Annotated in this window: 93 protein-coding genes, 5 pseudogenes and 1 riboswitch (2 of these 99 cut by a window edge); of the genes and pseudogenes, 33 read left to right on the top strand and 65 right to left on the bottom strand. The window is 55.2% G+C overall.

Annotated features, from left to right (window positions below; translation table 11 throughout):
- From NLK58_RS17150 to NLK58_RS17125, 6 genes are all read right to left on the bottom strand, one after another.
- On the bottom strand, positions 1-836 hold the 5' portion of the coding sequence (locus NLK58_RS17150; RefSeq protein ID WP_053114444.1) for a branched-chain amino acid ABC transporter permease. It extends 160 nt beyond the left edge of the window; 836 of the gene's 996 nt are visible here — the first part of the coding sequence; it begins with the start codon at positions 834-836; the stop codon falls past the left edge of the window.
- Between the two features lie 2 nt (positions 837-838).
- Positions 839-1,726 (bottom strand): branched-chain amino acid ABC transporter permease, encoded by an 888-nt coding sequence (locus tag NLK58_RS17145; RefSeq protein ID WP_053114443.1) that lies wholly within the window; start codon positions 1,724-1,726, stop codon positions 839-841.
- A gap of 104 nt (positions 1,727-1,830) precedes the next feature.
- On the bottom strand, positions 1,831-3,048 hold the full coding sequence (locus NLK58_RS17140) for an ABC transporter substrate-binding protein (RefSeq protein ID WP_053114441.1): 1,218 nt from the start codon (positions 3,046-3,048) through the stop codon (positions 1,831-1,833).
- Between the two features lie 100 nt (positions 3,049-3,148).
- The gene (locus NLK58_RS17135) at positions 3,149-3,871 is read right to left on the bottom strand and encodes an ABC transporter ATP-binding protein (protein WP_053114438.1); all 723 of its coding nucleotides are present in this window, start codon (positions 3,869-3,871) and stop codon (positions 3,149-3,151) included.
- Entirely contained in the window at positions 3,868-4,674 is an 807-nt protein-coding gene (locus tag NLK58_RS17130) for an ABC transporter ATP-binding protein (RefSeq protein WP_053114437.1), read from the bottom strand. The genes NLK58_RS17135 and NLK58_RS17130 overlap by 4 nt, the downstream gene beginning before the upstream one ends.
- Before the next feature lie 149 nt (positions 4,675-4,823).
- Positions 4,824-5,051, bottom strand: a complete 228-nt coding sequence (locus tag NLK58_RS17125) for an ATP-binding protein (RefSeq protein ID WP_053114435.1) — start codon at positions 5,049-5,051, stop codon at positions 4,824-4,826.
- A gap of 151 nt (positions 5,052-5,202) precedes the next feature.
- Here NLK58_RS17125 and NLK58_RS20680 point away from each other — a divergent pair.
- A pseudogene (locus NLK58_RS20680) lies at positions 5,203-5,543 on the top strand (transposase); the annotation flags it as partial.
- A gap of 2 nt (positions 5,544-5,545) precedes the next feature.
- Positions 5,546-5,830: pseudogene (locus NLK58_RS20675) on the top strand (transposase); the annotation flags it as partial.
- 13 nt (positions 5,831-5,843) lie between these two features.
- Here the strand turns inward: NLK58_RS20675 and NLK58_RS17115 are convergent.
- From NLK58_RS17115 to tnpB (NLK58_RS17105), 3 genes are all read right to left on the bottom strand, one after another.
- The gene (locus NLK58_RS17115; RefSeq protein ID WP_053114433.1) at positions 5,844-7,409 is read right to left on the bottom strand and encodes an IS66 family transposase; all 1,566 of its coding nucleotides are present in this window, start codon (positions 7,407-7,409) and stop codon (positions 5,844-5,846) included.
- Between the two features lie 170 nt (positions 7,410-7,579).
- Positions 7,580-8,881 carry an IS1380 family transposase gene (locus tag NLK58_RS17110; protein WP_053114403.1) on the bottom strand — a complete coding sequence of 434 codons (1,302 nt, stop codon included), beginning with the start codon at positions 8,879-8,881 and terminating at the stop codon, positions 7,580-7,582.
- 177 nt (positions 8,882-9,058) lie between these two features.
- A complete protein-coding gene (tnpB, locus tag NLK58_RS17105) occupies positions 9,059-9,211 on the bottom strand; it encodes an IS66 family insertion sequence element accessory protein TnpB (protein WP_082220567.1) in 153 nt (50 codons plus the stop codon).
- 147 nt (positions 9,212-9,358) lie between these two features.
- On the opposite strand from tnpB (NLK58_RS17105), the gene NLK58_RS17100 reads away from it, so the two are divergent.
- Genes NLK58_RS17100 through NLK58_RS17085 form a run of 4 tightly spaced genes read left to right on the top strand, consistent with a single transcriptional unit; the run spans position 9,359 to position 11,927 of the window.
- Complete coding sequence (locus NLK58_RS17100; RefSeq protein WP_286894708.1) at positions 9,359-9,649, top strand: IS66 family insertion sequence element accessory protein TnpB; 291 nt, start codon at positions 9,359-9,361, stop codon at positions 9,647-9,649.
- The gene (gene tnpB / locus NLK58_RS17095; protein WP_016915087.1) at positions 9,646-9,990 is read left to right on the top strand and encodes an IS66 family insertion sequence element accessory protein TnpB; all 345 of its coding nucleotides are present in this window, start codon (positions 9,646-9,648) and stop codon (positions 9,988-9,990) included. The genes NLK58_RS17100 and tnpB (NLK58_RS17095) overlap by 4 nt, the downstream gene beginning before the upstream one ends.
- Complete coding sequence (locus tag NLK58_RS17090) at positions 9,938-11,668, top strand: IS66 family transposase (RefSeq protein ID WP_376788055.1); 1,731 nt, start codon at positions 9,938-9,940, stop codon at positions 11,666-11,668. The genes tnpB (NLK58_RS17095) and NLK58_RS17090 overlap by 53 nt, the downstream gene beginning before the upstream one ends.
- Positions 11,658-11,927: a hypothetical protein gene (locus tag NLK58_RS17085; protein ID WP_248185950.1), complete on the top strand. Its 270-nt coding sequence runs from the start codon at positions 11,658-11,660 to the stop codon at positions 11,925-11,927. The genes NLK58_RS17090 and NLK58_RS17085 overlap by 11 nt, the downstream gene beginning before the upstream one ends.
- 5 nt (positions 11,928-11,932) lie before the next feature.
- Here the strand turns inward: NLK58_RS17085 and NLK58_RS17080 are convergent, their stop codons facing one another.
- Positions 11,933-12,085, bottom strand: a complete 153-nt coding sequence (locus NLK58_RS17080) for a hypothetical protein (protein ID WP_341581377.1) — start codon at positions 12,083-12,085, stop codon at positions 11,933-11,935.
- On the bottom strand, positions 12,082-12,456 hold the full coding sequence (locus NLK58_RS17075) for a transposase (RefSeq protein ID WP_053114431.1): 375 nt from the start codon (positions 12,454-12,456) through the stop codon (positions 12,082-12,084). The genes NLK58_RS17080 and NLK58_RS17075 overlap by 4 nt, the downstream gene beginning before the upstream one ends.
- Before the next feature lie 83 nt (positions 12,457-12,539).
- Between NLK58_RS17075 and NLK58_RS17070 the strand changes: the two are divergent.
- Positions 12,540-12,719, top strand: a pseudogene (locus tag NLK58_RS17070) (IS3 family transposase); the annotation flags it as partial.
- Between the two features lie 35 nt (positions 12,720-12,754).
- Here NLK58_RS17070 and NLK58_RS17065 read toward each other — a convergent pair.
- The 9 genes from NLK58_RS17065 to NLK58_RS17025 all read right to left on the bottom strand — a co-directional run bounded on the left by NLK58_RS17065 (position 12,755) and on the right by NLK58_RS17025 (position 25,055).
- Positions 12,755-13,888: a CaiB/BaiF CoA-transferase family protein gene (locus NLK58_RS17065; protein WP_053114429.1), complete on the bottom strand. Its 1,134-nt coding sequence runs from the start codon at positions 13,886-13,888 to the stop codon at positions 12,755-12,757.
- A 139-nt stretch (positions 13,889-14,027) separates the two neighbouring features.
- Positions 14,028-16,799 (bottom strand): LuxR C-terminal-related transcriptional regulator, encoded by a 2,772-nt coding sequence (locus NLK58_RS17060; RefSeq protein ID WP_176443026.1) that lies wholly within the window; start codon positions 16,797-16,799, stop codon positions 14,028-14,030.
- A gap of 23 nt (positions 16,800-16,822) precedes the next feature.
- Entirely contained in the window at positions 16,823-17,779 is a 957-nt protein-coding gene (locus tag NLK58_RS17055; protein WP_227507721.1) for an IS630 family transposase, read from the bottom strand.
- A gap of 371 nt (positions 17,780-18,150) precedes the next feature.
- Positions 18,151-19,389, bottom strand: coding sequence for a thiolase family protein (locus NLK58_RS17050; RefSeq protein ID WP_053114423.1), 1,239 nt, complete (start codon positions 19,387-19,389; stop codon positions 18,151-18,153).
- A gap of 82 nt (positions 19,390-19,471) precedes the next feature.
- Complete coding sequence (locus NLK58_RS17045) at positions 19,472-21,034, bottom strand: class I adenylate-forming enzyme family protein (protein WP_053114421.1); 1,563 nt, start codon at positions 21,032-21,034, stop codon at positions 19,472-19,474.
- 78 nt (positions 21,035-21,112) lie between these two features.
- Positions 21,113-22,174 carry an MBL fold metallo-hydrolase gene (locus NLK58_RS17040; protein ID WP_053114419.1) on the bottom strand — a complete coding sequence of 354 codons (1,062 nt, stop codon included), beginning with the start codon at positions 22,172-22,174 and terminating at the stop codon, positions 21,113-21,115.
- A gap of 92 nt (positions 22,175-22,266) precedes the next feature.
- Positions 22,267-23,043, bottom strand: a complete 777-nt coding sequence (locus NLK58_RS17035; protein WP_053114417.1) for an SDR family NAD(P)-dependent oxidoreductase — start codon at positions 23,041-23,043, stop codon at positions 22,267-22,269.
- A 39-nt stretch (positions 23,044-23,082) separates the two neighbouring features.
- Positions 23,083-23,871, bottom strand: coding sequence for an enoyl-CoA hydratase/isomerase family protein (locus tag NLK58_RS17030; RefSeq protein WP_053114415.1), 789 nt, complete (start codon positions 23,869-23,871; stop codon positions 23,083-23,085).
- Between the two features lie 38 nt (positions 23,872-23,909).
- Complete coding sequence (locus tag NLK58_RS17025; RefSeq protein WP_053114414.1) at positions 23,910-25,055, bottom strand: acyl-CoA dehydrogenase family protein; 1,146 nt, start codon at positions 25,053-25,055, stop codon at positions 23,910-23,912.
- Between the two features lie 766 nt (positions 25,056-25,821).
- Between NLK58_RS17025 and NLK58_RS17020 the strand changes: the two genes are divergently transcribed.
- From NLK58_RS17020 to NLK58_RS17005, 5 genes and pseudogenes are all read left to right on the top strand, one after another.
- Entirely contained in the window at positions 25,822-27,123 is a 1,302-nt protein-coding gene (locus NLK58_RS17020) for an IS1380 family transposase (protein ID WP_041336316.1), read from the top strand.
- Positions 27,124-27,585: 462 nt separating this feature from the next.
- Positions 27,586-28,227: pseudogene (locus NLK58_RS17015) on the top strand (IS3 family transposase); the annotation flags it as partial.
- Positions 28,228-28,406: 179 nt separating this feature from the next.
- On the top strand, positions 28,407-28,553 hold the full coding sequence (locus tag NLK58_RS17010; RefSeq protein WP_227507720.1) for a tyrosine-type recombinase/integrase: 147 nt from the start codon (positions 28,407-28,409) through the stop codon (positions 28,551-28,553).
- A 149-nt stretch (positions 28,554-28,702) separates the two neighbouring features.
- Entirely contained in the window at positions 28,703-29,002 is a 300-nt protein-coding gene (locus NLK58_RS20670; protein ID WP_053114413.1) for an MbcA/ParS/Xre antitoxin family protein, read from the top strand.
- Between the two features lie 747 nt (positions 29,003-29,749).
- Positions 29,750-30,241, top strand: coding sequence for a reverse transcriptase domain-containing protein (locus tag NLK58_RS17005; protein WP_094182553.1), 492 nt, complete (start codon positions 29,750-29,752; stop codon positions 30,239-30,241).
- On the opposite strand, the gene NLK58_RS17000 is transcribed toward NLK58_RS17005, so the two are convergent.
- From NLK58_RS17000 to istA, 7 genes are all read right to left on the bottom strand, one after another.
- Positions 30,156-31,016 (bottom strand): LysR family transcriptional regulator, encoded by an 861-nt coding sequence (locus NLK58_RS17000; RefSeq protein WP_011783503.1) that lies wholly within the window; start codon positions 31,014-31,016, stop codon positions 30,156-30,158. The two genes, NLK58_RS17005 and NLK58_RS17000, sit on opposite strands and share 86 nt — an antisense overlap.
- Entirely contained in the window at positions 31,010-32,020 is a 1,011-nt protein-coding gene (locus NLK58_RS16995) for a phosphonate dehydrogenase (protein ID WP_053114412.1), read from the bottom strand. The genes NLK58_RS17000 and NLK58_RS16995 overlap by 7 nt, the downstream gene beginning before the upstream one ends.
- A 9-nt stretch (positions 32,021-32,029) precedes the next feature.
- Positions 32,030-32,860 carry a phosphonate ABC transporter, permease protein PhnE gene (phnE, locus tag NLK58_RS16990; RefSeq protein ID WP_053114411.1) on the bottom strand — a complete coding sequence of 277 codons (831 nt, stop codon included), beginning with the start codon at positions 32,858-32,860 and terminating at the stop codon, positions 32,030-32,032.
- A 10-nt stretch (positions 32,861-32,870) separates the two neighbouring features.
- A complete protein-coding gene (gene phnD / locus NLK58_RS16985) occupies positions 32,871-33,734 on the bottom strand; it encodes a phosphate/phosphite/phosphonate ABC transporter substrate-binding protein (protein ID WP_026949876.1) in 864 nt (287 codons plus the stop codon).
- Positions 33,731-34,576, bottom strand: coding sequence for a phosphonate ABC transporter ATP-binding protein (gene phnC / locus NLK58_RS16980; protein WP_376788054.1), 846 nt, complete (start codon positions 34,574-34,576; stop codon positions 33,731-33,733). The genes phnD and phnC overlap by 4 nt, the downstream gene beginning before the upstream one ends.
- Positions 34,577-34,948: 372 nt before the next feature.
- Complete coding sequence (gene istB / locus NLK58_RS16975; protein WP_011784510.1) at positions 34,949-35,704, bottom strand: IS21-like element helper ATPase IstB; 756 nt, start codon at positions 35,702-35,704, stop codon at positions 34,949-34,951.
- A 14-nt stretch (positions 35,705-35,718) separates the two neighbouring features.
- Positions 35,719-37,263, bottom strand: coding sequence for an IS21 family transposase (gene istA / locus NLK58_RS16970; protein WP_318256802.1), 1,545 nt, complete (start codon positions 37,261-37,263; stop codon positions 35,719-35,721).
- Positions 37,264-37,631: 368 nt separating this feature from the next.
- Between istA and NLK58_RS20665 the strand changes: the two genes are divergently transcribed.
- Entirely contained in the window at positions 37,632-38,171 is a 540-nt protein-coding gene (locus tag NLK58_RS20665; protein WP_082220563.1) for an ImmA/IrrE family metallo-endopeptidase, read from the top strand.
- Between the two features lie 37 nt (positions 38,172-38,208).
- Here the strand turns inward: NLK58_RS20665 and NLK58_RS16965 are convergent, their stop codons facing one another.
- From NLK58_RS16965 to NLK58_RS16930, 8 genes are all read right to left on the bottom strand, one after another.
- Positions 38,209-41,394: a type I restriction endonuclease subunit R gene (locus tag NLK58_RS16965; RefSeq protein WP_053114407.1), complete on the bottom strand. Its 3,186-nt coding sequence runs from the start codon at positions 41,392-41,394 to the stop codon at positions 38,209-38,211.
- Between the two features lie 18 nt (positions 41,395-41,412).
- On the bottom strand, positions 41,413-42,810 hold the full coding sequence (locus tag NLK58_RS16960; protein ID WP_273096318.1) for a restriction endonuclease subunit S: 1,398 nt from the start codon (positions 42,808-42,810) through the stop codon (positions 41,413-41,415).
- The gene (locus NLK58_RS16955) at positions 42,807-44,792 is read right to left on the bottom strand and encodes a class I SAM-dependent DNA methyltransferase (RefSeq protein WP_053114399.1); all 1,986 of its coding nucleotides are present in this window, start codon (positions 44,790-44,792) and stop codon (positions 42,807-42,809) included. Before NLK58_RS16955 ends, NLK58_RS16960 begins: the two co-directional genes overlap by 4 nt.
- Before the next feature lie 42 nt (positions 44,793-44,834).
- Positions 44,835-45,398 (bottom strand): recombinase family protein, encoded by a 564-nt coding sequence (locus tag NLK58_RS16950; protein ID WP_273096316.1) that lies wholly within the window; start codon positions 45,396-45,398, stop codon positions 44,835-44,837.
- Between the two features lie 304 nt (positions 45,399-45,702).
- A complete protein-coding gene (locus NLK58_RS16945) occupies positions 45,703-46,101 on the bottom strand; it encodes a hypothetical protein (protein WP_053114395.1) in 399 nt (132 codons plus the stop codon).
- 2 nt (positions 46,102-46,103) lie between these two features.
- Positions 46,104-48,305, bottom strand: coding sequence for a hypothetical protein (locus NLK58_RS16940; protein WP_053114393.1), 2,202 nt, complete (start codon positions 48,303-48,305; stop codon positions 46,104-46,106).
- Positions 48,302-49,891: a tyrosine-type recombinase/integrase gene (locus NLK58_RS16935; RefSeq protein ID WP_053114391.1), complete on the bottom strand. Its 1,590-nt coding sequence runs from the start codon at positions 49,889-49,891 to the stop codon at positions 48,302-48,304. The genes NLK58_RS16940 and NLK58_RS16935 overlap by 4 nt, the downstream gene beginning before the upstream one ends.
- Positions 49,888-51,159, bottom strand: coding sequence for a site-specific integrase (locus tag NLK58_RS16930; protein ID WP_053114389.1), 1,272 nt, complete (start codon positions 51,157-51,159; stop codon positions 49,888-49,890). Before NLK58_RS16930 ends, NLK58_RS16935 begins: the two co-directional genes overlap by 4 nt.
- Before the next feature lie 147 nt (positions 51,160-51,306).
- Here NLK58_RS16930 and ettA point away from each other — a divergent pair, with 147 nt between their 5' ends.
- Together ettA and radA are read left to right on the top strand one after the other, a co-directional pair.
- The gene (gene ettA / locus NLK58_RS16925) at positions 51,307-52,995 is read left to right on the top strand and encodes an energy-dependent translational throttle protein EttA (protein ID WP_341581376.1); all 1,689 of its coding nucleotides are present in this window, start codon (positions 51,307-51,309) and stop codon (positions 52,993-52,995) included.
- Between the two features lie 143 nt (positions 52,996-53,138).
- Entirely contained in the window at positions 53,139-54,515 is a 1,377-nt protein-coding gene (gene radA, locus NLK58_RS16920; protein WP_341581375.1) for a DNA repair protein RadA, read from the top strand.
- Between the two features lie 231 nt (positions 54,516-54,746).
- Here radA and NLK58_RS16915 read toward each other — a convergent pair whose 3' ends face one another.
- The 12 genes from NLK58_RS16915 to NLK58_RS16860 all read right to left on the bottom strand — a co-directional run bounded on the left by NLK58_RS16915 (position 54,747) and on the right by NLK58_RS16860 (position 70,957).
- On the bottom strand, positions 54,747-55,115 hold the full coding sequence (locus NLK58_RS16915) for a PilZ domain-containing protein (RefSeq protein WP_341581374.1): 369 nt from the start codon (positions 55,113-55,115) through the stop codon (positions 54,747-54,749).
- Positions 55,116-55,385: 270 nt separating this feature from the next.
- Positions 55,386-56,450: a uroporphyrinogen decarboxylase gene (gene hemE, locus NLK58_RS16910; protein WP_117619556.1), complete on the bottom strand. Its 1,065-nt coding sequence runs from the start codon at positions 56,448-56,450 to the stop codon at positions 55,386-55,388.
- 157 nt (positions 56,451-56,607) lie between these two features.
- Positions 56,608-58,026 (bottom strand): FAD-dependent oxidoreductase, encoded by a 1,419-nt coding sequence (locus tag NLK58_RS16905; RefSeq protein WP_117619555.1) that lies wholly within the window; start codon positions 58,024-58,026, stop codon positions 56,608-56,610.
- A gap of 79 nt (positions 58,027-58,105) precedes the next feature.
- Positions 58,106-62,554, bottom strand: coding sequence for a glutamate synthase large subunit (gene gltB, locus NLK58_RS16900; protein WP_341581373.1), 4,449 nt, complete (start codon positions 62,552-62,554; stop codon positions 58,106-58,108).
- 208 nt (positions 62,555-62,762) lie between these two features.
- Positions 62,763-64,160, bottom strand: a complete 1,398-nt coding sequence (locus tag NLK58_RS16895; RefSeq protein WP_341581372.1) for an SPOR domain-containing protein — start codon at positions 64,158-64,160, stop codon at positions 62,763-62,765.
- A gap of 67 nt (positions 64,161-64,227) precedes the next feature.
- Positions 64,228-65,322, bottom strand: a complete 1,095-nt coding sequence (gene aroB / locus NLK58_RS16890) for a 3-dehydroquinate synthase (protein ID WP_117619552.1) — start codon at positions 65,320-65,322, stop codon at positions 64,228-64,230.
- On the bottom strand, positions 65,315-65,881 hold the full coding sequence (aroK, locus tag NLK58_RS16885; RefSeq protein WP_341581371.1) for a shikimate kinase AroK: 567 nt from the start codon (positions 65,879-65,881) through the stop codon (positions 65,315-65,317). Before aroK ends, aroB begins: the two co-directional genes overlap by 8 nt.
- A 139-nt stretch (positions 65,882-66,020) precedes the next feature.
- Entirely contained in the window at positions 66,021-68,102 is a 2,082-nt protein-coding gene (gene pilQ, locus NLK58_RS16880) for a type IV pilus secretin PilQ (protein ID WP_341581370.1), read from the bottom strand.
- Positions 68,103-68,167: 65 nt separating this feature from the next.
- Positions 68,168-68,716 carry a pilus assembly protein PilP gene (locus tag NLK58_RS16875; protein WP_117619549.1) on the bottom strand — a complete coding sequence of 183 codons (549 nt, stop codon included), beginning with the start codon at positions 68,714-68,716 and terminating at the stop codon, positions 68,168-68,170.
- Positions 68,717-68,718: 2 nt separating this feature from the next.
- Positions 68,719-69,330, bottom strand: a complete 612-nt coding sequence (locus NLK58_RS16870; RefSeq protein WP_273069700.1) for a type 4a pilus biogenesis protein PilO — start codon at positions 69,328-69,330, stop codon at positions 68,719-68,721.
- On the bottom strand, positions 69,330-69,893 hold the full coding sequence (locus tag NLK58_RS16865) for a PilN domain-containing protein (RefSeq protein ID WP_136629685.1): 564 nt from the start codon (positions 69,891-69,893) through the stop codon (positions 69,330-69,332). The genes NLK58_RS16870 and NLK58_RS16865 overlap by 1 nt, the downstream gene beginning before the upstream one ends.
- Entirely contained in the window at positions 69,893-70,957 is a 1,065-nt protein-coding gene (locus NLK58_RS16860) for a pilus assembly protein PilM (RefSeq protein WP_117619546.1), read from the bottom strand. Before NLK58_RS16860 ends, NLK58_RS16865 begins: the two co-directional genes overlap by 1 nt.
- 195 nt (positions 70,958-71,152) lie before the next feature.
- Here NLK58_RS16860 and NLK58_RS16855 point away from each other — a divergent pair, with 195 nt between their 5' ends.
- The gene (locus tag NLK58_RS16855) at positions 71,153-73,687 is read left to right on the top strand and encodes a penicillin-binding protein 1A (protein ID WP_341581369.1); all 2,535 of its coding nucleotides are present in this window, start codon (positions 71,153-71,155) and stop codon (positions 73,685-73,687) included.
- A 71-nt stretch (positions 73,688-73,758) separates the two neighbouring features.
- Here NLK58_RS16855 and NLK58_RS16850 read toward each other — a convergent pair whose 3' ends face one another.
- On the bottom strand, positions 73,759-75,024 hold the full coding sequence (locus NLK58_RS16850) for a malic enzyme-like NAD(P)-binding protein (protein ID WP_117619544.1): 1,266 nt from the start codon (positions 75,022-75,024) through the stop codon (positions 73,759-73,761).
- A 215-nt stretch (positions 75,025-75,239) separates the two neighbouring features.
- On the bottom strand, positions 75,240-75,461 hold the full coding sequence (gene rpmE, locus NLK58_RS16845; RefSeq protein ID WP_117619543.1) for a 50S ribosomal protein L31: 222 nt from the start codon (positions 75,459-75,461) through the stop codon (positions 75,240-75,242).
- Between the two features lie 264 nt (positions 75,462-75,725).
- On the opposite strand from rpmE, the gene NLK58_RS16840 reads away from it, so the two are divergent.
- From NLK58_RS16840 to hslU, 6 genes are all read left to right on the top strand, one after another.
- Positions 75,726-77,900 (top strand): primosomal protein N', encoded by a 2,175-nt coding sequence (locus NLK58_RS16840; protein WP_341581368.1) that lies wholly within the window; start codon positions 75,726-75,728, stop codon positions 77,898-77,900.
- A 197-nt stretch (positions 77,901-78,097) separates the two neighbouring features.
- On the top strand, positions 78,098-79,990 hold the full coding sequence (locus NLK58_RS16835; protein WP_341581367.1) for an Ig-like domain-containing protein: 1,893 nt from the start codon (positions 78,098-78,100) through the stop codon (positions 79,988-79,990).
- A 145-nt stretch (positions 79,991-80,135) separates the two neighbouring features.
- Positions 80,136-81,821, top strand: a complete 1,686-nt coding sequence (gene argS, locus NLK58_RS16830) for an arginine--tRNA ligase (protein WP_341581366.1) — start codon at positions 80,136-80,138, stop codon at positions 81,819-81,821.
- Positions 81,822-81,827: 6 nt separating this feature from the next.
- Positions 81,828-82,472: an SPOR domain-containing protein gene (locus tag NLK58_RS16825; RefSeq protein ID WP_341581365.1), complete on the top strand. Its 645-nt coding sequence runs from the start codon at positions 81,828-81,830 to the stop codon at positions 82,470-82,472.
- A 271-nt stretch (positions 82,473-82,743) separates the two neighbouring features.
- A complete protein-coding gene (gene hslV, locus NLK58_RS16820) occupies positions 82,744-83,274 on the top strand; it encodes an ATP-dependent protease subunit HslV (RefSeq protein ID WP_341581364.1) in 531 nt (176 codons plus the stop codon).
- Positions 83,275-83,286: 12 nt separating this feature from the next.
- Positions 83,287-84,615: an ATP-dependent protease ATPase subunit HslU gene (gene hslU / locus NLK58_RS16815; RefSeq protein ID WP_341581363.1), complete on the top strand. Its 1,329-nt coding sequence runs from the start codon at positions 83,287-83,289 to the stop codon at positions 84,613-84,615.
- Between the two features lie 74 nt (positions 84,616-84,689).
- Here hslU and NLK58_RS16810 read toward each other — a convergent pair whose 3' ends face one another.
- From NLK58_RS16810 to NLK58_RS16800, 3 genes are all read right to left on the bottom strand, one after another.
- Positions 84,690-85,931 carry a patatin-like phospholipase family protein gene (locus NLK58_RS16810; RefSeq protein ID WP_341581362.1) on the bottom strand — a complete coding sequence of 414 codons (1,242 nt, stop codon included), beginning with the start codon at positions 85,929-85,931 and terminating at the stop codon, positions 84,690-84,692.
- Positions 85,932-86,040: 109 nt separating this feature from the next.
- Positions 86,041-88,347 (bottom strand): phosphoenolpyruvate--protein phosphotransferase, encoded by a 2,307-nt coding sequence (gene ptsP, locus NLK58_RS16805; protein WP_341581361.1) that lies wholly within the window; start codon positions 88,345-88,347, stop codon positions 86,041-86,043.
- A 15-nt stretch (positions 88,348-88,362) separates the two neighbouring features.
- Complete coding sequence (locus NLK58_RS16800) at positions 88,363-88,893, bottom strand: RNA pyrophosphohydrolase (protein WP_117619536.1); 531 nt, start codon at positions 88,891-88,893, stop codon at positions 88,363-88,365.
- A gap of 173 nt (positions 88,894-89,066) precedes the next feature.
- On the opposite strand from NLK58_RS16800, the gene NLK58_RS16795 reads away from it, so the two are divergent.
- A complete protein-coding gene (locus tag NLK58_RS16795; RefSeq protein ID WP_117619535.1) occupies positions 89,067-89,723 on the top strand; it encodes an HAD family phosphatase in 657 nt (218 codons plus the stop codon).
- A 108-nt stretch (positions 89,724-89,831) separates the two neighbouring features.
- Here NLK58_RS16795 and NLK58_RS16790 read toward each other — a convergent pair whose 3' ends face one another.
- From NLK58_RS16790 to NLK58_RS16780, 3 genes are all read right to left on the bottom strand, one after another.
- Positions 89,832-91,028 carry a class I SAM-dependent rRNA methyltransferase gene (locus NLK58_RS16790; protein ID WP_341581360.1) on the bottom strand — a complete coding sequence of 399 codons (1,197 nt, stop codon included), beginning with the start codon at positions 91,026-91,028 and terminating at the stop codon, positions 89,832-89,834.
- A gap of 193 nt (positions 91,029-91,221) precedes the next feature.
- Entirely contained in the window at positions 91,222-91,614 is a 393-nt protein-coding gene (gene gcvH, locus NLK58_RS16785) for a glycine cleavage system protein GcvH (RefSeq protein WP_064230283.1), read from the bottom strand.
- 45 nt (positions 91,615-91,659) lie between these two features.
- A complete protein-coding gene (locus NLK58_RS16780) occupies positions 91,660-92,550 on the bottom strand; it encodes a LysR family transcriptional regulator (protein ID WP_117620437.1) in 891 nt (296 codons plus the stop codon).
- Positions 92,551-92,670: 120 nt separating this feature from the next.
- On the opposite strand from NLK58_RS16780, the gene metE reads away from it, so the two are divergent.
- Positions 92,671-94,950: a 5-methyltetrahydropteroyltriglutamate--homocysteine S-methyltransferase gene (metE, locus tag NLK58_RS16775; RefSeq protein ID WP_117619532.1), complete on the top strand. Its 2,280-nt coding sequence runs from the start codon at positions 92,671-92,673 to the stop codon at positions 94,948-94,950.
- On the opposite strand, the gene cpdA is transcribed toward metE, so the two are convergent.
- From cpdA to thiC, 4 genes are all read right to left on the bottom strand, one after another.
- Complete coding sequence (gene cpdA, locus NLK58_RS16770) at positions 94,944-95,750, bottom strand: 3',5'-cyclic-AMP phosphodiesterase (RefSeq protein ID WP_117619531.1); 807 nt, start codon at positions 95,748-95,750, stop codon at positions 94,944-94,946. The two genes, metE and cpdA, sit on opposite strands and share 7 nt — an antisense overlap.
- Before the next feature lie 205 nt (positions 95,751-95,955).
- Positions 95,956-96,441, bottom strand: coding sequence for a DUF1249 domain-containing protein (locus NLK58_RS16765; protein WP_117619530.1), 486 nt, complete (start codon positions 96,439-96,441; stop codon positions 95,956-95,958).
- The gene (locus tag NLK58_RS16760; protein WP_341581359.1) at positions 96,441-97,058 is read right to left on the bottom strand and encodes an NUDIX domain-containing protein; all 618 of its coding nucleotides are present in this window, start codon (positions 97,056-97,058) and stop codon (positions 96,441-96,443) included. The genes NLK58_RS16765 and NLK58_RS16760 overlap by 1 nt, the downstream gene beginning before the upstream one ends.
- Positions 97,059-97,403: 345 nt before the next feature.
- Positions 97,404-99,281, bottom strand: a complete 1,878-nt coding sequence (gene thiC / locus NLK58_RS16755) for a phosphomethylpyrimidine synthase ThiC (RefSeq protein ID WP_341581358.1) — start codon at positions 99,279-99,281, stop codon at positions 97,404-97,406.
- A gap of 77 nt (positions 99,282-99,358) precedes the next feature.
- Positions 99,359-99,472, bottom strand: a riboswitch (TPP riboswitch).
- A gap of 175 nt (positions 99,473-99,647) precedes the next feature.
- Here thiC and NLK58_RS16750 point away from each other — a divergent pair.
- Positions 99,648-101,051 carry a TolC family outer membrane protein gene (locus NLK58_RS16750; RefSeq protein ID WP_341581357.1) on the top strand — a complete coding sequence of 468 codons (1,404 nt, stop codon included), beginning with the start codon at positions 99,648-99,650 and terminating at the stop codon, positions 101,049-101,051.
- Positions 101,052-101,100: 49 nt separating this feature from the next.
- Here the strand turns inward: NLK58_RS16750 and waaA are convergent, their stop codons facing one another.
- Positions 101,101-102,354 carry a lipid IV(A) 3-deoxy-D-manno-octulosonic acid transferase gene (gene waaA, locus NLK58_RS16745; RefSeq protein WP_341581356.1) on the bottom strand — a complete coding sequence of 418 codons (1,254 nt, stop codon included), beginning with the start codon at positions 102,352-102,354 and terminating at the stop codon, positions 101,101-101,103.
- A gap of 121 nt (positions 102,355-102,475) precedes the next feature.
- Here waaA and lpxL point away from each other — a divergent pair, with 121 nt between their 5' ends.
- The 4 genes from lpxL to NLK58_RS16725 are packed head-to-tail and all read left to right on the top strand — an operon-like array spanning position 102,476 to position 106,628.
- The gene (gene lpxL, locus NLK58_RS16740) at positions 102,476-103,423 is read left to right on the top strand and encodes an LpxL/LpxP family Kdo(2)-lipid IV(A) lauroyl/palmitoleoyl acyltransferase (protein ID WP_341581355.1); all 948 of its coding nucleotides are present in this window, start codon (positions 102,476-102,478) and stop codon (positions 103,421-103,423) included.
- Between the two features lie 51 nt (positions 103,424-103,474).
- Positions 103,475-104,464 (top strand): mitochondrial fission ELM1 family protein, encoded by a 990-nt coding sequence (locus NLK58_RS16735; RefSeq protein ID WP_117619524.1) that lies wholly within the window; start codon positions 103,475-103,477, stop codon positions 104,462-104,464.
- Positions 104,461-105,576, top strand: coding sequence for a glycosyltransferase family 4 protein (locus NLK58_RS16730; protein ID WP_117619523.1), 1,116 nt, complete (start codon positions 104,461-104,463; stop codon positions 105,574-105,576). Before NLK58_RS16735 ends, NLK58_RS16730 begins: the two co-directional genes overlap by 4 nt.
- Positions 105,573-106,628, top strand: coding sequence for a glycosyltransferase (locus NLK58_RS16725; protein WP_341581354.1), 1,056 nt, complete (start codon positions 105,573-105,575; stop codon positions 106,626-106,628). The genes NLK58_RS16730 and NLK58_RS16725 overlap by 4 nt, the downstream gene beginning before the upstream one ends.
- 7 nt (positions 106,629-106,635) lie before the next feature.
- Here NLK58_RS16725 and NLK58_RS16720 read toward each other — a convergent pair whose 3' ends face one another.
- Positions 106,636-107,439, bottom strand: coding sequence for a glycosyltransferase family 2 protein (locus NLK58_RS16720; RefSeq protein ID WP_341581353.1), 804 nt, complete (start codon positions 107,437-107,439; stop codon positions 106,636-106,638).
- Positions 107,440-107,572: 133 nt separating this feature from the next.
- Between NLK58_RS16720 and NLK58_RS16715 the strand changes: the two genes are divergently transcribed.
- The 4 genes and pseudogenes from NLK58_RS16715 to NLK58_RS16700 all read left to right on the top strand — a co-directional run bounded on the left by NLK58_RS16715 (position 107,573) and on the right by NLK58_RS16700 (position 112,044).
- Positions 107,573-108,994 carry a mannose-1-phosphate guanylyltransferase/mannose-6-phosphate isomerase gene (locus NLK58_RS16715; protein WP_341581352.1) on the top strand — a complete coding sequence of 474 codons (1,422 nt, stop codon included), beginning with the start codon at positions 107,573-107,575 and terminating at the stop codon, positions 108,992-108,994.
- Positions 108,991-109,897: pseudogene (locus NLK58_RS16710) on the top strand (lysophospholipid acyltransferase family protein). The gene NLK58_RS16715 and the pseudogene NLK58_RS16710 overlap by 4 nt, the downstream one beginning before the upstream one ends.
- Positions 109,898-110,009: 112 nt before the next feature.
- A complete protein-coding gene (locus NLK58_RS16705) occupies positions 110,010-110,246 on the top strand; it encodes a hypothetical protein (RefSeq protein ID WP_341581351.1) in 237 nt (78 codons plus the stop codon).
- Positions 110,215-112,044 (top strand): glycosyltransferase, encoded by a 1,830-nt coding sequence (locus tag NLK58_RS16700; RefSeq protein WP_341581350.1) that lies wholly within the window; start codon positions 110,215-110,217, stop codon positions 112,042-112,044. Before NLK58_RS16705 ends, NLK58_RS16700 begins: the two co-directional genes overlap by 32 nt.
- Here NLK58_RS16700 and rffA read toward each other — a convergent pair.
- The 4 genes in view from rffA to rfbA are tightly spaced (at most 3 nt apart) and all read right to left on the bottom strand, a layout consistent with a single transcriptional unit that may run on beyond the window.
- Positions 112,017-113,147, bottom strand: coding sequence for a dTDP-4-amino-4,6-dideoxygalactose transaminase (rffA, locus tag NLK58_RS16695; protein ID WP_341581349.1), 1,131 nt, complete (start codon positions 113,145-113,147; stop codon positions 112,017-112,019). The two genes, NLK58_RS16700 and rffA, sit on opposite strands and share 28 nt — an antisense overlap.
- Positions 113,144-113,707 carry an acyltransferase gene (locus NLK58_RS16690; protein ID WP_341581348.1) on the bottom strand — a complete coding sequence of 188 codons (564 nt, stop codon included), beginning with the start codon at positions 113,705-113,707 and terminating at the stop codon, positions 113,144-113,146. The genes rffA and NLK58_RS16690 overlap by 4 nt, the downstream gene beginning before the upstream one ends.
- Before the next feature lie 3 nt (positions 113,708-113,710).
- On the bottom strand, positions 113,711-114,769 hold the full coding sequence (locus NLK58_RS16685; RefSeq protein ID WP_341581347.1) for a TDP-N-acetylfucosamine:lipid II N-acetylfucosaminyltransferase: 1,059 nt from the start codon (positions 114,767-114,769) through the stop codon (positions 113,711-113,713).
- Positions 114,750-115,343 carry the 3' portion of a glucose-1-phosphate thymidylyltransferase RfbA gene (gene rfbA, locus NLK58_RS16680; protein WP_341582823.1) on the bottom strand. Its footprint extends 318 nt past the window's final position, so 594 of the gene's 912 nt are visible here — the last part of the coding sequence; its start codon lies off the right edge, out of view; its stop codon occupies positions 114,750-114,752. The genes NLK58_RS16685 and rfbA overlap by 20 nt, the downstream gene beginning before the upstream one ends.

The following is a 115,343-nucleotide window of genomic DNA, read 5'->3' as shown; positions in this document are numbered from 1 at the left end:
CCCACCACCGGTCCAAGCAGCGTACCCATGCCGCCCACCAGGGTCATCAGGATGACCTCGCCCGACATATGCCAGTGGGCATCATTGAGAGACGCCAACTGGAACACCACAGATTTCATGGAGCCGGCCAGGCCCGCCAGCGCCGCGGAGATCACAAAGGCCAGGACCTTGTAGCGGTCCACGTTGTAACCCAGCGAGACCGCCCGCGGTTCGTTCTGCTTGATGGCTTTCAGGATCTGCCCGTACGGGCTGCTGACAATGCGCTGCACCAGCAGGTAACAGGCGATAAACACCACCAGCACGAAGTAATACATATTGAGGTTGTCTTCGAGGTTAATCAGACCAAACAGCTCGCCCCGGGGGATGCCGTGCATGCCGTCTTCGCCGCCGGTGAATTCCGACTGCACAAAGAAGAAGAACACCAGCTGTGACAGCGCCAGGGTCACCATGGCAAAGTAGATGCCTTGCCGGCGGATCGACAGTAACGCAAAGGCCAGCCCCAACAGGGTGGCCGTGGCGGTACCGGCAATGATGCCCACCTCGGTGGTCAGGCCGGAGAAATGACTGAGCAGGTAGCCGGTGGTGTAACCCCCGGTGGCCAGGAAGGCGGCATGGCCGAAGGACAGCAAACCGGTAAAGCCGAACAGCAGGTTGAAGGCCACCGCAAACAGGGCAAAACACAGGATCTTCATCAGGAAGACCGGGTACATCACGAAGGGCGCGGCCAGCAGCAACAGCAGCAGCACGCCGTTCACCATCAGTTTCTTGCGGTCCTGGATCTTTTGCTGCTCGACAATGGCTTTGTGGATATCGGCAGGATTAACAGGCTGGTTCATGATTATGCCTCCTTACCGAACAGGCCGGTGGGTCGGATCATCAGCACCAGGACCATCACCAGGAAGATAACGGCCGAAGACGCCGGCGGGTAAAACGTTTTGGTGAGGCCTTCGATCACGCCCATCAGGATGCCCGTGATTATGGCCCCGCCAATGGAGCCCATGCCTCCAATCACCACCACCGCAAAGACCACGATGAGAATGTTGGACCCCATCACCGGAGTTACCGAATATATGGGTGCCGCCAGCACACCGGCGAAAGCCGCCAGCATGACGCCGAATCCGTAGGTCAGGCTCACCAGCAAGGGTACGTTAATGCCGAAGCCCTGCATCAGCTGCGAGTCTTCTGTGCCCGCCCTCAAGTAGGAACCCAGCTTGGTTTTCTCGATGATGAACCAGGTGCCGAAACACACCAGCAGGGCCACCACGATCACCCAGGCCCGGTAGTACGGCAGGAACATGAAACCCAAGTTGATGCCCCCTTTGAACATATCCGGCATGGAATAGCGCAACCCGGACACTCCGTAGATGTTGGTGAGGACGCCCTGGATGATCAGGGCCGCCCCGAAGGTGAGCAGCAGGCTGTAGATGTGATCCTGACCAGCAATGCGCCGGAGCAGGAAGTATTCAATCAACAAGCCGAAAGCGCCAACTAGGACTGGGGCCACAAACAGAGCTACCCAGTAATTGACGCCCAACAGGTCAAACAGAACCACGGTGACCAGGGCACCGAGCATATACATGGCGCCATGGGCGAAGTTGATGATTTTCAACAGACCGAAGATAACCGCAAGGCCGAGGCTTAACAGGGCGTAAAAGGCACCGTTAATAATCCCGATCAGGAGCTGGCCGGACAGCACAGCAAGAGGAACGCCGAACACCATTGACATGCAACGGACTCCAAATTAGCTAATAAAAATGTATAGTCAAAAGTTATTCGAACCGACCGGCAAGGGCTCTTCAATCTCAATATTCAAGAGCCCATGTCGAAAAATTACCTGTTGTCGGTGACTAGAGGACAAACACTATTTGAAAGGGGACGGAACGCTTCTTCGGCAGGAATTGTGCGGACAATCTTATATAGATCCCATTCCCCTTGGGATTCCTCCGGGGTCTTAACCTGAGCCAAATACATATCATGGACCATACGACCGTCCTGACGAATCCTTCCGTTAGTTGCGAACATGTCGTTGATTGGGGTATTAATCATCTGAGTGCGAACGATCTGAGAGTCGTCGGAGCCCGTAGCTTCGACAGCATTAAGATAATGTATTGTGCTGGAGTAGATACCGGCATGAACCATTGTCGGACGCACACCTGTTTTTTCAAAGAATCGGTCTGCCCAAGCGCGAGCTTCCGGATTCATATCCCAATACCAACCTGTTGTGAGTTGGATCCCCTGAGCAGTCTCAACTCCAAGCGAGTGCACTTCTGTAAGAAAGAGCAGCAATGCTGCGAGTTTCTGGCCGGATTGAGTCAAGCCAAATTCGCCAGCGGTATTGATAGCGTTAATCGCGTCAGCTCCGGCGTTGGCTAGAGCGACCACATCTGCTCCTGAGGCCTGGGCTTGAAGGATGAATGAAGAAAAGTCTGGTGTAGGAAACGGATGGCGAAGGGTCTTTATAACTTCACCTCCACTCGCCTCGACAACACTTGAAACCGCCGCTTCAAGTTCATGGCCTCCACTATAGTCGACAGCCAAAATGAACCATGACTCTCCTCCTTCCTCTACGACAGCACGGGCAGTTCCAACAGCTAACGGATATGTATCGTATACATAATGAATATGGTTCAGAGAGCAATGCTCATTCGTGATACTTGATGCGATTGAGCCCGACACGATGCCTAACTTATTATTCTCTTTTATAACTTCAATGGCCGCTAGAGATACAGAAGAGGCTACAAATCCCGCTACCATATCCACGTCTTCATTCTCTAACCACCGGCGCACTGTGCTTGAAGCCACGTCGGGGCTATTACGATCATCAGCGCTAACGATTTGGATATCGGCCATGCCAACCTTGCCGCCGAAATCATCCACCGCCATCTCCAGTGCAGCAAGGCCATTTGGCCCAACCAAATCTCGGTAGGTACCGGACATATCAGCTAGATAGCCAATTTTCACAATATCGTCAGAAATTTCTGCTTTCGCATCGCTAACGATCACTGCGGACAAAATCATCGCCAAGAAAGACTTTTTCATATTTATCATTTTTATATCTCCAACTAGGTCGCTAATTGTATTGTGGTTTAAAACTAGTGAGTTACTGCACGCCAATATTCCAAACTTCTTTTCCTATTGTTGGCTTTCGCTATACACAGAGATAATGATCCAGCAATGCCCTTTTAGAACTCAGCTCATGTGAGCTAATCTCTTCCACAATCTGGCCGTACTCCAAAACGTAATGGCGATCTGCGAGGGACGCTGCAAAGTGAAAGTTCTGCTCAGCTAGAACGATTGTCAGGCCCTTTTTCTTCAAGGCCACCAACACCTCACCCAACGTTTCCACGATGACAGGCGCCAGCCCCTCGGTAATTTCGTCGAGCAACAGCATATTGGCACCGGTGCGCAGGATGCGCGCCATGGCCAGCATCTGCTGCTCACCGCCAGAGAGCTTCGTCCCCTGACTGAATCGGCGTTCGTAGAGGTTGGGGAACATGGTGTAGATTTCTTCCAGGCTCATGCCGCCGCTGCGCACCACCGGTGGCAGGGTCAGGTTTTCCTGGACGTTGAGTGACGAAAAAATGCCCCGATGTTCGGGGCAATACCCGACACCCAACCTGGCAATATGATGGGGAGCGCAGGACATGGTCTCCTCCCCGTTGATCATGATGGAGCCGGTGCGGCGGCCCACCATGTTCATGATCGCTTTGAGGGTCGTGGTGCGGCCGGCGCCATTGCGCCCCAGCAGGGTTACCAGTTCACCCCGGTGCACCACCATGTCGATGCCATGCAGGATATGGGACTCGCCGTAGAAGGCGTGCAGTCCGGAAACCCGCAGCTGTTCGTATTCCTTGTCCGGTCCGTGACTCATTGGGCGGCCTCCGCACTGGCGGGATTGGTCTCGGTCGCGCCTCGCTCGCCACTACCGTCGGATCCCATGTAAACCTCGCGCACACGGGGATCGGCAGACACGGTTTCGTAGTCGCCTTCAGTCAGAACGGCCCCCTGGGCCAGCACGGTGATGCGGTCACACAGTTTGCTGACCACGCTCAGGTTATGCTCCACCATCAGCACGGTACGGCCCTTGGCCGCGCTGCGCACCAGTTCCACCACGCGATCCACATCCTCGCTGCCCATACCCTGGGTGGGTTCGTCGAGCAGCAGGATTTCCGGCTCCATCGCCAGCGTGGTCGCCAGCTCCAATGCCCGTTTGCGGCCGTAGGCCAGCTCCACGGTGGTGGTATTGGCAAAACTGGTCAGTCCCACCGCATCCAGCAATTCCATAGCGCGCTCATTGAGCTTGTTCAGACGGGCTCCGGATTGCCAGAAGCTGAAAGAGTTGCCCTCGAACGTCTGCAATGCGACGCGGATATTCTCGAGGGCAGTCATGTGCGGGAACACAGCGGAAATCTGGAAGGACCGAACCACACCCCTACGGGCGATGGCGGCGGATTTCAGAGAGGTGATGTCCTCTCCCTTATAAAGGATCTGCCCCCTGGTCGGGATCAGGAACTTGGTCAGGAGATTGAAAACCGTGGTCTTGCCGGCACCGTTAGGGCCAATTAAGGCATGAATATCGCCCTGCCGAATTTGTAGATCGACATGATCAACGGCCTGAAATCCCCTAAACTTCTTTACGAGGCCTCGGGTTTGCAATACATATGGATTACTCATTTCTTGCCTACTATTTTTGTTTTTGAACTTTGTCCAAAGTATCTTCATAAATCATATGACTCCCCCCCCAAAAGAAGGGGCCGCGTAAAGATTTTCCAATGGCCATCTACTTTGCCCGCTCTTCATCGTGAATCTTGTAGCTTTCTGCCTCAGTCGAGAGTTTCGCCTCCCAACACAAGAAGTGTGAGTGGCTGTATCGTCCTGTCGATGATCGGCACCTCCACGTTGTCGTCGCGGAAGAACTCGCCCCAACTGATGAGGTTCTTGGTGGTGGTCAGGATGATCGACCGGTATTCGTAAAGGCTATCGATCAACTGGAGCAAGTTGTAGCGGGCCTGCTGGGTTGACCTGCCCACACCTGACGGGCTGATAAACACCAGGTTTTCCGTTCGTCGTGGAACTGCTAATCCAGCAAGGAAAGTAGCTGGCTCTGTGGCCTGGGGGCTACAGCCACTCCGAGGCGGATGGGTTCTACCCCGTTACTGCGGACATTCCTAAAAAGAGGCACACTGTGCCAAAGGAGTGTTCATATTCAGACGCAGAAGATATAGCCCAGAGTTCAAACGCGAAGCCATCGCTTTAACCCGTCAGCCCGGTGTGAGCTGTCGCCAGATTGCCCTGGAGGTTGGTATTAATCCCAACCTGCTGTCTCGGTGGCGCAGAGAAGCGGATGAGGAGACAGACAAGGCCTTCAAGGGCTCTGGTTCTCCCAGAGACGAGGAGGTTGCCCGTCTCAAACGAGAATTGGTTCGCGTGAAGAAGGAGCGTGATTTTTTGCGCGAAGCGGCGGTGTTCTTCGCAAAGGAGTCGCCCTGAGGTATCAGGCGATTCAACGTTGTCGCAGCCATTTCCCAATACGTATTATGTGCCCACGCAGGAAGGAAAGCTCTTTCTGTGCGTGGTTCTCGACCTATACAGCAAGCTGATCGTTGGTTGGCCCATGCATTACCGGCAGGATCGGCATATGGTGATCAGAGCCGTTGAGATGGCCGTTTGGCAGCGCCAGGGGAAAGTCCCGGTGGTATTGCATTCAGATCGAGGCAGTCAATTTACCAGTGGTGACTACCAGCGATATCTTGGTAGCAACCGTTTGGTAAGCAGCATGAGTGCGGTCGGTCATTGTGGCGATAATGCTGCCTGCGAGGGATTCTTCGGTAAGCGGCCGGTGATCACACCTTGTCAGGTGTAGCCGGCTTCCAGTGGTGGGGCAACAGCTCGTCGATGGCGTTGTTCTTCTGCGTTGGCAGCCGGGTCAGCACATCCTTCAGGTAGGCATAAGGATCATGCCCGTTCAGCTTGGCGGACTGGATCAGGGTCATCACCGCAGCCGCCCGTTGACCACTGCGTAGTGATCCCGCGAACAGCCAGTTGCTGCGGCCTAATGCCCAGGGCCGGATCTGGTTTTCCACCCAGTTGTTGTCGATGGGCACCGCACCATCGTCCAGGTAGCGCGTCAGCGCTGCCCAACGTTTGAGACTGTAATCCAGTGCTTTGGCCGTGCCGGAGCCATCCGGCACTTTCTGACGATGCGCCTGCATCCATTGCTGTAGTGCATCAGCAAGCGGTTTGGCTTTGGTTTGTCGGATTTCCAGCCGCTTATCCGGCGGCAGGTCTTTGGTTTCCCGTTCGATCTCGTAGAGGCCGCCGATGTATTCCAAGGCCTTGGCCGCCAGTTCGCTCTTGTTGGCCTCGTGCAGGTCGTAGAACTTGCGTCGGGCGTGTGCCATACAGCCAATTTCGGTGATGCCGTTGCCGAACCCGGCCTTGTAGCCGGCGTAATCGTCACAGACCAGCTTGCCCTGCCAGTCACCCAGGAAGGTGCGGGCGTGTTCACCCGCCCGGCTTGGGGCGAAGTCGTAAACGGTGGCTTTCAGGTCCGAGAACGGTGTGGTGCAGTAAGCCCAGACGTAGGCCTTATGGGTTTTCTTCTTACCCGGAGCCAACATGCTGACCGGCGTTTCATCGGCGTGCAGAACGTTGTGTTCCAGCAAGGCGTTTCTCAACGCATCTGCCAGGGGCTGCAACTGCACACCGCAGGCACCGACCCATTCGGCGAGTGTGGAACGGGGTATTTCCAGGCCGGCACGGCCGAAGATGCGTTCCTGACGGTACAGTGGCAGGTGGTCCGCGTACTTGGCCACCAACACCTGAGCCAGCAGGCCGGCGGTGGGGATGCCCTTGTCGATCACCTGCGGTGGTACCGGTGCCTGGATCAAGGTCTCGCACTGCTCGCAGGCCCACTTGCCCCGGATGTGCCGCTCCACGGTGAACTCGCCCGGGACGTAATCCAGCTTTTCGCTCACGTCCTCGCCAATACGCTTGAGCTGGCAGCCGCAATGGCACTGGGTATTGACCGGTTCATGGTGGATCAGGGTACGGGGCAGCTCCGGTGGCAGCGGGGTGCGCTTAGGCTTCTGCTTGGGTCGAGCGGCCTTCTGCTCCTCAGTCATCGCCTGGTCCAGCTCGGCTTCGATGGCGGCCAGGTCACTGTCGATCAGCTCGTCCAGGAGCTTGCCCTGAACGGCATCGAGTTGCTCACTGCGGCGGGCGAACTTGTGACGTTTGAGGATGGCGACTTCGTGGGTCAGCTTCTCGATGATGGCATTGCGGCGCACCAACTCCCGCTCCTTCCGGCCCAAGGCTTGATCCTTGGCGTCCAGGGAGTCCATCAGTTCCGTCGCCAGAGCACGGAGCTGATCGGCTGAGAGTTGGTTGATATCGGGGCGCTGAGTCATGCCGCCTAGCCCGGATTTCTCATAGCTACTCAGCCAGTCTCGCAGACTGAGCGGTTTACCGCCATGACCGCTCAGATGAAGCCATCACAGCCTGATAATTGATCAATTTCTGTTGTCCGGACATACTGCCCCCTTTCCCCCATTGCGTCGGGCCGGGGGAGCCCGAGCATCTATCCCGGAACCAGGCGACTTACCAGATCCGTGAGTTCGTGCTTGTAAGGATAGGCGTCACTCATCAGCACCCGGACTCGACGGGTATTGCGGATGATGACTGCGCCAACCTTGATCAGCTTCAGTCGCAGATTGCCAGCACTCATTCGTTCGAAGGGTGTCTTTTTCAGGTGCGCTCGTAATCGCTCGAACAGGGTGTAAGCGAAGCCGGACAAGATCAGCCGCCATTGATTGGTCCACCACCGGACGCTCGATGTTCGATCCGCGAACAGGTACAACTGCTGATCCTTGATCCGGTTTTCCATATCGCCTCGGGCGCAGTACTGCTCGTAGTAGAGCTTGAAGCCGTCATCGTAGCGGGAGCTGATGACGAAGCGAGGGTTGGAACCCAGCTCGCCTTCTTCCAGGCGGGCCACCACCCAGCGAGGGAACTTCCAGGAACGCGCCTGATAGCGGAATCGGTAAACGGCAGAGACTTTTTCACCGACTTTCTGGTGCGTGTCCCGGACCAGTCGTGAAGGCGCTTCCACATCCTTGAGCAACCGGCTGTTCTTGCTGATGCCGACCAGGTAATCCACATTATTCCGGTCGCACCAGCTCAATAGGCGAGGCCGATAGAAGCCACTGTCACCTCGGAACACGATGCGTGTATCGGGCCAATATTGCCGGATGAACTTTACCAGCAGGGCCAGAATGGCCCAGCTGTGGCGGCTGTCACTGCGGCTGCTGGTGCGCAGGTAGCTCACCAGCAGGTGACGGCCGCAGAACACGTACAGCGGAAAGTAGCAGTGGTGGTCGTAATAAGCGTTAAAGAACTTGCCGGGCTGGTCGCCATGAACGGGGATATCGGTACCGTCAAAATCCAGCACGATTTCCTTCGGCGGTGTCTCGTGCTGTTCGATGAAATGCTGCCACAGCAATTCGTGGGCCTTGACCACCGACTGACGGGTTACTTGCTGCTCCATTCGGCAGAGCGTGGACTTGCCGGCCAAGTCGCGCTCTTTGCCGACCGCGGTTTGCAGAGCCTGATCAAAACGCAGCGCTTCATGATCGTTCAGATCTTCGTATCCTGCAGCCACGCCGAAGACCCGTTGCCGAGTCATGGTTTCCAGCTTGTGGCGAACCAGCACTGGATTCCGTGAATCGTTAAGCACCGAGGCCAGGCGCTGAGTCAGACGGTGCTGTTTGTCGACTTCCCGAAGCAGGAGCAACCCTGCATCGGAGGTGATATGACCACCGGAGAAATCGGCTTCAATTTGGCGGCGAGAGAGTGGCGAGAAGGTCAGTTTTTCAGGTAACATTTTGGATAGCGGCTGTTGGTTCAGTGGTGATGGTGTAAGGTCCTGAAACCATAGCACTTTCAGCCGCTCCCTTCCTCCTTACGCTACCCTCTCATGAGAAATCCGGGCTAGTATGCCAAGTCCCTGCTCGGCAGGCGATTCGCGGTTCTGGCTATAGCGGCATCACAGCACTTGTGATTACAGGATGCAGATGACGCCCTCCGCGCCAATGCGCTGCCAGGGCAGGCCCTGAACCAAGGCAGACAACTGTTCCTCGGTCAGGCGCAGTTGGTCACCGCGCCAGGTTTCGCCCCAGTGGAATTTACCCCGGTTCAGCCGGCGGGCGCACAACTAGATGCCCAGGCCATCATGGATCAGCACCTTCATCCGATTGCCTCGCTTGTTGGCGAACAGTAAGCGTTCATTCCAGGACGTCCTGCCACCCGGCTGAAAATCGCCCTACAGTAACCTCACATTTTTCAACACGAGGTTACCCCCATGAGAAAGCACCGTACCCCAGAACAGTGGCAGGCCCTGGTTGATCAGCAGCGCGTCAGCGGCTTGTCAGCGCCGCAGTTCTGTAAGCAGGAAAATATTGGTTACGCCAGCTTCTGCAACTGGCGCAAGCGGCTGTCCGATCCGTCGACCGATGATTCGGCAGGTTCCGGTGAAGCCAGTTTTCTGGATCTCTCGTCATTAATGGGCACGTCGCCATCCTCCGGTCCGGGCTGGAACATTGTGCTCAGCCTGGGTAACGGCGTCGAGCTGCGGCTGAGTCAGCACGGATGATTGGGCTCGATAGCCAGGCGCGCATCTGGCTGTGCACCGAGCCCACCGACATGCGCAAATCGTTCCGGGGCCTGAGCGCCCTGGTCCGGAATCAGTTGAAGCACGACCCGCTCAGCGGCCAGTATTTCGTCTTCGTCAATCGCCGCAAGACCCAGATGAAGATGCTGTACTTTACCGCCACCGGTTATTGCCTGTGGGCCAAGCGCCTGGAGCAGGGGCAGTTCCGGGTGCCGTTATCCGCCTCCGGTCAGCGAGCCCTGACCCTGACGGATCTGCAACTGCTGATCGATGGCATCGAAGTGCAGAAATACCGCCAGTTCAAGCGTTTTCGAGGGGTATAGAAGACGGACTTCCGGTATAATATCGGCCATGAATTCAACGGCTTCCGCCCCTTCTTCCAACGCACCTTCCTACTCGGCTCTGGCCGAGGAGAATGCCGTGTTGCGGGAGCAGTTGGGAGCCCAGGCAGAAGCGATTCGTCAGCTGACGCATCAACTGGACTGGTTCAAGAAACAGCTGTTCGGCCCCAAATCCGAGAAGCAGGTTTATGATGTTCCGCAACAGGACAACCTGTTCCAGCCAGATGAAGCACCGCTGCCGGAGCAGCCTGCGGATGAAGATAAACGCACCATTAAGGCCTATCAGCGCGGCACCGGCAAGAAACAGCGGGACGACGACTGCCTGAACGATACTGGCCTTCGCTTTAGTGCCGATGTGCCGGTGGAAGTCATTGAACACCTGCCACCGGAACTGACCGGCGCGGAGGCCGACCAGTACGAAGTGATCGGCAGCAAGACCACCTACCGGCTGGCCCAGCGGGCCTCCAGCTATGTGGTACTCAAGTGTGAACGCCCGGTGTTCCGGCGCAAGGGAACCGAGAAGCCGGTGACGACTCCGGCTCCGTTTAACGTACTGGACAACAGCCTGGCCGACGTCAGCCTGCTGGCCGGGCTGCTGGTGGACAAGTTCCAGTTCCATCTGCCGTTGTATCGCCAGCACCAGCGCATCCAGCAGGCCGGTATCACCGTCAGCCGCAGCACCCTGACCAATCTGGTCAAGCGCGCCATCGACCTGCTTCGGCCCATTGTGGATGCCCAGACAGACAACGTGCTGCGCAGCCGGGTGCTGGCCATGGATGAAACGCCCATCAAGGCCGGTCACCAGGGCCGGGCGGGCCCGCAAAAAGGCAAGATGAAATCCGGATGGTTCTGGCCGCTGTATGGCGATGCCGACGAAGTGGTGTTCACCTACTCGAACAGCCGGGGCCGGGCCCATATCGAGGAGGTGCTGAACGAACAGTTCAGCGGCACTCTGATCAGTGACGGCTATGCGGCCTATGCCCGCTACGCTGCCGCCCAAGAGAACGTCACCCATGCCCAATGCTGGGTGCACAGTCGCCGTTACTTTATCGAGGCACAGAAGGATCATCCTGAGACAGTCACCGAGGCCCTGCAACGGATCGCAACGCTGTACCGGAATGAAGAGACCCTCAAAGCTCAAGGGCTGACCGGCGAGAAGAAACGCCAGTACCGGTTGGATCACTCGAAGCCGGTGGTCAGCGGCTTCTTCCAGTGGTGCCGGGATCAGTTGGAGCAAGGCGGTCTGCTGCCCAGCGACTCACTGACCAAGGCCCTGAACTACGTGCTCAGCCGCGAAGCGAGCCTGACCGTGTTCCTGGAAGATCCCGACGTACAGCCAGACACCAACCACCTGGAACGGGCCCTACGACCCATCCCCATGGGCAAGAAAAACTGGATGTTCTGCTGGACCGAACTGGGCGCGGAACACCTGGGCATCATCCAGAGCCTGGTCAGCACCTGCAAGCTGCACAATATTAACCCCTACACCTACCTGGTGGACGTGTTGCAACGCATCAGCCAGCACCCGGCCAGTGAAGTCAGCGACCTGACGCCGCGACTCTGGAAAACCCGGTTCGCCGACAACCCGTTACGGGCGCTGATCGACCCACGCCATCCTGACCGACAGAACAAACAGCCGGAGGCCGTTCATGCGCATTGAAGACATGAGCATCGACCAGTTGCTGGAACTGAATCAAACCATCTGCCGGCGCATCGACGAACTGCGGGATCAGGAAAATCTCCAGGCGCTGAGCCAGTTGCGGGTGGGCCTGAAAGTGACCTTCGAGGGCCGGGAAGGCCCCGTATTGGGGATCGTCACCAAGATCAACCGCAAGAGCGTGATCGTGCTGGGTGACGATGGCAGGAAGCAGTACAAGGTCTCGCCGGAGTTACTGAGACCTCTCCGGGACGTGAAGTAGGTCAACTACGTCTTGGAATGAACGCTTACGGCGAACAGGTAGGCGCAATGGGGTTTAGCCGAACCGAATACCTGAATAACCCGCGCCAGGGCCTTGTCGGGTCCGGCCCGCATATCCAGCGGTTCGGTGGCCAGCCAGATCTCATCAATGCGGATCATCCCAACAGATCCCGAAGCAAAGCCGCACACTGATGGGCCTGCTCCGCAGGCCACTCCACCACAACCGCACCACCGGCGCGGGGAATCTCGATGCGGATGGTGCTACGCTTGTCTGAAACGGATTGGTTGCTCGGTGCAGAGGCCACTGCTGGCAGACGGACCGGAACGAATCCAGGTGTTTCCGGTGTTTTAGCCGCCCTTCGCGCTTCGCTCATCCAGCGCCGGACCATGTTGGCGTTGAGACCGTTATCCAGCGAAATCCGGGAAACAGACGCCCCGGGCTTCAAACATTCGGCGACGATACGAGCCTTCAGCTCTTTAGAGTAACGACGACGTTTTTGGTAGGGCTTGGTTACGCTTATGTTGGTCATGTTAAGTGTCCACTTAAAAATAAGTGGACACTATCCTGACGGCCGCAGCACCTGGCTCAAGATGGGTTTACCGGACGGTTACATTCTTCGGGATGCTCAAGCGGGAGCGAATTCACCACCGGCATTACCGCACTCAGAACGAAGCGCGAGCTGATGTATTCGACTACATTGAGCGGTTCCATAATCCCAGGATGCGACGTAGAGTTGCCGTTCAGGATCGGAAGTTGTCAGCCGTTTTAAAACCGTCCGTGGAAATGGGGTAGAACCCCTCTGACCTTTCGCGTCTAAGATTCTGATATCAATCAGAGAGATTGGATTTGTTATACAAACCTAGCGGTCCCAAAATATTGTCATTGTGCTCACCCAAATCAGGTATACTACCAACCACCTGCTTAGTGAGACTAAACTTAGGTGCGGGTGCAGGCTGCAGCACTCCGTCAATACGAATGAAGCTTTCACGCGCCTGATTATGAGGATGATTTGCAGCCTCAGAAAAATTCAAAATCGGAGCGAAACAAGCGTCTGTTCCCTCCAAAAGCGAACAACATTCAGCCTGCGTACGGGAGCCAAAAAACGCTGACATCTTCGTCTTCGCTATCTGCCAGCAACTCTTATCGTATTGGTCTACAAAGTCTGGATCATCGCTAAAACCACAAATAGAAACTAGCTTTTGGTAAAAATTAGGCTCTAATGCTTGAACGGTAACAAAGCGATCATCGGCACACCGATAAGTGCTGCACCACGGAGCCGCACCACTGAAAAAGTCATTACGGTCGCCATCACTAATGACTCCTTGTTCCCTCAAACTGGCCAGAAGCATCATGTTATAAATTACACCATCAGAAATAGCCGCATCAATCACTTGACCTTGGCCAGTTTTATTGACATGAAACAGTGCAGATAGGATACCGAGCGCCAAAGACATGCTCCCTCCCCCCACATCACCCTGCAAAGTTGGCGTCGGGAACGGAATATCCCCTGGCAAACCGCCGTAAAAAAGAGCTCCTGTGATGGCAGAAAAGTTCAGGTCATGACCGGCCGAAGGCGCTAGCGGTCCCGTCTGTCCCCATCCAGTCATCCGACCGTAGATTAGTTTTGGATTTTTTTCGAGGCATACCTCTGGTCCAATCCCCAATCTCTCCATAACGCCAGGGCGGAAACCCTCCACGAGCACATCAGCCTTTGCAACTAAACTCAAAGCAGCCTCAACATCACTACATTTGCTGAGGTTTAGTGTGATTGACTTCTTACCTCGTTTAAAAAATGCAGCCTTTCCCATCAAAGTGGGATCAACTGTTGCAGCGTTTGAATTCATCACTTTGCGTTCAATTAGCACAACTTGGGCTCCCAAGTCAGCTAACAGCATACCCACTATCGGCGCTGGACCAATCCCTGCAAACTCTACAACTTTGACTCCCTCAAGAGGCCCCATAAAAACTCCTAATATTCCGAGATGCTTTCGATCGAAATGGCATTTAATTCAGCAGTATTACTTTACTCTCGCGGCCCAAAATACTAACCAAAAATAAACAACCTTCCCCCCCTCGAAAGGGCGGGACAGGGAGGGAAGGTTAATTTATCAGTTTTAGACTATGCGCCCTTTTTAAGGCTTGAGTTCGGCTGGAAACGCCCAATTTACTGTATAGGTTTTTTAGGTGCCATTTGACAGTACCCTCGGATATTCCTAATAGGTTCGCAACTTCCTTATTAAATAGACCATCCCCGATTAGTTCCAGAATCTCACGCTCCCTTTCAGTAACCTCTGATGCACTCAAGAGTTCGAGATCAGAAATGTCAGATGGTAACGAGTCAGATTCAAGGTCTTTTTCAAAATTGCCTAACAATTTTGGTGCAGGTTCCATATTGTTTACTAAGCCTTCAATATAAGGCATCAACCGCATTTCGTGTGCGTCTAAACTTGAAGCAATATTTTTTAGAAGACACTGCCCACCTTGAAGTTCATCTGCAAAGGTTCTAAACATGCCTTGCGCTTGACCTAGTGCGAGTGCTGGAATTAAGCTTTTCTTAGCCGCCTTGGTTTGGCCAATTTTCCACTCTCCAAGCGCAGCCAGCATTCTGAATTTAGCACTACGATAAAACGCACCCTGACGGTCTAGAACAGTAATACGCTCATGCAACTCCTTTATAAAACCCTTGGATGGTTGATTAAGGAGTTCAATTCGTGCCTTCGATATTAGCCAATCATCATGTAGGAGTTCTTTAGCAATAACATCCGGATTCACGGTCTCAAGATACTGTTCAAAACGCCCTAGCTCTCTCGTTGCTGATACCCCATCACCCTCCCAAATATCAGACTGAATACGCTCTGCATAGCAGTGGCCCTCCAGTCGGACCCACCCTCTTTTCATGGCAACCTTTTCGAGCTTATCCAGTAATATCCAAGATTCTGCTTTTTCTCCGCGCAGCTTACTTATTCGAGCAAGAAGCGAATAAATGGTTTGTGCTGTTATCAATAGGCAGGCGTCCAAAGAGCCCGTCATTGCAGATGCCAATAATTCCTCCGCCTCCTCTATTTTGTTACGCTCATAGCAAAGCTCGGCCAAGCTCGCGATGGCTGTCACAGAAGCCATCGAACGCCGACCGGCGATTTTTTCAGAAATCGCTAAAGACTCTCCCAGCAATGCTTTAGCTCTATCTAAGCGTCCACGCCAGAACCAGGCCAAGCCTTCAAAACTTTTTCGGTATCCCTCACCGAAGTGAAGCTTATTGGTCATTCGAGCTGCTTGCCGCTGTACCTCAACTATCTCATCAAAACGCATTTGATGGAGATAAATATAGCCTAGGACATTGAAGACCACTTCGTACTCAAATCTATTGAGCTCACTAGGCGCTTCCATCCATGGCTCCGCAGAGCGCCTAGCGTCTTCCAATCGGTCCTCAAGTAGTGCAAGTAGCAATGACGTTGTCTGTATTTGTTTTTGCAAATCCTCTCTTCTTTCCATCAAATCAACATCATCACTTTTCTGCAAGTCAGACTCTATCTCATGAAGCAAGCCATGAATGGGAGGAAGCTCCATCATTAGCATCTGAGCCCGGACGATTGCCAAGCGTATGTCAATATTCTTGCTCAACTCATGCTCTGGTATTTGCTTCCCCCAATTGACCAGTGTGGCCGTTCGGCTTTTTTCTAGCATTTCCGATGCACAGCGTTCGATGAACGTTTTAGCAAGATCTGAATAACCAATGGCTAAAGCGTGACTCACTGCTTCAGACCACAACTCATGAGCGACGAACCAGTTGCAAGCAAGACGATGAAGGGCTAACACCTCCTTTTTACCTAACTGACCCAAACGTTCTCGAAGAAAATCAGAAAATAACCGATGAAACCGGAACCACTCATTATTGTCATCAAGCGAAAATATAAACAAATTCAACCGAGACAATTTCTCTAAAAAGGCATTCCCATCGCTTACCCCACCAACCACCTCGCATAGCGATACGTTGAAGCGCTCTAAAATTGAGCAGCGTACAAGGGCTTCCTCACAATCTGAAGGTAATAGTTCCACTAATACCTCATGGAGGTAGTTTTTAAGATCCTTCGATCCGCTTGCAAATTCATTAAGGAATTGTTTTGGTTCTTTGCGAAGCCTTGGTGACAAAGCCGCCATTTGCACGCCGGCAACCCATCCCTCGCTAACCTCGTAAAGCAATCTCGCGACGTTCTTAGGTAGATCCAACTCAACAACTTCGTTTAGAAACATCTCAAGCTCACTAAAATCCATTCGAAGATCAGAGACACCCAAGATTAACAATTGGTTTTCCAACTTCAGCTTAGATAGCCGTATGGGAATTTCGGATCTGGTTGCAATGATAATATGGAGATTTTCGGGTCGATTCTTTATCAGACGCAACATTAGCGAGTGAATTTCAGGATTAGTAATGCAGTGGTAGTCGTCTAATGTAAGTAGGATTTCCTCTCGAGAGGCCTCTAACTCGGCGAGCAAAATCGATTCAACAACTTCAATCGATGAAGATAGTTCAGAGTTAATCGCTAAAATAGATTCATTGCAGAAATTCGACTTCGTTATTGACAGTGAGGCGATGAGATATGATAAGAATCGTTTTTCTGAGTTGTCTTCTTCTGAGAGACTTAACCAAGCTATAAGCTTATCTTCACCTCGATACATGTCCGCCCATTGGCCAACGATTGTAGTCTTTCCATACCCTGCAGGCGCCTGGACTAGTGTCAAAGCATGCTTCATGATTGCCGGGGCAAGACTCTCCAGCCGTTTTCGGGAAAAGAGAGGCTGAGACCTCCTTGGCGGTGAAAGTTTGGTCGGAATCAACGGCAGGCGCCAATTCGAACTCAGATGATGTCGCATGCCTCTTAGATCTTGTTTTTGCCTCATTCCAGCCCACCAAATATAGCGCCTATTAAATTTACACGCTTATTATCGATTAAGCGCAAAATTGCCATGCCAATGATACAATCGTGTCCAGTAGTTTTATTCCACCGGAAGGGCTTGGCCAGTTTTTCGTTGTGAACCTTAATACACTTCTTAATCCCTGACTTCGATTCACCAACGCTAATTGAATTTCCTCGATAAAGTGCGCGCCGTTCCAGTTGACCAAACCACTTCTCAACCTCATTCAACCACGACGCGCTGGTTGGGGTGAAATGCACCTTGAACCTAGGATTCTTGGCGAGCCAGGCTTTGACCTCCAAGGTGTTGTGAGAAGAGTTGCTATCTAAGATGATACACAGCTGCAGATCCTGCGGAGCTTCCCAATCAATCTGTCTTAAAACATCTATAAATTCCAAGGCGTGATGACTCTGGGCGACACGGCCAATAACTTCGCCCGTCAAAATGTTGAAGTCCGCGTAAAGGCTTGTCGTGCTATGTTGCTTGTAATCGTACGGATGACGCTCAACTTGGCCTGGCTTGAGCTGTAGATTTGGGTGTGTTCGATCGAACGTCTGAATTTGGGTCTTTTCATCAACAATGAGGACCAGCGCATTGTCCGTCGGATTCAGATAAAGGCCGACAATGTCGCAAACTTTCTCGAGAAAATACGGATTATTCGTGATTTTAACGTAGTGAGCCGTTGCGGCTTCAAATTTAACGCATTCTTCAGCTAATGCACTTGCCAACACGCGCCCCCGGCATGTTCGTATGAGGCTGATACTCCAGTGCAAGGCTTGTATCGGACCCTGATGAACCGTGTGCTCATAAATTTTGACGTCTCCACGGTTCAGTTTTCGGTGCTGGCTCAGGCGCGGTGAATCATAAAACCCTTTAAAATCTCGCACACGGTAGCGCTTGCGCCACTTGAATACCATTTGAGTGTTAACCTGAAGCAAGCTGGATATCCCTGGGACCGTCTCGCATGCATTCCCTATGAAATGAAGACTGACACGATGAACTAGGCGTTTGATCAAAGTGCTGGCTCGGCACCTGCCATGGAGTTTCAATTGATCGTTTAGGGTCAGATTAAATGGAGCTATCGGCATGGGCACAATTGAATACTTCTCTTACTGACAGAAAAACTTCAATCATAGATGATATTGATCAGACGGCGCACTAAATCACCCTTTAGGGTTGAGGAACGACAATACAAAATTTTCAGTCTCAAATAATCCAATTGATCCATTGAGTCAACAGGTCGAAAAGCTTGAGTTGCCATGGCGGGACACTCTATATGCGCCCCGACATGGCCCATGCTAACCTTGTACTATTTAGAAAAAATATTTACTACAGCTGTAGCTTCCTCAACTCCGTAAATGCCGCCGCCATTTTCTTGAATGGCGATTTGAGCATTTTCGACTTGCCTTTTTCCAGCTTCGCCTCTCAATTGAGTCACTAGCTCATAAACTTGCCCTATTCCGGTTGCGCCAATCGGGTGCCCTTTGGATTCCAGACCGCCCGATGGATTGATGGGAATTCGGCCTCCTACAGTGAACTCGCCAGCTTCAGCAGCCCACCCAGCCCCACCATATGGCGCTAGCTGGAGATTCTCTGCCTGTATTATTTCCCCCATCGCAGTCGCATCGTGAACCTCGGCTACGTCAATATCGGTTGGAGCAACGCCAGACTTTTCATAAGCATCTTTAGCAGCTAAAGCAGTTAGGTGATTTTCAAAATCATCGAAACTTCGATCTGAGCTCGATCGCACAACACTGGCAAGCAGCCTAATGGCTCTTGAGCTGTCTCCCTTAAGCCTCTTTAGCCCCGCAGCGCTACACAAAACCGCAGCCGCCGCGCCATCCGAAATAGGAGCGCACATCGGCAATGTAAGTGGGTAAGTAATAGGCGGTGCGGCCAAAACCTCCTCGATAGTATACGCAACCTGATACTGCGAGAGAGGATTATGAACAGAGTGTCGATGGTTTTTTGCGGATACGGCAGCGATTTGTCTTTGGGTCGTTCCGAATGTTTTCATATGGAACCGGGAGAACGCTGCATACACATCCATAAACATGGAATATGGTCTAGGGGACTGAGAGCCCTCCGGGCATTCGACTCCCTCCCCCATCTTTAAGAGGATGTCCCGGTTATCACTCACGGTTTCAACATCCCAAGCAGAGTCAAACGCCGAAAACATTTTTGCCTTATCAGGGCTGTTCATTTTCTCTACGCCCACAGCAATTGCGATGTCACAAGACCCGCTCCTAATAGCGTTCTCTGCCAAATGAAGGGCTGTGCTAGCAGATGCGCAAGCCCCCTCAAGGTTAAAGATAGGAATGCCCTCAAATCCCATCGACCGCAAAGCAACGTGACCAGGAATCATATGTTGATCATGCATTAAACCGATAACGCAAGAGGCGAAAAATGCTTGCTTTACATCAGCCTTGCTAGCTCCAGCATCAGTAAGCGCCTGCTCGATAGCCTCTCTCGCCAGTTCCTTATAACTATGATCAAAATGACGACCAAATTTTGTCATACCAACGCCGGCGACAAAAATATCTTCCATTATATTTCTCCGAGATTAGAACTTTTAAATCACAAATTTGACATTTGTTGTCACTATGATTTATGACTTTTTTACCTTGCTATTACGAAATTTTCCGTTCACCTTTCCAGTATTTTTCACGCACTTTCCTGCGTAAAACCTTACCAACCACACTAGTAGGAAGCTGATCGACAATCATTAGAGATTTTGGCGCTTTGTATCCACCGATCAGACCTTTAACATGCGCAACTAATTCATCTTCGCCTACATCACAACCTTCGCGTAAAGTAACCTCAGCATGAACCGCCTCGCCCCACTCTTCATGCGGGATACCAACAACTGCCGACATTAAAATTGAAGGGTGGCTATTAAGTGCCGCTTCGACTTCATTAGCATAAACGTTAAAGCCACCTGAAATAATCATATCTTTTTTCCGGTCAACCAAGTAAATAAATCCTTCATCATCCATATAACCAAGGTCGCCCGACTTCCAAAATCCGTCCTTAAACTCAGCCCCAGTTTGCTCAGGAGCATTTAAATATCCGAGACATATACTTCGGGAACGTACCCAAATCTCACCGGTTTCTCCCTTCTGGACCTTCTCACCTTTTTCGTTCACGATTATGCATTCAACGCCAGGGGTCGGCTGCCCAGCTGAACTAAGCCTAACCTCATCTTCTTCTCTATTAATCAAATGCTGACTCGTCCCCATGTTCGACGCAAAACCAAAATGTTCGGTAGAGCCATAACACTGAACAAAAATATTCCCAAGTTTTTCTTGCAACTTTTTAAGCTTTCCGGGACTCATAGGCGCAGCGCCATAGATCACGAACCTCAGAGAACTCAAATCTGAATCGATCTCAAGCATACGATAAAGTATCGTGGGAACAAGAAACGTGAGCGTCGCTTTTTCTTTTTCAATGTTTTTGCAGTATAGATTCAAGTCAGGTTCATTTTGTGTAATGGTGCAACCACCAGAATACAACGTTGGCAAAAATAACATACCACTTCCGTGACTTATTGGTGCAATATGAATGCATCTGGGATTTCTGATCCATGCATCCTTATCTTGCAAGGCAAATGCCGTGTCACGGCAGCTAAGCCAGTTATCAATGCTGTACATTGCTGGTTTGCCCTTACCTGTTGTACCTCCTGTAAACCGAATTATTGCGCAATGTTCTCTGTCATCAACGACTATATCTGGATTATGATCCGACGCCTTGTTGACCAAATCCCAGAAATAGAAAACACCATCAAGACTTTCTTTAGGCTCATCCATTACAATCACAGTAACGTTTCTATCCCGTAGCATCTTGTAATGAGAGTCGAGGAGCTCATTTTCAATAAATGCCACTTTGGCACCAGAAGCTTCAACTTGCCAAGTATGTTCTTCCAAGGAATCTCTAAAGTTTGTAAAAGCTCCGGTCACACAACCTTTAAAAATAGTAGGAGCATGAAGTAACGAAAGATTGTCGTTATCCAAAATATTAACAAACCTATCACCAGCACCGAGCCCTAAAGACGTCATCATGTTTACAATTCTGTTAGTCAGTGCATGAAACTCTGCGAAGCTGTAGCGCCTATTACGCTCAATATTTACAATAGCTTCACATTCACCATATCGATTTGCCAAATTTTCCATGTGATTACTGAAATTAATTTTCATAAATTCCTCGCTTGTTAGGACTTATTTTTATATAAGCTATGGTCTCAGGTCATTATTTAATCGAAAACAGTAAAATAACTATTTTTCAACTAAAATTGAGCGAAACTCTATAGCGTCAGAAGACTCGTTTTTCTGAATCTTTACTTCTCCCGAATTGACCAGAAAAATTAAGTGCGCAAATGTTTCCTCAAGTGCGAGGCAGCGACCGAAGCCTTTCACCGCGCCCCAACCTACAAAAGATAACAATTCATCTGTAGTTAACCATTGATCAAGCTTTCGAATTAACGTTCTTAACAGGTTGTGATGATGCTCTAAAATCTCGTCAACCCTAGCTATTGCATTGAAAAATATCCTTTCATGCGCTGGTAAAACTAAATAATCTGGGTTAACCCATGACTTTAGATCAGTTAAGCTTTCGAGCCAATTTTTGATAGGATTGTCATTTAAGCTTATTATATCCGTACCTACATGAGGCGTTATGCCTGGAAGCACTTGGTCCCCAGAGATAAATATTCCTAGCTTGTCGTTTTTAAGACATATATGCTCAACGGAATGACCAGATCCGGACCAAATATCCCAATCATTTTCTCCTATAATTATAGATTCGCCTTTTTCAATTATTTTTACTTTCTCTGGGAGAGGACCATAAAGGTTATCCATTACTCTTGCGTATTTCTTTAACTCAGGTATTTCTGTATTCGAAACCCCCAAAGTTCTATAGAAAAAGTCATCCTTTTCATGGTCACTGGATAACCTGCTAAACTCGTCACGCCTGGCTTTGGAAATTTCATTCTCGGAGGCATAGACTGGTACTTGGAAATGTTGCTGAATCCAGCCGGAGAGGCCAATATGGTCAGGATGACAGTGTGTAACCAACAATCCAGTGAGCTTTTTTGGCTCAGGTAGTTTTTGTACTATTTCTTCCCAAATTTCCCGATTAGCATCCGAACTTGGGCCACTATCAATGGCAAACCAACCGCCTTTATCTTTAATCAGATAGATATTTATATGGTCAAGCTTTGAGGGAATTGTAAGCCTCGTCCAGAGCAGACCAGCACTGATAGAAACCAGCTCTCCAAATTTAGGAGGAGCTATATTTATTATGTTTCCCTGAGCAACGCTTCTATTGGTGGTATGCACAATTTATCCCTCAACGAACTGTTAAATTTTATTTAATTAATTTAAAAAGAGCCCCCCATTTTGGAGGGCTAAAGGGACACATCCTTTTACCGCTATTTCGCCTGCATAACTGTTGCAGCATCAAGACGGATATAGCGACCATTCATATATCCGTTTTCAACTAGAAATACGCATGCTGAAGCAAACTCATCAACATTACCCATCCGTTTGGGTGCTTCGCACATTTCGATCAAGGCATTTTTCACCTTTGAATCCAGCGCATCTACCATCGGAGTTGCGAATAACCCTGGGGCAATTGAATTGACGCGAACACCGATTGAACCTAGTTCACGTGCTGCTGGAATATTGATTCCGTTAACCCCGGACTTGGAAGCGCCATAAGCGCACTGTCCAAGCTGTCCCTCCCAAGCAGCGCCCGATGAAACGTTAATAATGACGCCCCGTTCACCATTTTGATCCGGTTCATTCAGTGCCATCTTTTCTGCACACTTAGCCATTACTGTATATAGGCCCACTAGATTGACGTTTATTACATTTCTAAAATTATTGATCGAGCCCGCAATTCCATTTTTATCGAGAATCTTTTTTGGGGCTACAATCCCCGCCGCATTTATGTCCACATGGATTGCGCCAAATTTTTGGATCGTTGCGCTAATCGCGGCATCCACATCGTTCTCTTCGGTGACATCAGTGGCTATAAAAATCGCGTTTTCATCACCGAGCTCTTCTACAGCACTCAGTCCGGCTTCTCGGTTCATATCTAGTAAAGCGACCTTTGCCTTTTTCTTTTTCACAAGATAGCGCGCAGTTGCTAGCCCTAGACCAGATGCACCTCCGCTAATCACAACTACTTTATTTTCCAAATTCATGATCTACTCCTGTTTGAATATTTGAGACCTAAATGTGACTTAGTAACCTTTGAATTGAGGCCTTCGCTTTTCACTAAATGCATTAAGGCCTTCCATAGCGTCATATGAACGCATGTGGCGTCGGAAGAGTACCTGTTCATGCTCCAAGGCATCGTGAAGAGCCTTGCTGCCTGTTTCATTCGCCACAGTTTTCATACGTTGAAGCGCAATTGGGCTTTTCTCTGCGATTAACTCTGCAATCCTTTGTGTTTCAGCTCGCAGGGAATTAAGATCCACCACTTGATTCACAAATCCGTAAATTTTCATTTCTTCTGCAGAAAGCGTGCTACCGGTGAAAAGCAGAAATTTCGCTACGTTAAGAGGAATGATTCTTGGTAAAACTGCTGCGCCGCCAGCTCCAGGGTATACGCCGTAGTTGGCGTGCGCGTCTCCGATTCTTGCGCTATCAGCCGCAACCACGATGTCCGCACACATGGCGGTTTCAAGGCCTCCAGCCATCGTGATGCCGTTCAAGGCCGCGATTACCGGCTTAGGGAAGTCACGAAGTACATTCAAAACGCGCCCAGTCAATCGATCGATAAAATCCGCTTCTCCGGGTTGTAAGCGAGCAGAATTAAGGATCTCTTTCAGATCTGCTCCGGCGCAAAAGGCTCTCCCCTTTCCAGTCAAAACAATGACTTTTACGGCATCATCATTAGCGATCCTGGGCAAAATCTCTTCAAACTCATCCAGCATCTGCAGATTGATCGCATTCATTTCATTCGGGCGGTTTAGATTAATCCACCCAACGGGTCCAGATTGCTCATAAAGTAAGGCACTGTTCGTCATTTGATTACCTCGCCAAGTCATCTTGTTTTGGTGGCTTTTTAACTGAAGGCCGGTACACCAGTTAGTGATCGGGCGATTAACAGCTTTTGGATTTCAGTCGTTCCATCTGGAATAGGGCCAATTATTGCCTCCCTCGCTAGTCGCTCTACGATGAACTCTTTAGTAACACCATTACCGCCGTGGATCTGAACCGCATCTCGACAGGCTTTTACCGCGATTTCTGTGCTAAACCACTTTGCCATCGCACACTCCTTGTCACACCGCAAACCTTGATCAATCATTTCTGCTGCCCTGAGCGTAAGTAATCGAGCGGCATCAATCTGCGTAGCCATGTTGGCAATTTTCTCTGCAATCAGCTGATGACCTGCAATCAATTTCCCATGTTGAGATCGGGTTTGACTGTATTTAATTGACTCTTCCATCGCCCGTCTTGCAATCGAATAGCCCCACGCGGCCATGTGACACCGGGCACGCTCAAAGGTTACTAGCGTGTTCTTTAATCCCTGCCCGATCTCCCCGACAGTGTTCTCGACGGGTACGCGTACATCCGCGAGGAAAATTTGAGAGGTTGATTGTCCGTTCAACGCCATTTTAGGAATGCCACGCACTTCGAGGCCCGGTGTATCTGCCTCGATAAGGATGTGTGTCAATTCGCCTTCGCCGGTCTTACAGGTGCATACGAAGATATCCATATGCTCTCCATTGGAAATCCACGTTTTCTCTCCATTAATGACCCAATAATCCCCATCACGGACTGCACGCGTCTTTGCAGCAGCAACGTCCGAACCGACGTCAGGCTCAGATATCCCCATGCTTATGAAAACTTCACCAGAGAGCAGTCCAGGGACATATTTTTCCTTCACGGAATCAGAAGCATTTCTGATTAACATGTCTGCGCCGGAAACATTGATAAGGATTGGTAGCGCCAGATCGATTGCACTGACACCAACCTCCTCCCACAAGCGCAAATGTGTGACCCAATCCATCTCTAAGCCCCCCCACTGTTCTGGGAACGGCGCTCTGATCAGACCATATTCTGTCAACGTTTTGATGAAGCCCTTCATCATCTCTTTGGGAATAAACTTTTCACCGTGGGCTCTCAATTTTGGCTCAATCTCAGCGTCGAGAACCTTCCTCAAGCCGTCCGTGGCCATTCTTTGTTCTTCTGTCATCTGCATGGTCATAAAATCGCCTTTCTAACTAAGGGAGAGCTATCGTTGGCAGCTCGGGTTTGTTGGATATTTCTAACCGTATCTCAATCGTTTTGGCTTCACCCCCCTCAAAAGCGGGGGTAGGGCCAATGATCAATTTTCTAGATACTTAGTTTTCTAAGAGGCCTGTTATCAACAACGGTCGATTAGCCAGCTCGTGGGCGTTCCCAGGACATCCGGGGGTGCAGTAACTCTGCTACGGCAAGACAAAACTAGCAGAGGGCGCGGGAATTCCAGGCCTTATCAGCTTTGACAATCCCAATTGCTAGATAGCGTCATTTTTTGGTAGGCGTTTCTGGAACATATGAAACGACCGGAAGGGGCGGTCCCTGGCTTGGCCAGTGCAGGTATTCAGATGGTCACTAACCGTCAAACCATCGCGTTTATCGGCAGATCAGTGTCTTACACCTCAATTTTCATAACTTGCTTTTTGGCGGCCCTGGACTTGGCTATTATCAGGCTGGGAAGAGATCATCCGAGAAATTTTCCAGTGCCCTGCTGATCAACCTCGTTTTCGCCACAGGATTATTCGGTATTGGTCTCTCCTACCCGTTCTTCAGCTGGTATGTTCTGACGGTGACGGACCTCACTGCGGTAATCCCGGTACTCAGCAATGCTCTAACCCACCTGCTAGCCCGGATTTCTCATGAAGAAGGTAGCATGAGGAAGGAAGAAGCGGCTTAAAGTGTTAGAATTCAAGTTCCTACACAAAAACCCACACTAAAAGCCGCTATCCAAAATGGTACCTCAAAAACTGACCTTCTCGCCACTCTCCCGCCGCCAGATTGAAGCCGATTTCTCCGGAGGCCATATCACCTCGGATGCCGGTGTGTTGTTACTGCGCGAAGTCGATAAACAACACCGGCTAACCCAGCGACTGGCCGAGACGCTGACCGACCAGCGGGATGCCCGCATGATTCGTCATGGGCTCAACACCATGATCCGGCAGCGCGTCTACGGCGTGGCCAGCGGCTACGAAGATCTGAATGATCATGAAGCGCTTCGCTTTGATCAGGCACTACAAACCGCCACGGGGAATGCCTCGACTCTGGCCGGCAAGTCCACGCTTTGTCGAATGGAGCAGGCGATGGATCGGCAAACCATTGTCAAAGCGCATGAGTTGCTCTGGCACCACTTTATCGAGCAGCATGAGAAGCCGCCCAAGGAAATCGTGCTGGATTTTGACGGCACCGATATTCCGGTGCACGGCGACCAGCCGGGTAAGTTCTTTAACCGGTATTACGACCATCACTGCTACTTCCCGCTTTACGTCTTCTGCGGTAGGCACTTGCTGGTGAGCTATCTGCGCACCAGCAATCGAGGTGATGCCCGGCACAGCTGGGCCATTCTGGCGCTGCTGGTGCGATTTATTCGCGAGTATTGGCCACAGACCCGGATCGTGTTCCGGGGCGACTCCCACTTCAGCAAGCCCCGACTGCTGGCCTGGTGCGATCGCAACCAGGTGGATTACATCGTAGGCATGGCCCGCAACCAGCGGCTGGAGGCGCTTGCCGCCCCAGCCATGGACAAAGTCCGGACCTACTACGAGGCTCATGGCCATAAGCTCGCCAGCACCTTCCGCTTCCGCTACAAAGCCCGAAGCTGGCATAAGCCACGCTGGGTGGTTGCGCGCCTGGAATATGGCCCTCAAGGCCCGAACCCCCGGTTCGTTATCAGCTCCCGCTACGATGACGGATTCAAGCTCTACTACGAACAGTATTGCGCACGGGGTGATATGGAGAACCGGATCAAGGATCAACAACTGGATCTGTTTGCCGGTCGCACCTCCAGCACACACTGGTGGACCAACCAGTGGCGGCTGATCTTATCCGGCTTCGCCTACACCCTGTTCGAGCGTTTGCGGGTGCATCTGAAAAACACGCCCTTCGAACGTATGAGTGCCGGCACCTTGCGCTTGAAGCTGATCAAGGTTGGCGCAGTCATCATCCGCAACACCCGCCGAATACGGGTGTTGATGAGTGATAGCTATCCACACAAGAACGATCTCTCAGCACTGGTTCAGCGCTTGGTGCCCCAGTAGATAATCGGGCTCCCCCGGCCCGATACCAATGGGGGAAAGGGGGAGTTGTGCCTGAATGCCGGAAACTGGCTAAATAATCGCCAACTTCGACCATGACCACTCGGATCTGGCACTACCAGGCTTGGTCTGCGAAGGTTGTTGGAGCACTATGAGAAATCCGGGCTAGCCTTCTGTCCGACTATCATGGCACGGCTAATATTCTTTCTTGGCCAGACCGTGCCATTGCTACTTAACGCGGCAGACCAGAATACGAGAAAAAGCGAAGCCGCCGGTAGTGCTACAGCCTTGAGCACAATCGGCAATGTTGTTGGCTGCCTGCTGACGTCTTCGGTGCTGATGTACTTTCTTGGTGTGGGCTACTCCATCTTCTTTAATTGCGCAATTCTGGCCATCTGCGCTCTGTTGGTGATCAGTCCCGATCGATCTCCCATGAATTCCGCCCTGATTGGCGTTGCTGCTGAGGTGAATCACAAGAAGGTTTATCGGCTTTACCGGGAGGCAGGCCTGGCCGTCCGAAAACGCAAGCGCCGTAAAGGTGTGATGGTGGAACGACAGCCCCTGGTGTTGCCCGATGCACCGAATCATACGTGGTCCATGGACTTCGTGATGGATTCCTTGGCCAACGGGCGCAGGATCAAATGCCTGACTATCGTGAATGACTTCACCAAGGAATGCCTCGACATTCCCGTGGCCATGGGCATCTCGGGTGAACAGGTAGCCCGTACCCTGGATGGCATTGCGGCCTTCCGAGGCTACCCGAAAGCCGTTAGAACCGACCAAGGGCCGAAATTCACTGGCAAAGCACTCGATCAATGGGCCTATCGTCATGGCGTTGAACTGAAGCTGATTCAGCCCGGAAAGCCGATGCAGAATGGTTACGTCGAGAGCTTTAACGGAAAATTCCGGGATGAGTGTCTGAATGAACACTGGTTCCGAGATCTCGCACACGCCCGGGAGAAGATCAGCAATTGGCGCTTGGACTACAGTGAGCAGCGTCCGCACTCATCCCTAGTGTATCAGACACCCCTGGAGTTTGCCTCCGCTCTCCGACTTGGCAAAACTGATTCAGCAGTAACGGACATTACTAGGAAGCAGTTGGATTAAAGACTGGGGGCAGGTCAGGCATTATCTATTCCCGCCCCCAACAAGATGCGTTCACCTCATCGCTGCCTATATTTGCTGACATCACTCTCATCACTCTACACACGCGAGGCAATTAAGGCAGGCTGTGCAAACGAGCGGAATTACCAATCGGGTGACGGCGCATACTTTTCGCCACGCTTTTGGTACTGAGATCCCGAAGTGATATCCGAACGGTTCAGGAGATCCGCGGCCACAGCGATATTCGCACGACTGAAATCTACACCCACGTTATTGGCGATCGACGAGCTGGAACAGTTAGTCCATTTGACCGTTTGCTAGGTTCTTGAAGAATGACCAAGCGCTCAACTAGGCAGACAGCCCCGAGGATTACAGGCGCCATGAATGTTCGCTTTTGTTTAAAAGAAAACATTTTGGGCGGCCACCAGCAGCTTCCCAGTCCTAAGGCAACAATTCCCGGGCCTGACTAGCCCCTTACATGGACAGCCAGGCCAGGGGCAAGACCAAGGCCACCTCAACTCAGCATGACTTGGGTAAGAAAGACTTCCGGCCCTATACTGTATGGTTAATCCATGGTCCAAGAGCCCCCAAGAATATGGACGAATTAATCGAGTACGCCTCGCAGGTCTTTGAATCTCGCCAGCTAGCTTGCGACTGGCTAAACGGTCCTGTTGCCGCACTTGGCCATCGGCGACCTATTGAACTATGCGAGACGTCCGAAGGTCGTCGAGAGGTTACGGGGGTTCTCAGGAAAATCGAATGTGGCGAGTTTTCCTAGAGATCGCGCCCTGGTTCGTGGCTGACCCACTATTCTGCACATCCACGAATCGGTTATCTTTGAGACAGGAGTCACCTATGGAAAAAGCGCTGCTCCTAACGATGGGTATCGGGATCTTTGGCAGCGCACTGCTGACTGCCTGGTGTTTGTATTCGCGCTACTTGGAGATTAACGACAAAGAAAAATAACCTGAGTCAGCGATGTGCAAACCATCGACACCAGTGTGCAAACCACCTCTCATTTTGTCCGCACACTCCCCTTTAGAAAGCAACTTCTCAAACGCCGATGCGAGATCTCGCACAGCTTAAGGTTTCTCGAGTGGTATTATTTGTCCGGGATTTCAGTCAATAGGACCGAAACTCAGCGCCCGCACGGATGCCAGGCAAACGCGACACCTGCCCAGTGGTGTGACGCGCCAGGGAGACGCCTAGTTCCCATTTCCTCAAAGTCGGTTCACCATAACCCCAGATTATGCGCAGTGTAATTGGAAGACCACCAGAGCCTGAAGCGGGTTCCAGGGCACGTCCTTGTGCCGGTTTCGTTATTTTTTCTTCCGAGGCGATTTACTCTTTTCACCGACGGTTTCCCGTGGGTGTTTCTTGGCAAAGGTCTCGGTTACATAACGGCCCGTTACAGCGCTTCGGTATTTTTTGGACATGCGTCACCTCACATCAATGAAAAGATTCTAGCGATGCCGAGGGATGCCCTCGGCATCGTCCTCATTTAGCGGTTTGGCCAACCCCGGAAATGGGCGCAAACACGCGAAAGCGGTGCTGGGAAAGGGACTGGGTGCTGGAGTATGACATCCGTGGCTTGTTTGATCATATTGATCATGAGCTATTGCTCAAGGCTCTTGACCACCATTGCTCTGAATCCTGGGTGCTGCTGTATGTGAGGCGCTGGCTAACGGCACCGATGCAGACGAAAGATGGTAAGCAGGAACGACGGAACGTTGGCACACCACAAGGTGGCCCGTTATCGCCAGTTCTGGCAAACCTGTTTCTGCATTATGCATTGGATCGTTGGCTGACCGTTCGTCATCCGGATATCCCATTCTGCCGATATGCAGATGACGGAATACTGCGTTGTCGAAGTGAGCGTGAGGCTCAGTATCTGCATTCCCAGCTAGATATGCGTGAGGTGGACCCAATAGCTATTCACAGAGATGCCCAACAAACGAGTATACTGGCCTGTGTTTGTCCAGGCTGCTCGGATAAATCACCATCAGCTCCTTGCTAAGGCCAGGCTCACTCACGGGAATAGCCACCAGACTTCCATTTTGGACCTCCTCCCGTACAGAACTTTCAAGCACCAACGATGCGCCAAGTCCGACCTTAACCGCTTGCTTGACGGCTTCGGTGCTACCCAGCTGCATAGATACCGTCGGAAATGGCCCATGCTCACCGAAGTAGGTCGCCAAAAGCCGGCCAGTGCCGGTGCCGGGTTCGCCGCCGATCAGAGCCATGTTAGACAGCGTATCGCGGTCGATATCGGTTCGACGGGCTAACGGGTGACCAGGCGGAACGATTAGAACAACGGGCTCGTTACGCCACGCCTGAGCATGGAATCCGGGTAGATCATGCCACCACTCCATAATCGCCACGTCCAGCTCACCGTCCGATAAATGCCGTGCAATAGTCGGATTGGAATCTATTACCACATCCACCTCGGGCCCTACGCCCAGCTCCTTGTAACGACGGATGTAGGGCTGGAGCATATAAATCCCAATATTGGAGCTCGCCCCAACGCGAAGTCGAGCCTCCATAATGGAAGATCTCGCCTGCTCCTCCAGCCGGAGCAGACTTCGGGCAAAAGGCAACAAGGTTAAGGCAGCCCGGGTTGGCTCACAGCCAGAGCGCCCCCTGTGGACCAATAAAACGCCAAGTTGGTTTTCGAGTTTTTGAAGGTGCTGGGACAGTGTGGGTTGTGCGATGTCCAACTGGCGGGCTGCGGCCTGAAACCCGTTGTGGTCCAGCACCGCCACGAAACTCTTCAGCCAGACAAGATTCAGCATGGGCCGCTCTCGCGGCCACTGGGATCATTGATCGCATCACCCGGCCGCTCACCCCGAAGCACTTGCAGAATGTTCCGAGCAGCGCGTTGCTCGATAGCCAGACGCACCTGGCTGACTGCCGATCCGATGTGAGCAGTAAACAGCGTGTTGGGGTGGGCCCTGAGCCCCTGGGCGATCTCCCTCGGACGATCTTCTCTCGCCCAATCTTCCATCTCAAACACATCAGCGGCGTACCCCCCCAACTGACCGGATTGAAGCGCTTGCAGAACACTACCCTCATCCACCACAGATCCACGGCAGGGATTGATAAGGAATGCGCCCGGTTTCATTCCTGTTAGCGTTTCGCGATTAATGGTGTGGAGGGTTTGCTCATTGAGCGCCAGTGCCAGGATCACAATATCTGACTGGGCCAGCAGCATCTTGAGGGGAGTATGGGACAAACCCAGTGCCTGCTCATGCTGCACGGGTAAACGTTCCGGCTGGGAATAGATTAAATCCGCTCCCCATCCGTTCAGGCGCTGCGCCACCGCTTGGCCGATGGCCCCCATACCCACAATACCAATCCGTGAGCCTTCGATCCCCTGCCCATAGAAGCGTGGTGTCCAGCCAGTAAATTCACCGGATCGAACGAAGTGGTCCGCCGCCTTGACTTGTCGGGTGAGACTGATCGTCAGCCCGACCGTTAGCTCTGCAGTAGGCACGGTTAGCAAATCCGGTACAAATGTCAGCCAAACCCCATGACGCGTGCAGGCATCCACATCAAAGTTGTCATAGCCTTTCAGGGCTGCACCAATCACCTTCAAGCGCGGACACCCCTGTAGGAAGTCCACTCCAACTCGGTCTGGCATGAACGCCATCATCGCATCAGCGTCTGCAACGCGCGCAGCCACTTCCTCCTGGGGCAACGTGGCGCCGGATTGGTTGGTGACCAGCTCGCAATCTTGGGCAAGTTCATCCAGAACACTGTCATGGACCTTATGGGTTATCACAACCTTGGGTTTCATCGACGCTCCTTATTTGAATTTCTTACGAAGGCGGCCACTGAGACTGTCCACGACGGTGACCATCAACAAGATGACAATGAGAATGGCGCTGACTTCCTGATACTGCATGATTCTCAGCGAGCCCATCAATTCGAAGCCAATACCACCGGCACCCACCATGCCCATTACGGTCGAGGCACGGAAATTGTATTCCCAGCGATAAATGGACACGTCCGCGAACTGAGGAAGTACTTGTGGCAGCACGGCGTGATAGAGCACCTGCAAGCGAGTAGCGCCGGCAGCATCGGCCGCTTCCACTGGCGCCTCATCTACATGCTCAATCGCTTCGGCAAAAAACTTTCCAACCATGCCAATGGAGTGAAGACCGAGCGCCAGTACGCCAGGCAACGCCCCAAAACCAACAGCAGCCACGAAGATGATGCCCATGATTAGTTCCGGGACTGAACGCAAACCGTTTAAAAGGGTTCGAGTTACTTGGAACACCACCGGATGTGGAGAGGTGTTGCGCGCAGCCAGGAATGCCAGTGGCACAGACAAGGTTACTGCAATGGCAGTACCGGCAATGCTCATCGCAAGCGTGTCGATTAACGGCGACACCCAGCTGGCCACATTGGTGAAGTCAGGTGGAAGAGATTCGCCAATGAGTGTGCCTATGGCTGGCACGCCATTGGCAAGTGTATTGAAATTGAGCAGCCCTACGTACCAACTTGCGACAAAAATGATGAGCAGCACTAACAGCGACTGTCCGAGTTTTTTCCGCCAGCCTTTCGCGTGCTCATCCAGCACGGAGGCCGACGGGGCCGGCGACAGAGTCGCCGGTTCCGTCGTTGTATAGCTCATGGGGCACTCCTCACATTTTTGCGAAATCAAGATTGAGCAGGCCACCCATAGCGCGGATGACATCGTAATCTTCGTCGGTAATTGCCGCGAATCCCTCAGCCTTCAGGTTGTCGAGAATCTCCGGGTCATCGATCTGCAGAAAGGCTTTCTGAATGTTGCTCTTCAGCTCAGGGGCCAGGTTCGAACGCAGGGCCCAGGGGTATTGAGGAAAGTCACCGCTGTAGCCCAGCACCTTGACCTTGCTCCGATCAATCAAGCCGCGGTCCATCACATGCTCGAAGATAACTTCGGACAACCCTCCGGCGTCGGCATTGCCATTGGCGACGTTAACCGCAACAGCGTCATGGCTACCGACGAAATGAGCCTCATAGTCCTTTCCGGCTTCGAGCTCTGCCTTCTCAAGGAGTACGGTCTTGGGGATCAGGTGGCTGGAAGTGGATGCGCGGTCACCGTAGGCCATTTTCTTGCCTTTGATATCCGCGAAGGAGCCAACGCCAGAGTCTGCATTGGCAATAATGATGGAGCGATAAGTCGGCTTCCCGTCTACCACCATGGCGGCAAAGGGTTCAATGTCACTCTTACTCTTGGCCATCACATAGGACAACGGACCAAAGTAAGCCAGGTCAATTCGGCCAAAACGCATGGCTTCGATCATGGAGGAGTAATCGGTGGTAACAATCAGTTCTACTTCCTTACCAAGAGTGGTTTCCAGGTAATCCTTCAAAGGTTGGTTTCGCTTGATCAGTTCTGACGCGTTCTCATCCGGCAGCAAGGCAACTTTCAAAAGATCAGGGTCTGTATCTGCGGCATGGGCTGACCAATGGATGCCGAGCATCATTATCAGAGCCAGCAAAGAGTGAATCATTGTCTTCATTGTGCTATCTCCAGTACGTCTGTCGTTATCAGGGTGGTCTTAGGTTTATGGATGGCTGGTTTGCCTTCCGCAGCTACCACGCTGGGTGAACGGTGGTAAATCTCGTCCAGGTGTTTCGATTTCAGGTTTTCAGGAGCATCGTCAAAAACGATATGAGCGTTCGAAAGGCCGATGATCCGGTCTGCAAAACGCTGGGCGTATTCCAATTGGTGCAAGGAAATAACCGCGGTGATTCCATCTTCCTGACAAATATCGCGCAGTAGGCCGAGTACCTTTTCAGAAGTGGCCGGATCCAGGCTGGCAACGGGCTCATCGGCAAGAATCATGGATGGTTGCTGCACCAATGCTCTGGCGATTCCAACCCGCTGCTGCTGGCCGCCGGACAACTGATCTACTCGGGAAAGCGCTTTGTCAGCCAGACCTACGCGGTCGAGGCATTGCAGAGCCAACTCCAGGTCCTGCCGGGGCAGGGGAAGCAGGCTTCGCCAAGTACCGTGATACGCAAGTCTGCCTGTCAGCACATTCTGTAACGCGGTGTATCGTTCGATCAGCTGGTGATGCTGGAACACCATGGCGGTGCGGCTGCGGTGCTGTCGCAGGATTCTACGGTTGGTCAGTTCACCAAACTCGCCAGACACAACCTTCCCGGTTGTGGGCTTAACCAGGTGATTCAGTGAACGAAGCAGAGTGGATTTACCCGCGCCTGAAAGTCCCAGTAGCACGGTGAATTCGCCCTTGTGAAAGTGAACGTTGGTGGGTTTGAGCGCGAGGACGTTTCCCGGGTAGGTTACGCCCATACTCTCGACTCGAAGCATCACATTGGTTGATTGAGTTGGGGCCACAGGATCACCTTTTGCAATAAATAAGCTCGCCGTATTGCGAGTTACAATTGAACGGTAAAGCTGAGGGATGACACTGTCGTGTCACTGACGTGACAGGTTGATGAAGTGCTTTTGGTTCGCAAGGATTTTCCGAAGGGCTCTGTGAAATACATGGAGCTCAGCCAAAGTGGAACGAGCCACCCAGGAGCTTAAGCAACAAAAATTGCGTTCCACCGTCAGTCGGCGAATCTCACGGTACAGTTCGTCCGTGCTGAGTTCATCGAATTGCTTACCGACTATTGCGTATTCCGGCGAACGTGACCGGTCATTCCGGGGATCGTGACCGATTTGCACACGGCCATCACGCTGGAGTCGATTTTGTACTCTGAGCGGTCACGATGGGTCAACAGATTCCGTCTTTTGTGTTTTTGCTTTTCGCAGTGATTCCCCCTTCAGATTGAGCCGGTGAGCGCCGTGCAGGAGCCGGTCCAGGATGGCGTCGGCGAGCGTGGCGGAGCCGATGTAATCGTGCCAATGCTCCGTGGGTAACTGGCTGGCAATGAGAGTTGAACCCCTGCCGTGCCGGTCTTCGATCACTTCCATCAGGTCCTGTCGCTGTTGCGCGGTTACCTTCTGCATGCCCCAGTCATCCAGGATCAGCAGGTCGGTTTTTAGCAACTGGTTCATCAGCCGGGCATAGCTGCCATCGCCATGGGCGATGCGTAGTTGTTCGAACAGACGCGGTACCCGCAGGTAGCGAACTGAGAGGCCTTGCCGGCAGGCCTGGTTGCCCAGGGCGCATGCCAGCCAGGTCTTACCGCACCCGGTGGGCCCGGTGATGCACAGGTTCAGGGATTGGCGGATCCAGTCACAGCTGGCCAGTCCGGCCATGCGGGAGCGCTCCAGCCCTCTCGGGTGATGGTAGTCGATATCTTCAATGCAGGCCGGCACACGCAACCGGGCGGCCTTGAGCAGCCGCTCCAGTCGCCGGTTTTCGCGGTGCAGCACTTCGCGATCTACCAGCAGGGCAAGACGCTCCTCGAACGCCAGGTCGTGGGTGTCAGGCTGCGCCCGCTGTTGTTCCAGGGCATCGCACATGCCGGTCAGCTTGAGCTGGCGCAGGGTGTCGAGAGTGTTTTGAGTCAACATCAGTGTCTCCGGGATCAGTGGTAGTAGTGGGGGCCACGAACGTTGGTGTGAACGGGCAGATCGGCCAGTTCCGGTTCTTCCTCGGTCAGTGTCAGGGGAAGCTGATCCAGGCCCTGCTTCAGGATCGAGGTGATGCTCTGGTAGCTGGCCGAGTTGATGGACAGCGCCCGGGCACAGGCTTGCTCCAGCCGGTCACGGCTGTAACGTCGACTCAGGTTCAACAGCCCCAGGCAGGCCCGGTAGCCATGTTCGGGATGGGGGCGATCCTTGAGCTGTCGCTGCACCACGTCGAGCGTGGCGGGGCCGATGTCCGCGGCCCAGTTCAGGAACCGTCCGGGAGACCAGTTCTGATGGGCCTGGTGGGATTTGGGCATGTGCTCGGTCAGGGTGACGAAGCGGCTCTTGCCGTGGCGGGGATGCAACGCCACCCGCTGGCCCTTGTGCATGACTTCCACGGCGGTGTCGGTCACCCGTACATCCAGCTTCACGCCCACGAGAGCGTGAGGCACGCTGTACAGCCGTTTGTCGATCTCAATGTGGTAGTCGATGCCCGGTCGTGCCTTACGCCACTCGGCATAAACGTAGGGCGTTGCCGGCAGTGGCTTCAGTGCGGGTCGGTCCAGCGTTTCGAACAGACTCTGGCGGCTCTCGGAACGCCCCTGGAACCGGCGCTGGTTCAGCGCCGGTAGCAGTCCGGCGATGGCTGCGTTCAGCTCGGCCAGTGAGAAGAACGTTCGGTGCCGCAACCGGGCCAGGATCCAGCGTTCAACCAGCAGCACAGCGGCTTCGGCCTTCGCTTTGTCCTTGGGCTTGTAGGGGCGTGCCGGTAAGACTGCCGTCTGGTAATGGGCGGCCAGTTCCGCATAGGTCTCGTTGATCTGGGGCGTGTATCGGTCTGCCTTGGTGACCGCTGCCTTGAGATTGTCCGGAACCAGCAGTTCCGGCACGCCACCGTAGAACGCCAGCATGCGCTGATGGGAGGCGACCCAGTCCGGGAGGCTCTGGCTCCAGGTGGCCTCGGCGAAGGTATAGCTGGACGCACCCAGCACGGCCACAAAGACCTGGGCCTTGCGCATCTCGCCAGTGCTGCGGTCCACCACCGGCACGGTGGGGCCGCAGTAATCGATAAAGATCTTTTCACCGGCCCGGTGGACCTGACGCATGCTGCGTCGCTGCCGGCCGCGCCAGAGCCGGTAGTGATGGCAGAACTGGCTGTACCGGCGAGCCTTGTCGCCGTGGCGCTCTACGTACTCAGCCCAGAGCAGTTGCAGGGTCACGCCCTTGGTCTTCAGTTCCTGATGGACCTGGAAGTAGTCGGGCTCGGCAAAGCGTTCGCGCGGCGTCTTGGCCGGGAACAGCTGGGCCTCTAACCGTGCTTCATCCGTGCCTTCCGGCAACGGCCAGGTGATGCCCTGCGCGGTGGCCAGGCTGACGTACTTGCCGACCACGCCCTTGGAGAGCCCGCAGGCACGGGCAATGCGTTCGTGGCTCAGGCCCGCTTCGTACTTGAGGCGCAAGACCTCGATGATTTGTCGCATGGAAATCCTCGCTGCCGGCATCTGCCCTTCCTCGTGATGAAAAAGGAAGGGGTATGCCGGATAAAGTTGAAGAATTCCAGCGTGTTGGCAGGGATTCCGGAGGAACGTGACCGGTGATTCCGGCATCGTGACCGGCGATTCCGGAAAACTACCCGAAATCGGTCACGATAAAACGGAATGAGCGGTCACGATCGCCCGGAACAGGCGGTCACGTTCAAACGGAATGGGCGGTCACGATGGGCCGGAATATGCAACTATACTCTTGCCTTCGAGGAGGTCGGACGCGCTCTCCAATAGGTCGCGCTTCCAGGTGCTGACTATGGTGGGGTGGATCTGGAAACGGGCAGCAATTCAAGGTGTGGCCTTAAGCGTGGGCAAAAAACTTCACCATTGGCCACGAGCTTGGCCATTATTGCCTACACAAAGACCGTAAAGAAATACGCTGTTCCGCAGAAGATATAGAGAATCTGGGCGGTCCGCCCCACGGGATAGATATTGAGCGAGAGGCGAATGTTTTTGCCTCAAACTTGTTAATGCCAACTTCGGATATTCGGGGACAGGTGGTTAACGCGAAAATTTTCAACCTTGAGCTGGCCGCTAGTCTCGCTGCCCGATATCACACTAGTTTGACAGCAACTGCTTGCAGACTTGTGGAGGTATCATTTAAACCATGTGCTATTGTGATGGTAGACAGTTGTAATCGTATTCTCTGGGGCTGGAGTAACCCCCACTTCCACAGTTTTTTTGCGGCTCGAGGGACCAAATTAAATCCAGTGCGGCTGTCATACGAAGGAGTCACATTAACATCTCAGGATCAACCCACCCTTTGTCCATCAGGGTGGGAAATTACCCTGTCAGCAGTGTCCTTAACAGCTTATGCTAAAACCCTCTTGTTCATTCAAGGAGAGTTCTTTGGAGATATGCCCTAAAGGTGCCAAGCTTACGCATTAAATCGTTTCTTCAATATTAAGGATCAGGGGTTACCCAGCTCATAATCTCTCGGCGCTGTTCCGTTAACAGCCTCAGTATCAAAAGTGCGAAAGCTTTTTGATTATCTTCATTATCCAAAATTTCCATCGACAGCTTTTCGTGATCCGTCATCGAATCCAGAACCAAATCGGTAAGCCGCTTCGGAAACAGCCCATGCATCACTTGATCCGTTGAATGGCTGTTTACCTGTGCCATCACTGCTTCATCCCGGCGAACCCGATCAGCAATGCCATTGGCAAAGTGCAGCTGGTCTTCATCACTGACTTCAGCACCGAAGATGTCATTTAACTTTTCGATGATTTCGGAGAGGCGCTTCATCTCTATATCATGAGGTTTTCCGGTGCCAACACCTGTAATCGGATCCAAGCCGTCCGGGTCATCCTCCCCCTCTAATCGCAGCTCATGCTCCTTTCGCTTGGTGATTCGGTAATGACTCAGTGCTAGCTCTGAGATATCAATTTCATCATCGTCCAAAACCTCCTGGCGCAGCAGTGGTAACAGGTGTTTTGAAAAAACACACAACTGCTCGAGCTCTGAATCCTCAAAAAATACGATCTGGGACAGGAACTCGTAGGTCCGAACAAAACTTCCAAGGTTTTTCTTGAACAGATCGAGCTGATCCAGACCTTCGTCAATCTCCTTCAAAGATGCGTCGGCCTGCTTCAGACCAATGGTATTCCCATCAGCCTCAGCCTGTTTCCGGGCCGCTCGGACCTGTGCTCGCTCGTCGTGAAGCAGCTTGTACCGCTTGTTGAAGCGCTCCCGGGCCGGTTGGCAGTAATAGCTGAGCTTGGAGGATTCTGCTTTGGGATCGAAGAACGCCCGCGCAAAGGCTTCTACTTCGTCCCAGTGGTACACCTGCTCGGCATCCAGAGCTTCCTGGATGTCATAAACCACCTGGGCGTCAGAAACCCCGGTCAGTTCAGCCTTGTTGTAGTACGGCAGGAAGGAGTCGAGGATGTCCTGAGCATCGTTGATGAAATCCAGGATGAAGGTTTCTTTGCCCGGGAACAGCCGGTTCAGCCGTGAGAGTGTCTGAACGCACTCCACACCCTTGAGCTTCTTGTCCACGTACATGGCGCACAGCTTCGGCTGGTCAAAGCCCGTCTGGTATTTATTGGCCACCAGCATCACGTTGTACTCGTCCGTCTCGAACGCCTTGGCGTGATCGCGGCCATTCAAGCCTGGGTTCAAAAGGCTGCTGGTTTCGGTGACTTCTTCCGGGATCACGTCATCGGGTGGCAGACTTCCGGAGAAGGCCACCAGGGGGTGAACGTCCTGATAGCCCTTGTCCTGGATATACTGCTGCAAGGCCAGCTGGTAACGCACGGCCTCCTGCCGACTGCTGGTCACCACCATGGCCTTGGCCTGGCCATCCAGCAGGTGCCGGACATTCTCGCGGAAGTGCTCTACGATCACCTCAACCTTCTGGCTGATGTTATAAGGGTGCAGGCGCACCCACTTGGCCAGTGTGGTTCGGGCCTTCTTGGAGTCGACCTCATCGTCCTCTGCGTCCGGGTGAGCCAGCTTCCAGGCGACGGCATAGGTGGTGTAGCGCCGTAGTACATCGATAATGAAACCCTCTTCGATGGCCTGTCTCATGGAGTACACATGGAAAGGCTCAGGCTTATTGGACTCACTTCGAGGCTGTGACGGATCCGGCTCACGGCCAAACAGCTCAATGGTTTTGGCCTTAGGCGTCGCGGTAAAAGCGTAGTAGCTGATGTCCTGACTAGGCTTTCGCGCAGAGACGGCAGCATCCAGCAGCTCTTCTGCACTGATTTCCTCTCCTTCAGGTAAATCACCACCCAGGATGGCCTTCAGCTTGGTTGCGGAAGAGCCAGTTTGCGAAGAGTGAGCCTCGTCCGCAATGACGGCGTACCGTCCGGACGCCAGTTTGGGATACTTCTCCAGCGCATCGAACAACGCCGGGAAGGTCTGGATGGTCACAATGATGATACGGGTCTGCTCGGCCAGAGCTTCAGCCAGCTGCTCCGATTTACTCTGGTTGCCCAAATCACGATTGATGGGTCGAACCACGCCCTGAGCGTGCTCAAACTGGTAGATGGTGTCCTGAAGCTGGCTATCCAGCACCGTTCGGTCGGTCACGACGATGACCGAGCTGAACAGCTTATTGCCCTCGTTATCGTAGAGCTGCGCCAGCTGATGGGCCGCCCAGGCAATGGAGTTGGATTTGCCGGAGCCCGCACTGTGCTGGATGAGGTAGCGCTTGCCGGCACCTTCTTCGCGGGTCGTCTGAATCAGATGGTTGACCACGTCCCACTGGTGGTACCGGGGGAAAATCAGGGTTTCCTTGGTCTTCCGGTTGCCATGGAAATCTTCTTCGGTTTTCTTTTCCAGGTGCAGAAAACGGCCAAGGACCTTAAGCCAGGCGTCTTTCTGGAACAGCTGCTCCCATAGGTAAGCCGTGGCGTAGCTACCCTCATCCTCGGCGCGGGGATTCCCGGCACCACCATCAGCCGTGCCTCGGTTAAACGGCAGGAAGAACGTGTCCTTTCCATTCAGCCGGGTGGTCATCGCCACCTCGTCCTGGCTGACCGCGAAATGGACCAATGCCCCACGCTTGAACGTCAACAATGGCTCCGGCTTACGTGTAACCGGATCCTTTACCGGGCGATCCTTTTTGTACTGGCGCTTGGCGTGTTCCACGGTCTGCTTGAACTCGCTTTTGAGCTCCAGTGTCGCCGTCGGAATCCCGTTCACGAAGAGCACCAGGTCGAGACGGGGATTGTAGTCACCGGTGCGGGCATGAGGCGAATAGGAGACTTCCTCGACCACACGTAACCGGTTGGCGTTGTATCGGCGCTCCGTGTCTGGGTTCATGCCGTGATCCGGCTTGAAGCTGCAGAGATCGACCTTTACACCCGGTACTTTGAAGCCATGGCGCAGCACATCGAGCGTGCCTTTCTTTTCCAGCTCCCGAACCGTTTTCTGGATGAGCACTTGTTCCGGGTTCTGCGGGTTGCCCTTACAGAACTTTTCCCAACGATCTGGCCAAGCCTTCTGGAAGTAACCGATCAGGTCTTCCGGATACAGAGCTTGCACCTTGTCGTAGTCCGACGCCTTGCCTACCAGCCAGCCCTGGTCGCTCAGGGTCGTAATGATGTCGTTTTGGAATGCTCTCTCTCGGCTGTCAGCCATGACTACTCCTTGTATCCTTCAAACCTTTCGGCCCGCCGCAGTCTCCTCGACCCCTAGCTCGCTCGCCCCTTCGTTCAAAACCATACTATCTGCCGGCGGTTGCCAATTCCGAATATCAATCTTCCCTGTAACGGCAGCAGAAATTAAAGAAGAACGACGTTCTTTCATTAACAAAACAGCGCTCTCCGCTTCCTTAATTAACGTGTTCATTGGATCAATTTGACGCCCAATCCACTCGTTAATCTCAATTTGCTCTTTAATCGGAGGAACAGGAATTTTAAATGAAGCCAATGTGCCGAGATAAATACCTGGTTGGGCTGAAAAACCCGCATATTCCCACAAGAGGCTCTGAAAGCCTGCACTTTGAAAAACCCAGTGCAGCCAGTGTGGGTTTAGCTTCGATGCGTCCGCGCGAAATAATGCCAAGCTACGCTGGATGTGAAAGTGTCCCATAGCATCAGAAATTATTGCCGTTTTACCAAGCGTTGCACCAACAATAGCTAGCAAAACGTCTCTTTGCTGTGGCGTGAAAGATCGACAAAGAGCGACGTAATCGTTTTCAGAAATCTTCGAATCATCCGAGCGCCTAACGAATTCTCCGCCCACAATATTCCGGACGCTGAGCAGAGGTATTCCTTCCGAAACGCGCGGAGGAGGTAAATGCGTACCATCTTTAACGAGGGAGCAGAACCGCTTGATTGAGCTGCTCGTCCAATGCGCCGGCACACGCCCAAGCCACTCCACCCCGGAGTCCTTCATCGGCACATCCGGCTTCAGGCCCTTGGTTACCGCGTGAGAAATTACCGCCTGGCGCTTTTCCTGAAGCAGCCCTATCAGGCGTTCCTGCTCGCGGATCAGGCCGTCGATTTTGGCGGTTTCGTGGTCTAGAAAGCGGGCGATTTGGGTTTGTTCGTTGAGAGGAGGCACAATAGCCGTAAGTCGACCAAATACCTCGGGATACAGCCTCAGGCGAGAATCAATAACGCCAGATGAGAAGGTTTTGAAGTAACCGATGTATTCATTGCTGCGTAGCAAGTAATGGTAATAAAAGGGAAAATCATCTCTTACGAGCCGGAACACGGCATAAGCAGGGCTGACGATCCCCCGATAGTTTGTCACGCCAAGTCCGCGCTTCCACGCAAGCATAATGTTCATTACCAAGTCACCCTCGTCGCAAAGCTTATAGCCCTCCAACGATTCGGCTCTGCTAAGGTGTTCGCCCTCATCAATCTTTTGTGATCGTGGCTTCACTCCGTAATACTCCGAAACCGAGAGCAACTCCTCTTCACCTGTTGTTGAGCGTTCGTTTACCTCCCCAAACACCTGTTTAAATCGCAGAACGTCCCAGTGTGACGGCACTTGGTCAAGCCCCACGAAGCCAGCATCCTTGTAACTCGAATACATCTGAAAAGTCATGCAGACAACTCCTCGATCATCTGCTTGATCCGGTCCGTACATTGCTTCAGATCAGCATCGATATCTTCCAGCGGACGCGGCGGCGTGAACTCATAGAAGTGCCGGTTAAACGGAATCTCGAAGCCCACGATGCCTACTTCACCATCTCTGTCGTCCCGCTTCGACTCGTCGATCCAAGCATCCGGCACATGGGGTTTCACTTCCCGCTCAAAGTAGTCATACACAGACTCTGCTAGGGGCACGTTCTCATAGTCCCGGAGACCCGTGTCGGCTTCTGGATTGCCTTTGCTGTCCGTGCAAATATCCGCCTCTGGGTCGCGCTCACTCAAGGCATTGAGCAGGGCTTTCAGTTGAGGCGCACTCAGGTACACCTGATGATCGGTGAGCGAAGCCTTCAGGGCCTTCTGGAACTGCTTGCGATTCCGGTAGACCGTCTTGGCATCCATAGCACGACAGGCAGCGTGGATATTGCCCTGGTCTTCCTGATCCATTTTCAGGATGGCTTTTTCATCCGCAATCCGAGCGATGCGCTCTTCTGAAGTCTGGAAGTTCAGCTGCAGCGGACGCTCCACCGTGATACGTCGGTAACCGAAGGCTTCGATGGGGAAGGTTTTACTTTTCTTGGTTTCCTGGAAGTCCCCATACATCCGCACGATCTCGTCCTGGTCGGACTCGCTGACAAACTGGCGCTTACTGCCAAGGGACTTACGCATTTTGGTCGCCCGGTCAGTTGCATCGATCAGTTGGACCTTGCCTCTGCGTTCGGCCGGTTTGTTGTTGGAGAGCACCCACACATAGGTGGAGATGCCGGTGTTGTAGAACATATCCGTGGGCAGGGCCACGATGGCCTCGACCATGTCGTTCTGCAGCAGATAGCGCCGGATTTCAGATTCGCCACTGCCAGCACCACCCGTAAACAGCGGGCTACCATTGAGAATGATGCCGATCCGGGCCCCGCCATCACGCGCATCTCGCATCTTGCTGACCAGGTGCATCAGGAACAGCAGGGAGCCATCTGAAACGCGGGGTAAACCAGGTCCGAAACGACCATCGAAACCACGGTGTTTGTGCTCGTCGGTGACCTGCTTCTGAACCTTTTTCCACTCCACACCAAATGGCGGGTTACTGAGCATCAGGTCAAACTTGTTGGCAGCCAGCTGGTCATCAGACAAGGTATTCCCCAGCTTGATATTGCTGACTTCCTGCCCCTTGATCAGCATATCTGCCTTACAGATTGCGTAAGACTCAGGGTTCAGCTCCTGGCCGTGCAGGGAGACGGTGACATTCTCGCTGATCTGCTGAATGTACTCGTCGCCTTCGGACAAGAACCCACCGGTACCCGCCGTGGGATCATAGATGGTCACAATGCTGTTGGGCGAGAGTCGGTTCTCCTGTCCGGTGAGGACAAGAGAAGTGGTCAAGTGAACGATGTCCCGGGGGGTGAAGTGCTCCCCGGCAGTTTCGTTGGAGCTCTCGGCGAACTTACGGATCAATTCTTCGAAGATGATCCCCATACCGAAGTTGCTGATGGTTGCCGGGCTCAGATCGATACTGGCAAACCGCTGAACGACTTGATAGAGCAAGTTGTTGGAGCTGAGCTGCTGAACGAAGTCCTCGAAATGGAAATGTTCGAAGATCTCCCGGGCGTCCTGGCTGAACGACTGAACATAGCTCATCAGATCGTCGGCCGTCTGGCTGTCAGATAGGGTAGCCAGACTCAAGGGGGAGGCATTGAAGAATTGCTGATCGGCAGCCCGGAGCAAAAGCTTCTCGCGAACTGCATCCGGTTTGGTCTGGTGTTCCTGGGCCGCGGAGAGTACCTGAGCCTTCGTTGGCTCCAGCACACACTCCAGACGACGCAGCAGAGTAAACGGCAGAATGACGCGCCCATATTGGCTCTGCTTGAAATCACCGCGCAGGAGATCGGCAACCGACCATATAAAAGCGGCGGTTTGGGAGTGGTTGGTTTTGTCGTCAGTCATCCGTGGAGCTCCAATACAGCATGTTGTCGGGCGGCGCTTATCTCAGGCAGCCAATCCAATTCTTTTTAGTGATGCGTTCAACGTCGTTCGAGTTACACCGAAGTGAGCCGCAACTTCTGTTTTCGTGATTTGAGGGTCAGAGAGCATGGCCGCTGCTTTACGGATATCTGAGTCGGACATTGATGGTTTACGCCCACCTTTACGTCCCCTCGCCCTGGCTGCCTGAAGACCAGCCTTTGTGCGCTCTCTAATCAGATCATGCTCGAACTCAGCCAATGCGCCGAAGATATGGAACACCAGGCGTCCGCCTGAGTTGGTTGTGTCGATTGCCTCGGTAAGTGATTTGAAGCCAACTTCTCGATCATTCAGATCCTGGACGATCTCAACCAGGTCTTTCAGTGAGCGTGCCAGCCGATCCAGCTTCCAGACGACGAGAACGTCCCCTTTCCGGAGGGTACGAAGGCACTGCGACAGCTCGGGTCGCTCGCGAAGTTTGCCGGTAACCTTTTCCTGGAAGATCTGCTCGCACCCAGCTTTTTCCAAAGCGTCCACCTGAAACTCAGAGTTCTGATCCTGAGTACTGACACGCGCATAGCCTATGATCATTAAACGCACCTTTTCTAATCATAGTTTTTTGTACGTGATTTATGGACAGAAAACAACGGAAAATTGCAGGTTTTCAAGGGAGAGCTCTAGGCGTCCAACAAACGACCGTTTTCTGTAGTGAATAATTGTTTCGCTTTGAGGGTTAAATGAAAACGGACTCATCGAGTTTCAGAGGATAAGCACAACGCACCATTGAGCTTTTACGCCTGCTTAACGAGACGGACATGGGACCACTGCACGTGCCCAAATATTGCACAACAATTCTGCCTTTGAACTCCCTATGAATGCTATTTTGTGCACTCGATCAGGTTCTTTTCCGAAGCTGCGAAACTGGTTGATCAAGCATCGACTGGGTCAACCCATGCATATCAGCGTTTGCCTGCCAAATGAGGAAGCGTTCAACGAGCTTCTGATTGATAGCCTTGAGCTTTTGATTGGTTTCGGTCAGCTCTTCGATGCGCTTATTCGCCTTGTGAATGTCACTTATCCATCCCGGTTTTTCCATCGGGGCCTTCAATGCGGCTTTGCGGTTCTTCATCGCCATATCGACGGCGGGCAGTTTCATTAGGGACTGCCGAGCGCGACTGATACCCAGTTTTTCTTTGCACGCGTCTACGAGTAACGGCCACGTTAACTTTGGCTCCTGCCATTCCTCAATTAATTTGATGATGCGCTTTACATCCCTCTCCGTTAAGTGCCCCATCGCTATACCTTGATCTCATCTAGCATTGCCGACAACTCATCCAACGATGGCAACGCCTGTTGTTCAGTTTCTGCCTCAATGACTTTGGCATCGATCAACCCTGCCATTGATGCGGCATTGTTTGTCAGTGTCCAACCGTTATCGACATTCCACACGATGTCGCCGTTTTCGAGATCAGGGTTCTCCAGGGTTTGGATCAGCGCGTCACACTTATAGAGATCCATACCCACTTTTTTAGCCCATTCTGAGGCCCCAAAAATGTCGCGAGACTGCGCATCAAGCGCCTTGTTGTAGCGGCGTTTAAGGTCCTCACCCTCTTCTTTGAGATTGGCAAGTTTCACATCATCACCTTTTACACAACCGAGCTTTCCGCAGGTCAAGCACGCCCCCATTTTCGGACAGGGTTCGGCGGCAAAGTTGTGTACACAGATTCCAACGTGGGTCTGATGGATGACCCGGTCCTGATCATCCTCATGCAGATCTCTCACATCACTGAGGCTCAAAGGTTGATTTGTTTTGACCTTCTCCAACCGCTGAGCGGCATTGCTATGCTTCGTTTTGGGGTGATAGGCCGCAACAGTCTGGGTGCGCTCCTCGACGGTCTCATGGTTGTATACAGACCCCATAGTCGTGCGCCCTGAAAATGCGTCGATCAGCAACTGTGACAGGCCTGCTCTGTGCATCTCCGTGTTCAACTGGTGACGGAAGGCGTGCGTCCTCACCTTCACACCGTGGTAGCCATGGCGCTCAAAGATGCTGAGCACGGGGCCGCCTCCCAACTGGACCCTCATACGGTCTGCGTTGGCGGCGATCTCTACGCCGAGACCTTTTACCCTAGCGGGGTTGCCCGCCGTTTCATCTGCCAGAATGCCTGTGCGCACAGTGAACAGCGCATCACGGTACTTCACCCGCTCTTTGCCCTCGGTATAGGGTGTTGTGTACGGGAAGTGTTTAGGCAAGTATTTTTCACGCATCAGGACATTAAGTTTGCGCAGCGTAATTTCGCCCCTGTCGTTAAACTTATAACCCTGAACTCCAATCTTGCCCTTCATGTAGATTGATTTTCTCTTACCTGTGTCCCAACCCTCGCGTATCTCGTCCAATATCGCTTTAGCGGCTGGGCTGATCGCCCGTCGCTTCTCGACGCCCCTCAAAATGTGTTGTTTGAAAACCCCTCGCGGGCTGGCGTTTTTGGTGGACAATGCAAAAGCTGCACATGCTTCTGCATAGGTGAGCAGGTCATCGGCGCCCTTTTTTGGCACTCCTTCATGGGGTGGAAATTCATCGGGATGATCTTCCAGCCATGCGGCGTAGGCCCGCCCGTCATCGGTAACCGGTTTCAACAACGTAATGGCACGCTCTAAGACCGACTCCATCTCAGGTTTAACGACAGGTTTCAGCATTGGCTTGTTTATCTTTTCGGCGTACCAACGCAAGAACATGCGCCGATGGCCTTTATCATCCTCTTTGAACACCACGCAATCGCGCTCAACATCGGCCAACTCGCCAATGCGACTGGGCACACTGAGCAAAAAAGCGCTCGCCGATGTCACGACAATATCCATAGGAGTGATCAAATCGTTATTAAACACCTCCCCCAAAGCCTTTATCGCTTCGGTACTGGGAAGTTTCTGCTCACGATTCGCTTTTTGCTGCTTCAGCGTACCAACGGGTCTAACTTTGAGCGAAGAAGTCCACCGAAAATTAGTCTTGAGCAGCTGTTTGTCCTTCATCAGGGTGATGATCTTCTCAAGAGCCTTGCTGGTGACGTACGCCGTATTGCCTTTTACCCAATGGGTTTGCATGTATTCGCAGGCTCGATTACATACAGCCGCTGAAACTCTCGTCACATCCCGCGTACAGGTCAATTCGACCAGTGCGGCCTCAAGGGCCTTGACGGCATCTAACCAAGCCTTCATCGACTTCTTTGTCTGATAGACACGGCGGTACACCATCAATGCCTTGGCGAAGTCCGAGAAGGGGGGCGGCATCGTCACTTGAGTCGACCTAGTCGATGTAATCGCCGTGAAGGCACAACCCTCAAAACCGTGAGCATGCCAACTCTTGTCTTCCCAGCGAATACTCCTGTAAACCCGATCCGGAATTCCCTTTGGAAGGATTGCTTTTGCCCATTGAATAAACGCATTTAATTGTGCTTCGGCATCCAGGTGAATCTTCGGCTTAAAGTCGACGAAGTTAGTCATGCGCCACATCCCTCTGACTGGATTACTTGGCGCATGTCCCGACAATCGAGAATAACTTTGCGGCAGGCTAAAATGGCACGATCCCAGAGCACTCCCGTGGTTTTATCCATGGCAATTGCTTGCGCTCGACGACGCTCCAACCGCTCAAGTGCGGCAGCGTGATCCGCCTCCAAAAGTGGTTGGAATTTACCGCATCCGTAACAGGTAAAGGGCGCGTCCAGATGGCAGGCAGCATCGGCACCACAGACCGCAAGATCCTCAATCTGCCGATCCACTAGGTTCCCGTTCTTCGCTGAGGCACGATCCGTCACAATAGTGCCGGTAAACGCACCAACAACGATCGCGAGATGATCACTCATCTTCGCATCAATTAAATTCATCAACTCAACGGAGACCGCTCGGTACTTCCGGGCTGTACGAGTATCTTTGTGCATCAGTGCATTTGCCATCGACCACTCGTCCAGCCCTGCATTGGATAGGTCCGTGCCGAGGGTGTGTCTGAACCGATGGCCTCGACTGATTTTCAGCGGCTGATGTGTGCGGTGCGAAATCGGAAAATCAGCCATACGCTCTATGCGATAAAGCCAAAATCTTACCCCGCTTGCTCGGACATGAAACTCAGGTTTCGGCGCGTCTTCCAGTGCTTTTTGATTGGGGAGACCAATCAAAACTGGTGGGTTAAAAGATCCGACGCCCACCTCTTGTAACTTACGTCGAAAAAGAGGCACGTGTTTGATCGCCTTATCCCAATCGGCGCCGCTTGGATATTCTTGCCAGAGTCTGGCGAGGATTATCGCCTTATAGGCCTGCACGGTGTTGTAGAGGTCTTCATCCAGGCTAAACGTCTCTGCCTTTGCTCGCCAGCCCGCATCGTCGTCTCTTTGTTTCGCCCAAAAGAGCCTGATCTTGTAGCCCTCATCGGTTTTGATGAAATCATCAAAAACCAGCATGCGCAGCTGTACGCTGCGCTGCCCGTAAATCATCAGCAAGCGCAAATAGAGGTATTGCTCAGGGTCTAACTTAGCGTGGCAAAATTGCTCATGCGCCCACTGGTGTAGGGCGTCCTGCTCCGCCTGCGTAAAAGGGCCTTGCTCAGGGTCCAAGCTCAGGATGACATCCTTCTGGACACACTTTTTCCTCGGCAGCCCCTTGTACGCATCTATTAGGGATTGCCAAGGACGCTGTCTAACAGACTCACAGGTGTGCCAGAACTCCATGAAACTGGCCAGAGTAGCAAACTCCCCGGTGTTAAAGCGTTCCCGCAGTTCGGTCAGGTGATCTTCATTGAGGGGATTAAACCCTGCTTCCGCAGACCTCGACAGCACACTGGCAACGCCTGAAATAGTTGCCTGTGACACATCTGCCATGCGGTATGCCAAGGCGGCGTGTAACCAGCGTTGCCATTCGGACGCGACACAGACTATTGCGGCTTGCCAGTTAACAGCCCAATTACTTGCTCTGTCAGGCCACCACATCGGTTCAGAGGGCGTGAAAAACTTTCCACATTTAGCGAGGCGAGGCGCGCTCAACCACGCATCGAGGGTATCCTGCGTTGGCGCTTGGAGTGCACTGACGGGAATATTCACTTCGTAGCTCCTTTTCGCACTTTATCCTCAACATTTTCACGGATCGCCTTAAGCCTCCCGGAGCGCTTCTTCATCGCTTTATCTGCTTCTTCCTTCCAAAATTTCGCTCCGTATAGACCCGGCATGTGCGATTCAGGACTCCACCCGAACATCCAAGTAAGCGTCTTTTGAACTTGAGTTGTGCGGTCCTCTGGCGTGAGCGTTTCAAGCTCCTCGCGCATGCTTTCGAGCATCGTGTAGACCGAGTCATGCCTCAAAATGTGAGGGTGGATGTGAGCCAGCTCAGGCACTACTTCTCCGACTCGGGCAAAAACGCCATCCAGCGCTTTAATGCTCATCGCCTCGCCTTCATTTTTTCTATGAGAAACAAGCAAAAAAGGATGCTTTCTCGCCTGCGATGAACCTTGACGGGGCTTTGTGCGCCGATACTTCGACTCATATTCAATGATCGCGTCGTAGACTTCATCGGTCATGACCAGCATGCGTTCGTGGGTTTTAAATTGCGGGGCCACCCTACGCGGGTCCATGCTTTCATCTTCGATATTGACCACCGCGAGCTGACGATTGTGCCAGTGAATATCGCTAGTCTTAATCAAGAGCATTTCAGAACGGCGCAACCCCATATCGAGACCGAGCAACAAAATGATGAAGTTACGCAGCTTAATAGCTTCATTTGCAAATGGATTTGCGGGACTTTCCGGATGCATGACCTCCAACAATTGATCTCGTTCCCCATCTGTCAGCCCTTTCACCTCACCGATTCGCGTCTTTTTCCACCCTGGACTAGCAGCTTTAATCTTGCGGTTGAATCGCTTCCTAACATCGTCAACCGCTTCGTATCGCGTCAGGTCATCACCCAGCTTTTCGTATAAAAAAGCTAGGTAATCGCGCACTGCTTCAAGGCGCTGCTTCGCATGGACCTTACCAACCGATTTGTATGCAGTTGGATGCAAGCGCATACCCGCATACTTCTTAGCCAAGGTTTCCTTGTGGAACCCTGCGTCTGATACAAACCGAGAAATTTCGCTGTCCGTCAGGTAGTTTGACTTGGGACGCTGTTCTAGGCGGGAAATCAAATCGATGGATGAGAAAGCGAGAAAGCCCTCAAAAACGGCCAAGTGCTCAAGATACTTTTTCGTGGTTTCGAGGGCCTTGCCTGACAGTTCAAAGGTTGCGTACAGATTTGGGTAGTAGAGGGGAATGAGGTCTTGCACAAGCAGCTTTCTTCGCGCAGCATTCACCACTTGCTCGATAACTTGATGACCCATATTGTTCTTCCTTAAAACGTGACTTTTTTAAGTATAGTAACGAACAGGGACTTGCACAAGAAAAACTTAACTTTTTGTTTTTCTGCTTTGAGCGCTTATCATCTCCCTCAAAGCCTCATGATAACTGACTTAAAGGCGAAACAGATTATGTCGAAAAGTGACAAAATCGGGAAAACAGGCTCTTACGTATACACCATGAACCGCGTGGGCAAGGTGGTACCGCCCAAGCGAGAGATTCTGAAAGACATCTCACTGAGCTTCTTCCCCGGCGCCAAGATCGGCGTTCTTGGCCTTAACGGTGCTGGTAAATCCACCCTGCTTCGCATTATGGCCGGCGTGGACCAGGATTACATCGGCGAAGCCCGCCCCCAACCGGGCATTAACGTGGGCTACCTGCCCCAGGAGCCGGAGCTGGACGAAGAGAAAACCGTCAAGGAAATCGTCGACGAGGCGGTCTCCGGTGTTCATGACGCCCTGGCGGAACTGGACCAAGTTTACGCAGCCTACGCCGAACCGGATGCGGATTTTGACGCCCTCGCCAAGAAACAGGGCGAACTGGAAGCCTACATCCAGGCCACCGACGGCCACGACATTGAACGCAAGATGGAAGTCGCCGCCGACGCGTTGCGCCTCCCGCCCTGGGATCAGAAAGTGCAAATCCTGTCCGGTGGTGAGCGCCGCCGTGTTGCCTTGTGCCGCCTGCTGCTGTCCGGCCCAGACATGTTGCTGCTGGACGAGCCCACCAACCATCTGGATGCCGAATCCGTGGCCTGGCTTGAGCGCTTCCTGCACGATTATGAAGGCACCGTGGTTGCCATCACCCACGACCGGTATTTCCTCGACAACGTCGCCGGCTGGATCCTGGAACTGGACCGTGGCCATGGCATTCCCTTCGAGGGCAACTACAGCCAGTGGCTGGAGAACAAGGAAAAGCGCCTGGAGATGGAGTCCAAGCAGGAGGCCTCTCACCAGAAAGCCATCAAGCAGGAGCTGGAATGGGTTCGCAGCAACGCCAAGGGCCGTCAGTCCAAGAGCAAGGCCCGCCTGGCCCGCTTTGAGGAGATGAGTTCCCAGGAGTTTCAGAAGCGCAATGAAACCAACGAGCTGTACATTCCGCCTGGACCTCGCCTCGGCAACAAGGTGATCGAAGTGGACGGTATCAGCAAGTCCTTCGGTGACCGCCTGCTGTACGAAGACGTGTCCTTGAGCGTACCACCCGGTGCCATCGTGGGCATTATCGGCGGCAACGGTGCCGGCAAATCGACCCTGTTCAGGATGATCGCGGGTTACGACCAGCCTGACTCCGGCACCATTACCGTCGGTGAAACCGTGGAACTGGCCTACGTGGACCAGATGCGCGACCTGGACGGCAGTAAAACCGTCTGGGAAGAACTCTCCGACGGCAACGATATTATCAAGGTAGGCAACTACGAGACCCCGTCCCGGGCCTATGTGGGGCGCTTCAACTTCAAGGGCAGCGACCAGCAGAAACGGGTTGGCGACCTGTCCGGGGGTGAGCGTAACCGCCTGCACCTGGCCAAACTGCTCAAGGAAGGCGGCAACGTCCTGCTGCTGGACGAACCGACCAACGATCTGGACGTGGAAACCCTGCGCGCCCTTGAAGAAGCCCTGCTCAACTTCCCGGGCTCCGCCCTGGTGATCTCACACGATCGCTGGTTCCTGGACCGGGTAGCCAGCCATATCCTGGCGTTCGAGGATGACGGCGAAGTGGTGTACTTCGAGGGCAACTTCACGGAATACGACGAAGACTTCAAGAAGCGCAAGGGCGATTCTGCCATGCAGCCCAAGCGTATGAAGTACAAGAAGCTGGCCTGATGTTAGTAAAAGAGGGGTCATGAAAGAGGGTGCTAAAAGAGGGGTCAGATGAAAGCTTTCATCTGACCCCGTTTTCATGAACCCGTTTTCAACCCCGTTTTCACATCTGCCCCCGCTTTCATCCATTATCCCCCGAGATCGCCATGGCCAAAGCAAAAACCGCCTATGTCTGCACCGAATGCGGTGCCGACTACTCCAAATGGCAGGGCCAGTGCACCGCCTGCCAGGCCTGGAATACCATCAGCGAAGTCCGCGGTGTCAGCAGCAACACCAAAGGCGCTCGTGGCGCCCGCTTCGAGGGCTTTGCCGGCAGCCTGTCGGAAGTCCAGAGCCTGGACGACGTCAGCCTGGCTGAACAGCCTCGCATCAGCTCGGGCATGCAGGAGTTCGACCGGGTTCTCGGTGGCGGCCTGGTGGAGGGGTCGGCCGTGCTGATGGGCGGCCATCCCGGCGCCGGCAAGAGCACCCTGCTGCTTCAGGCGGTATGCCACCTCGCCGCCAGCGTCCCTGCGCTTTATGTCACCGGTGAAGAATCCCTGCAGCAGGTCGCCATGCGTGCCAAGCGGCTGGGATTGCCCACCAAAGATCTGAAGATGCTGTCTGAAACCAGTGTTGAGCGGGTGATGCAGGTAACGGAAGCAGAAAAGCCGCGGATTCTGGTGGTGGACAGTATCCAGGTGATGCACGTGGCAGAGATTGAATCAGCCCCCGGCAGTGTGTCCCAGGTACGCGAAAGCGCCGCCTTCCTGACCCGCTTTGCCAAGCAGACCGGCACCATCCTGTTCCTTGTCGGGCACGTTACCAAAGACGGCAGCCTGGCCGGCCCGAAAGTTCTGGAGCACATGATCGACTGTTCCATCCTGCTGGAAGGTTCCAGCGACAGCCGCTACCGCACACTTCGCGGCATCAAGAACCGGTTTGGCGCGGTGAATGAACTGGGCGTATTCGCCATGCTGGAACAGGGCCTTAAGGAAGTGAAGAACCCCAGCGCGATATTCCTCAACCGTGGCGAGGAAGCGGCGCCCGGCAGCGTGGTGATGGTGGTCTGGGAAGGCACCCGGCCCATGCTGGTGGAGATCCAGGCACTGGTGGACATGGCCCAGGGCGGCTATCCGAGACGCGTGGCGGTTGGCCTGGACCAGAACCGGCTGGCGATGCTTCTCGCCGTATTGCACCGTCACGGCGGCATGCATGTATCTGATCAGGATGTGTTCGTGAACGTGGTCGGCGGTGTGAAGGTGAATGAAACCAGCGCCGACCTGGCATTGTTGGCCGCGATTGTCTCCTCCTTCCGCGACCGCGCCCTGCCCCAGGATCTGGTGATTTTTGGCGAAGTCGGCCTTTCCGGCGAAATCCGACCGGTCCCCAGCGGCCAGGAGCGCATTTACGAAGCCGCCAAGCACGGCTTTACCCGGGCACTGGTGCCCAAATCCAATGCCCCCCGCAAGGCCATCGAGGGCATGAAAGTGATTCCGGTGACCAAGCTCAGTGACGCGCTCTCGGCTCTGGAAGATCTCTGAGTATCTTGTCTTGGGAGTTGACGGACAGGATGGCTTTTCTATTTCCAAAAACCGCTACGAGCACATCCATGTGGGCTTGTTTCCGGCCATCCCTGGCCTCCAACATTTTTGGAAATAGAAAAGCCATCCTGTCCTGCATGCTTGGCAGTAATAGTCCCACCCTCATATCTCTTAGCTTTTGACCCGCAACGTAGGTCAGATTAGGCGAAGACGTAATCCGACAAAACCCGCCTAATCAATGAGATGAGCAAACTCCCTCTCCAACAGCGTCTGATCACCAAGGTTAAGCTCAACAAGACGTTTGAGGTGGGTAGCGCTATCAAGGTCAATGTACCGACATTTGAAGCCAAGCCTGTGCGGCTCCACGTGCCTGAGCTCAACCGCCATAACAATACCTGCTTCATGATCATCCAGGTGAATAATCACCTCACACGGCTGATTCAAAGGCACATCCCACCCCTCCGGCCGTTTTACCAGAACGCCTTTCAAGGAAATATCCAGCACCTCGGTGGTCCAGACAGTCTCCAGACAGTGGAGTTCGCAGGGCGCGTCGAATTCAATCCGGTGAAACCGGCGTTTTTCGGGAGTTTTGGTGGGCAAGTGACTACTCCTGTTTACCGATCTTGGTTTACCTGACTATAGACCGGACAGAAGGATGCATCCAGAGGATTTTGGAGTGGTCGATTGTTAGGAAGATATATCGCCGCTGTGAGATAGAGGCCGTTGTGGGGCCCTTTCCAAAAATGTTGGAGGCCATGGATGGCCGGAAACAAGCGCACAGGGAAGTGCTTGTAGCGTTTTTTTGGAAAGGGCCCCACAACGGCCTCACCTGCAAAGCCCTCAGGCTAGGGGGAAAAAGAACCCCAATGCTCAGCGGTGATACTCCGGACTCAATTCAACGACCGCCTCGATGAACGCCTTGGCATGCTCCGGATCCACGTCCGGTGTAATTCCGTGGCCAAGGTTGAAGATGTGCCCTGTGCCGGAACCATAACGGCGCAGGATATCCGCCACTTCTTGGCGAATCCGCTCAGGCGGCGCGTACAGCATGGCCGGATCCATGTTGCCCTGAAGGGCTACGTGATCGCCAATGCGGGCGCGGGCGTTGCCGATGTCCGTGGTCCAATCGAGACCAACGGCGTCGGCGCCAGAGTCCGCGATGGACTCCAGCCACTGACCGCCATTCTTGGTGAACAGGATTACCGGTACTCTGCGGCCGTCATTCTCGCGAATCAGGCCGTCGACGATTTTCTTCATGTAGCGCAGCGAGAACTCTTCATAGGCCCAACTGCTGAGCACGCCGCCCCAGGTATCAAAAATCTGCACCGCCTGGGCGCCGGCCCTGATCTGGCCATTCAGGTAATCGATAACCGCATCCGCCAGATGGTCCAGCAACCGGTGCATCACCTCCGGCTGGCCGTACATCAGCTTCTTGGCTTCCCGGAAATCCTTGGAGGAACCACCTTCGATCATATACGTGGCCAGGGTCCATGGGCTGCCGGAGAAACCAATCAGAGGCACGCTGCCGTTCAGGGCGCCGCGAATGGTAGAGACCGCGTTCATGACGTAGTCCAGATCCACCCTGGCGTTGATTTTCGGCAGTGCAGCCACGTCGGCTTCAGAACGAATGGTGTTCCGGAACTTGGGGCCTTCCCCGGTTTCAAAGTAAAGGCCCAGCCCCAGTGCATCCGGAATGGTCAGGATGTCCGAGAACAGAATGGCGGCGTCCAGGGGGTAACGTTCAAGCGGCTGAAGGGTGACCTCGCACGCCAGCGGAGTATTCTTGCACAAGCTGAGAAAATCCCCGGCCTTCGCCCGTGTGGCGCGGTATTCCGGCAGGTATCGCCCTGCCTGTCGCATCATCCATACCGGAGTACGGTCCACGGGCTGGCGCATCAGTGCGCGCAGGAAACGGTCATTTTTCAGCTCGGTCATGGCAACTCCTGGTCTGGGAAACGAATTTTCTGGAAGGTAATGATACGCGGTTTAGGTCAATTGGAAAGGTGTCGGATCAATTGGAAAGGCGTTAGAGAGAAGCCAGGTGAACCAGGGGTCAGATGAAGGCTTTCATCTGACCCCATGTCCGGGACAATCAGGCATCCAGGTAGTCCATGATGCCTTCGGCCGCCTGGCGGCCTTCCCAGATAGCGGTTACGACCAGATCCGAGCCGCGGACCATGTCGCCGCCAGCGAAAATCTTCGGATTACTGGTCTGGAACATGAACTCGGATTCCTCCGGTGCCGTTACCCGGCCTGAGTCGTCGGTGCTCACCTTCAGCTCATCGAACCACTCGGCAGGGCTGGGACGGAATCCGAAAGCAACCAGAACGGCATCCGCCGGAATCACTTCCTCACTGCCCGGCACCACTTCCGGGCGGCGGCGGCCGTTGTCATCGGGCTCGCCCAGTCGCGTCTGGATCACTTTAACACCTTCAACCCGATCTTCACCCAGGATGGCGATTGGCTGCCGGTTGAAGAGGAACTTCACGCCCTCCTCCTTGGCATTGGCCACTTCCTTACGGGAGCCCGGCATGTTTTCCTCGTCCCGACGGTAGGCGCAGGTCACGCTCTCAGCCTGCTGACGGATGGAGGTGCGATTGCAGTCCATGGCGGTGTCACCACCACCCAGAACAACGACACGCTTGCCTTTCATGTCGATGAAGTCGGCCTTGTCTTTTTCAAAGCCCAGGCGACGGTTAACGTTGGAGACCAGGAACGGCAGCGCGTCGTAGACTCCGGGCAGGTCTTCACCCGGAAAACCACCCTTCATGTAGGTGTAGGTGCCCATGCCCATGAAGACGGCATCGTATTCGTCGATAATGTCCTGCAACTGGACGTCCTTGCCAACCTCGGTGGACAGGCGAAATTCCACACCCATCTCCTCGAACACCTGACGGCGCCGAGTCATGACTGACTTCTCCAGCTTGAACTCGGGGATTCCGAAGGTCAGCAGGCCGCCAATTTCCGGATAGATGTCGAACACAACCGGCTTTACACCGTTGCGAACCAGGACATCGGCGCAACCCAGACCGGCAGGGCCAGCACCAATGACTGCAACCTTCTTGTCTGTCCACTTGACTGCGGACATATCCGGCTTCCAGCCCAGAGCAAAGGCGGTGTCCGTGATGTATTTCTCCACCGAGCCGATGGTGACCGCGCCATAGCCGTCATTCAGGGTACAGGCGCCTTCACACAGGCGGTCTTGGGGACACACACGGCCACAGACCTCGGGCAATGAATTGGTCTGGTGACACAGCTCCACCGCGCGCATGATATTTCCTTCGGACACCAGCTTGAGCCAGTTCGGGATGTAGTTGTGTACCGGGCACTTCCACTCGCAGTAGGGGTTACCACACTCCAGGCAACGGTGGGCCTGGGAGGCGGCATGGTCCGCCGTAAACGGGTGGTAAATCTCACCAAACTCTTTCTTTCGCTTCCTGGCCGGCACCTTCTTCGGGTCAATCCGCCCAACTTCGACAAACTGGAAGTCGTTACTCAGTCGTTCTTTCATTTCGATGCTCTCATCAACTCGATTTCGACGAGGGGTGGCAGTCAGGCTGCGCACCCCGAACCCTGTTCTGCCCGTCGCCTTATTCCGGACGCGCCCGGGTGCTGGCCAGCAGGCTGCGGAGGTTGGCAGCCTTGGGTTTCACCAACCAGAAACGGCCGATGTAGTCGTCGAAATCCTCAAGAATGTGCTCAGCCCATTCACTGCCGGTTTCCGAGATGTGCTCCCGGATAACACCTCGCAGGTGATTGCGGTATGACTCCATGTCTTCACTGGAAATCCGCTGAATCTCCACCAGCTCGTGGTTGTACTTGTCCACGAAGGTGTTGTTGATATCCATCACATAGGCAAAGCCACCGGTCATGCCGGCACCGAAGTTGTGCCCGGTAGAACCGAGAACGGTGACCAGGCCGCCTGTCATGTACTCACAACAGTGGTCCCCGGTACCTTCCACAACAGCGTGAGCGCCAGAGTTACGAACCGCGAAACGTTCGCCCGCCGTTCCCGCCGCAAACAGTTTGCCGCCGGTGGCGCCATACAGGCAGGTGTTGCCGACAATCGAGGTTTCCTGGGTCTTGAAGGCACTGCCACGGGGCGGTTTCACCACCAGCTTGCCGCCGGTCATGCCCTTGCCGACATAGTCGTTGGCATCGCCTTCGAGCACCAGATTGAGACCACCCACGTTCCAGACACCGAAGCTCTGGCCAGCAGTGCCGGTAAGATCGAGGGTAATCGGCGCATCGACCATGCCCTGGTTGCCGTGCAGCGCGGCAATTTCACCGGACAGGCGAGCACCGATGGACCGGTCGCAGTTGGTCACCCTGTAGGGCCAGACACCACCACTCTTTTCCTTGATCGCCGTGGCGGTATCCTGAACCATCTGCTCCGCAAGCGTACCTTTGTCGAACGGATGATTCCGCTCCACCTGGCAGGTCTGTGGCTTGTCCGCCGGAATGTGGTCATTAGACAACAGACGAGTGAGATCCAGCTTCTTCTGGCGCTCGGTGTCGCCCGGCAGCCGCTCCAGCAGATCCACACGTCCGACCAGCTCTTCGAGAGTGCGCACACCAAGCTTCGCCATCCATTCACGGGTTTCCTCAGCAACAAAGCGGAAGAAATTCATCGCCATTTCCACCGTGCCATTGAAGTGTTCTTCACGCAGGTAGTCATTCTGGGTGGCAATACCGGTCGCACAGTTATTCAGGTGACAGATGCGCAGGTATTTACAGCCCAGCGCAACCATGGGCGTGGTTCCAAAGCCAAAGCTCTCGGCGCCAAGGATTGCACCTTTCACAACATCCAGGCCGGTCTTGATGCCACCATCGGTCTGCAGGCGAATCTTACCCCGAAGATCGTTGGCCCGAAGCGCCTGTTGGGTTTCCGTCAGTCCCAGCTCCCACGGAGAGCCCGCATAGCGGATCGACGTCAGCGGGCTTGCCGCCGTGCCGCCGTCATAGCCGGAAACCGTAATCAGGTCTGCGTATGCCTTGGCAACACCGGCCGCGATGGTGCCGACACCCGGCTCGGACACCAGCTTCACAGACACCAGAGCCTGCGGGTTGACCTGTTTGAGGTCAAAGATCAACTGGGCCAGATCCTCAATGGAGTAAATATCGTGATGCGGTGGCGGCGAAATCAGCGTTACGCCGGGCACTGAGTAGCGCAGGCGTGCGATCAGGTCATTGACCTTGCCACCCGGCAACTGGCCGCCCTCACCCGGCTTGGCACCCTGAGCCACCTTGATCTGCATAACATCGGCACTGCGCAGGTATTCCGCGGTGACACCAAAACGACCGGAGGCAACCTGCTTGATCTTGGAGCGCTTTTCGGTGCCATAACGGGCAGGGTCTTCCCCACCCTCGCCGGAGTTGGAACGGCCGCCAAGCGTGTTCATGGCAACAGCCAAAGCCTCATGAGCCTCCGGCGACAGTGCGCCCAGAGACATGGCCGCGGAGTCAAAGCGGGGGAAGATATTCTCGACCGGCTCCACCTCGGAAAGGGCGATCTGCCTGAGATCCTTGCGGAACCCCAACAGGTCACGCAGAGTCGCCACCGGGCGCTCGTTCACCAGTCCGGCGTATTCTTTGTAATGGCCGTAATCGCCTGTGGTAACCGCTTCCTGCAGCTTGCCCACCACGTCCGGGTTGAAGGCATGGTACTCCTGGCCATGAATGTATTTCAGCAGGCCGCCCGGGGAGATGGGCTTGCGAGGCTTCCAGGCAACGGCGGCCAACTGCTCCTGGTCCTGCTGAAAATCATAGAACCCGGCACCCTGGATACGGCTGGGCACCCCAAGGAAACACAGATCAACCACTTCATCGGCCAGACCAATGGCTTCGAAAAGCTGGGCACCACGGTAGGAAGTGATGGTAGAGATACCCATCTTGGACAGGATCTTCAACAGGCCCTTGTTAATGCCCTTGCGGTAGTTGTTCTTCGCATCAATCGGATCAATCAGCAACTCGCCGGTGCGGATCAGATCATTCAGAACCTGATAGGCAAGGTACGGATAGACCGCCGTGGCGCCAAAGCCAAAGAGCACCGCAAAATGATGGGGATCCCGGGCCCAGCCGGTTTCCACGATGATGTTGGAATCGCAGCGCAAACCCTGCCGGACCAGATGGTGGTGAACAGCGCCGGTCGCCATCATGGCGTTTACCGGCAACTCACCTTCCTTCAGATCCTTGTCCGTCAGCACCAGCAACACCTTGCCATCACGGACTGCCTGTTCGGCGTGCTCGCAAACCTGACGGATAGCCTGCTCAAGACCCTGCTCCGGGCGGTAGCTCATGGCGATGCGCGCCACCTCGAAGCCCTGTCGGTCATTGTTGGCAATCTTGAGAAATTTCGCAGGCGACAGAACCGGGGTGGTCAGGATGATCCGGTCCGCGTGATCCGAGGTTTCCTCGAATACGTTTCGCTCGGCACCCAGACAGGTTTCCAGTGACATAACGATCGCCTCCCGCAGAGGATCGATCGCCGGGTTGGTGACCTGGGCGAATTTCTGGCGGAAGTAATCCGCCACGTGGCGGACCCTGCTCGACAGAACCGCCATCGGGGTGTCGTCACCCATGGAGCCGACGGCCTCCTGGCCATTCTCGGCCAGCGGACGCAGAACCTGGTCACGCTCCTCAAAAGACACCATGAACATCTTCTGATGAACCAGCAGCTCGTCAGCATCCATCAGCCTGAAGTCAGGTGTGTCCTGATTCAGAGTGGTTTCAACGCGCAGCGCATTCTCACGGAGCCAGCGTTTGTAGGGCTGCGCGGCCTTGAGGCGCTGATCAATGTCCCGGGTATGCAGGACTTCGCCGGATTCGGTGTCAATGGCCAGCATCTGGCCCGGGCCGACCCGCCCCTTGGCTACAACATCATCAGGCTGGTAGCCATAGGTTCCGATTTCAGAGGCCAGGGTAATAAAGTCGTCCCTGGTAATGACCCAGCGAGCGGGCCGCAGGCCATTACGATCCAGCATGCAGACGGCGTAGCGGCCGTCAGACATAACCAGGCCAGCCGGACCATCCCAGGGCTCCATATGCATGGAGTTGTATTCATAGAACGCCCGGAGTTCCGAATCCATACTGTCGACGTTCTGCCACGCCGGGGGAATCATCATCCGGGCCGCGCGGAACAGGTCTACACCACCAGCGAGCAGCACTTCCAGCATGTTGTCCATGCTGGAAGAATCAGACCCGGTAAGGTTTACCAGCGGCTGCAGGGTCTGCAGGTCCGGAAGCTCCGGCGAGCTGAACTTGGCAGCGCGGGCGATGGCCCAGTTTCGGTTGCCATCAATGGTGTTGATCTCACCGTTATGGGCCAGATACCGGAACGGCTGGGCCAGCGGCCACTTGGGCATGGTGTTGGTGGAGAAACGCTGGTGAAAAACACAGATCGCCGTCTCCAGGTCAGGATCGCCCAGATCCTTGTAAAAATTGGCAAGATCCGCCGGCATCATCAGGCCCTTGTAGGCCAGGGTTCGATGGGAAAGGCTGCAGATGTAGAACTCGGGATCATCCGCCATGTCGCCCTCGGCGTGGCGACGGCCCACGAACAGGCTGATCGCAAACTCACGCTCTTCCTTGCCGGCAGGAACCACGAACACCTGTTCAATCCGGGGCAGGCAATCAAGAGCCATGGGCCCAAGGCAGCTGTCATCCACCGGCACTTCACGCCAGCCGAGGATCTCCAGACCCTGTTCGGTCAGCCGCTTTTCAAGTGCGTCCCGACCAGCGGCGGCCTTGGCTTCATCCGGGTTCAGGAATACCTGACCCACGGCAAAAAGGTCACCTGGCTCCTTGCCAAAAGCTGACTTGGCGGCTTTCTTCAGGAAGCCGTCCGGGCTCTGGATCAGCAGGCCACAACCATCGCCGGTCTTTCCGTCTGCAGCGATACCACCCCGGTGGGTCATGCAGGTCAGAGACTCGATCGCAGTTTGCAACAACTTGTGGCTGGCGTCGCCCTTCATATGGGCAATCAGGCCGAACCCGCAGTTGTCCCTGAATTCGTCGGGATGATACAAACCTGTCATCATAAGCGTTCTCTCGCGTAGAAATACTTTTCAATCAAAGAGTTACTTGGCACGCAGCCATACAACCACTCTTTGACACTGAAAATGGGGGCTGGCTATTTTACACACGTAGAAATACGTACTCAAATCGGAGTTGAGTTATTGTGGGAAGCCGAAAACGGAATTACCAACTGACAGGTTATGGAACAACGAGTTAGCGCCAGACAAGGCGCTACTGCAAACTGTCGATTGATCGAACCCACGGCGACCGGGAAACCAGTTCCTGGGGTAAATTGGATACAGCCTCATTCGCCGCCTCTCGGGTGGGGAACTCACCATAGAATACCATAAACCAGGGCTGACCCTGTCTTTCGCCAAGGGTGTAAACAATCTCACCAAGCTGTGAGTGGCGCTCTATGATGTTAAGTGCCGTTTGCTCCAGGTTGCCGGCCACGAGCTGAATCGTCCACCCTTCGCGGGCCCTCACCTGCTCAAGCGGTACAAAATACTCCGGGGTTTCAGGTGTAAATGCTGGCTCTGGCTCTGGCTCTGGCTCTGGCTCTGGCTCTGGCTCTGGCTCTGGCTCTGGCTGAGCAGCTTCCGGCTCTGTTGCAACCTCTGTCAACAGGGTTTCAGTCTCCGGGAGAGGCTCCTCCGATGGAGGCTCAACAGCCTCGGTTTGAGGGCCGATGGTGATGCTCTTGCGGACTGGCTCAGGCACCTTCACTGACTCCTCAGCCATCGACTCATCGTACTGACGGGAAACAAACCACCACGAGCCCGCGAGCAGTAACAGGGCCAGCGCCGGCCAGCCGATGCGCTTCCAGGGCAGCCCCTGAGAACGCATCGCAGGCGATGTGGCTACCATATCCAGCCAGACCCCGGGCGTTACCCGCTTGAGTCTCGCAAAGCTGCCCTGGCTCAGAGCGTGAATTTTCGACACCCGTACGGGACCCAGCAGCTCACTGGCCTTCCCGCCGGCCGCATGAACTCTCGGCTCAAGATAGGCAGCGACTTCGTCTTTCGTCAGCGGGCGCAGATGAATCTGGTGAACGGATGTAGAAGCATCATCAAGTGCTAACATCTCGACCAGATTATCGCTTCCCGAGAAAACAGGAACCGCTGAAGACCCGCGCTCCGACGCCAGATAGGCAGAAAGAATGAGCCTGAGTAATTCCACCGGCGCCCGGTCGGCATCGTCAATCAACAACACCATCCGCTGGCCTTTGCGAACCCGGGATTCGGACCATTTGAAGAAACGGTAAATAAGATCCCGGGGATTCCCATCCGACCCCATTCCCGACCGCGCAAACGTTTTCAGGTCTCTGGCAAGGGCCTGGGCACTGGTTAACGCTGAAGCGGGAATCCGGTGAAAGTCGACTCGGGATGACTCGCTTCGCACCAGCTCCGCCAGTATTCGGCTCTTGCCGGACCCTGCGGCACCGGTGAGTAAAAGCGCCATGTCGCCGAACCCACAGAGGTGGCGCAAGGCTTCCAGCGCATGATGACGCATGGCATCCGGAAAAAACGGCGCCTCCATTTCCAGAGGGTTGGCGCGCAGACCATACCGTTGCTGCAGCCTGGGAAACAGGCCGCCGCCATCAAGACTGTTCAAGCTTTCCTCGGTCACGGGTCTTCCTTGTCTGCTATTCCTTTACCGCAAGCCACGCGAAATCATCGAAGCCATTAGCCTGACTTCATTCCAGGCTGCAGAAGCGGGCAAAGGTCAATGCCAGGTTTTCCGGGCCAGCCTCGGAGGTTACAACGGCATCACCAACTGAGCGGAGCAAAACAAGCCTGAGTTGCCCGTCGACATTCTTTTTGTCTACCGCCATCAGACTCATGAAATCGTCCGCCGTCATCCCGACTGGAGGTTTGCCGGGCAACCCGGCACTCAGAATAAGACGGGTTATCCGGTCGCAGTCGGCCCGGGAAATCATACTTTCGAGGGCAGAAAGCTCCGCCGCCATGATCATGCCCGTTCCAACCGCCTCTCCGTGGAGCCAGTTGCCATAGCCTGCAAAGGTCTCTATGGCATGGCCAAAGGTGTGACCAAGATTCAGTATCGCCCTCAGACCACCTTCGCGCTCATCCAGCGCAACAACCTCCGCCTTGCAGGCACAGGACCGGTAGATGGCTTCTGCAAGCGCATCGGGATCGAGGGCAACAAGAGCGCCCACCTTGTCTTCAAGCCAGGCAAGAAAATCCAGATCCCGGATGAGCCCGTACTTGATCACCTCAGCCAGGCCGGCCGACACTTCCCTTGGAGGCAAGGTCTGCAGGCTTCCGGTATCAATCAGAACGGCCTGTGGCTGGTGGAAAGCACCGATCATGTTCTTACCCAACGGGTGATTGATTCCCGTTTTGCCACCTACGGAGGAGTCCACTTGTGACAATAGCGTGGTCGGTATCTGGATAAACGGAACTCCCCGTTGATAGCAAGCCGCGGCGAAGCCTGCCATGTCGCCGACAACCCCTCCTCCAAGTGCGACCAACGTGGTTTTCCGGGTATGCCGCTGCTCCAGCAGACCATCAAAGATCCGGTTCAGAGTCTGCCAGTCCTTGAATTTTTCGCCATCGGGTAGAACGACTGTATCAATACGCTTCCCGGGAAAGCAGCCTTTCGCACTCTCGAGATACAGGGGCGCGACGGTTTCATTGGTCACAATCATGACCTGGGAGCCGCCAACAAAACGCGACAGATCCCAGGTGCCAAGAAGGTCCTCGCCAATAAAAATGGGGTAGCTGCGATCCCCCAGCTCAACCGAAAGTTCACGAAGCAGGTTAGACATGATTACGACCTTCCTTCCGGATCTGCCTTTTGTGACGTGGAGTTCTCGGATTCAGCCGGTTAACCAGCTGCCGAACCACAAGCCTGGGGCTTTTGCGATCTGTGTACATGATGATGTCGGCCAGGCCTGTATACAGCGGATCCCGGATCGAGAAAAGATTTCTCAGGACGGCTTCCGGATCATCGTTCTGCAGTAATGGTCGGTTACGGTCTTTCCGCGTGCGCTCTACCTGCTGCTCAATCGACGTTTTCAGGTAGATCACCATCGCATCCTTTTTAAGCAGGGGGTGGTTCTCAGGCCGCATCACCGCGCCACCCCCAGTGGCGAGCACGGTGTTGTTTTCATTCGACAATTCGTCAAGCATCGCAGTTTCCCGCTGACGGAATCCACCCTCACCTTCAACATCAAAAATCCACGGTATGTTCGCCCCGCAACGCTGTTCAATGATGCGATCCGAATCGAGAAAACGATAGCCCAGCTCCTTGGCGAGCATCCGACCAATCGTGCTTTTCCCGGCCCCCATGGGGCCAACGAGGACAACGCGTTTTGGCAAAGACATAACTTCCGCTCAGTTTTGATCAGGCGGGTGAGAATATCACAGGGCCGGTACTTGCATAAGCTCCGTACCCGGCCTGTGGGGAATTCAGGCACAAAAAAGCCGCCGGGTTCCAGGCGGCGGCTTTTTTTCGGGATCCCGGTTACCGGACAAGATCGCTCTTGATGATCTTGGGCGTTATGAAAATTAACAGCTCACTGCGCTCATCAATTTTCTCGGTACGCTTGAAAAGACGACCCAGGTAGGGAATATCCCCAAGGAACGGGGTCTTCGTAGTTTGGGTCGCAACTTGCGACTGGAAGATACCACCCAGCACCACCGTCTCACCGTTGCCAACCAGAACCTGGGTGGTCACCTGGTTGGTATTGATCGAAGGAATACCGGCGGTAACTTCACCACGGGAGTCCTGGTTGACCACCAGATCCATAATAATCTTGTCATCCGGGGTGATTTGCGGCGTCACCTCGAGAGAAAGCACGGCTTCCTTGAACGAAACCGCTGTCGCACCGCTGGAAGCAGCTTGCTGGTACGGAATTTCCTCACCGGATTTGATAGACGCTGTCTGGCGATCCGCGGTCACAACGCGAGGCTGTGAAACCACTTCGGCCTGGCCGTCGCTCTCCAGCGCAGACAGCTCCAGGTCAACCAGGAAGTCATCGCTGCCCCAGCCAATGGCAAACGAGGAAGTGCCTTCACCGCTCACACCGAGATCGACCGCCAGCGCACCCGGGAAGGTGATTGTACTGCTGTTTCCGGCTGCAGCATCACGCGCCTCCTGCAAGGACTGCTGCGAGCCACCGACAGTGAATACATTATCGCCACTCACATCGTAAGCGGCACCACCCCAGCGAATACCGAGATCTTCAGCCACATTGGTCTGGGCCCGGACAATTCGCGCCTCAATGGATACCTGCCGCACCGGCACATCCCATGTGGAGACAAGCCGACGGATTTCCTCGAGCTTTTGCGCAGTCTCACGAATACTGATGGTGTTGGTGCGAACATCCGAGGAGACAAATCCACGGTCTGAAATCAGCTCCTCATCTTCCTTGATCAAGGCAACAATGTCGGCAGCCTTGGCGTAGTTGACCTGAACAATATCCAGCCGTACCGGCGCCAGCTCTGCAATCTGTTTATTGGTTTCCAGCTCCAGCTTTTCCCGGGCAGCAATCTCATCTGCCGGAGCCACCAGCAACACGTTACCGATCTGCCGCTTGTCGAGCCCCTTGGTCTTCAGAATCAGATCCAGAGCCTGGTCCCAGGGAACATTTTGCAAACGAAGCGTGATGCTGCCACCCACCGTGTCACTGGCGACCAGGTTCAGGCCTGTGAAATCCGCAATCAGCTGGAGAACCGAACGAACCTCAATGTCCTGAAAGTTCAGGGAGAGCTTCTCGCCGGTATACGGGAACTTCTCTTCACGGCGTGACTCTGCCTCCTGTTCAGTAAGCTTTTCCACACTAACCGTGAACTGGCTGCCGGACTGATAGGCAATATAATCGTAATTCCCTGCCGGGCTGATCTCGACCACCGCATTGCCATCTTCAACAAAGGTATCGATGCGGGTAACCGGCGTTGCAAAATCAGTAACGTCCAGCCGGCGACGCAGATTGGCAGGAACGGTAATGCCATCCATGGTCAGCCGGATTTTGCCAGCCCGTTCCGACAAGTCCACTGGCGTGCCGGAGCTGCCCAGATCGACAAGAACCCGGCCTTCCCCCTCTTTGCCACGACGGAAATCCACACCGCCAAGGGCGTTGGCCGAAGAAGAACCCGATGCTCCCGGGCTACTCTGGGAGGACGAAGCAGGCGCGCCAGCCACGGCACCCTGAGCCTCGCCCCCAGCCTCGCCACCAATAGTCAGAACCAGTGAATCGCCACTGCGAACCGTGGCGTAAGGAACCAGCTCAACGAGGTTGAAGATCAGCCGCGTTCGGTCCCTGGTTTCCACCACCGTCATACTCTGGGCGTTACCAGACCCCAGAGGAATGCTGCGACTGTCCAGACCGCTGATCGTGTCCCTCAGGTCGACAGCGATGCGAGCAGGGCGCTCAATGGTGTAACCGGTGGGTTCCGGCGGCGGCCCATCAAATTCCAGTGTCACTTCAAGCCGTTCGCCCGGTAGCGACGAAAACGACACGTCTTCCAGCGTGACCGCGTTGGCCAGGCCGGAGAACAACCCAAAAGCAATCACGCTGACGTATACATTGAGTTTTCTGAACATCGCTAGCCTCGACCCTAAACTTTTTTGTACGTGCATGTTTCTTTCAACTTTCATCCAGCCGCTCCCTAGCCTGCGCCTTCTTCGAGGGTCAGCGAGCGAGGACGCTCGACCCAGCCACCCCGGCCATTGGGAACGATTTCAATCAGCTCAATACGGGTTTCACTGACGCCCACGATACGACCGTAGTTCTGCCCCATATAGTTTCCGGTGCGCACCCTGTGGATGCCACCCGTGTCGTCTTCGACAAGAGCGAACAGGCTGCCTGAGGCGCCCTGAAGCGTACCGACCATCCGAAGCGCCTTGAGATCAAAGTTCTCAAGCACCTCTCTTGGCCGGTCCAGATCCGGCTCAACATCACTGACCGGCTTCTCATCCACCATGGTCAGTTGAACGTCGATCGGCGGCTCAAACGGTGCCCGTCTGTCTGCGGCTGAGTAACTGAAGGCTTCATAGGCCTTGAACTCGGGCAGAGGCTCCACGTATCCCCGCGGCTTCGCCCTCGTTTCGGCCATGAACTTGTCAAGATCTGAAAATCCGCTGCCCTGGGAACAGGCTGTCAGGAGAGACACCAGACACACACCCAGCCAGGCTTTTACCGCATGCTTTGCTGTCATGCTCATTCTCCAGCCCGGTAGCGGTAGGTACGGGCCACAACCTGCATATCAAGCCGCTCTCCGTCTCCGCCAGTTGGTTTGATGGTCAAGTCGTGCAGGGTCACGATCCGAGGAAGGCTTGCGACACTGCTGACAAAGGACGCCAGCTCATGGTAGGAACCGGACACCCGGATATTGATCGGCAATTCGGAATAGAAGTCCCGGCGCTGCTCCGGCTGCAGCTTCACTTCCTGGAGCGCAAGACCACTACCCAGGGCGGTATTGGTAATATCCTCCAGCAAACCTGGCACTTCGGTCTCGCTGGGAAGCTGCCTTACCAGCGCGCCAAACGTTTCTTCCATCTCCGCCATCTGAGCCTTGAAGACTTCAAGATTCGCCACTTGGTACGCTTTTTCTTCGTACTTCTTGCGAAGCTCCTGCTCCGTTTTTTCAACGCGTTCAAGCTGGGCGGACTGATCCTTGATAAAGAACCAGTACCCACCCCCGATAATGAGCCCGAAGATGATCAGAACCACAATGGCCTTGATCGGTGCTGGCCAGATACCTGCGTTGTTGACGTCGAGGTCGTTGATATCAAATTCATTAAGGCTTTTAAGTGAGTCCGCGAGGCTCATTACTTATCCTCCCCTTCGGGCTCAGGTGTTTTTTGTTGTACCGAGAGTTGAAACTGACTGTACCCGGCCCGGCGGCTGTCAGCTGCCGACACGTTTGATAGGTTGGGATCAGCAAACCAATAGGACTCCTCGAACTGACGCATCAACGTGGAAACGCGGCTGTTGGATTCCGCCATGCCCACGATATCCAGCCGGTCTCCTGTGCGCTTGAGGTCAGTATAGAAAAGACCATCGGGCAGCGTTCTGACCAGCTCGTCAAAAACCCGGACAATAACCGGGCGTTTACCCTGAAGGTCCTGGATAACATGCATCCGGGCAAGCAGCTCATCCCGTTTGCGTTTGAGATTCTCGATTTCCTTGATCTGCTGATCCAGCTTCTTGGCCGCCGTTTCAATATAAGCGTTCCGCGATTGCTGGTAAGCGATCCGGCTGTCCATATCGGACTTCCAGAGGAATACCAGGCCACCGGCAATGATCGCCGCACCAAGAATCATCACGACGAACTGTTTCTGCTTTTCGGCACGAAGTTCTTCGCGCCAGGGTCGGAGGTTAATCTTTGCCATCAGTCGAAGCTCCTCATTGCCAGGCCGCAGGCAATCATCAGAGAGGGAGCATCATTACTCAGCGCCGATGCATTGACCCGTGACCCCACTGCCATATCTGCAAACGGGTTTGCCACCAGTGCCGGTGTTCCTGTTTTTTCTTCGACCATTTCAGTCAGCCCCTGGATAGAGGCAGTACCGCCTGCCAGAACCACATAGTCGACAGCATTATACTGGCTGGCACCAAAGAAGAACTGAAGCGCCCGCGCCACCTGCTGCACGACAGCTTCACGGAACGGCGTCAGAACCTCTGACTCATAGTCATCGGGCAATCCACCCTGCTTCTTGGCGAGCCCGGCCTCTTCAAGAGACAATCCGTACCGGCGCTGGATTTCCTCAGTCAGCTGTTTGCCGCCAAAAATCTGCTCCCGGGTGTACACTGTCTTTCCGCCGGCCAGGACACTGAGTGTTGTCATGGTTGCGCCAATGTCGACAATAGCAACCACCAGCTCTTCACCCTGTGAGTCAAGCTGCGGCTCTATCAGCGCATATGCCCGTTCCAGTGAGTAGGCTTCGACATCAACAACTTTGGTTGTCAGTGAGGCAATCTCGAGGGCGTCTTCCCGTATGTCGACATTTTCTTTCCGGCACGCGGCCAGAAGCACATCAACCTGATCAGGATTGCTTTCGGAGGGACCCTGTACCTCAAAGTCGATGGCCACCTCATCCAGCGGGTATGGAATGTACTGATCTGCCTCGAGGGCGATCTGATCTTCCATCTCGAACTCGTTGAGGCCACCATCCATCTGGATGACCTTGGTGATAACCGCGGAGCCGGAGACCGCGACCGCAACCTGCTTCACGCTGGTGCGGGACTTGGAGGCAACGCGCTTCAGCACTTCGCCCACCGCCTCGACATCCGTGATATTTTTTTCGACCACAGCGTTCGCCGGTAACGGCTCCACTGCGTAGCTTTCGACCTTGTACCGGTCACCCTGCTTCGACAGCTCCAGAAGTTTGACCGAGCTGGAGCTTATATCCACGCCCAGCACTGCACTGGATTTCTTTCCTAACAATCCGAACACGCGCTCACCCTATACCTGGTTAGATGCACCGGGTTACGTAACTTATGTGTTTTTTATTTAAGAGAATTTCTTCAGTATTCCGTCTACAATGCCTGTTCTTCTTTAACCGAGAACCATTGCAGCGGTGAAGCGACTCGTCCTTCCTAAAGCAATTTCTCAAATGATAGACCTATATCCAATAGTTGTCAGAAAAAAATGTCTCATTTGTTGCGCACATCTCGCCTTTTTGCCTGGGTGTTTCTTACCGGACTGAGTGTCGCCGTTATCGTAACCTCAGGCTTTTATCTCTATCTTCGCCCCGGGCTTCCACCGGTTGCTCAACTGCTGGAAATAAAACTCCAGACACCGCTGCGGGTATATAGCAAAGACAAGAGATTAATAGCAGAATTCGGTGAAAAGAGAAGGGCACCGATCACAATCGAACAGATCCCAACAATTCAGTTACAAGCCTTTATGGCCGCTGAAGACTCGCGTTTTTACGAGCATTTCGGGGTCGACATCAAAGGCCTGGCGCGGGCTGCCATCGAACTGGTCTCAACCGGGGAGATCCAGTCCGGGGGCAGCACCATCACGATGCAGGTTGCAAAAAATTACTTTTTGTCACGGGACAGAACCTTTATACGGAAGTTCAACGAGATACTTCTGGCTCTTCAGATAGAACGTGAACTGGACAAGAACCGGATTCTTGAGCTCTACCTGAACAAGATTTATCTCGGCAACCGGGCTTACGGGATTGCCGCCGCAGCCCAGGTCTATTACAACAAGCCCGTCTCCCAGCTTTCGCTCGCTCAAATGGCCATGCTCGCGGGCCTTCCAAAAGCGCCGTCCGCCTACAACCCGCTGGCCAACCCGGAGCGCGCGATGATTCGCCGGAACTGGATTCTGGGCCGGATGCAGGAACTGGGCTACATCACCCCGGACGCCTATGGGCTTGCGCTTGCAGCCCCACTCACAGCCAGTTACAACAGTACTGACAGCGAAGTTGACGCTGATTATGTCGCAGAGATGGCCCGCTCCGAACTGGTTCGGCGCTACGGCGAAGACGCCTACACCGATGGCTATACAGTTACGCTCACCGTTGACAGCACGAAGCAGCAGGCTGCCACGAAAGCCCTCAGAGATGGCCTGGAGGCCTACGACCGGCGCCATGGATTCCGGGGCCCTATCGGCCAGATTGATCCGGAGACTCTGGCCGACGGCGACCTGTCGGAGATTGTGCAGAATTATCCCCGGGTCGAGTCCCTGATCCCTGCCATTGTTACCAACGTTGACGACAAAGCCCAAAATGTCCGGGTACACGCTCGAATGCCAGGCCCCGCTATCATGCCTTTCGAAACCATGACATGGGCTAGACGTTATAAAACCGAAGACCTCACTGGCCCGGAACCCGAAAAGCCCTCGGATGTGGTTGCAGTGGGCGACGTTGTCTACGTGCGCGTTCAGGCGCCAAAGCCGGCGGGGACAACTCCCGAAAAGGAAGACCAAGACCGCAACGGGACTAACGGGACTGCGGAGCCGGCCAGGCCGGCCATTGTATCACTCGCACAGATTCCCCGCGTTGAAGGTGCCCTGATCTCTCTGGAAGCCCAAACAGGTGCCATTCAGGCTCTCACAGGCGGTTACAGCTTCGGCCAGAGCAAATACAACCGGGCCGTCCAGGCGCAAAGACAACCCGGCTCCACCTTCAAGCCCTTCCTTTACCTCAGCGCACTCGAAAGCGGCATGACACCCGCAACCATCTATAACGATGCGCCGATAGTGTTTAATGACTCCGAACTCGAGTCCGCATGGCGGCCACAGAATTCATCCGGGCAATTTTATGGTCCGACCCGACTTCGCGAAGCCCTCTATCGCTCGCGAAACCTGGTTTCCATCCGACTACTACGCGATCTTGGCATCCAGAAAACGATTGACTACCTGGCGCAACTGGAAATTCCGGTCGAGAAAATGCCGGACAACCTGTCACTGTCCCTTGGGAGCGGCCTGCTTACCCCCATGGAGCTTGCCAGAGGCATGGCGGTGATTGCCAACGGCGGGTATGACGTTGAACCCTATCTGATCGAGACCATCAAGAACGTCCGCGGCGAGATTGTCTATCAGGCTCCGAAAACCGTTCTGTGCGACCAGGAGTGCAAGGAGATCGCAGAAGAGAACGGAACAGACACCGAAAACAGCGAAACGAGCACGGAAGCAGAACCTGCGGAAAGCACCGATAATACACAGCAGGTGCGAGTGATGCGCCGGCTCGCAGATGAACGCTCAGTATTCATTCTTCATTCCATGATGCGGGACGTCATCCGCCTGGGCACAGGTCGTCGGGCCCTGGCACTGGGGCGTGAGGATATTGCGGGCAAGACAGGCACCACCAACGAGCAGAAAGACACCTGGTTTGCGGGGTTCAATCATGAACTGGCCACAACAACCTGGGTTGGGTTCGATCAGCCGGCACCACTGGGCAGGGGTGAATTTGGCGCGAGCACTGCATTGCCCGTCTGGCTGGATTATATGAAAGTCGCCCTCGAGGGCGAGCCTCCTTCCTTCATGCCCCGCCCTAACGGCATCGTGAACATCCGGATCAACCCGGAGACCGGACAGCGGGCAAGACCGGGCGAAGACGGTGTGTTTGAGGTCTTTCGGGAAGATGATGCACCACCGCCACTGCTGTCCGAAGAAGAGAGCGATCGCAACGGGAGCTCCGGAGAAGACGACCTTTCACGCAGGATTTTCTGACACAAACGGAACAGACATAAAAAAACCGGCGGGGATCACCCGCCGGTTTTTTTATTGCCCTGAACAACGTATCAGATGATGTCGTCCATGGACTTGAGCGGGTAATGCGCAGGGTACGGGTTACGGGCAACCCCGGAATCCACAGCAGCCCGGGCAACCGCCGCCGGCACCACCTCAAGCAAGCGGACATCCATCGGCTTGGGAATAATATACTCCTTACCGAACTCGAAGCTTTCAACACCGTAAGCCTCACAGATCTCCTGCGGCACCGGCTCCTTGGCCAGCTCGCGAATTGCGTTTACGGCGGCCACTTTCATCTCTTCATTGATCACCGTGGCGCGAACGTCCAGCGCTCCACGGAAGATGAACGGGAAGCCCAACACGTTGTTGACCTGGTTCGGGTAATCGGAACGGCCGGTCGCCATGATCAGATCATTGCGAACTGCCCGGGCAACTTCCGGGTTAATTTCCGGGTCCGGATTGGAGCATGCGAATACGATCGGGTTCGGAGCCATTTTCTTGAGCTGATCGCCGGTTAGCAGGTCCGGACCGGAAAGGCCAAGGAACACATCGGCACCGTCGATAGCGTCATCCAGCGTGCGCTTGTCAGTCTCATTGGCAAACATCGCCTTGTACTGGTTCAGATCATCACGACCAGAGTGGATCACACCCTTACGGTCGAGCATGAAGATGTTCTCAGAGCGAATACCGCAGCTGATCAGCAGCTTCATACACGCGATGGCAGCCGCGCCGGCGCCCAGACAAACCACCTTCGCCTCTTCAATCTTTTTGCCCTGCAGTTCGAGGGCATTTATCATGCCGGCTGCAGTGACGATGGCAGTACCGTGCTGGTCATCATGAAAGACGGGCACGTTGCATTTTTCGATCAGAGCGCGCTCAATCTCAAAGCACTCCGGCGCTTTGATGTCTTCAAGGTTGATCCCACCGAAGGTATCGGCAATACGCTCGACCGTTTCAATAAACGCCTGCGGGCTCTCGGAATTGACTTCGATGTCGAAGACATCAATTCCGGCAAAGCGCTTGAACAGTACGCCCTTGCCTTCCATAACCGGCTTGCTTGCCAGCGGACCCAGGTTGCCCAGGCCAAGAATCGCGGTCCCATCAGAGATGACAGCCACCAGGTTGCCCTTGGCGGTGTACTTGTATGCATTCTCCGGGTCCTTTGCGATCTCTCGGACCGGCTCGGCAACCCCGGGGCTATACGCCAGGGAAAGGTCGCGGGAAGTCCGGGTTGGCTTTGTGATTTCAACACTCAGCTTACCAGGCCGCGGCTTGGCGTGATATTCAAGGGCTGCTTCTTTCAGATCTTGAGACATTGCCACTGTTCCGTTTGTCACGTTTAAAGGTAATAAACCGCCGGAGCTTGCCCAGCGGAGCGCGCCATTATGGCCCGCCAGACCGAAAACGACAAGTGGCACGCGAACATTTTGTGAACAGTCAATAGGGCTAACTGCGTATGTATTTGCCGGCTACGTACCGCATTACAGATCAAAAAAAAGCGCCCGGAGGCGCCTTCTCGAATCCGCAGCAATCAGTCTTTCTTGCCACCGATACGGCCGCCGAAACGCTTCTGGAAACGGTCGATACGACCACCGGTGTCCATGACTTTCTGCTTGCCAGTGTAGAATGGGTGACACTGTGAACACACATCCAGCTGCAGATCGTTCGTGTAGGTAGAACGTGTCTTGAAGGTGTTACCGCAGGAACAGGTAACGGCAATCTCTTCGTACTTGGGGTGGATACCTTCTTTCATGGCGAACCTCGTTAGGTCATGCCGCTACCTGATCACGGGGCATCTGAACTACCCAGGCGCCAGGCACCGCATGTTTGAATCAATTGAGAAGACGGGGCACAATCATGCCCTGCCGGAAACAGACCGCGAATCTTACTTGCAATTACCGCATCAGGCAAGCGCCGCCCTGATTTCCGGACCCGCCCATCAGAGATTTCGCGGCAGGCCGCCGACTGAAACAGGATAAGGAAAAACCGTGAAACCCGTCATCCAGTGGAGCACTCAGTGCCATTGATTGCACGCATCGCCCTGAATCGTCCTCTGCGTCGACTCTTTGATTACATTGTTCCAGAAGACCTTGAATTGACGCCGGGTCAGAGAGTGCGAATCCCCTTTGGCCGGCAGCAGGCAACGGGTCTCGTTGTGGAAGTGGGCGTTGAGCCGCCACCGGGAATAAAGCTCAAGCCGCTGTCATCGGTTATGGAGGACTGGCCCGCATTACCGCAAGAAACGTTCAAACTTCTCAGCTGGGCGAGCGACTACTATCAACACCCCTTGGGCGAATGCCTGTTCACTGCCCTGCCCCCGGCTCTCAGACGAGGGCGAATCGCCGAAGAAAAAACGGAACAGTGGTGGCGTGCACTCGACGACGCAGCAACACTTCCTGCAAATGCCCATAAACAGAAGGCACTTATCGATTGGCTAAGCCAGCACTCCAGGGGTGCCCCGACAAAGGATATTCTGCAGGCTGGTTTCGCCCGGGCACAGCTCAACGCACTGCGCGAGAAGCAACTGATTGAGGCCGTTTCGCCGCCCCGGCCGAATTCAGGCGGTGAGGACCCTGAGCTTCTTGCTCGCAGACCGGAATTGTCCATGGCCCAGGCTTCAGCCGCAGAAGGGCTGGCTGCTCCGGGCGAAGGGTTTGGTGCCTTTCTCTTATACGGCATCACCGGCAGCGGAAAAACCGAGATCTACCTGCACTATCTGAAACAACACCTCGGCGCCCAGGATCAGGCCCTGGTACTGGTTCCGGAGATCAATCTTACGCCGCAAACGGTTGCCCGATTCCAACACTACTTCGGCAGCCGGATTGTAGTATGGCACTCAGCCCTTAACGACGGTGAGCGCCTTACAACCTGGCTGAAAGTCCGCAACGGTGAACCGGTTATCCTGGTAGGCACCCGATCGGCTGTTTTACTGCCCTTCACCAACCTGCGCACCATCATCGTCGACGAGGAACACGACAGCTCATACAAACAGGGCGAAGGTTTCCGGTATTCCGGCCGCGACCTGGCCGTCTATCGAGCCCACCTGAACAACTGCCCCGTCATCCTCGGATCAGCGACTCCATCACTGGAATCCGTGCACAACGCCGAGCAGGCCAAATACCACCTGGTTAAACTCGAAGAACGTGCCGGCAACGCGGCACCACCGGTCATCAGTCTGCTGGATATCCGAAGCCGCCCACTGGAAGGCGGCTTGTCACGGCCCGCCCTGAATGCCATCGAGCAAACCCTGGCCAGAGGTGAGCAGGCACTGGTCTTTGTCAATCGACGTGGATTTGCCCCGGTCATGATGTGCTTCGACTGCGGCCACATGGTTGAGTGCCCCCGTTGCGACACGCGGCTGACCTACCACCGCCGGGACCGGGCAATGCGATGCCACCACTGCGACTACCAGACGGCAGCTACAGAACACTGCCCGAAGTGCCAAAGCGAGGCCTTCAAACCTGTTGGACACGGCACAGAAAGAACAGAAGATATTCTCGCCAACGCTTTCCCGGACACGCCGGTTGTGCGAGTGGATCGCGACAGCACACAGCGCAAAGGCAGCATCCAAGGCATTCTGAAGCAGGTGAACAGCGGAAAGCCGTGCGTGCTCGTCGGCACCCAGATGCTGGCCAAGGGACACGACTTCCCCAACGTTACCCTCGTAGTGGTGGTCAACGCCGACGGCGGACTGTTCAGCGTGGACTTCCGGGCACCCGAACAACTGATTCAGACCCTTCTGCAGGTCAGCGGCCGTGCCGGCCGCGGCACAAAACCCGGCAAAGTTCTGGTGCAAACCTGCCACAGTGACCACCCGTTACTGAAGACGCTCTGCGAAGGCCAGTATCTCGATATCGCCGATCAACTTCTCAGAGAACGGGAAGAAGGACAATTCCCGCCATTCCGCGCCATGGCCATCTTCAGGGCTGAGGCCGACACCATGGAAAAGAGCCTGCAGGTGCTGGATACGATAAAGCCCCTTACCAATACCACAGGCATCGAAACTTGGGGCCCCCTGCCCGCCATGATTGCCCGACGCGCCGACAAGCACCGGGCACAACTCATCCTCAACGCCCGCAACCGGAAAAAGCTGAACAGTTTGCTGACAGGAATTTGTCAGGAGCTGGACCAGATAAAGCTGCCTGCGGGGGTGAAATGGATGATTGATGTTGATCCGCAGGAGACGGGCTAACCATCAGTAGTTGTGTATGCTCCTGCAGGTTACAAAGTTTTTCATAAATGAATACTAATCATCATTGCACGGCAAGATCCTGTGCTATGATTTTCAGCAAACTAAGTACCAATCTTGTGAAAATACCTGAGCTTGCCGTCCTTATTTAGGAACGAGCATAAAAGCTTTCGCTGTAAACGGAAACTGGAGAAAAAATAATGTCAGGGAAACTATTTGTACGAGTTACAGCTCTGCTGCTGACCCTCGTACTTGTTGCGTGCGGAGGAGATAGTGGATCGGGCTCCCTATCAGGTGTAGGTGGAAATAGTGGTGGCACAGGCGAATCAGGCGATGTCACCGAAACGGCCGCCGTGGGCACGATTCAATTGATTAATGAATCACCTCAGATCGCTACCGACGGATCAGACAGTTCATCGATTACTGCAATAGTAAAGGATACTGATGGTCGAGTAATGTCGGACATCAACGTTGGCTTTGCCGCAGATAACAACGGCACTGTCTTGGTCCAAACCGAGGTAACCGGTGCTAATGGCCAAGCGTCAGCTCAGGTTTCCGCTGGCGGCGATCCAAGGAATCGGACAATTAACGTAACCGTGACTGCCGGCGACGTATCGAGAACAACATCGATCTCTGCTACTGGAACTTCGATTTCAATAACGGGACCCTCTTCCATCGTTGCCGGCGCATCGGCTACTTACGTTGCTCGCCTCGTAGATGCGGATAACGATCCCATTGTCGGAGAATCGATTGAAGTATCAACCGAACTCGGAAATCAAATTTCAAATGTTGCGAGCTTTGCAACCGCACTTGATGGAACTGTAAAGTTCGACCTAGTTGCTCAGTCGGGAGGCTCAGAATCAATTACCGTCACAGCTTATGGTGGAGCGAGTCTTGTATCCGCTGAAAGAGTGGTCACCATCTCACCAGATCAATTCAGCTTTACTACTCCGGTTCCAGATACTGAAATTGAGCTGAATGCCACGCAAAGCCTGGAAGTAGAGTGGCTTTCCAACGGGGAGGCCGTTGCTGATGGTTCAAGCGTAGTTTTCGAGACAACTCGAGGAGTGTTCACTCAGAGCGGTTCCAGCACAGCCACAGTGACAACAATTGGAGGCACCGCCACAGTCGAAATTTCCTCAACTAACGTCGGCCCGGCATCAGTCACCGCGCGCAGCAACACGGCAAACGGTCCTTCAGCACAGCGAACCTTTGAGTTTGTTTCCACAACGCCTACACAGCTAAATCTTCAAGCTGACAAGACCCAAATCGGCCAAAATGAGTCTGCAGTAATTCTGGCTACAGTGCGTGACGCAAATAACAATCTCGTCAAGAACGCTACGGTAAATTTCGCCTTAGACGACGTAACGGGCGGCTCTCTCTCCGCGGGATCAGGCGAAACAAATAGCCAAGGGCAGACCCAGATAACCTATACATCGAGCTCGGTTTCCAGCTCCCTGGATGGCATAACAGTCTCCGCCACAGTCCCGAACACGGCAATATCGGAGAGCCTTTCGTTAACCGTGGGAGGGCAGGCCCTGAGGATAAACATTGGCACTGGAAACGAGATCGTTGAGTCCGGGCTAACCCTATACAAGCAGCCGTGGACTGCAATTGTTACCGATGCAAACGGCAACGCCTCCACCAACCGGTCAGTGCAGGTCAGCGTCGTCCCTGTTCGCTATTTCAAGGGTGCCTACGTAAAGCCAAGTGAGAACGCCCCTTGGGTCGCATCATATTCGGTCGCCGATGGCTGTGCCTCGGAAGACATTAACAACAATGGCATACTTGATGAAGCTGATGTTGATGAAAATGGGAATGGAACACTAGAACCAGACCCTTCAGCAACAGTACCTCTGAGCCTGACAACTGGCCCAGATGGCACAGTCACCTTCGATTTAACTTATTTAAAAAGCGAATGCTCTTGGATAGAAGTTGATCTTGTCGCGACGACAAGCGTTCAAGGAACTGAATCACAAGCGAAGCGACGCTTTACTCTCAGCTGCACTGCAGAGGACCTAGAGGCTTCTTCGCCCCCAGGCGGGGGCAACAGTCCTTACGGAACAGCTTCATCTTGCGCCAACCCCAATTAACAAAGACCACATAAAGATGGAGGGTTACCCTCCATCTTTATGTGTTTGAGTCTCTGATACCTTTCCGCGATAATACCTGCCTTCTGTTTTCAGTGGGCTTCCTGCCCCGAATCCAATTCTCCTGTAAACCGAGTCATCTGACAGCATGAAAGAGACCGTTTCCGATCTGCTCCAGTCTGCACTGGCAGCACTCCAAGCCGATGGCACTCTGCCTGCGGACCAGTCCTTCACTCCACAGGTGGGCAATACCAAGGACAAGTCCCACGGCGACTATGCCTGCAACATTGCCCTGGTTGCCTCAAAAGCTGCCGGTTGCCCGCCTCGCAAACTGGCAGAGGCGCTTATCGAGAAGCTGGCGCAGAGCATAGCAGTGGAGAAAGTGGAGATTGCCGGGCCCGGTTTCATCAACTTCTTCATGAGCACGGCCAGTGCTTTTGAAGTGGTCAACACCATATTGGATGAAGGCGATCGTTTCGGCCGCAACAACCAGGGCCAGGGCGAAAAAGTTCAGGTGGAGTTTGTTTCGGCCAATCCCACAGGCCCCCTTCACGTTGGTCACGGCCGTGGCGCGGCGATCGGTGACTGCCTTTGCCGGCTGCTGGAAGCAAACGGCTACGATGTGACCCGGGAGTTCTACTACAACGACGCCGGGGCGCAGATTGATAACCTGGCACTCTCAGTTCAGTCGCGGGTAAAAGGCCTGACGCCGGACGACGAGAGCTGGCCGGCGGACGGCTACCGGGGCGATTACATTGTTGATGTTGCCAAGGCCTACCTTGCCGGCGACACCGTTACTGCAGACGATCGGGAAGTGACCGCCAAGGCGGACCCGGAAGACCGCGACGCCATCCGCGAATTCGCCGTCGCCTACCTGCGCCGGGAGCAGGACCTGGATCTGAAAGCCTTCGGCGTTCAGTTCGATGTCTATTTCCTGGAATCCTCCCTGTACGAGGACGGCAAGGTTGAAGCCACGGTCAAACGCCTGCAGGAAAATGGCTACACCTACGAGCAGGATGGTGCCATGTGGCTGAAAACCACCGAGTTCGGCGATGACAAAGACCGCGTCATGCGCAAGAAGGACGGCGGCTACACCTACTTCCTGCCGGATGTGGCCTATCACTTCGACAAATGGCAGCGGGGCTTTACCACCGTTATCAACGAACAGGGTGCCGATCACCATTCTACCGTTACCCGCGTTCGTGCCGGCTTGCAGGCGCTGAACGCCGGAATCCCTGAAGGCTGGCCAGACTATGTTCTGCACCAGATGGTCATGGTCACCCGCTCCGGCCAGGAGGTAAAAATCTCCAAACGGGCCGGCAGCTATGTCACCGTCCGGGACCTGATCGATGAAGTTGGCCGCGACGCCACCCGGTTCTTCCTGGCCGCCCGGCGCGTCGACTCCCAACTGACCTTCGATATCGATCTTGCCCGCTCTCAGACCAATGAAAACCCGGTGTACTACATTCAGTATGCCCATGCGCGCATCTGCAGCGTGCTTCGTAAACTGGCGGAGGAAGGTGTGGAGCGCGGTCGGAACGAATGTGTAGGGGATTTGGAACTGCTGACTCTGGACGAGGAAAAAGAACTCGCCAACCAGTTGGCAAAGTACCCCGAGCTGATTATCAACTCCGCTGCCCAGCGTGAGCCGCATCACCTGACCCACTACCTGCGAGAACTCGCAGGGCAGTTCCACACATACTACAACGCTCACAAGGTGTTAATCGAAGACACAGCCACCCGCGATGCCCGTGTCAGTCTTTACCTTGCAATCAGGCAGGTTATCGAAAACGGCCTGGACCTGCTGGGCGTCAGCGCCCCGGAAGAGATGTAAAACCCAATGTCCCGAGATTACGCCCGTAAAGACAGGTCATCAACCAAGGCTTCAGCCACTGTGCGCCGCAAACCTGTGAAACAGGCCAAGGCGAAGGCTACCCGGCCAAAACCGGCAGCCACTGCCCGCTCGCAGCGCGGGGGGTTGTCGCTGAAGTGGATTTTGTCTCTGGCGGCCGTCGGCGGGTTCATCGGTTTTATTGTCTACCTGAACTCCCTGCCGCCCGGTCCAGGCGGCAACGTTCAGCCAGCGACTAAAAAACCGGCCCAACAAGCAGCCAAAAAGCCAGCGGAAACAGCCCGCCAGGAAGACCAGAAACCGGCATTCCGCTTTTATGACATGCTGCCGGAATCCGAGGTCGTACCCCCCAAAGTTGACGAGTACACTCCTGGCCCAACCCAACAGGACTTCGACTACCTGGTGCAGTCAGGCTCGTTCCGCAACAAGGAAGACGCTGAACGTCAGCGGGCCCAGATTGCCTTCCAGGGCCTGCGAGCGAGTATCCAGCGGATTAATCTGGACAATGGTTCCATCTGGTACCGAGTCAACGTGGGGCCGTTCACATCCCGCAGCCAGATGAACTCTGCGATCGACAAGCTGGTTTCCCTCAGCATCCAGCCTTTGGTCCGGAAGATTCCCAAGGAAGGTTGATCTTCGTTTTCTGGTCCTTAGTTTTGGTGGAAGCGCCTTTAAAGCGAGGCCTTGTGGAAGAGTCTGGGCCCGGATTGGGTTTTTGCTTTACAAAACTGTGCGGAGCCATGGATGGCGGAGCCCAAGCGTCACATGGATGTGCCGCAAGGAGCGTGTTTTGGAAAGCAAAAACCCAACCCGGGCCTTCTCCCAAACCAGAGCGCTCTTGAATTCCAGTCAGAAGCCTCCATAACTTGCGGATACCAAGTTCAATCAGGCAATTGGAGCCCAAATGACTACCATTCTCTCCGTCAGGCGCGATGACGAAGTTGCCATGGGTGGCGACGGCCAGGTTTCCCTGGGCAACACCGTAATGAAAGGCAATGCCCGAAAGGTTCGCCGCCTATATAACGGCCAGGTGATCGCCGGGTTTGCCGGTGGCACGGCCGATGCCTTCACCCTGTTTGAACGATTCGAGGCCCAGCTGGAGAAACACCAGGGCAACCTCACCAGGGCCGCCGTGGAACTGGCGAAAGACTGGCGAATGGACAGGGCGCTGCGCCGGCTGGAAGCCTTGCTGGCCGTGGCTGACAAGACCGCCTCGCTGATTATTACCGGCAACGGCGATGTCATTGAGCCGGAACAGGGTCTGATTGCCATTGGCTCAGGCGGTCCTTTTGCCCAGGCCTCGGCCCGGGCTCTGCTCGAGAACACCGATCTTTCCGCCCACGAGATTGTCGAGAAGGGCCTGGATATCGCCGCTGACATTTGCATCTACACCAATCACAATCGCACCCTTGAAGTGCTCTCCAAAAACGACTGATCCGGAGCAACCATGCCTGCAATGACTCCCCGTGAGATTGTCCACGAACTCAACAAACACATCGTGGGCCAGCAAGAAGCCAAGCGGGCGGTAGCCATCGCCCTGAGAAATCGCTGGCGCCGGATGCAGCTGGACAGCAGCCTGCGTGACGAGATCACACCGAAGAACATTCTGATGATTGGCCCCACCGGTGTCGGTAAAACCGAGATTGCCCGGCGTCTGGCCAGGCTGGCCGATGCTCCGTTCCTGAAAGTGGAAGCCACCAAGTTCACCGAGGTGGGTTATGTTGGCCGCGATGTCGAATCCATTATCCGGGATCTGGCGGACATGGCCGTAAAAATGCTGCGTGAAGCCGAGATGAAGCGCCATGAAAGCCAGGCACTCGATGCGGCGGAAGACCGGATTCTGGATGCACTCATTCCGCCACCCAGGGATTTCGGCGAAGACAGCCAGCGCAGCTCAGACTCATCCACCCGCCAGCTGTTCCGGAAAAAGCTCCGGGAAGGCGAGCTGGACGACAAGGAAATTGAAATCGACCTGCGCAACTCCGGTGCCGGCGTGGAAATCATGGCGCCTCCGGGCATGGAGGAGATGACCAATCAGCTGCAAAGCATGTTTTCCAATCTCTCCTCCGACAAGCGCAAGACCCGCAAGATGAAGGTTTCGGATGCCCTGAAGCGGGTCAAGGAGGAAGAGGCCGCCAAGCTTGTCAACGAGGAAGAGATCAAGCAGAAGGCCATCCAGGCAGTGGAACAGAACGGAATCGTGTTCATTGATGAAATCGACAAGGTCGCCAAGCGCTCGGAAAACACCTCATCCGATGTATCCCGCGAAGGCGTTCAGCGTGATCTGTTACCGCTGATCGAAGGCAGCACGGTAAGCACCAAGTACGGTGCGGTACGCACCGACCACATCCTGTTTATCGCCTCCGGGGCGTTCCACCTGTCCAAGCCTTCGGACCTCATTCCGGAACTCCAGGGCCGCCTGCCAATCCGGGTGGAGCTGCAGGCACTCACCCCAGAGGACTTCAAGCGCATTCTGACCGAACCGGATGCGTCCCTGGTTCAGCAGTATGAGGCGCTGATGTTAACCGAAGGCGTAAAACTGACTTTCCGCGAAGACGCCATCGCCCGTATCGCGGAGGTTGCCTGGAAGGTTAACGAAAGCACCGAAAACATTGGTGCCCGGCGGCTTCATACCGTACTTGAACGGTTGCTCGAGACCCTGTCCTTCGATGCCGGCGACGAGGTTACCGATGGCTTTGAGGTCACGTCCGAGTATGTGGATGAAAAACTTGGAGAGCTGGCAGAAGACGAGGATCTGAGCCGGTTTATCCTCTAAACGTAAAATTGGGGTCAGATGAAATTGGGGTCAGATGAAAATTTCATCTGACCCCAATTTCATCTGACCCCGGCTTACTCTGCTTTCGAAAAGAGGTGGGTGACATTCTCGAGGCCGGTTGCCAGCTTCCCCTTGTCTGCCCTTTTCTTTCTGCCCTTGGCCACATACAGGGGCAGCATTTCCCCGTAAAGGCTGGTACTGATCGTGCGCTGTTCGTCTTCCAGGCGATCCCGCCGCAGTTTGATGCCGTATTTCGCCAGCTTGGGCTCCAACTGGTCTGCGCGGTTCAGGAGATCCCGCCGGGTCATCTGGTAGGCATGTTCGCAGACCATGCGCCGGGACTGGAAACTGAACACATTGGAGAAGAACAGCTTGGCGTCGTCGCGGGTTGGTTCGAACAGCAGAATGTCCTTGTCCGGGTAGTCCCGGGCGTACTGGGCAATACCGGACTGCATCCGTGAGTAGACGATGGTCCGGAACATCTGGGACAGCAGGTTCGGCATACCGGACCGGGTCAGCTCACCTGGCTTCATGGACCCGGCACGGACCGCAGCGCTGGCATCAATGGGCACCTGGGGATTCACGGCGAATACGAGATCCGCGCCATCTTCGAAGGCAACGGAGGCGTGCAACCCCTTGCGCAGGGTGCCGTCCACGTAATAGCGGCCATCAATATTCACGGGCACATACAGGCCCGGCGACGAGGTGCTTGCCTGAATCGCCTTTGAAATGGGCACGTGGTCAAAGCCCGGGGCACCAAAACAGACTGCCTCCGTACTCTCGACATCGGCTGCCACTATGTAGAGGCTACGCTTCAGCTGGCGGAAATCGTTGGTCCGCCCCAGCATGGTAAAGGCACGCTTGAGATAGTCATGCAGACCTTCGTTATCAAACAGTCCCGCTGGAGCTGCCTGCGCCAGTATGGTCATGGCTTCCAGCAGGCTCTGATCGTAGGGGTTATTGACAAACCGGCGCACCGCGGTTGAAACCAGCCCCGGCACCGCCAGCAACCGACTGCCGATTTCCCGGAATGCCGGCCGATAGAAGACTTCCGGGTGAAAGGGGTGAACCTCGGCCTCATTGCGCACGAAAATCCGGCACAGCTGTGCGGTGGTCATCTGGTTTGCCAGATTCGCCGCCACAAAAGAACCGGCATTTACCCCGACATAAACATCGATATTGTTGAAGTCGAGGCCGTCCAGCACTTCGTCCAGGGCACGCAATGCTCCGATCTCGTATATTCCGCCCAAAGGACCACCACCGCCCAGGGCAAGCCCGATGCGGGGAGCGGATTTAAGATCAGTTGGTGCCTTCATAGCCTTTCCTTTTCCGGACAAAAAGTGCGATTCCGTGTTCTGAACCACCGGATACTGCAGATACCAAGGTAACAACCCGCTTTAGAGTACACACCCTATATTCGCCGAGTCAGGAAACGGCCGCCTCCGAAACCGCCATGGCGCTTGACTTGCCGGGCCTCAGGTAGCGGCCAAAACCGGCGTTTCGGAGAGCCAGATCCACACAGCTCTTGATGACGTGCGGAGAATCCAGCAGCAACACATCTTCCAGCAACTGGACGGCCCACTCCCGGCTGATACTCCGAATGACCGATTTGACCTTTGGTAAGCTGGCCGCGTTCATGGACAGGGAATCATACCCCATGGCCATGAGGAGCAACGCGCCACCGGGATCGCCGGCCAGTTCCCCGCAAATGCCCACCGGCTTCCCGACCGAATGGGCATCCTGGGCAATCCGGACCAGTGCCTGAAGCACTGCCGGGTGGTAGGAATGATAGAGCTGGGCAACCCTCGGGTTGTTGCGATCCACCGCCAGCAGGTACTGCGTCAGATCGTTGGAACCCACCGACAGGAAATCCACCCGGTCGGCCAGCTCGCGGATCTGGTAGACCGCTGCGGGAATCTCGACCATCACGCCGACTTTCGGCATGTGAATGTCGTAGCCCTCTTCCCGGACCTCGTGATACACCCGGTAGATCAGGTGCAGGGATTCCTCCACCTCCGAGATATTGGAGATCATCGGCAGCATGATCTGCAGGTTGTTCAGGCCCTCGCTGGCCTTGAGCATTGCCCGCACCTGAACCAGGAAAATCTCCGGATGGTCCAGGGTTACCCGGATGCCGCGCCAGCCCAGGAACGGGTTTTCCTCGTGGATCGGGAAGTAGGTCAACGCCTTGTCGCCGCCGATATCCAGCGTGCGCATGGTGACCGGACTGGGCGCAAAGGCCTCGAGCTGCTCCCGGTAATATTCGCGTTGCTCCTGCTCGGAGGGGAACTGGTCCTTGACCATGAAGGGGACTTCCGTCCGGTACAGACCAATGCCCTCGGCACCGTGGGACAGCGAGCGAACGACATCGGTCATCAGCCCGGTGTTTACCAGCAGCGAAACCCGGTGATGATCGGTGGTTTCACAGGGCTTGTCCTTGAGCACTTCCAGGCCCCGGATCAGTTCATCTTCTTCCTCACAGATCGCCTGGTAATACGAGCGAAGATCCGCAGACGGTGACGCGAATATCTGGCCCTCAAAACCGTCAACAATCAGGTCCTTGCCATCGAGCTGGTTAACGGGAATATCCACCAGCCCCATTACCGTGGGCACACCCATGGCACGGGCAAGAATCGCCACATGTGAGTTGCTGGAGCCCTTCACCGACACCAGACCTACCAGCTGCCCCTTGGGCACCTCACCCAGCATGGCGGGCGTAAGCTCCTCGCTCACCAGAACAGTACGTTCCGGATAATTCAGATGTTTCTGCTCACCCTCCTGGAGATGGGACAGCAGACGGCGGCCCAGATCCCGGATATCAACAGCGCGCTCCTGGAGGTAGTGGTCGTCCATCATCTCGAAGTGGCGGATGTACTGCTGGACCACCTGCTTCAGAGCACCCTGGGCCCAGATCCCTTCCCGGATCTTGTTTGCGACCTCACCGGGCATGGCATCGTCGCCCAGCATTCTCAGGTAGACATCGAACAACGCCTGCTCTTCCGGACGCAACTGCGAGGCGAGCCGTTTGGCTACGCGTTCGATATCTTCCCGGACCGCCTTCACCGAAGCCCGGAACAGCTCCAGTTCCTGGTCAATGTCGTCGGTGGGCTTTTCAGGAACCACATCCAGATCGGCGGACGGGTAAACCACAACGCCACTCCCGATCGCCACACCCGGAGCGCCGGGGACGCCACTGAAGCTGACATCGTGAGCCTCTTCTCCGGTCAGGGACAGACCACTGATAGCCCCGGTCGCTTCACTGTGGGCAATAACACCCGCCAGCTGTGCCGATACGGTTACCAGGAAAGCTTCTTCACCCTCGTCGAAACACCGGGAGCTTTCCCGCTGCTGAACAACGAGTACGCCAAGGACACGGCGATGGTGAATGATCGGGACGCCCAGGAAGGAGCGGAATCGCTCCTCCCCGGTTTCCGGGAAGTAGCGATAGCGTGGATGGGACGGCGCATCTTCCAGGTTGATGGGTTCTTCACGGGCGCCCACCAGACCGACAAGGCCCTCGGAATACGCGAGACTCACCTGCCCCACTGCTTTCCGATAGAGGCCTTCGGTGGCCATCAGGATATAGCGGTTGGTAGCGGGATCGAGCAGGTAGACGGAACAGACTTCCGTTCCCATGGCCTTCTGCACCCGCGATACGATGATATCCAGCGCCTCCTGCAAATCGCGGGCGCTGTTTACCTCTTGTACTAGACTTCGCAGAATGCTCAGCATGGCGGTGTCAGTCCGTCATTTCTGTTGTTCCTTTAAACGCCGGTTCTGCTCCGCCCGATGCCACTGTTCCATGTTGTAGAACAGCCGCGGCGCAAGCTCTCTCAGCGCACGTCGATACACTTCACGCTTGAATGAAACTACCTGGCCCAGTGGATACCAGTAGCTTACCCACTGCCAGCCGTCGAACTCCGGTGAATTCGTGCCGTCCACGCAAACCTGCGCATCCGGCGATAACATCCTCAGCAGGAACCATTTCTGTTTTTGACCCACACAAACGGGAAGCGAGTTGTGGCGTACCATCCTCCTCGGGAGTCGATACCTCAGCCAGCCCCGGGTGCAACTGATGATTTCCACATCGTTCGCACACAGGCCGATTTCCTCTCCAAGCTCCCGGTACAGTGCTTCCTCGGGTGATTCATCATGCTTGATACCACCCTGTGGAAACTGCCAGGAATCCTGCCCTATTCGCCTTGCCCAGAGAACTTCTCCCCTGTGGTTGGCCAGAATGATTCCGACGTTGGGTCTGAAACCGTCTGAATCGATCACGGCACAGTCCTCTTAAAAGTCGGTAGACCAGTACAAAAATTCACCGGTCAGATTTGCCCAAGTTGCTCTCATTCTTACAGAATCCCAAGGGTTCGGCAAACGGAGCCGTTGAGGACAGGTCGTGTTAGACTTCGCGCTTTCCCGCAGGCCCTGTGATCACTGGAGGTAACAGCTTGACGCTCGCAATTTTTGATCTGGACAACACCCTTCTGGCCGGCGACAGCGACCATGCCTGGGGTGAATTTCTGGTAGAGGAAGGCATTGTGGATGCCGAGGAATATCGCCTTGCCAATGACCGCTTCTATCAGGAATACCTGAACGGCGAGCTGGATATCCTGCATTACCTCGGTTTTGCCCTTCAGCCCCTGGCCAGCCATAACATGGGCGAGCTGCTGGCCTGGCGGGAGGCGTTTATGGCGAAGAAAGTACGCCCCATGATGCAGGCCAGCGCGGAAGACCTCCTGAACAGCCACCGGGAGCGGGGCCACACCCTGATGATCATTACCGCCACCAACCGCTTTGTGACTGAACCCATTGCCGAAACCCTCGGCATTGAGCATCTTATTGCCACCGAACCCGAACTGGTGAACGGCCGCTACACCGGCGAAGTGGCGGGAACCCCGAGCTTCCAGGATGGCAAGGTCAAACGCCTGAACGACTGGCTGGAAGCCCATGACAGGACACTTGAAGGCGCCTGGTTCTACAGCGACTCCCACAACGACCTGCCGCTGCTGAAGAAAGTGGACAACCCGGTAGCCGTCGACCCGGATCCCACCCTGGAGAAGTTTGCCCGGGACAGCGGCTGGCCCGTTATCTCGCTGCGCAACTGAAGTAAATTTGGGGTCAGATGAAAATGGGGTCAGATGAAAATGGGGTCAGATGAAATTTTCATCTGACCCCATTTTCATCTGACCCCGACTTCACCGACTTCACTGGCTTCAGAAGAACCCGGTAAGCGAGCGGACAAAGCAGGACTTGATGTAATCGGTCTCGGGAATGCCCGGAATTACCGGGTGGTCCGGGGCCTGATGCCCCTGCTCCAGCAACTGGACAAAGCGGTCAATCTTCCGGCCGCTGCCCCGGATGATATCTACCAGTTTCTCCTGCGACAGATGCATCGAACAGGACGCCGAAACCAGCACCCCGTCCCGCTCCAGCAAACGCAGGCCAAGCTGGTTCAACCGCGCATAGGCCTCTTCCCCCGCCTTCTGGTCCCTGCGCCGGGGAATCAGTGCCGGAGGGTCCAGCACCACGATGTCGTACTTTTCCTTCTCATCCGCCAGCGCCTTGAGCGCCTCAAAGGCATCGCCTTCAATCGTTTCCACATTGTCCAGACCATTGAGCCGGGCATTGTGGTGAACCGAATCAATCGCACCGGCCGAACTGTCCACACAGGTCACCTGAGTGGCCCCGGCACAGGCCGCCTGAAGACCCCAGCCACCGACGTAACTGAACACATCCAGAACCCGCTTGCCCGGCGCATAGGCCTGAAGACGCTGCCGATTCATCCGGTGATCATAGAACCAGCCGGTTTTCTGGCCACCCTCCAGCGGAACCTCAAAACGGACGCCGTTCTCCTCAACCTGCAGCAGACTGACCTCCGGGCCATGTGCCTGCTCCACATAGGTCTCCAGCCCCTCGACCTTGCGCATCTTGCCATCGTTCTTGAGGATGATCGCCTCCGGATGAACCAGACGCTGAACAGCCCGGACAACCGCTTCCTTCATCAACTCCATACCGGCCGTGGAAATCTGCACAACGACGGTGGAACCAAACCGGTCAATCACCAGCCCCGAAAGCCCGTCACTGTCGCCAAACACCCAACGGTAAAACGGCTTGTCGAAAAGCCGTTCTCTGAGCGCAAGCGCAGCCTCCATCCGCTGGGTCAACCGCTGGGGCGTCATACCGTGGCCCGGATCCCGACTGATCAGCCGGCCACAAATCAGCGCATGGGGATTAACGAACACTGTACCCAGAGGCTTGTCGTTCGACGCCCGAAGCTCCGCCTGAACACCGGCCTCGAATTCCGTCAGCGGACTGCGGCGGGTGTCCACCTCATTGCTGTAAACCCATAGATGGCCAGCACGGAGACGGCGCTCTGCGCCTTTTCGAAGATACAGAACCGGAAAATTCATAAAGACCACCTGGAAAGGAAAGACAGGGATTATACAAGATGAGTTGAAACTGATACCGATGTATGACGGGCTGACGGGGCGGGCCTTCCAAAACTGTGCGGAGCCAGGGATGGCGGAGCCAAGCGTACAGGGACGTATTCACAGCGTGTTTTGGAAGGCCCGCCCCGTCAGGCCAGCCTCCCAAATGGAAGCATTATTCCTCGGCAGCCACATGCTCCGCGTAAGCCGCAGAGTCCATCAGACCATCCAGCTCACCAGCATCCTCAAGCCGAACCTTGTATAGCCAGCCGTCGCCATAAGGATCTTCGTTGACCTTCTCCGGCTCATCCTCGAGGCTCTCATTCACCTCGATAACCTCACCCGTCACCGGGCTGAACACATCCGAAGCCGACTTCACAGACTCCGCCACACCGGCTTCCTCACCACCGTTAACCGTCGCGCCCACATCCGGAACGCCGATATAAACCACATCACCCAACTGCTCCTGGGCAAAATCCGTAATGCCGACCGTCGCCGTGCCATCGTCAGACACGCGAACCCACTGGTGGGTCTCAATGTATTTCAGGTCTGCGGGTATCTCACTCATAGTCTGGTTTCCTGATCAAATTTTTGCGCAGTTTAACCGAAGACACTAGCTCCAGCGAACCTCTCTTGCCAACGTCATGAACGAATTCAGATAATCCACCTCCCGATCCCGCTCGCGAAGCCCCAGAAAGATCTGTTTGGGAATACCTGTCTTACCAAGCTGAACAGCCCTTACCGGGATCCGCCCCCCGTAATCTTCCACCAGCCATCGCGGCAAGGCTGCCACACCGCGCCCTGCTGCGACCATCTGCAGCATGATGTCGGTGGTTTCAATGGTTTTATGCCGCGCCGGGCTGGCATGGGCCGGCAGTAGAAAACGCGTGTAGATATCCAGCCGCTCAATCTCTACCGGGTAGGTAATCAGAGTCTCGTTTTCCAGATCCTCCGGTTCTGCCCAGAGTTTGCCAGCCAGCGGATGATCCGCCCCCACCACCAGTACCTGCTCGTAATCAAACACCGGCTCAAAGACCAGACCAGGACGGTGCAATGGGTCTGGCGTTACCAGCATGTCGATATCGTGGCCAAACAGGGCGCCAATGCCGCCGAACTGGAATTTCTGTTTCACATCCACATCCACCCCCGGCCACTGCTCCAGGTAGGGCCCCACTACTTTCAGCAGCCACTGATAACAGGGGTGGCATTCCATCCCGATGCGGAGGGTTCCCCGCTGACCCTTGGCAAACTGACCAATCAGCATCTCGGCGTGCTCAATCTGCGGCAACAGCCTGTTGGCCAGGGCAAGTAAATACTCACCTGACTGGGTCAGCCGCAGCTGCCGCCCCTCCCGCACCCAAATGTCCGTACCAAGCTGTCGCTCCAGCTTTCGGACCGAATGGCTCAGAGCAGACTGGGTCAGGTGTAGCCGCTCGGCGGCCGCCGTCAGGGACCCCTGCTGATCCACCGCCCTGAGAATTTCCAGATGGCCACGCTCAATCATTCCGCCTCCAAACATGAGCTAAATTCATTGATACCTGAAATTTTACCATTATTTTTCATCTCGCAAGGGCGATAACCTGACCCCTCCTGCAAACAACACGATTGAACAAAGGACAACACCATGGTGACCACACACAATCTCGGCTTCCCGCGCATTGGCGCCCGCCGGGAGCTGAAATTTGCCCAGGAAGCCTTCTGGAAAGGGCAAATCACCGAAGAAGAACTGCAGATCACAGGTACTGACCTGCGCCGAAAGCACTGGCATAGCCAGCGGAAGCTGGACCGGGTTCCGGTGGGCGATTTCTCGTTTTACGATCAGGTTCTGGATATGAGCTTTACCCTGGGCAACCTGCCCGAACGGGTGAGCGAGACCGGAGGCAGCGCGCTCGATCAGTATTTCCGGGTAGCCCGGGGCCGCTCCGGGCAGGAGCCGTCCTGCTGTGGCGTGCAGGCAGGAGAAATGACCAAGTGGTTCGACACCAACTATCACTACATCGTGCCGGAATTCCAGCAGGACACCCGTTTCCAGCTCAATGCCGACCGGCTGATTGAACAGATCAACGAAGCCAGGGCCCAGGGGCTGATTCCTAAACCGGTGATTATCGGCCCGGTGACCTATCTCTGGCTGGGAAAATCCAAAGACGACAGTGACCGGCTGACCCTGCTGGACTCCCTTTTGCCTGTGTACTCGGAACTTCTGGATCTGATGTCGAATCATGGAATCGACTGGGTTCAGGTGGACGAGCCCGCCTTGGTCGCCGATCTTGATGCAGACTGGCGCCACGCCTTCAGCCTGGCCTACCACCATCTCAAGACCAGCCGCCTCAAGCTGTTGGTAACCACTTACTTCGGTGAGTTGCGGGAAAACCTGCAAATGGCCTGCGAACTGCCGGTTGCCGGCCTACACCTCGACGCCATCAGCGCGCCACAGGAAGTAGCGCGGATGGTGGACTGGCTGCCACCCCACAAACAACTTTCCTTGGGTGTTATCAACGGCCGGAATATCTGGCGAACAGATCTCGGCAAGACCCTGGACTGGCTGGAGCAGGTCCATGAAAAACTGGGTGATCGCCTGTGGCTGGCGCCGTCCTGCTCTTTGCTGCATGTTCCGGTAGATCTCAACAGCGAAGAAAAGCTGGACCCGGAAATCCGCGGCTGGCTGGCGTTTGCCCTTCAGAAACTGGACGAGTTGGCCATTCTCGCCACCGCCCTGAATCAGGGCAGAAACGCAGTCCGTAAGGAACTGGCTGAATCCGCTCTAGCGACGGAAAACCGGAAAACGTCCGGAAGGGTTCATAACCCCTCGATAGAGACCCGAATCCAGGCAATCAGGCCGGACCTCGGTCAGCGGCAAAGCCCCTACTCAGCGCGCATCACAGCCCAGCAACAGAAACTTGACCTGCCCCTGTTTCCAACCACGACCATTGGGTCCTTCCCCCAGACACGGGACATCCGCCAGGCTCGCCTGCAATTCCGTAAGGGCACACTGACAGAAGCCGCCTACAGGCAACGGATTCGTGAGGAAGTAAGCCGTTGCATTGACGAGCAGGAAATACTGGGCCTGGATGTTCTGGTGCATGGCGAGGCGGAGCGCAATGACATGGTTGAATACTTCGGCGAACAGCTTGAGGGTTATGCCTTCAGCCAGTTCGGCTGGGTCCAGTCTTACGGCTCCCGTTGCGTGAAACCGCCCATTCTGTTCGGCGACATTTCCCGCCCGAGAGCCATGACCCTGGAGTGGACTCGCTACGCCCAGTCACTGACCGAAAAACCTGTAAAAGGCATGCTGACCGGTCCCGTGACGATTCTTAACTGGTCCTTCGTACGGGACGACCAGCCCCGCAGGGATACCTGCCTGCAGCTGGCGCTGGCGATTCGGGAGGAAGTGCTTGATCTGGAAGCCGCCGGCGTTGGCATTATCCAGATTGATGAGGCGGCCCTGAGGGAAGGCCTTCCGCTGCGGAAATCAGACTGGAGCGACTACCTGGACTGGGCGATAGAGGCATTTCGGATTGCCGCCAACGGCGTTCGAGATGAAACCCAAATCCATACTCACATGTGTTACTCGGAATTCAACGACATAATCGAAGCCATCGCTCGCATGGACGCAGATGTCATCACCATCGAAACATCCCGTTCGGACATGGAGCTGCTCGATGCATTCCGGGGCTTCCGGTATCCGAACGACATCGGCCCCGGCGTCTACGACATTCACTCCCCCAACATACCGGACAGCGAGCAGATCAAGTCGCTTATGGTGAAGGCTGCAGAGCAGATACCAGCGGAGCGGCTATGGGTTAACCCGGACTGCGGCCTGAAGACCCGTCAATGGGAGGAAGTCATTCCGGCGCTCAAGAACATGGTGGCTGCAGCCCGTGAGCTGCGAGAGCGGATTCAGTAACCGGTGCTGTTCTGATCCAGCTCGAACTGGAAATCTGTGGCCCGGCGGACTTCCGTCATGAAGTCCCCGGTGTCATGGAACTCAAACCAGCGGTAGCCAGGTGGCAAGTCCTCAACGGCGAACTTGCTGGAACCGGAGGTGAACTGAATGCAGGTAGACGGCGTGGCCATCAGCTGCACACCATGGCGCTCGCGTTCGTGTTCCTGATGGATATGTCCCCACAACACAATTTTTACCTGAGGGAACCGGTCCACAACCCGCCAGAAGGCATCCCGGTTGGTGAGGCCAATCTTTTCCATCCAGTCAGATCCGATGTCTACGGGATGGTGGTGCAATGCAACGACGGCTGGCAGATCCGGATGCTGCTCCAGGGCTTGGGCCAGGAACTCCAGCTCTGAATCGGCCAGGGCACCAAAGACCTTGCCGGGCACGGAGGAGTCCAGCATCACGAACTGCCACCCGCCCTGGATCACATGGCGCTGGTTCGCATCGAACTCTGCGGCAACTCTTTCCAGGTTTTCGATACGGTCGTGATTGCCCGCAATCCACGTGGAGGGGCAGGAAAACACCTCAAGGCTCTCTCCAAACACGCGATAGGCGTCCACCGAACCATCCTGGGCCAGATCCCCGGTGGCCAGTATCAGGTCAGGCTGGCCGTGTACCTTCAGCACTTCTGCGATGACTGCCTGCAGGCTTTCGCGGGTCTTAACGCCCAGCAGGTCCCCGTCGGCACGCGCCATCAGGTGCGGATCGGTCAGTTGCAATACCCGGAGCGGCCGGGTTTCTTCCTTAATGGTCATGGCGTTCTGGATCTACTCGCTGCGCAACACTTGGTCTGGACACAAGTGTACGACGTCAGTTTGCGGATTTATCACTCGCGAATCGAACTGGAGTCACATTCTGGCCAGGCTCGGACGATATATTGCAATTTTTGACAACTATGGCACATCAGGGGGCCATGGCCACACCACTTTAGTACTGCCTGCCGCCCTTTAAAACGTCGTTTCAGTCGACGCCTTCACCGGCAGACCAGGCGGCATGTTCCATGGGAAGGTGGCCAAACCGCAGACAATAATCCAGCCAGTCGGCCAGAAAGCCGTTGACCTGGACCTTCTCGTCCGGGTGGTGCATAAAACGGTTGGGGTAGTCATTCACAGGGGCAATCTGGCGATCCCGGTAACAGCTGATGACCTCGGCCATGGAAGCATCGTGGTAGACCCGGACGGTCATTTGCGGATTATTGAGCCAGCGCCCCGGGTTGTGCACCTGCTCAAGCAGCAGGGTTTCGGTAAACCTTGCAGTCTGCAGCACCTGGATACGGACACGCCCGAGGTAATGATTCTCCCGGTGCAACTCAAACTCGCACACGGGCTTACCGTCCACTTCCAGCTGACGCAGCTTCTGCAGTCTCCGGTAGTTGCCATCACACAGGGCACCGAGCTGACGCAGGTCCGGAACATACCGCTTGGGTTTCATGGTCCACTCACCCATTACTGCCACCCTCTCCTCAAACGGGCCCGATTCAGTTCAAGCCACTGGAGGGCAATAATGGCGGCAGCATTGTTGATGCGGCCATCGTGGATCATCGCTATGGCATCTTCCGAGGAAACGACGTGGGCGCGAATATCCTCGTGTTCGTGTTCCATGCCATAAAGACCGCCTGCATCTTCCGTGCTGATGCGGCCACAGTAAAGGTGGATCATCTCGGTGCTGCCACCGGGAGAAACCAGGTAATCGCAGATCTTGTCGAGCCGCTGAAAAGTAAGCCCGGCCTCTTCCTGCCCTTCCCGCCGGGCAACCTCTTCCGGGCTTTCGCCATCTTCGTTCATGCCGGCGACCAGTTCCAGCAACCAGGGCGATTGCGTGCGGCCCAAGGCGCCGAGGCGAAACTGTTCAAGGAGTACGACTTGATCCCGTTCAGCGTCGTAGGGCAGCACGCAGGTGGCATCGCCCCGGATAAAGAGTTCCCGGGTAAACACGGGCATGTCCCCGCCATCAAAACGCGGGTGTGTCAGCCAGAGCTTGTCCATACGGAAGAAGCCCTGGAAGACGGTTTCGCGTTTTTCGACTTTGACGTCGCTGGCTTTAAACTGGAACGGTTTGGTCATCTTTCATCCGGTTGTTGAATCGACTTTGAACGATAGCCTTTACTTGGGTCTTACTTCAAGCTCTAGCTCCGGCCCCAGCTTGTTGTTTTCGGGGGAGGGTGTGTCGGGACCGGGTTCCCAAAACACGCTCCTTGCGGCACGTCCATGTGACGCTTGAGCTCCGCCATCCATGGCTCCGCACAGTTTTGGGAACCCGGTCCCGACACACCCTATCGGACAATGTGCTTTCGCCTATAAGACCCTCCAAACCAAACTTTGAATATGATGTCTTTAATTACAGGCAAAACCACTCATACGAATTACTCACGCCCAGACAGAGCCACCAGGAAAACTCAAAGTACGGCTTTAGACCTTGTCGTAGAGCTTGCTCCCAGACTCCACGAACTCCCGGGATTTCTCCTGCATGCCCGCATCCACTGCGGATACCTCATCGAGGCCATGCTCCTTCGCGTAATCCCGAACCTCCTGGGAGATCTGCATGGAGCAGAACTTCGGGCCGCACATGGAGCAGAAGTGGGCCACCTTGGCGGATTCCTTCGGCAGGGTTTCGTCGTGGTAGGCGCGGGCCGTGTCCGGGTCCAGGCCGAGGTTGAACTGGTCTTCCCAGCGGAACTCGAAACGGGCCTTGGAGAGGGCGTTGTCGCGGATCTGGGCGCCCGGGTGGCCCTTGGCCAGGTCGGCGGCGTGGGCGGCGATCTTGTAGGTGATGATGCCGGTTTTTACGTCGTCCTTGTTGGGCAGGCCCAAGTGCTCTTTGGGGGTCACATAGCAGAGCATGGCGCAGCCATACCACCCGATCATCGCCGCGCCGATGCCGGAGGTAATGTGATCATAGCCCGGGGCGATGTCGGTGATCAGCGGGCCGAGGGTGTAGAACGGGGCTTCGTCGCAGCATTCCAGTTGCTTGTCCATGTTCTCTTTTACCAGATGCATGGGCACGTGGCCGGGGCCTTCGATCATGCACTGGACGTCGTGTTTCCAGGCAATTTTGGTCAGCTCACCCAGGGTTTCCAGTTCGCCGAACTGGGCTGCGTCGTTGGCGTCGGCGATGGAGCCGGGGCGCAGGCCGTCGCCAAGGCTGAAAGAGACATCGTAGGCTTTCATGATTTCGCAGATGTCTTCGAAGTGCTCGTACAGGAAGCTTTCCTTGTGGTGAGCCAGGCACCATTTGGCCATGATCGAACCACCCCGGGAGACGATGCCTGTGGTGCGCTTGGCAGTCATAGGCACATGGTGCAGGCGGACGCCGGCGTGGATGGTAAAGTAATCCACCCCCTGCTCGGCCTGCTCAATCAGGGTGTCCCGGAAGATTTCCCAGGTCAGGTCTTCGGCCACGCCGCCGACTTTTTCCAGGGCCTGGTAAATCGGCACGGTGCCGATGGGTACCGGGGAGTTGCGGATGATCCATTCCCGGGTCTCGTGGATGTTCTTGCCGGTAGACAGGTCCATGATGGTATCGGCGCCCCAGCGGATGCCCCAGGTCAGTTTCTCGACTTCTTCCTCAATGGAGGAGCTGACCGCTGAGTTGCCAATGTTGCCGTTAATCTTCACCAGAAAGTTACGGCCAATGATCATCGGCTCGGATTCCGGGTGATTGATGTTCGCGGGGATGATGGCGCGGCCGCGAGCCACTTCGTCCCGGACGAATTCGGGGGTAATCTGGTCCGGCAGGCCCGCACCGAAGGACTGTCCGGGATGCTGGTCTTTCAGCAGACCCTGTTCCCGGGCCTCCTGCAGCTTCATGTTTTCACGGATGGCGATGTACTCCATCTCCGGGGTCACGATACCCTGCCGGGCGTAGTGCATCTGGGAAACGTTTTGGCCAGGTTTGGCCCGTAGCGGTTTTCGCTCGTCCATGAACCTCAGCGGGTCAAGCTGGGGGTCTTTCATGCGGCGGCGGGTGAACCCGGAAGAGTAGTCCGGAAGCTGTTCCACATCACCGCGTTCGGCGATCCAGGCGGCGCGGACTGGTTTGAGACCTTTACGAAGATCAATAGCAGCTTCAGGATCTGTGTACGGGCCGGACGTATCGTACACAACCACCGGAGGGTTCGGCTCGCCGCCCATCTCCGTGGGCGTGTCCTGCACGGTAATTTCCCGCATAGGTACCCGCAGATCGGATCGGCTACCCTGCACGTATACTTTTCGTGAGCCTGATAATGGTTTGATGGCGGCGGAATCCGCCGCTGCGGATTCACTGAGATAGGCTGGCAAGTCCGTCATGGTCTGCTCCCGGTATTGGAGGGTTGTCGGGTCGCGTATGACGGGCCTTCCGGTACGGAAGAGGCTGGAACCAGCACGTTTTGAATGGTCTTAATCCCTACGCCGGTATTATCCGGATCAGGTTGCGGGTTCCGCACTGCAATCTCAGCCAACCACCGGTTTTCGGTGTATCAGCACCCCGTCAAGACGCGAACTGCTCACAAAATGAGTGAACTCTGCAAGTGTAGATGCGGAGGCGTTTATTGTCCATAATGAGCAACCAATACCTTTGGGTCACCGTCGGCACCGGCCCATACCTTGAATACAGGCCTTCCGAACCCCCTATCCAGATCAGGGATACCCGGAGATAGTTTGTCAGGAGAAGCAATGAATAAGCGTTTACTTCCAGGATTGATCAGCCTGCTCGCAGCCCAGCCTGCGTTCTCTCTGGATCTGATGGAAACCTATGAAAAGGCACTGTCCTATGACTCCGGCATTGCCTCGTCCCTGGCGCAGTTCCAGGCACAGCAGGCAACCAGCGATGTCAGCAAGAGCGCCCTGCTGCCCAAAATCTCGGCGGTTGGGTCAGCAAGCTACACAAGTTTCGAGCCCAGGAATATACCCGGGGGGGCAAACGCCGATGAGCTGACGCGGCAACTCTTCTCGGGAGACAGTTATCGAACCTACCGCTACGGCGTCGAGCTGACTCAGCCACTGTTCCGGGCTCAAGACTGGTTCAGCTACGAAGCCAGCCAGTTCCAGACCGAGGCGGCCGAGGCCCAGTACAACCTGGCCCAGCAACAGCTGATTCTCGACGTGGCAACCGCCTACTTCGGTGTCTTGCGCGCCAGGGACACCGTCACAACCGCGAAAGCGACTGAAACGGCCATCCAGCGCCAGTACGAACAGGCCCGGGAACGGTTTGACGTGGGGCTCATTGCCATCACCGAAGTCTATGAAGCGCGTGCCAGCTACGACGATGCCAGGAGCCAGCGCATCGCCGCCGACAACGACCTGAATGTGGCCAGGGAACAACTGGCCCGGTTAACCGGCGAATATCCCGAGGTCATGGAAAACCTCAGGCAGAATTTTCCGCTCGGGCGCCCGGAGCCCATGGATCCGACTTCCTGGGAAACAACCGCCGTGGAGCAGAACTGGTCCATTCAGGCAGCCCTGAGGCAGTTCAATGCCAGCGAAGCCACCCTGAAAGCGGCAAAGTCCGGTCATTTGCCGACCCTTGACCTGAGCGCCTCATACCAGGAGACCAGTCTGGAGAACGCCCTTTTTACTCAGCAGGAGGGCAACCAGTCCATTGCCTCACTGTCACTGACCATCCCGCTCTACACGGGCGGCGGCACCCAGGCCGGCGTCCGGGAACAGCGCTCGCTGCTCACCGCCGCCGAACAGGACCTGAATACGGTGCGCCGGGACGTACGCGTGAATACCCGGAGCCTGTTCCTGACGGTCAACAACAATATAGAGACCGCTTCGGCGCTGGAACAGACCATCATCTCCCGCCGCAGCGCCCTGGACGCCACCCGCGCCGGCTATGAGGTTGGGACGCGCAATATTGTGGAAGTGCTGGATGCGGAACGGGCCTATTACGTAGCCCTGAGGGATTACGCCAACGCCCGCTATGATTATGTGATCAACTCGCTTCAGCTCAAACAGGCCGCCGGAATCCTGACCCCTCGGGATCTGATCGACCTGAACAACTGGCTGAGCGCCGCTGCCCCCGGGATCGAGGCTCTGGCAAACGAGGAAGAAACGCTGGACGATCCTACCCAGTAACCGCAAAGGCGGGTGAATCGGTTTACCCGCCTTTGCGGCCAGCCAGGCCTCAGACTCGTTCAATGATCCCGTCGACCACCTTATCCAGGGCTCCCCGGTTTTTATTGACCACCTCCAGGGCCCTGCGGCCGATGGCCTGGCGTTCTTCGTCATCACCGAACAGCAATGACACGTGAGCCGCCAGCTCATCTGCATCGGCGACCAGCTTGACACCCTTGTCATCAAGCAGTCGCTGGTAGATGGTTTCAAAATTGAAGATGTAGGGCCCTGAAAACACGGGAATACCCCAGCCAGCAGGCTCCAGGGGGTTATGCCCGCCGCGCTCGATTAACGATCCACCGACAAAGGCCAGATCACTGGCTCCGTACAGCATCATCAACTCGCCCATGGTGTCCCCGAGATAGACCTGCGCCTTGCAGGGGTCGTCCCCCAGTGACCGGCGGGCGAGTGCGAGCCCCTTCCGTACAGCTTTTTCGGCCACCGACTCAAAGCGATCCGGATGCCTCGGAACCAGAATCAGCAGGGCGTCTGGATGTTTTTCCAATACCTTAAGATGTGCCAGCAACAGCTGCTCATCCTCGCTGCCATGGGTGCTACCGGCAATCCAGACCGGCCGGCCGGCCAGGCTCTGCCTGAGGGCAATGGCCGCTGCCCGCACCTCATCCGGAATATCAACATCGAACTTGACGCTCCCCGTGACGGCCACCTTCGATGGCGCAACACCGATTCTCCGGAACCGGTCGGCATCCTTCTCTGCCTGGGCGGCGACCCAGCTGATGCTTTGCATGATAGGTGCCACAAGGCCCCGGATGCGCTCATACCCGCGCGCAGAGCGCTCGGAGAGGCGGGCGTTGATCAGAAACACCGGAACCCGACGAGCCCGGCACTGACGAATCATGTTCGGCCAGATTTCAGTTTCCATAATAACCAGTATCCGGGGCTTGACCCGGTCCAGGAACCGCCGGATGGCACCCGGCGTATCATAGGGCGCGTAGGCATACCGCACCTGATCACCAAACATCTTGCGTGCCTGGGCCAGCCCGGTATCGGTCATGGCGGTCATCAGGATGGTGATGTCGGGGTTCCGTGCCAACAGGCGCCGGACCATCGGGGCTGCGGCAATGGTTTCGCCCACCGAGACCGCGTGCACCCAGACCACGGATCCGGAGGCCGCCGGCACCAGCCCGAGGCGCTGGTGCCAGTTTCGTCGCAGCTCCGGCGCGCGCCGGCCGTGCCACCACAGACGCAGCAGAATAAACGGCAGAAGCAGCCTTATCAGCTGGGAATAGATAAATTGCAGCACACAGGACTCCGGGCAAAACAGTGCGCTATCATAGCGCAAAACCCATTGATTTGCTTCCGATTGATCGGCCACCCGGTGGGGTTAGGACGATCAGGACACGGCCTGGCAGGAACCGCTTTACGTGAACAGGAAATACCGCAAACTACCGCGAAACACCAACTACTCCGCATACCTTCATCCCCGGTGGTGGCCTACCTGGCTGGGCATCGTGGTGATGTGGTCTGTTTCCCGGCTGCCGATCCGCGTCCAGTGGTGGCTTGGCAAGGTCGCCGGACTGCTGGCACTCCGCCTCGCGCGCAGCCGCCGCCACATTGCCGAGGTTAACATCCGGCTGTGCTTTCCGGAGCTCACCACTGCCCAGCAGTCCGCCCTTGTGCGCAAAGCCTTTATCGCCAATGGCATCGGCTTGCTGGAGCTGGGCATTGCCTGGTTCCGCAACCCGGCCAGGCTGACGGGCATTACCCGGGTTCATGGCCTGGAGCATTTTGAAAAGGCCCTGTCCGAAGGCAGGGGCATTCTGCTGCTCGGCGGCCACTACAGCACGTTGGATCTGGGTGGCAGCCTGGTAACGGAATTCATCGAGGCCGACGTGATGCAGCGCGATCACAATAACCCGCTGATGAACGCCGTTATGACCCGCGCCCGTGAGCGCCGGTATGGCCAGGCTCTGAGCGCCAGGGACCTTCGGGGCCTGTTCCGCAGCCTGAAGAAAAACCGCGCGGTTTGGTACGCCACGGACCAGGATTACGGTCGCAAGGACATCGTATTCGCGCCATTTTTTGGTGTCCCTGCCGGCACGATTACCGCAACCTCACGCATTGCCGAACGCAGTGGGTGCAAGGTAGTGCCTTTCAGTCACTTCCGCCGGGAAGACGGCCCCGGGTACGACATCTATTTCCACCCGGCTCTGGAGGACTTTCCCAGCGGGGATGACCTCCAGGATGCAACATTGATCAACCAGACTATCGAAAGAGAAGTCCGGCGCGCACCGGATCAGTACCTGTGGATGCACCGGCGCTTCAAGACTCGTCCGGACCCGGACGATCCCGGCTTTTATGGCCGCCGCTGAACCCTATAACCCCGGGGCAACAAGGAGGTGGGCATTCAGTGCCTGACAACCATGCCGAAGCCCAGTGAACAGGACTCAGCCGCACCGGTGGTGTGGCTTCTGACCGACAACAAACCGGGCCACCGGAACCAGCTGAAAGGTCTTGGTAATCGACTTCGCGTGCTCGCCGGAGCAAGCCTGTACTGGGTCGACGCCTCCGCAATAAAGGTCCCGATCTGGCGAACCCTGCTGGCCATTGCGCCACGCATGGAACCGGCACTGCCCCACCCCGATCTTGTGATCGCAGCCGGGTCCGGCACGCACCGGCTATTACTTTCCCTGCGGAAACTCAGGGGAACCAGAACACTGGTCATCATGAAGCCCGGCTTCCCGCTATCACTGGTCAGCGGTGCCCTGATTCCAGCCCATGACCGTGTCCAGCCCGATTCCCGGATATTCATTACCGAGGGTGTTGTGAATACCATAACGCCTCTGGCAAAAATCACCGGAAAGCGGGAAGCGCTTTTGCTGGTTGGCGGCCCTTCACCTCATTTTGACTGGGAGGATGATGTCATCCTCGGGCAGGTGTCTCATCTGATCGGGCAATATCCGGACTGGCGATGGACCATCAGCAGTTCCCGGCGAACCCCGGAAGCACTTCAGGACCGACTCGATGAACTCGCCGGGCTGCGGACTACCGTCGTTCACCCGCAGCAGACTCATGCGGACTGGCTCAACCATCAGCTTTCTGCCTCACGGGCAGTCTGGGTGACACCGGACAGTATGTCGATGGTGTGCGAAGCGGCAACTTCGGGTGTTCCGACCGGGATCTTCGAGTTATCGGCCAGGCCCGGCAGCCGGGTGGCCGGGGGCGTAGACCGGCTGGTCCGGGAGGGTTACATTGGCCAGTGGCGCGACCATGCCAGCGTTATGGCCGGCAATGTCAGCCATGATCACGCCCTCTGGGAAGCCAATCGTGCCGCCCGCTGGGTACTGGAACAGGGACTTCTGCCACAGAATCACAAAGCCAACCAACGCCAGCTCAAGGGGACCAAGCGTTGAAAATTCTCCAGGCACTGCCGGCGCTTTACAGCGGTGGGGTGGAAAGAGGAACCGTGGAGTTCGCCGCGGACCTCGTCAAACGTGGCCATGAATCGTTTGTGGTCTCAAAAGGCGGCCCCATGGCCGAGCAGCTCCGCGGCCAGGGCTCGAAACACATATTCATGCCCATACACCGGAAGACCCCAGCGTCTTTCGGGCAGATTCTGCCCATGCGAAAACTGCTGCTGGCGTTGAAACCGGATATTGTGCATGTCCGCTCCCGCATGCCGGCCTGGATCATTTTTCTGGCCCTGAAAAGCATTCCGGCCCACAAGCGCCCCGCGGTTGTGTCCACCTTTCATGGCATGTACTCGGTCAATCCCTACAGCGCCATCATGACCCGTGCTGACCACATAATCGCCGTTTCCCGGTGCGTGCAGGACTATGTTCTGAATAACTATCCCGTGCCGGAAGAAAAACTGACGGTCATCCAGCGAGGTGTGGATGTGGATGCCTTCCGCCAGCGGGAGCTCACTTCACAATGGCTGGACCGCTGGTTCCGGCAATACCCCCAGCTAGTCGACCAGAAAATCATCATGATGCCCGGTCGCATCTCACGCTGGAAAGGCCAGCTGGATTTCCTGACCATGATGGCACAGCTGGTGCGTGAACGGCCGGATTGCCATGGCATCATCGTGGGCGGCGCCGAACCCGGCAAGGAGCATTTCCTGGAAGAGCTGGAGAAAGAACGCGCCCGTCTGGACCTGGCCGACAAGGTCAGCTTCCTTGGCCAGCGCAATGACATGACCAACCTGTATCTGCTTGCGGATGTGGTCTGCCACATGAGCACCAAACCCGAGCCCTTTGGCAGGACAGTGACCGAGGCTCTGGCTTCCGGAACGCCCGTCGTCGCCTATAACCGGGGCGGCGCAGCGGAAACCTTGCAAGCCTGCTTCAGGGAAGGACTGGTGCCACCGGACAATATCGGGGACTTCGCCCAGACCGTATCCCGGCTTTTGGATTCCGAACCGCCGGCGATCGAGATTCCCTACCGGTTCCGTCTTGAGGCGCAAACAGAGGCGACGTTGCAGGTTTACGAGAAAATACTAAAGCAGCCCGCCTACCGAACATGAATCCGTCCAGACGATTAACCATCGCATTTCTCCTCGCAACGCCCGGCACAACCTGGGGCGGCATGGAGCAACACACGGCCGATCTGGCGGGAGCTCTGGCCGACCGCGGCCACAGGGTCCATGTCCTTGGCCACCGGGCTTACCGTGACAAATTTCCGGCCAATGTCGGATTTCATCCGCTACCCGTCCATCTGGGGCGCCGTAACCTGTGGCTGCAACTGGCCCTTCGCCGATGCCTGCGCCGATTGTCGCCGGATATTCTTCACGCCCAGGGCAACAAGGCCGCGCAACTTGCCGGCAAAACCGGAAAACTGGCACGCGTGCGGGTGGGCACGGTTCATGGCACCAAATCCAGCCACAAGGCCTTTGATCGTCTTGACCGGGTTATTGCGGTCAGCCCACAGATTTTCAGGGCTCTGCAGCACCCCCAAAAGCACCTGATCTACAACGGTGTCGACATCACCAGGCAACTGAAGAATCGGGACGACGGACCAGCCCTGCCAAAAGGCAATATCAATGTCATTGCCGTCGGGCGACTGGAGCCCGTAAAAGGCTTTGACGTCCTCATCCGGGCCTGGTCGATGCTAGGCAAGTCTGCAGAAGGCTGCCAACTGACCATTTTTGGTGAGGGCAGCGAGCGGAAGCCGCTTGAAGGCCTCATCCGCCAATCAGGACTGGAACAACACATCGCCCTGGCGGGGTTCCGCCAAAACCTGGCACCGGTTTACAGGCAGGCACAACTGGCGGTAATCAGCTCGGAACGGGAGGGTTTTCCCTATGTGCTGGTAGAGTCGCTGCTGCATGGCTGTCCGGTTGTGTCAACGCCGGTATCCGGGCCCCGGGATATTCTTCCCGCCACAGCTCTCAGTCCGGGGCACAGCGATCAGGATCTCGCGGACCTGCTGTCCAGATCGTTAGCCGACCTGGATGCCCTGAACCAGGCTGAACAACCGGCAATGGCCTTTGCCCGGGAAACGCTGACCCTGGAGGCCATGGTGGCTCAGACCGAAACCCTGTACCTCTCGGCAACGGCCAGGCATTCCGGAAGCTGAGAAAACGTCAGGGCTGCTTCTGCCTACCACCTTTCTCAAGGGCCGCCAGCATCTGCAATTCCCTGGCCTTGGCCAGCCGCATGAAATTCCGGTTGGCGGCCGTGATTGCCACGCTAAGGCCAAACCAGCCATTCAGTATTTGCCGGTGTACCAGGTAATATTTCAGAAACTTCAAAGGGAACTCGGCAAAAAGCCGGGGGCTCGAAATCTTCCTTCCCTTTTCTGCCAGAAAGCGGGCCTGCTCTGTCGACAACTGACAGTACTTGCGCTCCATCTGCTCCAGCGAAATCAGGGTGCGATGCAGGACATCGCCTTTCAGATCCAGTACGCGACCATGTTTTACCTGTGGCCGGTCATTGTTGCTGTCTTTTTCCGCCTCGATAACGGCTTTGTTACGGTTGTAGAGCCTCAGGATCTTTTTTGATTTGTCGTGCCGGAATGGATGCCTGGGGTCCGGCTGGGAGAGTACCCAGCGCATTCTGAAGCCTGCGATGTCAGCATCCACAGGCTTTGAAAACAGGCCCTTGATATTGCTCACCAGCTCGTCAGAAAGCACTTCATCCGCATCCAGGTCCAGCACCCAGTCGTTCCGGCACAAACTGGCGGCAAAGGCCTTCTGGCAGGCAAATCCCTGCCAGTCATTGTGAACAAACCGGGCGCCGGCGGCTTCTGCAATTTCACGGGTTCGGTCAGTACTCCCGGAATCGACTACGATGATCTCATCCACCCAGCCGGAAACCTTTGCCAGCGACTCCGGTAGTCGCAGTTCTTCATCCTGAGTGATGTAATAAACGGATAACGGTAGCTTCATCACAATTCCTGGTGGCTTGGTAATCAGTTTACGGTTTGGTCAGAACAATATCATGGATGCCTTATGGTAAGATGACGCGCCTGATTTTGATGTTTTTTCACGACATTCTCCAACTCAAGCCCGGAGTGTACAGATGATTCACCCCGTCATTATGGCTGGCGGCACCGGCTCACGGCTCTGGCCGATGTCCCGGCAGCTGAACCCGAAACAGTTCCTGAAACTGGCCAACGGCCCCCTGTCGATGCTGCAGGCCACCGTGGCGCGGCTTGAGGGCATGGACGCAGCGAACCCGCTTCTGATCTGCAACGAAGAGCACCGGTTTCTGGCGGCAGAACAGATGCGCCAATCCGGCCACGAAGATACCCGCATTATTCTTGAGCCGTGCGGACGCAATACCGCCCCGGCTATTGCACTGGCCGCCCTCCAGTTGTCTGAATCCGTGGAAAACGGCGCCGATGATCCCCTGATGCTGGTACTGGCGGCTGATCATCTGATCAAGGACGTCACAGCCTTTCAGGAGGGCGTCAAAAAGGCCATCCCCCTGGCCCGGGAAGGTAAACTGGTTACCTTCGGCATTGTCCCCCACCATCCGGAAACCGGTTATGGCTACATACACCGAGGCACCGAACTGGGCCCGGACAGCTATGCGGTTGACAAATTTGTCGAAAAACCGGACCAGGCAACCGCGAACAGCTACCTCGATTCCGGAGAATACCTCTGGAACAGCGGCATGTTCCTGTTCGGTGCCCGCCGGTATCTTGAAGAACTCGAAGCATACCGTCCCGATATCCTCACCGCCTGCCGCGCCGCCATCGCCGATACTGCCGATGACCTGCACTTTACCCGGGTCAATGCCCAGCGCTTTGCCGAATGCCCCTCCGAATCCGTTGACTACGCGGTGATGGAGAAGACCGGCAAGGCCGCCGTGGTTGCCCTGGATGCCGGCTGGAGCGATATCGGCTCCTGGTCGGCGCTTTGGGCCGTCAGCGACAAAGACCCGAACGGCAACAGTCTGACCGGGGATGTGATTACCCACCAAACGTCCAACACCCTCGTGCGCGCAGACAGCCGTCTGGTGGCGACCGTTGGCGTGGACAACCTGGTTGTCATTGAAACCAAGGACGCGCTGCTGGTGGCCCACAAGGACAGCGTTCAGGACGTGAAAACGGTCGTTGAGCAGATAAAAAATGATGGCCGACACGAACACATGAACCATCGGGAAGTCTACCGGCCCTGGGGGGTTTATGACTCCATCGATAACGGTGCCCGGTATCAGGTCAAACGGATTACGGTGAAACCCGGAGCCAAACTGTCGGTGCAAATGCATCACCATCGCGCCGAACACTGGATTGTGGTCAGCGGTACAGCCCGCGTCACCAATGGCGAAAAAACCTATCTGGTCACGGAAAATCAGTCTACCTTCATCCCCGTTGGGCAAGTACATTCCCTTGAAAATCCTGGGGTCATCGATCTGGAGCTGATTGAGGTGCAGTCTGGCTCCTATCTGGGCGAAGATGACATCGTAAGGTACGAGGACCGGTACGGCCGAAAATGAGCAAGTTCAAGTATTTCGTAATCGCCGGTCTGCTCAGGATTGCCGGCTGGTTTTCTCTTGCCGGCGCCCAGCGGGCTGGCCGATTCGTTGGCTACCTGGTGTGGAGGCTGCCAACCCAGTCCCGCCAGGTGACCGACATCAACCTCTCGATCTGCCTGCCCGAGTTCTCCGGGCCCGAGCGCGCAGCCATGTCAAAAGCATCCCTGGCCCAGACCGGCATGACCATGCTGGAAGTTCCTCTGATGTGGGAATGGCCGGTGGAGAAATGCCTTGGCCTGATCCGGGAAACCGAGGGCCTGGAACTGATTGACCAGGCCATGGCCGGCAACAGGGGGCTGATCCTGCTCGCGCCCCATCTCGGAAACTGGGAACTGGCCGGCCTCTTTTTTTCCTCACGCTACAAAATGGCGGCACTTTACAGCCCTCCCAATATGCCCGAATTAGAAGACTACATGATCAAGGTCCGGGGGCGCGTCGGTTCCGAGCTCGTACGGGGCGACCGGCGCGGGCTGGCCCGACTGGCCTCCATCCTGCGGGAAGGTGGCGTTGCCGGCATCCTGCCGGACCAGTCACCCCGGGGCAAAGGTAATGCCTTTGCACCCTTCTTTGGCATGGACGTCAAAACCATGACCCTGGTTTCAAAACTGATCCAGCGCACCGGAGCCAATGTCCTGATCACCTATGCCGAACGGCTTGCCGATGCCCGGGGCTTTCGAATCGTTGTCCGCGAAACGGAACCAGGGCTGGGTGACAAGGACCCCACAACCGCCACAACCGCCCTGAACCTCTCAATTGAACACTGCGTCAGAGAGATTCCGGAACAGTACCAGTGGGAGTATAAACGAATGAGACATCGCCCCCCCCGGAGAAATAAACCCCTACAATCCGGACCGGGTATGCTAGTGTCCCGTCTGGCTAATTCGCTAACCTACTGCGAATTAGCCAGACGGGACACCAGGCCTTCCGGAGATCAGCGACGCCACTGCCCACCAGATACCACACGGACTTCGCGCACATGACCTTTTCCACCCGGACGTTTCTTCCACTATTACTGATGATTGGCCTCGGGGGCGCTCTTCTATCGTCGACTATCCTGGCGGCAGCCACATTGCTGCTGGCCATCGCCGGTATGATCACAGGCCATAGGAAATCACTTTATAGAACCGGCTGGGACAAACCCAAAGAGCTGCGGCTGATGCACTTTGCGTTCTGGTTTTTTTGTGCTGGTGAGCTTTTACTCCTGGTCGCTTGAAGGATTCGACTACGAGGGCGGGAAAACCCTCGGCACCCATGCCCGCTTCATTCTGTTCTGGCCATTGATCGTTGCCCTGAGTTACGCCCAGGTTCGTGCCAATGCGGCTTTTGCCGCCGCCGGGCTCATTGCGGCATCAGTGATTGTGAGTTTCTTTACGGCCCTTGCGGCCCGCCACGGGGGGCTGGACCAGTTGCTGAACACCCGTCTTGGTGGCGGCATTAACCCAATCAGTTTCGGCAATATCGCTCTGCTCGGCGGCATGCTGACGATAACAGGCGGACTTTTCTTCGCTCGCGAAAAACGCTACATTCTGGCTCTGCTGTTCCTGATCACCGGGGTTGCAGCAGTGACCATCTCCATGCTCTCCGAGACCCGGAGCAACCTGGTTGCCCTGCCTTTCCTCCTGTTGGCACTTGTGCCGTTACTCGGCAAAAAACTCCGCCTGGCCGGCCTTATCCTGATTCCCGTCCTGGTGCTTGCGGCAGTGGCAGGCAGCGATCGCATGTCACGATCCGTTGAAGGCGCGTTTGAGAACGGCAACCTGGATACGGAAATGGAGATTCGCCTCGAGGTCTGGGGGCTTGCGTGGGCAATGTTTCGTGATAATCCGTGGACCGGCATTGGCCTCGGCGGGTACACCCATAGCATAGAAACTTCTGTGGAGAGTGGGGACGCATCCGCCATCCTGTTCGACTGTTGCACGGGTCACGCCCATAACGATCTGCTTAACAATGCCGCTACCAGTGGCATTCCCGGCATTTTGAGCTGGCTTTTCCTTATTTTCATACCGCTCACCATCTTTGCGCGACACCTGTTCAGCAAGCATGCGCCTACGGCGCACCTCGCCGCGGCCGGCACCATGGTTACTGCAGGTTACTTTTTCTTTGGCCTGACAGAAGCAACCTTTAACCGAACCCTGTTTCTGACGTTCTACCTGCTCGCAGTCGCCGGTCTGGGCTCGGCGTTGTTTAATGAATTGAGCGCATCTTACACGCGTAAACGGAAGCAGAAAGTCTCCGCCACCATCATCACCAAGAACGAGGAAGACCATATTGCTGATTGTCTCCAGTCCGCACGGTTGGTGTCAGACGAAATTATTGTGCTTGATAGCGGCAGCTCGGACAGAACGGTGGAGATTGCGAAGCAGTATGCGGATATCGTCGAAGTCACCGATTGGCCGGGATTCGGAATACAGAAACAGAGGGCACTGGAAAAAGCGACGGGAGACTGGGTGCTGTCGCTGGACGCGGATGAACGCATCACCCCTGAGCTGGCGCGCGAAATCAACCATCACCTGGCGGATCCGGATGCCGATGCCTATAAGCTGCCCTGGGCCGTTACTATCTATGGCAAGCGCCTCGACTTCGGCCGTAGCGGCCGGGCACCACTGCGCCTCTTCCTCCGGGAGGGCGTGCGCTTTTCTGATGCGCTGGTCCATGAACGCATCCTGCTCCCCGAGGGCAGGAAAACCAAAACGCTGCGCGGCCGGCTGACTCATTACACGCACCGGGATTTTGGTCATTCTCTGGAGAAAAGTGCAAAATACGCATGGCTTGGTTCACTGGAAAAACACCGCAGGGGTAAGAAAGCCCGCACCATGATTTATCCAACGTTGCGGGGGATACTGACCTTCGTTCAGGTGTATTTCATACGCTTTGGCTTTCTGGACGGCGCCGTGGGTTACTTGACGGCCGTTACCTACGCACAAGTGACATTTAACAAATACGCAGGCTTGTGGACATTAAGCTCAAAGAAAACCTTTCCCAGTCAGTCAAAGAATAACAGAAGGGACTGAATAACCTGATTCTGCTCCTCCTCTGATAAGCCGTACCAGAGGGGCAGACGAATCAGGCGCTCACTCTCCTGCACCGTAAACCGGTCCTCGCCATCAAACCTTGCCACTCTCTGACCAAACGGTGTGGCGTGCAGAGGGACATAGTGAAATACCGCCATCACACCGGACTGCTTGAGGTGGTCAATTAATGCCGACCGCTCTTCCAAATTCTGGACTTTCAGAAAGTACATATGGGCATTGTGATCAACATCCTCCGGGATAACGGGCCCCTGAACAATTCCCTGTGAAATGATAGGCTTGAACGCGTCGTGATACCGTTGCCAGATAGCCCGGCGATTTTCTCGGATCTGTTCTGCCTGGTTTAGCTGACCCCAGAGATAAGCGGCCTGAAGCTCACCTGGCAGGTAACTACTGCCCAGACCTACCCACGTGTATTTGTCCACCATGCCCCTGAAAAACTGGCTGCGATTGGTGCCCTTTTCCCGAATGATTTCTGCCTGAGCAACGAAACTGGCGTCGTTCACAATGAGCAAGCCACCCTCGCCACCACTGGTGTAGTTTTTCGTCTCGTGAAAACTGAATGCCCCAAAATGCCCGATGGTACCCAGGGGACGACCACGATATTGAGACATCATTCCTTGGGCAGCGTCTTCGATGACATAGAGGTCATAGCGATGGGCCAGCCGCATGATCGAGTCCATGTCGCATCCGACACCGGCATAATGCACGGGAACAATCGCCCGTGTCCTTTCGGTAATGGCATGCTCGATCAGGGTTGCGTCAATATTCATCGTGTCCGGACGGATATCCACGAAAACAATCCGCGCACCTCGAAGTACAAACGCGTTTGCGGTACTGACAAAGGTGTAGCTCGGCATGATGATTTCATCACCGGGCTTTACATCGATCAGCAACGCCGCCATCTCCAGAGCCTGCGTGCAGGAGGGCGTCAGAAATGCCCGAGCACAACCCAACTGACTCTCAAACCACGTCCTGCAACGCTCAGTGAACGGCCCATCGCCAGACAGCTTTCCCTGACTCAACGCTTCTTCAAGGTATTGCAACTCATCTCCCGTTGCGGGAGGACGGTTAAAAGGGATCACACACCGGTCTCCCTCAGAAACCTTTTTTCGAGTTCGTTGAGATCTCTCTTTCTCGCCTTCAGCCATCTGGCCGGACTCCCGATATAAACCCCCCAGGGGTCGGTGCTTGTGACAACGAGAGTCATCGCGCCAATTGCGCAGCCTTCGGCCACCGTCACGCCGGGGAAAACAACCGAGTTTGTACCAATGATCACCTGCCGCTCCAAAACAACCGCAGCAAAACGCTCACGCTTGTATTCTGGTGGAATCAGAGAGTTGACCATGGATTCCCCGGAATAGTCATCGGATTGCGCGAAAAGCTTTACGCCATAAGCCAAAGTGCAAAAATCGTTGAGCTCCACACCGGGTTGCCCTCCGGCGATCAGGCACATGGGGGTCACGTGACAATATCGACCAATGGACACCTTTCCTGACAGAATGCAGAAGTCATCGACCCGGGAATAATCACCAATCTCCATCAGTTCCGAACCGTAAATACTTGCCTTGCTGCTTATCTTTACATCGCGCCCAAGGCTCTTGAAATTCATTTTCCTCAGCTCGGTTTCCGAGAGGTAGCCCATAACTCACCCTGTGAAGATCTCATCCAGTTGCGCGATTAGATTAGCCTTTGAGTAGGCTTGCCGGACTTTCCTTACATTATGTGCTTTTGAAAGCTCCCCGATCGGAGAGAGATCAAGCTTGCTGACGTCGAACCACTCGATACCGAGGGAATTCAACAAACTGGCTGTTGAAATATCAGGCCGAAGAAACACCTTTTTTCCCATTCCCAGGAGAGATATCAGGTTGCCGAGACCCTGCTGGCGATTGTGATTGAAAACGGCAACATCGATAGCGGCAAGAAACTCCTGATAGTTATCCGGGGGCAAGAAATCAACCAGCGGAACAAACCGATCACCAAACAGTCTTTTACCTTCGTCAATCACTCGCCTGGCATGCCGCTTATCTCCGTAGGAGAGAGGAACAAACACGCGGAAGTTGTCTGTTGGAAGGCTTGCAAGCTGATCGAAAACTTCCAGGTGATTATTGCTGGGATCCGCCGAGTTGCCCACCTGTACCGCCACGACGTCCCTGGAAAGCTCGTCGACTTGCAGCTCAGGCACCAGATTAGAGGTGTACATCAGGCATTGGTGTGCTGTTCCGCTGGCACCATACCAGATGCGGGCCAGCTCGATATCGCCCGGCACATGCGTCACCAGGTGTCCCATATTCCTGATAACAAATCGCCTGGAAAAATCCTTAAGCCCAGGTTTTGAGTCTACCCGCTCCCTTTTTCCATAGAGATCCTTGCCCCAGATAAACCAGTAGGTCTTCCTCAGCAGCCATGGCATCAGAAATAACATCTTGATGACAGAGCGAGTAAACAGTCCGTGTAGAATGATTCGGTCTGCGCGATGCATTTGCGCGATAAGCCGGGCTTTCCCCGCCGTTTTTCTGAGAAAGCCGTTCTCTATCCGGTATGCACCGACGCGATCCTCAATGCTGAATTTCTGGTGGTCACCGAAAATGACAAATTGGTGCAGGCCCGGGTCAAAGTTTGTGTAAACCAGATCAATAAACGGCGGAATGAACTTCTCCGCCCGACAAATATGCAGGATCCTTGGCCTACTCACCAAACACACCATTTTTGTCTAGTGAATCCCTTTCTTCGACGAGCTCCTGTATATAAGATCCGTAACCGCTTTTTTCGTAGAACGCTGCCGCGCTGCGCATACCCTCATTGCCCAGCCAGCCATTTCGCCATGCAATTTCCTCGAGACAAGCAATCTTGAACCCCTGACGTTTTTCAATGGTTTCAACGAACTGCGCAGCCTCAAGGAGTGTTCCATGAGTCCCTGTATCCAGCCAGGCGAATCCGCGTCCAAGAAGCTGAACATTAAGCTGGGCACGTTCAAGGTAGGCATTATTTATGGCTGTTATTTCAAGCTCACCCCTTGCGGATGGTGCTATTTTTCTAGCTATATCAACAACCTGGTTGTCATAAAAATATAGACCTGTCACTGCGAAATTTGATTTGGGACGCTGGGGCTTCTCCTCCAGCGACACCGCTTGCATATCACTATTGAACTCGATTACACCAAAATACTGCGGTTTTTTGACCTGATAGCCGAAAACCATCGCACCTCGTTTCTGCTGAATCTGGTGCACTGCACTCCTCAGCATTGGCGTAAAACCCTGACCGTAAAAAATGTTGTCACC

It is taken from the genome of Marinobacter metalliresistant, from assembly GCF_038098645.1.
In the GTDB taxonomy this organism is placed as follows: Bacteria; Pseudomonadota; Gammaproteobacteria; order Pseudomonadales; family Oleiphilaceae; genus Marinobacter; species Marinobacter metalliresistant.
The sequence above is the reverse complement of the archived record's forward strand: the minus strand, read 5'-3'. Positions and strand labels throughout refer to the sequence as shown.

Excerpts from the sequence above, each read along its gene's own strand:
- NLK58_RS17145 (WP_053114443.1), bottom strand. The coding sequence starts at position 1,726 with ATGTCAATGGTGTTCGGCGTTCCTCTTGCTGTGCTGTCCGGCCAGCTC.
- NLK58_RS17140 (WP_053114441.1), bottom strand. The coding sequence starts at position 3,048 with ATGATAAATATGAAAAAGTCTTTCTTGGCGATGATTTTGTCCGCAGTG.
- NLK58_RS17135 (WP_053114438.1), bottom strand. The coding sequence starts at position 3,871 with ATGAGTCACGGACCGGACAAGGAATACGAACAGCTGCGGGTTTCCGGA.
- NLK58_RS17130 (WP_053114437.1), bottom strand. The coding sequence starts at position 4,674 with ATGAGTAATCCATATGTATTGCAAACCCGAGGCCTCGTAAAGAAGTTT.
- NLK58_RS17115 (WP_053114433.1), bottom strand. The coding sequence starts at position 7,409 with ATGACTCAGCGCCCCGATATCAACCAACTCTCAGCCGATCAGCTCCGT.
- NLK58_RS17110 (WP_053114403.1), bottom strand. The coding sequence starts at position 8,881 with ATGTTACCTGAAAAACTGACCTTCTCGCCACTCTCTCGCCGCCAAATT.
- NLK58_RS17100 (WP_286894708.1), top strand. The coding sequence starts at position 9,359 with ATGAGAAAGCACCGTACCCCAGAACAGTGGCAGGCCCTGGTTGATCAG.
- tnpB (WP_016915087.1), top strand. The coding sequence starts at position 9,646 with ATGATTGGGCTCGATAGCCAGGCGCGCATCTGGCTGTGCACCGAGCCC.
- NLK58_RS17090 (WP_376788055.1), top strand. The coding sequence starts at position 9,938 with ATGGCATCGAAGTGCAGAAATACCGCCAGTTCAAGCGTTTTCGAGGGG.
- NLK58_RS17085 (WP_248185950.1), top strand. The coding sequence starts at position 11,658 with ATGCGCATTGAAGACATGAGCATCGACCAGTTGCTGGAACTGAATCAA.
- NLK58_RS17080 (WP_341581377.1), bottom strand. The coding sequence starts at position 12,085 with ATGATCCGCATTGATGAGATCTGGCTGGCCACCGAACCGCTGGATATG.
- NLK58_RS17075 (WP_053114431.1), bottom strand. The coding sequence starts at position 12,456 with ATGACCAACATAAGCGTAACCAAGCCCTACCAAAAACGTCGTCGTTAC.
- NLK58_RS17065 (WP_053114429.1), bottom strand. The coding sequence starts at position 13,888 with ATGGGGCCTCTTGAGGGAGTCAAAGTTGTAGAGTTTGCAGGGATTGGT.
- NLK58_RS17060 (WP_176443026.1), bottom strand. The coding sequence starts at position 16,799 with ATGCGACATCATCTGAGTTCGAATTGGCGCCTGCCGTTGATTCCGACC.
- NLK58_RS17050 (WP_053114423.1), bottom strand. The coding sequence starts at position 19,389 with ATGGAAGATATTTTTGTCGCCGGCGTTGGTATGACAAAATTTGGTCGT.
- NLK58_RS17045 (WP_053114421.1), bottom strand. The coding sequence starts at position 21,034 with ATGAAAATTAATTTCAGTAATCACATGGAAAATTTGGCAAATCGATAT.
- NLK58_RS17035 (WP_053114417.1), bottom strand. The coding sequence starts at position 23,043 with ATGAATTTGGAAAATAAAGTAGTTGTGATTAGCGGAGGTGCATCTGGT.
- NLK58_RS17030 (WP_053114415.1), bottom strand. The coding sequence starts at position 23,871 with ATGACGAACAGTGCCTTACTTTATGAGCAATCTGGACCCGTTGGGTGG.
- NLK58_RS17025 (WP_053114414.1), bottom strand. The coding sequence starts at position 25,055 with ATGACCATGCAGATGACAGAAGAACAAAGAATGGCCACGGACGGCTTG.
- NLK58_RS17020 (WP_041336316.1), top strand. The coding sequence starts at position 25,822 with ATGGTACCTCAAAAACTGACCTTCTCGCCACTCTCCCGCCGCCAGATT.
- NLK58_RS20670 (WP_053114413.1), top strand. The coding sequence starts at position 28,703 with ATGGACAGCCAGGCCAGGGGCAAGACCAAGGCCACCTCAACTCAGCAT.
- NLK58_RS17005 (WP_094182553.1), top strand. The coding sequence starts at position 29,750 with ATGGGCGCAAACACGCGAAAGCGGTGCTGGGAAAGGGACTGGGTGCTG.
- NLK58_RS17000 (WP_011783503.1), bottom strand. The coding sequence starts at position 31,016 with ATGCTGAATCTTGTCTGGCTGAAGAGTTTCGTGGCGGTGCTGGACCAC.
- NLK58_RS16995 (WP_053114412.1), bottom strand. The coding sequence starts at position 32,020 with ATGAAACCCAAGGTTGTGATAACCCATAAGGTCCATGACAGTGTTCTG.
- phnE (WP_053114411.1), bottom strand. The coding sequence starts at position 32,860 with ATGAGCTATACAACGACGGAACCGGCGACTCTGTCGCCGGCCCCGTCG.
- phnD (WP_026949876.1), bottom strand. The coding sequence starts at position 33,734 with ATGAAGACAATGATTCACTCTTTGCTGGCTCTGATAATGATGCTCGGC.
- istB (WP_011784510.1), bottom strand. The coding sequence starts at position 35,704 with ATGTTGACTCAAAACACTCTCGACACCCTGCGCCAGCTCAAGCTGACC.
- istA (WP_318256802.1), bottom strand. The coding sequence starts at position 37,263 with ATGCCGGCAGCGAGGATTTCCATGCGACAAATCATCGAGGTCTTGCGC.
- NLK58_RS16965 (WP_053114407.1), bottom strand. The coding sequence starts at position 41,394 with ATGGCTGACAGCCGAGAGAGAGCATTCCAAAACGACATCATTACGACC.
- NLK58_RS16960 (WP_273096318.1), bottom strand. The coding sequence starts at position 42,810 with ATGACTTTTCAGATGTATTCGAGTTACAAGGATGCTGGCTTCGTGGGG.
- NLK58_RS16955 (WP_053114399.1), bottom strand. The coding sequence starts at position 44,792 with ATGACTGACGACAAAACCAACCACTCCCAAACCGCCGCTTTTATATGG.
- NLK58_RS16950 (WP_273096316.1), bottom strand. The coding sequence starts at position 45,398 with ATGATCATAGGCTATGCGCGTGTCAGTACTCAGGATCAGAACTCTGAG.
- NLK58_RS16945 (WP_053114395.1), bottom strand. The coding sequence starts at position 46,101 with ATGGGGCACTTAACGGAGAGGGATGTAAAGCGCATCATCAAATTAATT.
- NLK58_RS16940 (WP_053114393.1), bottom strand. The coding sequence starts at position 48,305 with ATGACTAACTTCGTCGACTTTAAGCCGAAGATTCACCTGGATGCCGAA.
- NLK58_RS16930 (WP_053114389.1), bottom strand. The coding sequence starts at position 51,159 with ATGGGTCATCAAGTTATCGAGCAAGTGGTGAATGCTGCGCGAAGAAAG.
- ettA (WP_341581376.1), top strand. The coding sequence starts at position 51,307 with ATGTCGAAAAGTGACAAAATCGGGAAAACAGGCTCTTACGTATACACC.
- radA (WP_341581375.1), top strand. The coding sequence starts at position 53,139 with ATGGCCAAAGCAAAAACCGCCTATGTCTGCACCGAATGCGGTGCCGAC.
- hemE (WP_117619556.1), bottom strand. The coding sequence starts at position 56,450 with ATGACCGAGCTGAAAAATGACCGTTTCCTGCGCGCACTGATGCGCCAG.
- NLK58_RS16905 (WP_117619555.1), bottom strand. The coding sequence starts at position 58,026 with ATGAAAGAACGACTGAGTAACGACTTCCAGTTTGTCGAAGTTGGGCGG.
- gltB (WP_341581373.1), bottom strand. The coding sequence starts at position 62,554 with ATGATGACAGGTTTGTATCATCCCGACGAATTCAGGGACAACTGCGGG.
- aroB (WP_117619552.1), bottom strand. The coding sequence starts at position 65,322 with ATGTCTAACCTGCTTCGTGAACTTTCGGTTGAGCTGGGGGATCGCAGC.
- aroK (WP_341581371.1), bottom strand. The coding sequence starts at position 65,881 with ATGTCTTTGCCAAAACGCGTTGTCCTCGTTGGCCCCATGGGGGCCGGG.
- pilQ (WP_341581370.1), bottom strand. The coding sequence starts at position 68,102 with ATGTTCAGAAAACTCAATGTATACGTCAGCGTGATTGCTTTTGGGTTG.
- NLK58_RS16875 (WP_117619549.1), bottom strand. The coding sequence starts at position 68,716 with ATGACAGCAAAGCATGCGGTAAAAGCCTGGCTGGGTGTGTGTCTGGTG.
- NLK58_RS16870 (WP_273069700.1), bottom strand. The coding sequence starts at position 69,330 with ATGAGCCTCGCGGACTCACTTAAAAGCCTTAATGAATTTGATATCAAC.
- NLK58_RS16865 (WP_136629685.1), bottom strand. The coding sequence starts at position 69,893 with ATGGCAAAGATTAACCTCCGACCCTGGCGCGAAGAACTTCGTGCCGAA.
- NLK58_RS16855 (WP_341581369.1), top strand. The coding sequence starts at position 71,153 with ATGTCTCATTTGTTGCGCACATCTCGCCTTTTTGCCTGGGTGTTTCTT.
- NLK58_RS16850 (WP_117619544.1), bottom strand. The coding sequence starts at position 75,024 with ATGTCTCAAGATCTGAAAGAAGCAGCCCTTGAATATCACGCCAAGCCG.
- rpmE (WP_117619543.1), bottom strand. The coding sequence starts at position 75,461 with ATGAAAGAAGGTATCCACCCCAAGTACGAAGAGATTGCCGTTACCTGT.
- NLK58_RS16835 (WP_341581367.1), top strand. The coding sequence starts at position 78,098 with ATGTCAGGGAAACTATTTGTACGAGTTACAGCTCTGCTGCTGACCCTC.
- argS (WP_341581366.1), top strand. The coding sequence starts at position 80,136 with ATGAAAGAGACCGTTTCCGATCTGCTCCAGTCTGCACTGGCAGCACTC.
- NLK58_RS16825 (WP_341581365.1), top strand. The coding sequence starts at position 81,828 with ATGTCCCGAGATTACGCCCGTAAAGACAGGTCATCAACCAAGGCTTCA.
- hslV (WP_341581364.1), top strand. The coding sequence starts at position 82,744 with ATGACTACCATTCTCTCCGTCAGGCGCGATGACGAAGTTGCCATGGGT.
- hslU (WP_341581363.1), top strand. The coding sequence starts at position 83,287 with ATGCCTGCAATGACTCCCCGTGAGATTGTCCACGAACTCAACAAACAC.
- NLK58_RS16810 (WP_341581362.1), bottom strand. The coding sequence starts at position 85,931 with ATGAAGGCACCAACTGATCTTAAATCCGCTCCCCGCATCGGGCTTGCC.
- ptsP (WP_341581361.1), bottom strand. The coding sequence starts at position 88,347 with ATGCTGAGCATTCTGCGAAGTCTAGTACAAGAGGTAAACAGCGCCCGC.
- NLK58_RS16790 (WP_341581360.1), bottom strand. The coding sequence starts at position 91,028 with ATGAATTTTCCGGTTCTGTATCTTCGAAAAGGCGCAGAGCGCCGTCTC.
- gcvH (WP_064230283.1), bottom strand. The coding sequence starts at position 91,614 with ATGAGTGAGATACCCGCAGACCTGAAATACATTGAGACCCACCAGTGG.
- NLK58_RS16780 (WP_117620437.1), bottom strand. The coding sequence starts at position 92,550 with ATGATTGAGCGTGGCCATCTGGAAATTCTCAGGGCGGTGGATCAGCAG.
- metE (WP_117619532.1), top strand. The coding sequence starts at position 92,671 with ATGGTGACCACACACAATCTCGGCTTCCCGCGCATTGGCGCCCGCCGG.
- cpdA (WP_117619531.1), bottom strand. The coding sequence starts at position 95,750 with ATGACCATTAAGGAAGAAACCCGGCCGCTCCGGGTATTGCAACTGACC.
- NLK58_RS16765 (WP_117619530.1), bottom strand. The coding sequence starts at position 96,441 with ATGGGTGAGTGGACCATGAAACCCAAGCGGTATGTTCCGGACCTGCGT.
- NLK58_RS16760 (WP_341581359.1), bottom strand. The coding sequence starts at position 97,058 with ATGACCAAACCGTTCCAGTTTAAAGCCAGCGACGTCAAAGTCGAAAAA.
- thiC (WP_341581358.1), bottom strand. The coding sequence starts at position 99,281 with ATGACGGACTTGCCAGCCTATCTCAGTGAATCCGCAGCGGCGGATTCC.
- NLK58_RS16750 (WP_341581357.1), top strand. The coding sequence starts at position 99,648 with ATGAATAAGCGTTTACTTCCAGGATTGATCAGCCTGCTCGCAGCCCAG.
- NLK58_RS16735 (WP_117619524.1), top strand. The coding sequence starts at position 103,475 with ATGCCGAAGCCCAGTGAACAGGACTCAGCCGCACCGGTGGTGTGGCTT.
- NLK58_RS16725 (WP_341581354.1), top strand. The coding sequence starts at position 105,573 with ATGAATCCGTCCAGACGATTAACCATCGCATTTCTCCTCGCAACGCCC.
- NLK58_RS16720 (WP_341581353.1), bottom strand. The coding sequence starts at position 107,439 with ATGAAGCTACCGTTATCCGTTTATTACATCACTCAGGATGAAGAACTG.
- NLK58_RS16715 (WP_341581352.1), top strand. The coding sequence starts at position 107,573 with ATGATTCACCCCGTCATTATGGCTGGCGGCACCGGCTCACGGCTCTGG.
- NLK58_RS16705 (WP_341581351.1), top strand. The coding sequence starts at position 110,010 with ATGACCTTTTCCACCCGGACGTTTCTTCCACTATTACTGATGATTGGC.
- NLK58_RS16690 (WP_341581348.1), bottom strand. The coding sequence starts at position 113,707 with ATGGGCTACCTCTCGGAAACCGAGCTGAGGAAAATGAATTTCAAGAGC.
- NLK58_RS16685 (WP_341581347.1), bottom strand. The coding sequence starts at position 114,769 with ATGGTGTGTTTGGTGAGTAGGCCAAGGATCCTGCATATTTGTCGGGCG.